83 protein-coding genes, 2 tRNA genes and 1 riboswitch (1 of these 86 cut by a window edge) are annotated in these 81652 nt (G+C 46.2%); of the genes, 26 read left to right on the top strand and 59 right to left on the bottom strand.

The genetic code is table 11. The features are described 5' to 3' along the window. A protein-coding gene (locus AAAA73_RS06850; RefSeq protein WP_340597451.1) for a L,D-transpeptidase family protein crosses the window boundary here: on the bottom strand, positions 1–474 show its 5' portion. The gene continues 183 nt to the left of window position 1, outside the view; 474 of the gene's 657 nt are visible here — the first part of the coding sequence; its start codon is at positions 472–474; its stop codon lies beyond the left edge, outside the window. 122 nt (positions 475–596) lie between these two features. Beyond that, positions 597–2138, bottom strand: a complete 1542-nt coding sequence (locus AAAA73_RS06855) for a hypothetical protein (protein ID WP_340597452.1) — start codon at positions 2136–2138, stop codon at positions 597–599. A gap of 114 nt (positions 2139–2252) precedes the next feature. Here AAAA73_RS06855 and AAAA73_RS06860 point away from each other — a divergent pair, with 114 nt between their 5' ends. Next, the gene (locus AAAA73_RS06860) at positions 2253–3311 is read left to right on the top strand and encodes a mechanosensitive ion channel family protein (RefSeq protein WP_340597453.1); all 1059 of its coding nucleotides are present in this window, start codon (positions 2253–2255) and stop codon (positions 3309–3311) included. Further along, a complete protein-coding gene (ttcA, locus tag AAAA73_RS06865; protein WP_340597454.1) occupies positions 3292–4116 on the top strand; it encodes a tRNA 2-thiocytidine(32) synthetase TtcA in 825 nt (274 codons plus the stop codon). Before AAAA73_RS06860 ends, ttcA begins: the two co-directional genes overlap by 20 nt. On the opposite strand, the gene AAAA73_RS06870 is transcribed toward ttcA, so the two are convergent. Continuing rightward, the gene (locus AAAA73_RS06870; RefSeq protein WP_340597455.1) at positions 4058–4684 is read right to left on the bottom strand and encodes a glutathione S-transferase family protein; all 627 of its coding nucleotides are present in this window, start codon (positions 4682–4684) and stop codon (positions 4058–4060) included. The two genes, ttcA and AAAA73_RS06870, sit on opposite strands and share 59 nt — an antisense overlap. A gap of 189 nt (positions 4685–4873) precedes the next feature. Between AAAA73_RS06870 and AAAA73_RS06875 the strand changes: the two genes are divergently transcribed. The 3 genes from AAAA73_RS06875 to AAAA73_RS06885 all read left to right on the top strand — a co-directional run bounded on the left by AAAA73_RS06875 (position 4874) and on the right by AAAA73_RS06885 (position 6521). Then, complete coding sequence (locus AAAA73_RS06875; protein ID WP_340597456.1) at positions 4874–5191, top strand: hypothetical protein; 318 nt, start codon at positions 4874–4876, stop codon at positions 5189–5191. A gap of 93 nt (positions 5192–5284) precedes the next feature. Continuing rightward, positions 5285–5653, top strand: coding sequence for a DoxX family protein (locus tag AAAA73_RS06880; RefSeq protein WP_340597457.1), 369 nt, complete (start codon positions 5285–5287; stop codon positions 5651–5653). 145 nt (positions 5654–5798) lie between these two features. Next, entirely contained in the window at positions 5799–6521 is a 723-nt protein-coding gene (locus tag AAAA73_RS06885) for an alpha/beta fold hydrolase (RefSeq protein ID WP_340597458.1), read from the top strand. A gap of 178 nt (positions 6522–6699) precedes the next feature. On the opposite strand, the gene AAAA73_RS06890 is transcribed toward AAAA73_RS06885, so the two are convergent. From AAAA73_RS06890 to miaB, 16 genes are all read right to left on the bottom strand, one after another. Beyond that, positions 6700–6775: transfer RNA gene (locus AAAA73_RS06890), tRNA-Val, on the bottom strand. Between the two features lie 77 nt (positions 6776–6852). Beyond that, entirely contained in the window at positions 6853–7251 is a 399-nt protein-coding gene (locus AAAA73_RS06895) for a hypothetical protein (RefSeq protein WP_340597459.1), read from the bottom strand. 100 nt (positions 7252–7351) lie between these two features. Then, positions 7352–8743: an asparagine--tRNA ligase gene (asnS, locus tag AAAA73_RS06900; RefSeq protein ID WP_340597460.1), complete on the bottom strand. Its 1392-nt coding sequence runs from the start codon at positions 8741–8743 to the stop codon at positions 7352–7354. A gap of 58 nt (positions 8744–8801) precedes the next feature. Beyond that, a complete protein-coding gene (locus AAAA73_RS06905) occupies positions 8802–10517 on the bottom strand; it encodes a substrate-binding domain-containing protein (RefSeq protein ID WP_340597461.1) in 1716 nt (571 codons plus the stop codon). Between the two features lie 75 nt (positions 10518–10592). Further along, on the bottom strand, positions 10593–11519 hold the full coding sequence (locus AAAA73_RS06910) for a hypothetical protein (RefSeq protein ID WP_340597462.1): 927 nt from the start codon (positions 11517–11519) through the stop codon (positions 10593–10595). Between the two features lie 10 nt (positions 11520–11529). After that, positions 11530–12696 (bottom strand): hypothetical protein, encoded by a 1167-nt coding sequence (locus AAAA73_RS06915; protein WP_340597463.1) that lies wholly within the window; start codon positions 12694–12696, stop codon positions 11530–11532. A 5-nt stretch (positions 12697–12701) separates the two neighbouring features. Then, positions 12702–16238 (bottom strand): DNA polymerase III subunit alpha, encoded by a 3537-nt coding sequence (gene dnaE, locus AAAA73_RS06920; protein WP_340597464.1) that lies wholly within the window; start codon positions 16236–16238, stop codon positions 12702–12704. A 36-nt stretch (positions 16239–16274) separates the two neighbouring features. Beyond that, positions 16275–17531 (bottom strand): MFS transporter, encoded by a 1257-nt coding sequence (locus AAAA73_RS06925; RefSeq protein ID WP_340597465.1) that lies wholly within the window; start codon positions 17529–17531, stop codon positions 16275–16277. A gap of 63 nt (positions 17532–17594) precedes the next feature. Next, entirely contained in the window at positions 17595–18548 is a 954-nt protein-coding gene (locus AAAA73_RS06930) for a hypothetical protein (RefSeq protein ID WP_340597466.1), read from the bottom strand. A gap of 87 nt (positions 18549–18635) precedes the next feature. Continuing rightward, complete coding sequence (guaA, locus tag AAAA73_RS06935; RefSeq protein WP_340597467.1) at positions 18636–20159, bottom strand: glutamine-hydrolyzing GMP synthase; 1524 nt, start codon at positions 20157–20159, stop codon at positions 18636–18638. Positions 20160–20164: 5 nt separating this feature from the next. Beyond that, positions 20165–21628, bottom strand: a complete 1464-nt coding sequence (guaB, locus tag AAAA73_RS06940) for an IMP dehydrogenase (protein WP_340597468.1) — start codon at positions 21626–21628, stop codon at positions 20165–20167. A gap of 93 nt (positions 21629–21721) precedes the next feature. After that, entirely contained in the window at positions 21722–22234 is a 513-nt protein-coding gene (locus AAAA73_RS06945) for a gamma carbonic anhydrase family protein (RefSeq protein ID WP_340597469.1), read from the bottom strand. A 21-nt stretch (positions 22235–22255) separates the two neighbouring features. Next, a complete protein-coding gene (locus tag AAAA73_RS06950; protein WP_340597470.1) occupies positions 22256–23422 on the bottom strand; it encodes a formylglycine-generating enzyme family protein in 1167 nt (388 codons plus the stop codon). Positions 23423–23494: 72 nt separating this feature from the next. Beyond that, the gene (locus AAAA73_RS06955) at positions 23495–25702 is read right to left on the bottom strand and encodes a cation:proton antiporter (protein ID WP_340597471.1); all 2208 of its coding nucleotides are present in this window, start codon (positions 25700–25702) and stop codon (positions 23495–23497) included. Between the two features lie 62 nt (positions 25703–25764). Then, on the bottom strand, positions 25765–26319 hold the full coding sequence (locus tag AAAA73_RS06960) for a bifunctional nuclease family protein (RefSeq protein ID WP_340597472.1): 555 nt from the start codon (positions 26317–26319) through the stop codon (positions 25765–25767). Continuing rightward, positions 26319–27674 (bottom strand): tRNA (N6-isopentenyl adenosine(37)-C2)-methylthiotransferase MiaB, encoded by a 1356-nt coding sequence (miaB, locus tag AAAA73_RS06965; protein WP_340597537.1) that lies wholly within the window; start codon positions 27672–27674, stop codon positions 26319–26321. Before miaB ends, AAAA73_RS06960 begins: the two co-directional genes overlap by 1 nt. A gap of 72 nt (positions 27675–27746) precedes the next feature. Here miaB and AAAA73_RS06970 point away from each other — a divergent pair, with 72 nt between their 5' ends. Next, positions 27747–28397 (top strand): hypothetical protein, encoded by a 651-nt coding sequence (locus tag AAAA73_RS06970; RefSeq protein ID WP_340597473.1) that lies wholly within the window; start codon positions 27747–27749, stop codon positions 28395–28397. A 107-nt stretch (positions 28398–28504) separates the two neighbouring features. On the opposite strand, the gene AAAA73_RS06975 is transcribed toward AAAA73_RS06970, so the two are convergent. The 3 genes from AAAA73_RS06975 to AAAA73_RS06985 all read right to left on the bottom strand — a co-directional run bounded on the left by AAAA73_RS06975 (position 28505) and on the right by AAAA73_RS06985 (position 31281). After that, positions 28505–28984, bottom strand: coding sequence for a hypothetical protein (locus tag AAAA73_RS06975; protein WP_340597474.1), 480 nt, complete (start codon positions 28982–28984; stop codon positions 28505–28507). After that, positions 28976–29076, bottom strand: a riboswitch (purine riboswitch). It overlaps the preceding gene by 9 nt. A 238-nt stretch (positions 29077–29314) precedes the next feature. Continuing rightward, a complete protein-coding gene (locus AAAA73_RS06980; protein ID WP_340597475.1) occupies positions 29315–30229 on the bottom strand; it encodes a hypothetical protein in 915 nt (304 codons plus the stop codon). Between the two features lie 68 nt (positions 30230–30297). Next, on the bottom strand, positions 30298–31281 hold the full coding sequence (locus tag AAAA73_RS06985) for a DUF4097 family beta strand repeat-containing protein (RefSeq protein WP_340597476.1): 984 nt from the start codon (positions 31279–31281) through the stop codon (positions 30298–30300). An 83-nt stretch (positions 31282–31364) separates the two neighbouring features. On the opposite strand from AAAA73_RS06985, the gene AAAA73_RS06990 reads away from it, so the two are divergent. From AAAA73_RS06990 to AAAA73_RS07005, 4 genes are all read left to right on the top strand, one after another. Further along, positions 31365–32540 carry a thiolase family protein gene (locus AAAA73_RS06990; protein ID WP_340597477.1) on the top strand — a complete coding sequence of 392 codons (1176 nt, stop codon included), beginning with the start codon at positions 31365–31367 and terminating at the stop codon, positions 32538–32540. Positions 32541–32543: 3 nt separating this feature from the next. Continuing rightward, complete coding sequence (locus AAAA73_RS06995; protein WP_340597478.1) at positions 32544–33242, top strand: CoA transferase subunit A; 699 nt, start codon at positions 32544–32546, stop codon at positions 33240–33242. A gap of 2 nt (positions 33243–33244) precedes the next feature. Then, on the top strand, positions 33245–33901 hold the full coding sequence (locus tag AAAA73_RS07000; RefSeq protein ID WP_340597479.1) for a CoA transferase subunit B: 657 nt from the start codon (positions 33245–33247) through the stop codon (positions 33899–33901). 99 nt (positions 33902–34000) lie between these two features. Continuing rightward, positions 34001–34981: a Crp/Fnr family transcriptional regulator gene (locus AAAA73_RS07005; RefSeq protein ID WP_340597480.1), complete on the top strand. Its 981-nt coding sequence runs from the start codon at positions 34001–34003 to the stop codon at positions 34979–34981. A gap of 50 nt (positions 34982–35031) precedes the next feature. Here the strand turns inward: AAAA73_RS07005 and pyk are convergent, their stop codons facing one another. The 5 genes from pyk to AAAA73_RS07030 all read right to left on the bottom strand — a co-directional run bounded on the left by pyk (position 35032) and on the right by AAAA73_RS07030 (position 40480). Further along, complete coding sequence (gene pyk / locus AAAA73_RS07010; RefSeq protein WP_340597481.1) at positions 35032–36519, bottom strand: pyruvate kinase; 1488 nt, start codon at positions 36517–36519, stop codon at positions 35032–35034. Positions 36520–36524: 5 nt separating this feature from the next. Further along, positions 36525–38198: a hypothetical protein gene (locus AAAA73_RS07015; RefSeq protein WP_340597482.1), complete on the bottom strand. Its 1674-nt coding sequence runs from the start codon at positions 38196–38198 to the stop codon at positions 36525–36527. Positions 38199–38294: 96 nt separating this feature from the next. Further along, entirely contained in the window at positions 38295–39032 is a 738-nt protein-coding gene (locus AAAA73_RS07020) for a hypothetical protein (RefSeq protein ID WP_340597483.1), read from the bottom strand. Then, positions 39032–39712 (bottom strand): tetratricopeptide repeat protein, encoded by a 681-nt coding sequence (locus AAAA73_RS07025; RefSeq protein WP_340597484.1) that lies wholly within the window; start codon positions 39710–39712, stop codon positions 39032–39034. Before AAAA73_RS07025 ends, AAAA73_RS07020 begins: the two co-directional genes overlap by 1 nt. 42 nt (positions 39713–39754) lie before the next feature. Further along, entirely contained in the window at positions 39755–40480 is a 726-nt protein-coding gene (locus AAAA73_RS07030) for a hypothetical protein (RefSeq protein ID WP_340597485.1), read from the bottom strand. An 89-nt stretch (positions 40481–40569) separates the two neighbouring features. Between AAAA73_RS07030 and AAAA73_RS07035 the strand changes: the two genes are divergently transcribed. Further along, positions 40570–40842, top strand: a complete 273-nt coding sequence (locus tag AAAA73_RS07035) for an HU family DNA-binding protein (protein ID WP_340597486.1) — start codon at positions 40570–40572, stop codon at positions 40840–40842. On the opposite strand, the gene AAAA73_RS07040 is transcribed toward AAAA73_RS07035, so the two are convergent. Together AAAA73_RS07040 and AAAA73_RS07045 are read right to left on the bottom strand one after the other, a co-directional pair. Continuing rightward, the gene (locus tag AAAA73_RS07040; RefSeq protein WP_340597487.1) at positions 40823–41266 is read right to left on the bottom strand and encodes a GYF domain-containing protein; all 444 of its coding nucleotides are present in this window, start codon (positions 41264–41266) and stop codon (positions 40823–40825) included. The two genes, AAAA73_RS07035 and AAAA73_RS07040, sit on opposite strands and share 20 nt — an antisense overlap. Beyond that, positions 41263–42927 (bottom strand): ChaN family lipoprotein, encoded by a 1665-nt coding sequence (locus AAAA73_RS07045; protein WP_340597488.1) that lies wholly within the window; start codon positions 42925–42927, stop codon positions 41263–41265. The genes AAAA73_RS07040 and AAAA73_RS07045 overlap by 4 nt, the downstream gene beginning before the upstream one ends. A 79-nt stretch (positions 42928–43006) precedes the next feature. Here AAAA73_RS07045 and AAAA73_RS07050 point away from each other — a divergent pair, with 79 nt between their 5' ends. Further along, complete coding sequence (locus AAAA73_RS07050; RefSeq protein WP_340597489.1) at positions 43007–44212, top strand: vitamin K epoxide reductase/DsbA family protein; 1206 nt, start codon at positions 43007–43009, stop codon at positions 44210–44212. Between the two features lie 34 nt (positions 44213–44246). Here the strand turns inward: AAAA73_RS07050 and AAAA73_RS07055 are convergent, their stop codons facing one another. Beyond that, positions 44247–44891 carry a hypothetical protein gene (locus tag AAAA73_RS07055; RefSeq protein WP_340597490.1) on the bottom strand — a complete coding sequence of 215 codons (645 nt, stop codon included), beginning with the start codon at positions 44889–44891 and terminating at the stop codon, positions 44247–44249. A gap of 87 nt (positions 44892–44978) precedes the next feature. Between AAAA73_RS07055 and AAAA73_RS07060 the strand changes: the two genes are divergently transcribed. Continuing rightward, positions 44979–46091: a hypothetical protein gene (locus AAAA73_RS07060; protein ID WP_340597491.1), complete on the top strand. Its 1113-nt coding sequence runs from the start codon at positions 44979–44981 to the stop codon at positions 46089–46091. A gap of 34 nt (positions 46092–46125) precedes the next feature. On the opposite strand, the gene AAAA73_RS07065 is transcribed toward AAAA73_RS07060, so the two are convergent. Continuing rightward, a complete protein-coding gene (locus tag AAAA73_RS07065) occupies positions 46126–46452 on the bottom strand; it encodes an STAS domain-containing protein (RefSeq protein ID WP_340597492.1) in 327 nt (108 codons plus the stop codon). Positions 46453–46597: 145 nt separating this feature from the next. On the opposite strand from AAAA73_RS07065, the gene AAAA73_RS07070 reads away from it, so the two are divergent. Beyond that, the gene (locus tag AAAA73_RS07070) at positions 46598–48988 is read left to right on the top strand and encodes an LPS-assembly protein LptD (RefSeq protein WP_340597493.1); all 2391 of its coding nucleotides are present in this window, start codon (positions 46598–46600) and stop codon (positions 48986–48988) included. Between the two features lie 15 nt (positions 48989–49003). Here AAAA73_RS07070 and AAAA73_RS07075 read toward each other — a convergent pair whose 3' ends face one another. The 12 genes from AAAA73_RS07075 to AAAA73_RS07130 form a co-directional block, all read right to left on the bottom strand. After that, positions 49004–49462, bottom strand: a complete 459-nt coding sequence (locus AAAA73_RS07075) for a YraN family protein (protein WP_340597494.1) — start codon at positions 49460–49462, stop codon at positions 49004–49006. Next, entirely contained in the window at positions 49347–50075 is a 729-nt protein-coding gene (locus tag AAAA73_RS07080; RefSeq protein ID WP_340597495.1) for a ribonuclease HII, read from the bottom strand. The genes AAAA73_RS07075 and AAAA73_RS07080 overlap by 116 nt, the downstream gene beginning before the upstream one ends. A 163-nt stretch (positions 50076–50238) precedes the next feature. Next, positions 50239–50670 carry a 50S ribosomal protein L19 gene (rplS, locus tag AAAA73_RS07085; protein ID WP_340597496.1) on the bottom strand — a complete coding sequence of 144 codons (432 nt, stop codon included), beginning with the start codon at positions 50668–50670 and terminating at the stop codon, positions 50239–50241. A 50-nt stretch (positions 50671–50720) separates the two neighbouring features. Further along, positions 50721–51302, bottom strand: coding sequence for an RNA methyltransferase (locus AAAA73_RS07090; RefSeq protein WP_340597497.1), 582 nt, complete (start codon positions 51300–51302; stop codon positions 50721–50723). Then, positions 51295–52122, bottom strand: a complete 828-nt coding sequence (gene trmD, locus AAAA73_RS07095) for a tRNA (guanosine(37)-N1)-methyltransferase TrmD (protein ID WP_340597498.1) — start codon at positions 52120–52122, stop codon at positions 51295–51297. The genes AAAA73_RS07090 and trmD overlap by 8 nt, the downstream gene beginning before the upstream one ends. Continuing rightward, the gene (rimM, locus tag AAAA73_RS07100; protein WP_340597499.1) at positions 52122–52634 is read right to left on the bottom strand and encodes a ribosome maturation factor RimM; all 513 of its coding nucleotides are present in this window, start codon (positions 52632–52634) and stop codon (positions 52122–52124) included. Before rimM ends, trmD begins: the two co-directional genes overlap by 1 nt. Positions 52635–52711: 77 nt before the next feature. Further along, positions 52712–52951, bottom strand: a complete 240-nt coding sequence (locus AAAA73_RS07105; protein ID WP_061835721.1) for a KH domain-containing protein — start codon at positions 52949–52951, stop codon at positions 52712–52714. 62 nt (positions 52952–53013) lie between these two features. Continuing rightward, the gene (rpsP, locus tag AAAA73_RS07110; RefSeq protein WP_142700159.1) at positions 53014–53262 is read right to left on the bottom strand and encodes a 30S ribosomal protein S16; all 249 of its coding nucleotides are present in this window, start codon (positions 53260–53262) and stop codon (positions 53014–53016) included. Positions 53263–53330: 68 nt separating this feature from the next. Further along, the gene (gene ffh, locus AAAA73_RS07115; RefSeq protein ID WP_340597500.1) at positions 53331–54662 is read right to left on the bottom strand and encodes a signal recognition particle protein; all 1332 of its coding nucleotides are present in this window, start codon (positions 54660–54662) and stop codon (positions 53331–53333) included. 95 nt (positions 54663–54757) lie between these two features. Next, complete coding sequence (locus AAAA73_RS07120) at positions 54758–55534, bottom strand: ABC transporter permease (RefSeq protein ID WP_340597501.1); 777 nt, start codon at positions 55532–55534, stop codon at positions 54758–54760. Then, positions 55531–56421, bottom strand: a complete 891-nt coding sequence (locus AAAA73_RS07125) for an ABC transporter ATP-binding protein (RefSeq protein ID WP_340597502.1) — start codon at positions 56419–56421, stop codon at positions 55531–55533. Before AAAA73_RS07125 ends, AAAA73_RS07120 begins: the two co-directional genes overlap by 4 nt. Further along, positions 56421–58025: a peptide chain release factor 3 gene (locus AAAA73_RS07130; protein WP_340597503.1), complete on the bottom strand. Its 1605-nt coding sequence runs from the start codon at positions 58023–58025 to the stop codon at positions 56421–56423. Before AAAA73_RS07130 ends, AAAA73_RS07125 begins: the two co-directional genes overlap by 1 nt. A gap of 200 nt (positions 58026–58225) precedes the next feature. On the opposite strand from AAAA73_RS07130, the gene trhO reads away from it, so the two are divergent. Further along, the gene (trhO, locus tag AAAA73_RS07135) at positions 58226–59269 is read left to right on the top strand and encodes an oxygen-dependent tRNA uridine(34) hydroxylase TrhO (protein ID WP_340597504.1); all 1044 of its coding nucleotides are present in this window, start codon (positions 58226–58228) and stop codon (positions 59267–59269) included. An 18-nt stretch (positions 59270–59287) separates the two neighbouring features. Here the strand turns inward: trhO and AAAA73_RS07140 are convergent, their stop codons facing one another. Together AAAA73_RS07140 and AAAA73_RS07145 are read right to left on the bottom strand one after the other, a co-directional pair. Next, on the bottom strand, positions 59288–60139 hold the full coding sequence (locus tag AAAA73_RS07140; protein ID WP_340597505.1) for an SDR family oxidoreductase: 852 nt from the start codon (positions 60137–60139) through the stop codon (positions 59288–59290). A 34-nt stretch (positions 60140–60173) separates the two neighbouring features. Beyond that, positions 60174–61109, bottom strand: a complete 936-nt coding sequence (locus tag AAAA73_RS07145) for a hypothetical protein (RefSeq protein ID WP_340597506.1) — start codon at positions 61107–61109, stop codon at positions 60174–60176. A 143-nt stretch (positions 61110–61252) separates the two neighbouring features. On the opposite strand from AAAA73_RS07145, the gene AAAA73_RS07150 reads away from it, so the two are divergent. Continuing rightward, positions 61253–61329 (top strand) — tRNA-Met (locus tag AAAA73_RS07150). A 73-nt stretch (positions 61330–61402) separates the two neighbouring features. Here the strand turns inward: AAAA73_RS07150 and AAAA73_RS07155 are convergent. After that, entirely contained in the window at positions 61403–62248 is an 846-nt protein-coding gene (locus tag AAAA73_RS07155; protein ID WP_340597507.1) for a hypothetical protein, read from the bottom strand. A gap of 143 nt (positions 62249–62391) precedes the next feature. On the opposite strand from AAAA73_RS07155, the gene AAAA73_RS07160 reads away from it, so the two are divergent. The 3 genes from AAAA73_RS07160 to AAAA73_RS07170 are packed head-to-tail and all read left to right on the top strand — an operon-like array spanning position 62392 to position 65368. Beyond that, positions 62392–62760, top strand: coding sequence for a hypothetical protein (locus AAAA73_RS07160; RefSeq protein WP_340597508.1), 369 nt, complete (start codon positions 62392–62394; stop codon positions 62758–62760). Next, a complete protein-coding gene (locus tag AAAA73_RS07165) occupies positions 62760–64775 on the top strand; it encodes a protein-disulfide reductase DsbD family protein (protein WP_340597509.1) in 2016 nt (671 codons plus the stop codon). Before AAAA73_RS07160 ends, AAAA73_RS07165 begins: the two co-directional genes overlap by 1 nt. Continuing rightward, complete coding sequence (locus AAAA73_RS07170; RefSeq protein ID WP_340597510.1) at positions 64772–65368, top strand: redoxin domain-containing protein; 597 nt, start codon at positions 64772–64774, stop codon at positions 65366–65368. Before AAAA73_RS07165 ends, AAAA73_RS07170 begins: the two co-directional genes overlap by 4 nt. A 36-nt stretch (positions 65369–65404) precedes the next feature. Here the strand turns inward: AAAA73_RS07170 and AAAA73_RS07175 are convergent, their stop codons facing one another. Further along, positions 65405–65956: a HutD/Ves family protein gene (locus AAAA73_RS07175; RefSeq protein WP_340597511.1), complete on the bottom strand. Its 552-nt coding sequence runs from the start codon at positions 65954–65956 to the stop codon at positions 65405–65407. Between the two features lie 16 nt (positions 65957–65972). Next, positions 65973–66857 carry an NmrA family NAD(P)-binding protein gene (locus tag AAAA73_RS07180; protein ID WP_340597512.1) on the bottom strand — a complete coding sequence of 295 codons (885 nt, stop codon included), beginning with the start codon at positions 66855–66857 and terminating at the stop codon, positions 65973–65975. A 95-nt stretch (positions 66858–66952) separates the two neighbouring features. On the opposite strand from AAAA73_RS07180, the gene AAAA73_RS07185 reads away from it, so the two are divergent. From AAAA73_RS07185 to murI, 3 genes are read left to right on the top strand one after another with little or no spacing between them, the layout of a single operon-like run. Beyond that, the gene (locus AAAA73_RS07185; protein WP_340597513.1) at positions 66953–67630 is read left to right on the top strand and encodes a hypothetical protein; all 678 of its coding nucleotides are present in this window, start codon (positions 66953–66955) and stop codon (positions 67628–67630) included. After that, positions 67623–68660, top strand: a complete 1038-nt coding sequence (locus AAAA73_RS07190; RefSeq protein ID WP_340597514.1) for a guanosine monophosphate reductase — start codon at positions 67623–67625, stop codon at positions 68658–68660. The genes AAAA73_RS07185 and AAAA73_RS07190 overlap by 8 nt, the downstream gene beginning before the upstream one ends. Continuing rightward, positions 68661–69461 carry a glutamate racemase gene (gene murI, locus AAAA73_RS07195; protein ID WP_340597515.1) on the top strand — a complete coding sequence of 267 codons (801 nt, stop codon included), beginning with the start codon at positions 68661–68663 and terminating at the stop codon, positions 69459–69461. Here the strand turns inward: murI and lysA are convergent. Continuing rightward, positions 69458–70633: a diaminopimelate decarboxylase gene (gene lysA / locus AAAA73_RS07200; RefSeq protein ID WP_340597516.1), complete on the bottom strand. Its 1176-nt coding sequence runs from the start codon at positions 70631–70633 to the stop codon at positions 69458–69460. The two genes, murI and lysA, sit on opposite strands and share 4 nt — an antisense overlap. Positions 70634–70653: 20 nt before the next feature. Here lysA and AAAA73_RS07205 point away from each other — a divergent pair, with 20 nt between their 5' ends. After that, entirely contained in the window at positions 70654–71331 is a 678-nt protein-coding gene (locus AAAA73_RS07205; RefSeq protein WP_340597538.1) for a M14 family zinc carboxypeptidase, read from the top strand. Positions 71332–71341: 10 nt separating this feature from the next. Then, a complete protein-coding gene (locus tag AAAA73_RS07210; protein ID WP_340597517.1) occupies positions 71342–72163 on the top strand; it encodes a 2,3,4,5-tetrahydropyridine-2,6-dicarboxylate N-succinyltransferase in 822 nt (273 codons plus the stop codon). Between the two features lie 55 nt (positions 72164–72218). Here the strand turns inward: AAAA73_RS07210 and AAAA73_RS07215 are convergent, their stop codons facing one another. The 8 genes from AAAA73_RS07215 to AAAA73_RS07250 form a co-directional block, all read right to left on the bottom strand. Then, on the bottom strand, positions 72219–73478 hold the full coding sequence (locus AAAA73_RS07215) for an FtsX-like permease family protein (protein ID WP_340597518.1): 1260 nt from the start codon (positions 73476–73478) through the stop codon (positions 72219–72221). A 58-nt stretch (positions 73479–73536) separates the two neighbouring features. Beyond that, the gene (locus tag AAAA73_RS07220; protein ID WP_340597519.1) at positions 73537–74496 is read right to left on the bottom strand and encodes an MlaD family protein; all 960 of its coding nucleotides are present in this window, start codon (positions 74494–74496) and stop codon (positions 73537–73539) included. Further along, positions 74493–75203 carry a cell division ATP-binding protein FtsE gene (locus AAAA73_RS07225; protein WP_340597520.1) on the bottom strand — a complete coding sequence of 237 codons (711 nt, stop codon included), beginning with the start codon at positions 75201–75203 and terminating at the stop codon, positions 74493–74495. Before AAAA73_RS07225 ends, AAAA73_RS07220 begins: the two co-directional genes overlap by 4 nt. After that, a complete protein-coding gene (locus AAAA73_RS07230) occupies positions 75203–76027 on the bottom strand; it encodes an MlaE family ABC transporter permease (protein ID WP_340597521.1) in 825 nt (274 codons plus the stop codon). The genes AAAA73_RS07225 and AAAA73_RS07230 overlap by 1 nt, the downstream gene beginning before the upstream one ends. A 71-nt stretch (positions 76028–76098) precedes the next feature. Continuing rightward, positions 76099–76674 (bottom strand): YdcF family protein, encoded by a 576-nt coding sequence (locus AAAA73_RS07235; RefSeq protein ID WP_340597522.1) that lies wholly within the window; start codon positions 76672–76674, stop codon positions 76099–76101. Then, on the bottom strand, positions 76661–77038 hold the full coding sequence (locus tag AAAA73_RS07240; RefSeq protein ID WP_340597523.1) for a RidA family protein: 378 nt from the start codon (positions 77036–77038) through the stop codon (positions 76661–76663). The genes AAAA73_RS07235 and AAAA73_RS07240 overlap by 14 nt, the downstream gene beginning before the upstream one ends. A gap of 18 nt (positions 77039–77056) precedes the next feature. Beyond that, the gene (locus tag AAAA73_RS07245) at positions 77057–77554 is read right to left on the bottom strand and encodes an organic solvent tolerance protein (RefSeq protein ID WP_340597524.1); all 498 of its coding nucleotides are present in this window, start codon (positions 77552–77554) and stop codon (positions 77057–77059) included. A gap of 87 nt (positions 77555–77641) precedes the next feature. Continuing rightward, complete coding sequence (locus tag AAAA73_RS07250; protein ID WP_340597525.1) at positions 77642–79015, bottom strand: HD domain-containing phosphohydrolase; 1374 nt, start codon at positions 79013–79015, stop codon at positions 77642–77644. 92 nt (positions 79016–79107) lie between these two features. Between AAAA73_RS07250 and AAAA73_RS07255 the strand changes: the two genes are divergently transcribed. Then, the gene (locus AAAA73_RS07255) at positions 79108–79740 is read left to right on the top strand and encodes a chalcone isomerase family protein (RefSeq protein WP_340597526.1); all 633 of its coding nucleotides are present in this window, start codon (positions 79108–79110) and stop codon (positions 79738–79740) included. Here AAAA73_RS07255 and AAAA73_RS07260 read toward each other — a convergent pair whose 3' ends face one another. Beyond that, on the bottom strand, positions 79741–79971 hold the full coding sequence (locus AAAA73_RS07260; protein ID WP_340597527.1) for a winged helix-turn-helix domain-containing protein: 231 nt from the start codon (positions 79969–79971) through the stop codon (positions 79741–79743). A gap of 144 nt (positions 79972–80115) precedes the next feature. On the opposite strand from AAAA73_RS07260, the gene AAAA73_RS07265 reads away from it, so the two are divergent. After that, positions 80116–80739, top strand: coding sequence for an NADPH-dependent FMN reductase (locus AAAA73_RS07265; protein ID WP_340597528.1), 624 nt, complete (start codon positions 80116–80118; stop codon positions 80737–80739). Between the two features lie 137 nt (positions 80740–80876). Here the strand turns inward: AAAA73_RS07265 and AAAA73_RS07270 are convergent, their stop codons facing one another. Next, the gene (locus AAAA73_RS07270) at positions 80877–81320 is read right to left on the bottom strand and encodes a DMT family transporter (RefSeq protein WP_340597529.1); all 444 of its coding nucleotides are present in this window, start codon (positions 81318–81320) and stop codon (positions 80877–80879) included. Positions 81321–81652 lie beyond the last annotated feature (332 nt).

Below are 81652 nucleotides of genomic sequence, written 5' to 3' on the forward strand. Positions count from 1 at the left end.
GGTGACCAAAGCGTTTTTAGTCGGGTCATTAGGGAAACCGTGAATCATAATATCCCCGCCAGCCGACTTCCCTTTGGATTTCGCATAAGCGCGATCGGCCTTGTTGGGATAGTTAATATGCAAACCACGGTAGTAAAGGCTCTCAGGGTTTTTGGAATCAATAAGGTAAGTTCCCTCTGGAGTCTTGTTGTCGCCCTCAAACTGTTTGTGACCGAATGGTGCGCCACCAAAAGCCACATCGTAGGACTTCAAAACCACATCAAATCGTAAAGCATAAAGCTTCTTGCGATCCTTGGAGATAACGATGCGGTCGACCTTCGTGCCATCGATAAAAAAGTTCTTAAATTGTTCAGAATTCAAACGAGGCAACTGATCCAGACGAGTGATATCGTTGCAATAAGAAGCCGATTTAGAAAATGCCAAACTTCCCGAACCCACGATAATCAAAGATACCAAGATAGACAGTGTTTTCATGGGGGCCGTTATAGCTCAGCCAGGACCTAAAACAAAGAATTGCTTCGGATATTTCTCTTTTATAATTAAAAAGGGGCCCATGCGTTGGAGCCCCCAAATAGCCATGTCCTTTTTTCAAGGAATTATTGGGTAAATACACTAGAGGAACAGGATTGGATGCAGCTTTCCTGAGACAGAGAAACCCGCTTATCCATGCACGCAGTCGTGCCCTTATGACGAACCACCGACAATGTTCCCAGATTTGGTGTGTAGGACTTGGAGTTGATTTTAGCCAGGCACGCATAATAAGCGTATTTTTCAAGTCCCGCCTTCATCTTTTCGCTGGTTGGAAGATAGTCTTTGGCAACTGAGTGATTGATGCCGACACCTTCTTTACTTGGTGAACTTTGCGCCACTGAAAAATCGAAACTTTCAGAAGTGATTTTACTGCAATCACTTGTGGTTCTGGCATTGGCAATACCAAATGGATCAGCACCCACTTTATCCACCAGCAACACGTGTCCTGGAACAGCCACGATATCCCCAGCCTTCAAACTCATATCCGGCGTGACGGAGATTTTATTCAGGCACGTCAGACCATTCTTAGTAGGCTCCACAAAAGCCGTGGAACCCCAGGCCCAGGAGTCAGACCCCTTCAGCGCCCGACCTTCCTTCACACGTAAACCCACCGTCGCCATGGAGGAATAAACATAAGCTGAACAGTCGATACCCAAAACGCTGGTACCACTGCCGCTGTTTTTAAAGAAATTGATCGGTGAGGTTGATGCCGTCGTCGCGTAGGGTTTGCCACCGTAATCATAGATTAGCGGATTCTGGCGCACATTAAAGCAGCTGGATGGATAATTGGATTCCTCTTTAATATACGGATGAGTGGCTTGAACTTTTGCAAGACTCGCGATCATACGTTTATTGCCGACGCCGTCAGAATGTTTTCCTGTAATGGAAATCCCTTGAATATCGCTGACACTGTCATCCAACGCGGGAATCTTAACACTGTTGCAGGACTGATAAGCGGTCGCCAAAGCCCAACGCTCACCGAATACAGCCAATGGCACACCTGCCGCCACCGCTTGTTTTTTATGGTATTCAAAGTCGGAATTAACCACCACTTCTGGTGTGGAAGGTTCTTCTGCTTCCGTTTCAGTGCCAGCTGTGGAGTTGGAACCTGAATCTTCAGGACATTCCAATTCCATGGACTTTACGGTAGTTGAAAGCTGAGTGAAATTGGCACGAATACGATCCTGCATGTATGAACGGAAGGTTGTGGAGCGATCACCCACATCAATGGCTGAAAGTAAAATTAGCAATTGGTCAGAGTTTTCCACACGCTCACCTTGCGGCGCTTCCGCCAAAAGTGAATCCACCAGGCCATCCAGATCTTTTTGGACTCGCTCGGCCTGTGCCGAAGTCATGCTAGGGTTTTCCTGAGCCAGCTTTTGCACGTGGATTTTCATCGCAGATTTCAACTCTTCCGCCGTGGGAATCGTTTTTTGCTCAATTAAATAACTTTTTAAACCGTCGTAGAGTTTTTCTTCCAGCTTTTGATTTTTACAAGCAATGTCTGAAACGGTCTGAGATGCCATATCATCAATAGCAACAGGAAGTTGTTGCCCACAAGCAGCTAAAAAAACGGATGCGCTTAAGGATAATACTAAGTTTCTCATGGGAAACTTATCGGTTTAACGACGCAGCTGCCTAACCGTTTTCGGCAAAAAATTTTCCCTCGACTAGACTAAAAAATAGTCACTATACTCATGGTTAACGATTGAGGAATCAGCATGGCAGAGAAGTTCATCAAAATTCAGGTACTGTACGACATTCTTCAACTTGAAGGTTACATTCTGATTGGATGTTTACTCGCAATCTCCTGGCTGTTTTACAAATTCTTTTTAAAAGAAGTAAGTGAAGAGCGACACAAAAGTATCCGCAATCATTTCCGTATTTTGATTCGTCACTTCGTTATTCTAAGCTTCTTGTTTGTTTTATTTATCTTCATGCAAAGTTCCGAAGCGCAATTGGCCAGCTTCAATCGCTTCACTCCGTACTTTGCCTTATTGACCTTTATCTGGGCCAATATCGTTTTCGTAAAAACAACTCGCTTGATGGTATTGCAGTACCTTTTTCTGGGATCCATGAAGCATGGTGTTCCATTGCTACTTGTAAATATTTTTTCACTGTTAATGTCCATCGTCCTGTTGTTTTGGGGCATCAACAGAATTTTCGGTTTGGAGCTGGGACCTCTGCTTGCAACTTCGGCGGCGGCATCCGTGATTCTGGGGCTTGCACTTCAGGACACCTTGGGAAATCTTTTTGCCGGGATTTCTTTGCAGCTGGATCGCAACTTTGAAATCGGAGACTGGTTGGAAATCACCAGCGGTATTCAAAAAGCCACGGGGCAGGTAAAAGAAATTTCCTGGAGATCCACGACGCTGGTGGGTTTTTCTGACGAGATCATCACCTTTTCAAATCGCTTCATGGCCAATGCCCAGATCTCAAACTTCTCCCCGCCCGACAACCCCATTCTACGCCGTCAGATCTTCCGCCTGGCCTATGGCGAAAATGTGGAACTGGCAAAACAGATCCTGGAAAAGATCGTGGCAGGAATTGGGGAGGTTCGCGGGATCCCAGCCCCTTGGGCCTATGTCTCTGATGCCAATGAGAACTGGGTGGAACTGAAAATTATTTACTTTATTGACCACTACAGCTCCCAGTACAGCATCGGCGATAAGGTTTATACGCGGGGTATAGCGGACCTGACGTCAGCGGGCATTAAATTAGCTCGACAAGTCGTTGAGATTTCGTCTAAAAATAACTCCGATGTCACCAGCAAACTTTGAGCACCCGCTCGCCATTAAAATCCGCAAACAAATCGTTCAGGCTTTGAATGATTTCAACATGATCGAGAACGGCGACAAGCTGATGGTTTGCGTTTCCGGCGGCAAGGACTCCAGCGTTTTACTTGCGCTTTTGACCCAAATTCAAAAACGTTCCGAACGTCAATTTCATGTGGAAGCCGCCATTCTGGATCAAAAACAACCAGGCTTTGATGCGACGAAATTCAAAGTCTGGATTGAATCCCTAGGGGTCAAACTTCACGTCATCGAAAAAGACACCTATTCAATCGTGAAAGAGAAGTCCAAAGGGGCGACGTACTGCTCTTTGTGTTCCCGACTTCGTCGTGGAATTTTATATGACTATGCCCATGATTTAGGTTTTACGAAAATGGCTTTGGGCCATCACCGTGATGACGTTGTTCATACAGCTCTTTTAAATATGTTTTATACGGGCCAAACGGCTGCGATGCCGGCTAAGCTGCGCTCGGATGATGGGCGCAATATTTTACTCCGCCCCCTGGCTTATGTTTCTGAACGCGATATCGAAGAATTAGCTGCTGCGTGGGCCTTCCCGGTGATTCCGTGCAATCTGTGCGGCTCCCAAGATGGTCTAAAACGCGTGCGCATCAAGAAACTGGTGCGCGACCTGGAAAAAGAAATTCCCAACATCTACTCGTCCATTCAAACAGCCATGGGCAATGTGAAGCCAAGCCAGATGATGGACCACGATTTATGGGATTTTAAAGGTCTTAAGCCATTGCTTTCTGAACAGCTGGACGCTCCGAAATCTTCTGAGCCCACTGTTTAACCCTGGGGGCCTCTGAAAACATCTCTGGGGCCATCTGCAGCTTCGCTGCGATCCATGGGTAGGTCGTCATGTCGGCGATCGTATAGTGACTACCCGCCAGATATTCTGATTTTTCCAAAGCCAATTCCAAAACACCAATAATGCGGCGACTTTCTTTTTCAAAGCGCTCAATGAAACCAGGATTGTGCGGGGTCATTGAGTTTTTTCCGTAGTACAGATTCCCGAAGTTGGGACCGACTCCTGACATTTGAAACATCATCCACTGCATCGCAGATGTGCGTTCTTTCAAATCAGAACCAAAGAATTTCCCGTTATACTTCTCTGCAAGGTAATAAAGAATTGCGGCACTTTCAAATACCGGCAAATCGCCATCAGCGGCGTGATCGACAATGACTGGAATACGACCATTGGGGTTCATAGCTAAAAACTCGGGCTTCTTTTGATCACCCGATTTTAAGTCCACCATGTGCTTGGTATAAGGAACACCCAGCTCCTCAAGCATAATAGCGACTTTACGACCATTAGGGGTAGCAGCAGTATAAAAATCGATCATCACAACCTCCGCCATAAATTGAATATCCAACGACCCGCAAAAGCAACAATACGTTCACAAGGATGCCCTAAATTAGCCACTGTTCACTCCCTTTACAGGCCAAAAGCAACCTACCTATTTATGAGCCAGGTTTGGCTTTTGCTAGGTATGTGGATGAAAAAGGGAGATATTATGAAATTGAAAGGCTTTGCTACATTAATTCTATTGGTTCTGGCTACATCCTCATCATTTGCTGCATCTAATGTATGGTTTAGCGATGGGCAATGCCACGAAGTCTCAAGCGACGGCGACGACTTGGGTGTCGTGAACAGCCAATTATGTGGTGGAGGTGGAAATACCTATCAATGGCTTGCCGATGGCAATTGCCATATTTGGACAGGTGGCGATACGGATGGTGGTACTGTATCTGATCAAATGTGCGGTGGTATTATCTATCAAAGATTCGGCGACGATACCTGCCACAAGATGTCTCGCGGTGGCGCTGACCGTGGCGTAGTCGCTGAAAGCTATTGCGGCGGATAACCCCAAAGGCTTCTATTTGTTGAACCTGCGATGAAAGGCACTGATTGAACTCAGTGCCTTTTTATTTTAGGCTTTAAGCAAACGGGGGTCTCTATGAATATTGCTCTTTGGGTACTACAAATCCTTCTTGCTCTGCACACTGGTATTGGCGCCCTCTGGAAATTCTCTCATACAGCAGAGCAGACCATGCCTTCGTTGGCGCTGATTCCCGACGGAGTCTGGATGGGGCTTGCCATCGTTGAGCTTCTTTGTGCAACTGCCCTCGTGATTCCCGGCATTCTAAAACGCCATACACTGCTAACTCCGATTGCCGCGGGCCTTATCGGATTTGAGATGCTGATCTTCTGTACTTTGCACTTTTTCTCGGGGGATCGCTCACCTCAACCGGTAATCTATTGGCTGATCACAGCGGGCTTCTGTGCATTTATCGTTTACGGCAGAACCATTCGCCGTCCTCTGTAAAAAAGTACTAAGGGCAACACACACACCTTTTCATTACCCCTGCTACATCTCCACATCCGATTCGGATGCGGCAGCGTGATATACACGAAGTCTGTGCGGTGTTCGTCGCTGGGTGGTTTAGAAACATTCCTTTGATGACATTGCGATGGAAGTTCTGATTAAATTTGGTATGGAAGAAAAATTTATTCCAAATGACGAAGGCCAAATTCACACGCTATGGCAACCTCTCAAAAATACCGCCTTTATCTTAATGATACCAGGTATGTTTGGCGTAGCTGAGGACTGTAAAGAAGAGTTTGCGAGTCTTACCCAATATTCTTTGGCTGCAATGAGCGTCAGAGGTAGAGGAAAGAGTACTCGAGCATTCGTTAGTTACACATTCCATTCTCAGGTTAGCGATGTGCTTGCAGTCATTGACTCATGTCCTGACGAAAATATTATTCTCTTTGCACATTCATTCGGCTGTCTTTTTGCAGTCGCTGCTTGCGAGAAAAGGATAGATCGCATCGCAGGCCTTATTTTAGTAGATAAGGGCTTAATTCAGAACAATATATCTGATCAGTGGCTTCAAAGAGTCGTCGAAAGTCCTCCGCAAAATTCTTCTATTGAAATTGCTCGAAAAATTCATGACGAATTTTCGCCTGTCGATCTAAGCGGAGTTTTTAAATCTCTAAATAAGCCTACATTGTATTTTAAGGGCGAGAAGGAAGGTCATGCTTTGCAAGAACAAGAGGCTAAAGAACTCGAGAAGTTGCCTAATGTTCAAATGGTCAGATTAAATGAATCGGGGCATTGGCCAAGTGAATCAGATTACGACACATTTATCTATAAGATTCAAAAGTTTGTCGCCTCTTTGGGTGTTCAATAATCGTTATGGAATCGAATAAACAAATTACCAAAAATCACTGGCAAAAAAGCTGTACTCAATCAGACTGACATCATGCAGAACCGCTGCGGTTCCGCGTTGCAGGATCTGTTGCGTTAAAAACTTGAATTCGCCCTGTTACCTGAGGGGAGATTGGAAGATTCCTTCCTGAGGAAGAAATTGGTGCGAATAACTGGACTTGAACCAGTGACCTCTTCCATGTCAAGGAAGCGCGCTACCAACTACGCTATATCCGCACATAATTGGAGAGATAAATCTATCTGTTGCCCCGCGGTTCCGCAAGAAATGGCTCAGCGCAACACTGGGTTCGACTCTATATTGTCGTCCACTTTACACAGCGAACTCGGTGATTCTTCCCTAAACTGGGTCCATAGGATCCACCTTTTGAAAAGCGATAGACCACTGGCAATCCATCCCCGACCGCAAAGAGCCTGGATTTCGTCCACACAAAGCGTTCGGGATGTGTTTTGGTTGTCAGATGATCCAACTCCTCTTTGGCAGGCACATCCCACTTCTCAAAGACTTTATCATCACAAGCCACAGTGGTGGTGTTCGTGACCTCGCAGGGGGACTTCAACTTTTTGCAATACTTATTTGCCTTTTCATAGGGCATCTCTGAAGCAGACAGCGGTGACATCATCAGTACATATTTGATGGATGCAAAAGAATTACTCGAGACAAACAAAAGCAGAAATAGAACGACAAATCTCATCGGACCTCCAAATTGCAAAACTAATCTGGAGATCCCTAGAGGTCATATCGAAATATTTTATGGGAGGTATCTTGTTATTCTTATCGAACAACAACGCTCTCTAGAATAGAGCGTTGTTCGGCGTTCTTGGGAATGGAATCACGTCACGGATATTAGTCATCCCCGTCACGTACATCAGCATACGCTCAAAGCCCAAGCCGTATCCTGCGTGTGGGAAACTGCCATAGCGGCGAAGATCAGTATAGAAAGAATAGTCATTCAAATGCAGACCATGACCCGTCATACGGGATTCCAGGATCTCCAGATTGTCTTCACGTTGGGACCCACCAATGATTTCCCCGATACCAGGAGCCAACAAGTCCATGGCACGAACAGTCTTACCATCTGCGTTTAGCTTCATGTAGAACGCTTTGATTTCTTTTGGATAATCCGTCACGAAAACCGGGCGTTTGAAGTGCTCTTCAGCCAGGAATCTTTCATGCTCGGATTGCATGTCGATACCCCACTCAACATTGAACTCAAACTTCTTGCCGGATTTTTTCAAAATATCGATCGCCTCCGTGTAAGTCACACGGGCAAAGTTGTTGTTCAAAACGTTGTTCAACTTGTCGAACAGGCCTTTTTCGATGAACTGACTAAAGAATTCCATCTCTTCCGGACATTGTTCCATCACGTAGCGGATGATGTACTTGATCATGTCTTCAGCCAATTCCATATTCGCTGTCAAATCAGCAAAAGCGATCTCAGGCTCGATCATCCAGAACTCCGCCGCGTGACGGGAGGTGTTTGAATTCTCCGCACGGAACGTTGGACCAAATGTGTAGATATCACGGAAAGCCGCACAGAATGTTTCACCATTCAACTGGCCTGATACCGTTAAGTTTGTCTCTTTACCGAAGAAATCTTTGGAAGCATCAATCTTGCCATCAGCCGTTTTTGGTGGATTGTCCAACTTCAATGTTGTTACACGGAACATTTCACCAGCACCTTCAGCATCAGAGCCGGTGATGATCGGAGTGTTCACGTAAACGAAGTTTTGCTCCTGGAAGAATTTATGAATTGCGTAAGCCAATACCGAACGCACACGGAAAACTGCAGAGAACGTGTTACCACGTGGACGCAAGTGCGCGATCTCGCGCAGGTACTCGAAGCTGTGACGTTTGTTTTGCAGTGGATATTCCGCAGAAGCTTTTTGAATCACTTCAACTTTGGAAGCCAAAACCTCGAATGATTGACCTGCTCCTTGGGACTTCACCACTTTACCCGTGACGATGATGGAGCTTGCGATAGAAAGCTTTGCCACGTCAGCAAAGTTTGCCATTTTTTCGTCAAAGACTACTTGCACACCTTTAAAGAAAGAGCCGTCATTCAACTCGATAAAGCCAAAGTTTTTTTGGTCACGGATCTTACGAACCCATCCGGACATTTGGATTTCTTTATCCAGGTGTTTTTCAGTTTCTCTATAAAGTGATTTAACCAGTGTCGTTTGCATAGAAGGCCCTTTCACAGACTCTCTATGATTATGTATTTTTCGCTATAAAATCAATATTTTAATCGCGAGCCAGCATCTCCCAGTCCGTCAGATTATAACGGCCCAGAATCTCCTGAAGGTGAGAGTTCTTACGGGATTGCGCAAACCACTCATCCAAACCCGTACCCAAAACCTGAACCTGGGGGTTTTTCTTAAGGCCCACTAGGACTAGAAAGCTAAAACCGGTGATGGAAGTTGGATGAAGGGTAAATTGCCCTTTATCGCGAAGCAGATAATAACGGAGAACGTTATAATCTCCCAGCGCCACGTCCATGCGTTTTTGCGCCACGATGCGCACCATTCTTTCAACAACGTCGGAGCCTGAAAGCTTATTGATTTTCTGTCCAGAAAACTCAGCCTCAATACGTCCATCCTGAAGTCCGAAGTCAGAATAAATGATTTTCTTATTCACCTGGGATTGTCGGTCAAAAATCTGCGGCGCCTTATTGGCTTTATCCAACAGCGCTCCGGTGTAGTTCACCCCCAACTGAGGACCCACGACCAGAATATCATCCATATAACGAACCAGGTATTCCGGCGCGATAATGTAATCTAGCTTGCGATTTTGCAGCCCTTGTTTCAACCGTGCAGTCGTCACATTCTCCAAACGCAGCTCAACACCGAGATCGCGAGAGACCTCCCCTAGGATTTCAAAAAGATAACCCGTCCATACACCCGGGGACTTTTCACAAATATACGGACAAAGTGGAGTCGTCCCAATGCGAATGATGCGCTTCTGATTTCCATCAAATTCCTTTCGCGCCAGAGGGGAGGTGGTTTTCTTTTCTGCTTTTTTGGGAGCAACGGCTTTGGGCACACCCATCCAGCCTGGATACTCCGCAATATTCTTTTTGGTGATAGGGAACGTGGTGACACGAATCTTGCGTTCAACCGGATTCCCATTTAGCACTTTCACAAGCACCCGAACGGATTCACGCCCCAGTTCCCCGCAGAACTGAGCTGAATCAATAACCGTCAAACGATCTTCTCGAATATTCTCAACCGAAGCAGGGTCCCCATCAAAGGTGGCGTGTCTGATTTCGGTTCTTTTCTTGGCATAAAGTTCTTTGATTATCTCCAAACCACCACCGTCATTGACGGTCAAAATCAAATCGACACTGTCTTTCGCTGGAAAATCCTTCAAAAACTTTTTAACGGCTGCCTTGCCTGAATCGGGATCAACCGCCTGATAAACACCAACAACTTCAAAACGGACATTCTGACTTCTTAAAGAATCAAAAAAACCATCTACCCGCTCCGTGGTTGATGAAACCTGCGGATACTCAAAAACGACAATTCTGATTTTCTTTTCAGGCTTGAATAAACTTGTGATGAACTGCCCGTTGTCCCGCCCCGCATGGTAATTCGCACTCGTGATAAAGGCAGTCAGATCACCGTTCACGATATACTGATCGTAGGCAATGACCGGAATTTTCAACTTATTGGCTTCTTGCAGACCGGAAGCCAGGGCTGAGTTGTCAGTCGGTTGGATGACGATGGCATTCGGCTTTGTTTTTAAGGCTTGTTGCAATTGATTGACCTGATTTTCAATCCCGGCCCGTCCTTCACCCGCAACATAGGGAGTCACAGTGATGGAGTTTTTTCCTTTGTTTTCGGTATTATATTTCTGAACCTGCTCTTCGAGGCCTTTGCGCATGGCAACCTGGCCTTCGATTTTCATACTCCAGTATAAAACGGCCACTTTCCAGTCCTTGGCATGAGCGACTGAAGACATCAGGATAAATATGCAAAGCAAGAATGAGTATTTCACGCTTTCATCGTAACCCGAAATATTTTCGAAATACAGGAATTAATAGATCTCTACGCGGTCGTTTTCTTTAAATCCGGAACCACTATGAATGATGGCAATAGAGCCGTCGGTTCCAAAGTAAGAAATCACTTCAAGCGTGCCCTTCAATCGACCAGGAGCGCGTCCAATATGCGTCCCACTTTCTGGGTCATAAATGTCATTACCATCCTCGATCACCTTTAGAAGATCACCCATTTCCAAACCGGAAATCTTGCCAACATTCAGATAAATGCGATCTCCCTGTATTGCAGCAATACGACCTTCCCAGGAAATCTTCTCAAGCGCCGTTAATACCTGCGGAGAGAAATCCAAAAAAGCATCTTTAACAATAACGTCGATCATATCAGGATTGTTTTGCAAAAACTTGTCAGTCTCCACTCTCTCACCAACTCGAACGCCTTGGTCTTTAAGAGTGACTGTCTTGATAGTGTTAAAAACTTCCTGACCACTGCGAGCTGTGACAACGCGAACTTGGGCCACGACCTCAAAACCCGTGGTCATTTGTCGAACAACACCTACGTTGTCAGCACTGCGCTTGACTCGCACATCCAGAACACGACCTTCCAAAACAGCATTGAAACCCAAGGCACCGGCAGCTTTGGATACTTCAGAAAGTTTATATCCACCTGCGGGGTCCATCATTTTGGTCAAATCAATATTTAGTTCTCGACTGTCCATAGCGATCAACTCGCCTGAACGATTTAAATCAGAAATAAAAGCCGCACGAGCACGATCCCGTACACTTTGGGGACGTTTATCTGAGGAATCCAAAAATGGTAGAACCATCAAACGCTTGCGAGGCGAAGAATCATTCTTATAAGAGACCTGGTTGTCATCACGAACTTCGCGCTGAGGACCGCCACCGCGATCCACCGTCATACATCCCACCATGGACAAAACGGCCGTCAAAACCAAAAGCAATCTCACCAGAGCCTCCTTATTGCGCCAGTTTTAAAACAATTTCTTCGCGATCTTCAGATACTTTAACCAGTTTCTTGCCATTGACATCCAATGTCTCAAGCTTTGTGGCAAGTTCTGCTGCCGAAGCCGCAGTGTCCACTTCAAAACTGACAGAGTCAGAACTCACCAATCTCTCACGAATGTTTTTAACCTGAGTCAATTGGGAGCGAATGCGCTCCTTCAAAGCTTCCATCGAAGGCAACGTATGCTTGCCAGTAACTGTCACGCGAATAACGGAAGTACCCACGGAACCTCTTTGCCATGCTTCAAACACCTGGGAAGCCAGATCATTGGAAACCGCCTCGGCCACTTCGCGGATTTTTTTATCAACCGCACCCTCGAAGGAACCTTGCACATCGTAACGACGAGACACATCCGCAATCGGGCGGGCATTGCTTACCTGCAGGGCTGTCATGCGGATCTCAACTTTATAGCCGTTACCTTTATCCGCTTTACTTAAAAAGATCTGGCCGTCAATCAATACCGGAGCATTGAAGTATTGCGCAAAAAACTGCGCATCATCACCAGCAATTCTTTCATTCTGATAACTGCCGGGAACATTGATTCCCAAACCTGATTCGACGGGCTTGATCACATAAAAACCACTTTTCAAAAAAGAACCACGAAGGGCTTCTTCAATGGTGCGATTTTGTTTTACCAGAAAGCCTTGATTCTTATCCGAGGACGTCTGCCACCAACGGTAACTGCGTCCTTCAACACGATCCACGACACTGATCACCGGCAAAACCACCGGAATGGTGTCGTTTTCGTTCAAAAGTGAATTCACCTGCAAAAGCTGTTTCAGATCCGTCAGCGACACTTTCATGTTCACTGTCATCTTGTACTCTTCACCTTCCTGAGTGATCGGTGAAGGCTTCACAAATGGAATATAACGGGGCGAAAGCTTGATCACTTTATTCGCGATCAAGGATTTGTTTTTGGAGTATCGTTCCTCGCCAATCAGATCCTTGATAACTTCCTCGGAAATTTTTTGCGAAGCTTGGTTTTGAATATCCGCCTTTGCAGCCTGCGGAGTTGTTTGTTTGGAAGTTCCGGCGAAGTTACGCTCCAGAAGATCCGCTTGTTGTGCAAATACGATAGAAGAAAACATCACGAAGAAAACAATCAAAGATGCAAAACGCATTTTCCTTACCTCAATTCAATAAAATCCGTTCGTCCAAACAAGGAATGGACGCCTTCAAAGAACTCATTGCTGACATTCACACCGGATATATCGCCTACTTCCATCATCACACGGCGACGGACGTCGGGTATATCAATTTCCAGACTTACTGCCGTTGGACCGGGATTATCCTTCATCAATAAACTCAAACTCTGATAATCCTGGTGCGGAATACGATCCAGCCTAAAGACCATACGTTTGGTTTTCTTTAAAATGTCCTCCAACGGAGACACAGAATCCACCATGATCTTTGCCACCCCTTCCTCGACCTCAAGACCACCGCCGATCAACATCGGACGCTCATCTTTCAGCATCTCACCATTCTTGGCGAAAGCATCGGGGAAGATCACCAACTCCACCGCCCCGGTCAGATCCTCGATCTTACCGAAAGCCATACGAGTTCCTTTTTTCGTGATCAACTCACGCAACTCAGTGATGAGGCCGGCGACGATCACGCGCTTTTTCGCAGCATCGCGGTTTTTCCAGTCTTTCTTGGCGGCCTGCATGGCTTCCCATTCAGGTGAACCCTGAGCTGGCATCTGGGCTGGCAAATCCACAACTTTACAAGTCGTAAAGATCTCAGATAGTGTATCAAACCCCTTCAACGGGTGATCACTCAGATAGAAACCCAAAACTTCTTTTTCGTAAGCCAGAGTCGCTGTACGGTTCCAGGATTTTACCTCTTCCAGTTTAACAATAGTTTCTGTAGAAGGCCCCAGATCAAACAATGACGACTGCCCCAGCTCACGGTCTTTTTGCAAACCTTGAGCTCGATCCAGGAATTTCTGATAACCGCTGATCAACTGATTCCGGTGTGCACCGAACCCATCGAAGGCACCAGCTTTAATCAAACACTCGATCACTTTTTTATTTACGCGACGAAGATCGATCGCATTGAAAAATTCATCCAGAGAGTTGAACTTCTTGTCAGGCATGTTTTCACGGGCTTCAACAATGGCTTCAACCGCATTTTGCCCAACACCCTTGATCCCGCCCAGACCGAAGTAAACTTCGTCCCCATGGGCACCAAAGAAATATTCCGAGAAATTCACATGCGGGGATTTAACCGTGATTCCACGCTTTGCCGCATCCTTGGAGTACTTGACGATTTTATCCGTATCAGACAACTCGGTGGAAAGAAGTGCAGCAAAGAACTCAACAGGATAGTGGCACTTCAACCAGGCCGTCTGTAACGTAACAACGGAGTAAGCAGCGGCATGGGATTTATTGAAACCGTAATCCGCAAACTTATACATCAGATCAAACAACTCAGAAGAACGATCTTTGTTGTGTCCTCTTTCGATCGCACCCTTCATGAAACGTTCACGGTGCTGATCCATCTCCTCTTTGATCTTCTTACCCATCGCACGACGAAGCATGTCGGCTTCCCCGAGAGAGTAACCGGCGATTCGCGAGGCGATACCCATAACCTGTTCTTGATAAACCATAATCCCGTAGGTCTCAGACAAGACCTCACGAGTGTCTTCCAGAAGATATTCAACCGGCGCTTTGCCATGCTTACGATCTGTAAAGTCAGGAATATTTGCCATCGGACCCGGACGGTACAACGACGTGATCGCAGTGATATCCGCAAATGACGATGGACGGATTTTACGAGTGGCATCGGTGATGCCCTCACCCTCGAACTGGAACACCCCTGCGGTATCACCACGTGACATCATTTCAAAGGTGGCCGTATCGGTCATCGGAATCATGCGTGACGTGATCGCCTTGCCACGATTCTTTTTGATATGTTTCAACGCTATGTTGATGTGAGTCAGCGTCTTCAATCCCAGGAAGTCGAATTTGATCAAACCGATTTTCTCGGCATGCTTCATATCGTATTGAACGACTTGCTCGCCATCAGCGCCTTTATAAAGCGGCGCGTGTTTCACCAACTGACCATCACCGATGATAACACCGGCCGCATGGATCCCTGCGTTTCGAACCATACCTTCCACACGCTGTGCAAGATCGATTAAAGTCGCAACCGTTGGATTCATCTCCATCATCTCAGTCAGGCGAGGCTCCATCTCAAGAGACTCTTTCAAACTGATCCCCAATTTATCCGGAATCAGCTTTGTCACCTGATCCACTTCAGCGAAAAGCATTCCCAATACGCGACCCACGTCTTTCAGAGCAGCACGAGTCTGCAACTTACCGTAGGTGATGATCTGAGAAACTGAAGCCTGACCGTATTTCTCGGTCACATAACGAATCACTTCCTGACGACGATCCTGACAGAAGTCGATATCGAAGTCGGGCATGGAGATACGTTCCGGATTCAGGAAACGCTCAAACAGAAGGAAATTTGGAAGTGGATCCAAATCCGTAATTTTTAATACATATGCGACCAGAGAACCCGCACCGGATCCACGACCTGGCCCCACAGGGATGTCGTGATCCTTTGCCCAGCCGATGAAATCCTGGACGATCAAGAAGTAACCGTTGAACCCCATGCGATCAATGATACCCAGCTCATAATCCAAACGAGCAAAGTAGTCCGGTTTTTTCTCTTCAGGGACAGCCTCCCCGCGTTCTGCAGCCTCTTCAAAGCGCTGCAACAGGCCTTCTTTTGAACGACGGGCAATGTCTTCTTTCAAAGTCACGCCTTCGTCAGTGGGGAATGTTGGCAAGTGATAAATGGGCTTGCCAGCGTCGTCCTTAAGTTTGAATTTCACATCGCAGCGCTCGGCGATTTGCAAAGTGTTACTGATGGCCTCTGGAATATCAGAGAACAATTCAACCATTTGCTCTGGTTTTTTAAAATAAAACTCATCCGTTCCCAAACGGAAACGACCTTCATCACTCAAAGTTTTATTGGTTCCGATACAGATCAATACCTCTTGGGCGATCTGATCGTCCTGAGTCATGTAATGAACATCATTACTAGCCACCACAGGGACGCCCGTGATTTTTGAAGCTTCCAAAAGGAAGGGATTGATCTGATCCCACTCTGGAACGCCGGTACGGCACATTTCCAGATACAGACGATCATCAAAGATTTCTTTCAGTTGGCGGATCTTGGCCAGCGCTGCATCCGCGCCTTCTTTCATAAAGGCTTCAGCAACCTCACCACGCAGTCCACCCGTCAAACAGATCAAATCAGAATTGTATTCTTTGATAACTTCGTAATCGATACGCGGTTTCCAGTAAAAACCTTCCTGATAACCGATCGTCGAAAGCTTACAAAGGTTTTGATAACCCTTGGTGTTTTGCGCAAGGAACACCAGACGGCGCGGCCCTTGAGCGACCTGATCGCGGTCTTGTTTTTTCTCCAAACGCGAACCCGGCGCAAGATATGCATCCAAACCCAATAGTGGTTTTACGTTGTTATCCTTGCAGGCAAAGTAAAACTCAACAGCACCAAACATGTTGCCGTTATCTGTTAACGCCGCCGCAGGCATGTTCATGGCAGCCGCTTTTTTTGCGATTGCTTTAACTCGGCAGGCAGCCTCTAAAAGGGAGTATTCTGAATGGGTGTGCAGATGAACAAAAGACATGCTAAATTCATATCTTAGCCACGTCGTTTATTCAAATTAGGAGCCTTGCGTTAACCCCTCTGGGGGAGTAAGTTTTTGCTCATCTTTGCCTTGACTCTGATAGCGCCAAAACTGAGGCAACAAAAAGCCTGTTAAAACGACCATAACAGCACAAATCAATCCACCACTCGCAACGCTGACAGGCACAGAATACTTCGCTGCAACCCAACCCGCACGGGCATTTCCTAATAGTGGTCCCGACATATACGAGATCATTTCAATTCCTGACAACCGGCCGCGCAGGTTGTTGGGAACTGTCTGATTCCAAATAATACCTCGAAATAATCCACTCATCATATCCGCCGCACCGGCCAATGCTAAAAACAAAACGGCCACCCAAAGATTCTGAGCAAACCCCACTCCGATGATGAACACCGCCCAAAGAGTTGCCGCAATCACCACCGCACGACCGTGATGTCGAACCTTCCCGGTCCAACCACTGAACAAAGTCATTAGCAAAGAGCCCACGGCCATCGCAGAAAACAAAGCGCCTGCTGCTGTGGCTCCTCCCCAATTTTCAGACATGGCCGGAAACAATGCGACAGGAAATGCAAATACCATCGCAACAATATCGATCACATAGGTACCGACAAGTTCGGGTTTTGAAAGGGCATATTTAAGTCCGACCTTGGCATCTTCCAACGGGGATTCGTCCCGCTTTTCAGGAGCCGGCATACGACTCATCATATACAAAGCAACAAAGGCTGCTGCAAAACTGATAACATCAAAAAAGTAAGCGCCTTTAACGCCAAACTTCGCAATCAACACACCACCCAGGGCCGGCCCCACGATGGCGCCCGCCGCCCAACGAAAACTTCCCAGCGCACCGATGGCCGGATAATCCTCGGGCTCAACAATTTTTTGAGTCATGGCCTCCATCGCAGGACGATGAAACCCCAAAACAGACTGAAAGATCGCAACTAAAACAAAGATCAACGGCACCGACGGTTTTTCCCGACACGCATTCAAGGCCTGAGCCAGAATAATCAATGTCATGATAATTTCTGAAGTCAGCAGCAGCTTTCTGCGATCCATGCGATCCGCGAAAGTTCCACCTAAAATTCCAAACACTAGAACTGGCAACAGTTGGACCAAACCCAACATTCCCACCAGCCAGTTGTCTTTGGTCAACTCATAGACCTCATAGGGAATCGCCACATAAGTCACCATGCTCCCCAAAAGAGAAACCATCTGTCCAAAATAAAGAAGTCGGAAATCACGATATTTACGAAGGGGAGCAACATTAATAAGCATTGCTCATTCTATTGCGACTTAACATTTTTCGCAAGAACGCTTAACAGAAGTAAACTCGCGATTCTAGATTGCCAAGGACCGCAAGCTCACACCTTCTGGCACCGTCGCCTGATCCACACTCAGTCGATCCTTCAACACAGGAATGATCACGGTTTTATCGCCTTGCCCGCCGTTGAGGATGATTTTAATTTGAACCCCCTCCACGCCACTTGGCTCAGTACCACCGTCGATATTCCACAGAGTTGCGATGTCACGGGAGATTTCAATTTTATCACTGTCGGTCACGTTTGGATTTTTCTCCATCTCAACCGAAAGCACGCTGGCCCCGAAGCCTTCTGCCACGGCCATATCTATTTGCAGGCGTTGATAGAATTTACTGACGATTCCCATCTTCACCAAAGCAGCCTTCATTTTACCAGCATCTGGCGCCACAAAGTCCTGATCCCGGGTACTATCGGTCCCAATCACACCGATATATCTTTGCGGCAGAGTCGAATTCGGAACATCCAACACAAAGGGATGCTGCACCTGAGGATTTTCAGAGAAAGAGTTAAAGGATATAATCAAATAACCAGTGGCAACATCGTAAATTCGGTAACCCGTGGCAGCTCCACAGCACTGCGAAAGCCCCGTGGTGACCAGCCCAAATTCATGATCGTAGTTAATCAACGTGGCTTCTTCGGTTTTCTTCCATGCTGGGGTTTTTAAATTCTCCCCGGTGACGACTTCCATTTTTAGTTCGCCGAAAATACCGTCTTGATCCAGGGAATAATTGGTTTTAAGCCTGCTATCAACCAGGAACAAACTTTGCGTTGAGTCCTGATTGTAGCGAACCAGCATTTCGTAATTTTGAATGGCCTTACGAACCTGACGAAGATTGTTTAAATCCGTGACGTAGCCGAATGCCGACGTGCCTGCGGTTTGAAAGAAAATCTGAACTGCGGCGAAAGAAACACTGGTTACGGCAAGGGCAGCGAACACCACCCATTTTAAGCGTGTCACCTTTAAGCGAATCACCGTGGACCTCCATCTTTTGAGAATGAATCTACTCTCCTTAGGTTTATCGAAATCAACCCGCGGCAGTAGATCCAAAGTCAAAAGACACTATTCCCACTCGATAGTTCCCGGAGGCTTACTGGTCACATCATAAACGACGCGATTTACACCCTTCACCTTGTTGGTGATCAAATTTGATACTTCACGAAGGAAGGCAAATTCGAAAGGATACCAGTCAGCTGTCATGCCATCACTGGAGGTCACAGCACGCAATGCAAGAACATGATCGTAGGTTCTGGAATCGCCCTGTACACCGACAGTCTTAACCGGCAGAAGCACACAGAATGCCTGCCAGATTTTTTCATATAACCCGTGTTTGCGAAGTTCAGAAATGTAAATTTCATCGGCATCTTTCAAAATGCGCAATTTCTCTGGTGTCACTTCACCCAGAACACGAATCGCCAATCCCGGCCCTGGAAACGGATGACGCCACAATAGCTCTTTTGAAAGACCCAATTGCGCACCCATAGCACGAACTTCGTCTTTAAAAAGCTCACGCACCGGTTCCAACAATTTAAGATTCATTTTCTCCGGCAAGCCACCCACATTATGATGAGATTTGATTGTGACACTTCCGCCAATTGACGAGACGCTTTCAATCACATCCGGATACAGAGTCCCTTGCGCAAGCCACTTGATTGGCAATGACTTATCATAGCTTTTATCAAAGACTTCAATAAACACCCTGCCGATGGCTTTACGCTTGTCTTCAGGATCCGCTTTACCGGCAAGTGCAGTCATGAACTCCTGAGTCGCATCGACACCACGAACATTCAAACCAAGACCTTCATAGTTTTTCAATACGGATTCGTATTCATTTTTTCGCAGCAAACCGTTATCCACAAACACGCAGTGAACACGGTCCGCACCCAGAGCTTTGGTTAGCAAGGTCGCGACTACGGTGGAATCAACGCCGCCACTTAAGCCCACCAAAACGTGATCTTGGGGTTGAACTTTCTTACGAATGTCGTCCATCAAGTGATCCTTGATATGAGGAGCATCCCAGTCAGCAGGGGCGTGACACATTTCCGTCGTGTAGTATTTCAACAAATCCAATCCGTGCTCGGTATGAGCCACTTCCGGATGAAACTGAACTGCCAGGACATTTTCTCCGCGCATGGCCGCCGGATGATCACCATCAGAGTTTGCGATGACTTTAAAGCCCTCAGGGACCGCCTCAACGACGTCACCATGGCTCATCCAAACTTTCTGCTTTTGCGGAACGCCTTTTACGACTTCCGTCCATGTTACATAATTCAGCCCATACTCACGGTGCTGAGCTTTTGCAACACGGCCACCCAATGAGTGAGTCAGCAATTGCATCCCATAACAAACGCAAAACAAAGGACTTATGTTACGAAGCTCCTGGATATCTCTTTGCGGAGCACCAGTCTCATAAACTGAATTAGGTCCGCCACTTAGAATGATTCCATAAGGTTTCTTTTTAAGAATTTCTTCTGTTGGATATTTATAGGAATGAATTTCCGAATAATATCCCATTTCACGTAAACGGCGCGCAATCAACTGTGTGAATTGCGAACCAAAATCCAAAATAATAAATCCACGCAGCATAATAATTAACTTTCAATTCTGTAGTTCGGAGCTTCTTTGGTGATACTGACATCATGAACGTGCGACTCACGCAGACCCGCTGCGCTGATTTGAACAAATTTTGCACGCGCCTGAAGCTCATCAATATTTCCAGCTCCCAAATAGCCCATGCCAGATTTCAAACCACCGACCAGCTGATGGATAATTCCGCTGGCAGGTCCCTTGTAGGCCACTTTGCCTTCGATACCTTCAGGTACCAGCTTTTCATTGTCTTCGATATCCATTTGCCCGTAGCGATCCTTGGAACCCTTTGCCATGGCACCCAGCGAGCCCATGCCGCGATAAACTTTGTAACTGCGCCCTTGAAAAAGAATTGTTTCGCCTGGGGACTCTTCGGCACCAGCAAGAAGATTTCCGATCATCACTGTGTTGGCACCCAACGCCAGTGCTTTCGTAATATCGCCGGAAAACTTGATACCACCATCAGCAATGATTGTTTTTCCTTTGGCTTTGGCAATACGTGCGCAATCCATCACCGCAGAGATCTGAGGCATACCAACACCTGCCACCACACGTGTGGTGCAAATGCTGCCAGGACCGACACCCACTTTGACAACGTCAGCACCCGCTTCAATCAACGCTTTGGTGCCATCAGCAGTCACCACATTACCGGCAACCACAATCACGTCTTTAAATTTCTTGGAAACATGTTTCACCATGTCCACAACATTTTTTGAATGTCCATGAGCCGTGTCCACACAAAGAACATCCACGCCCGCCGCAACAAGTGCTTCTGCACGCTCCGCAGAATCAGTACCCACACCGATCGCCGCACCCACGAACAAACGACCGTGATTATCCTTGGTCGCCTGCGGATAATTTCTGGCCTTTTCGATATCCTTGATAGTGATCAGACCTTTTAACTTTCCTTTGGCATCAACCACCGGAAGTTTTTCAATACGATGCTTTTGCAGAATTTTTTTAGCTTCATCCAGAGTCGTTCCCATTTTCGCGGTGACCAGATTTTCCTGAGTCATCAGATTGCGAATGGGTTGATTAAAGTTTTCTTCAAAACGCAGGTCGCGATTTGTTAATATCCCCACCAGCAAGCCATCCACCGTAATCGGCACACCGCTGATAGAATACTTTTCCATCAAATCCAAAGCTTCTTGCACCATATGATCCGGTCCCAGCGTCAGTGGGTCCATGATCATACCGCTCTCATATTTTTTTACCTTTTCAACTTCAAGTGCCTGTTTATCAATCGAAAGATTTTTATGAATAATCCCTAAGCCACCGAATTGCGCCATGACCCGGGCTGTGCGATTTTCAGTCACCGTATCCATCGCAGCAGATATGACTGGCGTATTTAAATATTTGTCGCGGGCGAAAAAGCTGCGTGGAACCACTTCCGTCGGTGTGATTTCAGAAAATTGAGGAAGCAGCAAAATATCATCAAATGTCAGTGCAAAAGGGATCTCACGTTCCATAAAAAACTCCTGTGAATATTCTGTGTTGAATCAATGCAGAGTTCAACAAGAACACCATCAGGAATCTGTCAGGAAGTTGACCAAAGTCGTGGCTTATTCGTACCAGGTTTTATATAGCAAATAGTTGTCCGCTGACTTCTCCAACAATGCGACCTCTTCATCGGATAATGCGCGTTTTACCTTGGCCGGACGTCCCACGACAAGACTGCGGGGAGGAATCTCGGTCCCTTCGGTCACGAGGGAGCCAGCACCGATCAGGCAATGATCGCCAACTTTAACTCCATCCATAACAATAGAACCCATACCCACAAGTGTTGCCCGGCCAATCTCACAGCCATGCAACATCACCAAGTGACCAATGGTCACACGATCGTGCAAAGTGGTTCCATACTTTCCGTATGTGCCATGAATGACACTGCCATCCTGAACATTCACTTCTTTGCCAATTTTTATCGGCATGACATCACCGCGAACGGTGACATTGTACCAGATCGAGGAACCTTCCCCGATTTCCACATCACTGATGATGCGTGCGTTGTCTGCAATAAAAACTTTTTCAGCCACAACCGGTTGCTTACCGCGTGCCTTAACAAATGGACTGCTCATATAAACCTCAGGACAATGCTATCACAGCTCTGTATTGATTTGCGAAAATTTTCGCTTCTCGGCTTGCGATGCATTTTTTGGGTCCGAGGTCACCAGACGAAACCCCACCTGTGGCGAGCCACTCCAGATATCCCCATGACGTCGAGCCGCAGGATCCAGGTTGGAACAATAGGCGTCAGTGCACAAATAAGATCCCCCTTTTTGCACACGCTTTTTCAAAGAAGGATCCAGCTCATTCTCGGCTTTATCAGGTCCACGGGGATTCCGTGCCACCGCCAGTTTTGCAAACTCTCTGAAGTAATCATCCCGATACCAGTCCGAGACCCACTGCCAGACGTTTCCAGTCATATCAAAAAGTTCATACCCGTTCGGTGGAAAGCTCCCCACTGGAGACAATCCTTTAAAACCATCCTCTGCAGAGTCAAAATATGGGAAATTCCCCTGCCAAGTGTTCGCCATGAATTTGCCGGCGGGGCGAAATTCAGTTCCCCAACTAAATGGCTTACGATCCAGACCTCCGCGTGCCGCAAATTCCCACTCGGCTTCAGTGGGCAGGCGTTTTCCACGGAACTTCGCATAGGCTTCAGCATCCGTATAAGAAACATGAATGACAGGCATCAACTCACGACCCCGCAAATCACTTTGCGGCCCTTCAGGATGTCTCCAGTTTGCACCCGCTTGCCAGCGCCAATAAGCAGAACCACTGATGCCCAAGTCAGGGCGCTCAATCCGTGGACTGAAAATAATCGAACCGGGTTCCAGCAACTCCGGCGGAAGATCCGGATGATCTTTTGGATCCAGTCTTCTTTCGGCAATTGTGATGTAACCGGTTTCATCAACGAATTCTGCAAAATCCTGATTCGTCACCAGATATTGATCCATCCAAAATCCATCCACATGAACACGATGAACCGGCTGTGCATCCAGTACTGTTTTATTGGAACTGCCCATCCAAAATTCACCACCCGGAATCCAAACCATGCTCTGGCGGAAATTGGGATTCAACGGACTCATCACAGACTCTTCAGAAATCTCACTTTCTTCCAAAGTCGATATATCCCCACGAACATCAGCTTCCTGATGCTTAAAATTTCGCTTTTCAAAAAAAGCCGAGCCTCCAGTAAAGAGCACGACAAATATAACCAGCATGGGAAATAAAATTAGACGGCGGGACATCAATGGTTTCATGATCGAAGCCTTTCCAGTCAGAACTTTGAAAGATCTTCTTATTTTCCCGCCCGGGAATTTTTAGGTAAATATTTATTCCGACACAAACCAGACTAGATCACCGGCCTGCATTGACGTTCCTGCCGACGGCCCCAGGATTCTGGTCGGGCCTCTTTCAATACAAACCACCAAAATCTTCTGTGATTCACGAATCCCGCTTTCGCGGATCGTTTTTCCGACATAAATATCATCAGCCTGAACAACAAACGAACCCATGCGATACTTGGGTGTTTCAGCTTCGGAGATTAAGCTTGCGCGTTCCTGCTCGACTTTATGATTCAAATCCTGCAGTTCTGAATCACTGCCGAAGCAAACGATCTTGTCATAGGGCCATAGCAAAAAATTACCCGACGGCGCAAAAAATCTGCGCGAACCGCGTATGATAGAAGCGATCGTCACGCTGTAATTTTCCTTGAATTTCAAATCACGCAGGGTTTTCCCCGCCCAGTTTGAATCAATAGCCACTTCAATCACACTGATTGAGGCATCCCAAGGCAACGCCAACTGAGTGATTTCATCGCGCTTGGATATTTCCTCACGCTCACGTTCCGTCAGATTGGACAAAAACTCACCCTCAAAGAACTTGTAAAATACTTCCCCGTAGCGATAGGCAAGAACACCCATAACCAGGATTGCACCGAACAGAGCTCCCGACGCAACTTTCAAAGACACAAACTGCGCCACCATCACCGACAGTAAAATAATGGCAAACAGAACCCGAACAACTGTCACCACCGGAATCAGACGACGCAAGCGCGCCATGACATCCAGATCCTGAGTCAGCTTTTTCGCCGGACGTCCCTTTACCAATCCCCAGAAAAACGGAACCGACACAACCATACACAGACCCAAAGTAAAGCCTTGAATATGTCTGAAGTCCGGAAGAATCATACGCAGAAATTCAGTTGCGTAAAGTTTAAAACCAAACGCCAAGGCCACAATCACCACCGAATTCAGAATGACTTTCATTCCGTAGGCTTCAACCAGCAAAGAGGCCACTGTGCGACTGCCCTGCCTTTCAAATGTCGATTTATAATTATCCAGAACTTTTTTAAATCTGTCCGGCAGAAGCCGATCCACGCGCTCAGAACACCAGGAGGAAGATTTGATCAAATAAGGTGTCGTGAAAGTCGTGACCGCGGAAACCGCCACCGCCAGTGGATAAATAAAATCACTGGTTACCTTTAAGGTCATCCCCAGAGAGGCGATGATAAACGAGAACTCCCCGATTTGCGCCAAACTCATCCCTGACTGCATGGAGATCTTGCGACTTTGTCCGGAAAGCAACGCCCCCAAGTAAGTGCTGATAAATTTACCGAATATAGTCACGGCCGTCAGAAGAAAAATCAGACCCGGCTTTTCAACGATGATTTTAGGATCAATCATCGTTCCGACCGAAACAAAGAAGACTGCGGCGAAAAGATTTTTCACCGGATTGATCAGCTTTTCAACACGATGACCTTCTGGTGTTTCAGCCAGCAAGGACCCCATTACAAAGGCCCCCAGTGCCGGAGAAAACCCCGCCAGTGAAGAAATCGCCACCATCATAAAGCACAGAGCGATGGAAACGATCAAAGTGATCTCTTCCTCCATGAGGTTGCGAATTTTTCTTAGGAATGCCGGCAACAGGAAAATCCCCACCACAAACCACAAAAGAATAAAGAAAACCATCCTGAAGGTGACGGACGCCAACGTCCCCATATTCAAACCTTCACTTAACGCCAGCGAAGGTAACAAGACCAGCAGAAGGACCGCCACAATATCTTCAACAATCAATATTCCAAACACCAGCTCCACAAATCGCTGGCCCTTCATATTTAGTTCCTGAAAAGCGCGAACGATGATCGTGGTGGAGGAAATTGAAAGCACCCCACCCATGAACAGACTGTCGATCGAATTCCAACCAATCAGACGGCCCACCATATAACCAAGACCGACCATGAAGATGACTTCAAAGACTGCCGTGAAACCAGCGGATCCCCCGACTTTAACAAGCTTCTTGAAGCTGAACTCCAAGCCCAGACCGAACAACAGGAATATAACACCGATTTCAGCCCATGTATGAACACTCGCTTTATCCTGAATTGTCGGTAAATACGGAAAATGCTGACTGACCAGGAAACCAGCAACGAGGTAACCCAACACCACTGGTTGGCGAAGTTTTTTGAAAAGCAGTGTAACCAAGGCTCCAACTACCAGGATGATGCCGAGATCGTATATCAATGGTGGCAAATGAATCATGCCCTATTGTTTCAACAACAGGGCCATTACACAATTTGCAGTACAGCAATTTGATGATTTTTTTAGTTTAGATATCTGGGCTTTTCGCCAGACATGTTTTGGAGTACGTGGGAATTGCTTTCCACCGTCGCATTCATAATTTTTGAACGACCAATGTAGTTTCTAGTGGCAAAAATAGGCGTGCCCAAATGCAAGCAAAGAGACATCGCTTCATCAGCACGCACCTTAATTGAATTTGTTTTTGGATGACCGGTCAAATAAAGACGAACGTACTGGCTCGCCCCCTTGATTTCCACAAACACAGCCTGACGGACTTCTATCCCCAATGATTGCATCAAAAGTTCCGTGAACTTGTGCGGAGTCGACTCGGCAATACTTTTATTCGATTGTGACAAAGCCACACCCGCCTCAATCGGAGAAACTGCCACCGGCAGAGTATGGGAATGCGATTCGTCTTTTAACAAAAGAAAAGGACGGGAAATATCACCCGTCACAGAAAGACCATACGGAAACAAGCGCACCAAGTCGTCCTGATGGAATGTTTCCTCGTCGCCGGATTCCTCCGCGAAAATGATTTGTGCTTTCAGATTTTGAAAATCTAAAACATCTTCTTTCATTACTGAACCAACTCTCCATGAAAGGTAGCCGGGAAGGCACGCGTGATACGCACATCGACCGTTTTACCGATCAAATCCGGTGAACCTTTCAAGTGCACCAGTTTATTCCCTGTGGAACGACCGTGAACTTTGCCTTCTTCACGATCTGTGTTTTCAACCAGAACTTTCATAATCTGACCTTCGTAACGTTTTACCAATTCGAAGGACATTTTATCATGCATATCAAACAAACGGTTCAAACGCTCCGTCTTAACCTCTTCCGCAATTTGATCTTCAAACTTTGCAGCTTTGGTGAACGGACGTGGCGAGTATTTGAATGCAAAAATAGTTTCAAAACCACCCTCTTGAACCATCTTCATTGTATCCTGGAAATCCTCTTCGGTCTCACCCGGGAAACCCACGATGATATCTGTAGAGAACACCACATTGGGAATCGACTTGCGCAGCATTGCGATCTTTTCCAGATACTCTTCACGAGTGTAAATACGATTCATACGCTCCAGGACACGCGTGCTGCCGCTTTGGAATGGCAGATGGATGTACTCCATGATTTTGTCCTGATGTTTTGCCATAGTGTCCGCCAGCTTCTGATTGAAGTCTTTTGGATGAGATGTGGTGAAACGAATTCTTTCAACATCCGTCTCAGTGGCAACCTTCGCCATCAAATCAGCAAAATCCACATCGCTGTCAGAATATGAATTTACGTTTTGCCCCAGCAAAGTAACTTCTTTCATTCCGCGCTTCACCAGGTGACGGATGTCCGTCAGAATGTGTTGCAACGGACGGGATTTTTCGCGACCGCGAGTGTACGGAACCACGCAGAAGGTACAAAAATTATCGCAACCCTTGGTGATGTTAACAAACGTCGCCACACCCGGATTACGAACCATGGTTTCAATGTGATAAGGGGCGCGGTGCTGGAACTTCGCACTGATGCGTTTTTCGCGATCCATGAAGCTGTCAGCAACCAAGTACGGAAGACTGTCGATTTGATCAGTACCAAATACGAAGTCGATCATCGGTTGGTTCTTGATCAGGTTTTCTTTTTCCTGCTGACCCACGCAGCCGCCAACTCCGATACGCAAGTCAGGATTTTTCTCTTTCATTTTTCTGAAAGTTCCGACTTCGGAATAAACTTTATGAACCGGTTTTTCCCGCACACTGCAGGAGTTGATGATGATCAAAGACGCGTCTTCAGGCTTATCCACGGGCGCAAAGTTCTGCATCTCCAGAAGAGAGTACATGCGTTCCGTGTCGTTCACGTTCATCTGACATCCGTAAGTGGAAATATAAACACCACGGCCCTGACCAACATCTTGATTAATGCCTTCAATTTGCTTGGTGATTTCAGGAATTTGGCTCACTTCATCCACTGTCTTACCTCTTGTGTCATCAAAGAAAGTGAGTTATAGAGGAGCACTTTAGAAATGTCAAAGTTCGAGGAGACTCTCGCTATGAATCCAAGACTGAAAAGTTCCAAAAAGTGGACAAATTTTCCCAAAGAGTACTCAAATCAAATTCAGACGGTGTTCAACGAAAATTTCGCTCAATACCTAGAGAATGCAGAGCTGATTATCGAAGGTCGTATCTACACCGAAGAGATAGTGCTGCGCGTCGGATATCACGAGGACGGCCGCCTGGCTCAAGCAAACTTTGAAGTTTCCATGAATTACTCTCAGGAACAACAAGATGCCATCACTCGCATTCACAACTGCGTGGACGCTGCTGCCTCCATGATGGTGGAATACTTTGAAAACGATGGCGAAGTGGACTTCCCGTACGTTTGGAAGGAAATCCCGTTCCAGGGCAAAAAGCTTTACGTGCAATTCACGACTGAAAACTCCAGCCTTGAAGCGGAAGCCAATAAACTATTGGGCGTGGAAGACGACAGCATCGTTTATGAAGAATCGGAATCCGAAGACGCCTTGGCTCGCGCAGAACAAAGCGAGGAGCTAAGCCCTCCGCGTGATGACGAAGACTACGAAGATCACGGTGAAGAATCAGAGCCGGACGATGAAGACGGCGATGATGAAAAGGGTCCGAAGATGTTCAAAGGAAACAAAAAAAAGCTCCACTAGGAGCTTTTTTTTTGCCCTGATGAAAAATCAAACCCCTAAAATGAAAAAGGCTCACCCCACATGGTGGAAGCGAGCCTAACCCCTCGATGAGAGATATTTAATTCAGACTAAAGATCTTGAACGCGAGCCAAGATTGCTGGAACTTCGCTAAGGTTGTTCTTAGCGCGCATGATGATTTGGACAGCGTCTTTTTGAAGAAGCTTGCCTTGAGCCATTTTCTCACAAAGAAGACCTTCCAAAGGATCTGTGATCTCGTAAACTTCTTTGTATTGTGGCCATAGGTTTTTGATATCGTTAGAACCACCCATGCAAAGTGGGATGTAATGGTCAATTTTGAAATCCTGACGATTCATGGAACGAGTGTGGAAACCCAACTGTTGATCGTATGCTGCGAAACGACCTTTTTTAGTTTGAGTATCAACATCGCGCTCGCAATAGTTGATTTGCTCAGGGTAACGGTGCTCCGTCGGACGATTGCACAACGCACCAGGAGTCAGATTTGAATCTGGCCCTGTTGGATAAGCATCTTGTGCGAAGGATGAAAGGGAAACGACTAGTACTGCGCAAAGAACAAATAGGTTCTTCATATATCTCCAAATAGTCTGCCATTAATACTGGTGGCAGGTAGAAACGACGGACCATATTTCCGTCATATATTCAGGGTTCAACTTGCGGCTACTGCTACCAATCCCATTTCCAGATTGCAATTCAAATTTGTACCACAAAATTTCGTGACGCGCCCCTGAATACTCCAAGCCCACCAATTAACAATTGTAAACTATCAATTCCCTTAACATTTCCCCAAAAACCGCCCGGTTTTCATATATTTACGCAACGTGTAATTTGGCCAAAAAAAAGCCCCACCATCAAGGTGAGGCTAATTTAGCGTGCCGGAAAATTCGATTTACCGGTGCGTTCTAGTACTCATCGTCATCAGAGACGCTGCCACCAGAATCACCCATGCCGCGCACTTCTTCGATAAACGCGTTCGTATCCTCTTCAAATTCCCCTTCACCAGCTGATTCATCGATCTCCAGCTCTTGGATCGCAGCCAGGAAGTCCTTCTCAGTTCGAAGGTCACGGCGGATCATCTCAAGGAATTTATCCGGATAACGAGACGTCAATTCCTCAACGTAACGCTCCAGTTTTCCATCAGTAAGGATTTTCTTACGAACTTGGATTTTCTTCCAGAACAACAGGTAGTGATAACGGCAGTACACATCAACCACAGCCACTTGATCGCAATCGCGAGCACGGCAGTAGCGGCGACCTTCAGCATCCGTCAAAACAATCTCTTCGTCAGATTTGTCTTTCTCTTCCGCTGTCCAGTCCTCGATGACTTCGATTTCCTCTTCGGATTCCTCGACAGCCTTCAATTCCTCTTCGTACTCACCAATTTCGTCACCCATCATGGCGTCGTCATCAGCGATAAAGTCGTCATCCATATCGGATTCTTCTTTTTCCTTTTTGCCTTTGCCTTTTTTCGGTGCTTTCGCATCCTTCTTAGGTGCAACGGCTTTTTCAGGAGCAGGGACTGGTGCCGCCTTTTTCTCGACTTTTTCCTTTTTGGAAACTTCAGCTTTAGTTTCTTTAACTTCCTTTACGGATTTCGCGGAAACTTTCGCCTTCGGTTCAACTTTGGCTTCGACTTTTTTCTTAACTTCCGGCTTTTTAGGAGCTGCCTTTGCAGGAGCTTTCTCGGCCTTCTTTTTAACAACAGTCTTAGGCGCTGCCTTTTTAGGGGCTGGTTTAGACGCAGCTTTTACCGGCGCTTTTTTAGCGGGTTTAGCTGGAGTCTTTGCTGCGGGCTTCTTTTTTACGATTTTTGCCATTGTTTTACCTAGTTGACGGTGATGAATGTACCTTCAAATACCTGAATCATAGAGCTTGGGCTGTCAACTCATTTTACTTGAATTGTTGTCTCTTGGCCGCGTACCGAAATACTGCCTCTTTGTGCTGTGCCACGCAGACGCCCCCGCACACTTTTCTCAGAACTTAACTTGCTGACTCTGAGTTCGTTGGGAACAAAAATTTCCCCATCGACTGTGTACAGATTGACGCTGGCCCCCGAAGCCGCTGGAGAGATGATATTAACACGACCCGCTTTGGATTTTACATCGACCTCTGAATCCAAAGTCATGTTGATAGTGACATTGCCATCTTGATTCTGCCCCTCAAGACGACCTTGAAACGCCTGAAGACTCAAACTCCCCTTGCCATTTTCAAATTGAATTGTTCCGGACCCTTGGTTCACTTTTCCTGTCGCCTGCTGCGTCGTAAGCGAGACAAAGCCGCGAACTTTTTCCAGATTCAATTGACCCGAAAACATCGAGGCATCCACGTCCCCTTGGATATTTTTTAAGTTCATGGCACCAGAATATCCATCAGCGTTAACGCGCCCCACATGGTCAGCAACGCTGATCTCGCCCTTTTGTACATAGAGCTGCAAAGTACCTGTCCCATTGGCTGTGGCAACGCGTCCTGAAGTCATGCTCACTTTCAGATCTTTGCTCCATCTTTGAGCAACAACGCTGCCACTCTTAAGCTGAACTTCCACTGGCACAGCAGCACCGGAAATTTCGATCTTTTTCGCTTGGGAGCTCGCTTTCGGCAAGATATTCATCCAGGTTTTCTTGCTCCCGAATTCATTCATGGAGACTTCAATGATATTCTCTTTTTTGGTAACCACATAGGCACCTTCAAAACCCGACTCTTCAACACCTGAGATTTTTACAGAATTTGCGCCGGGAGCTGCGACCAGTTGAACCTGGGCGTCGAGGCCCTTAATAACCAAACGAGTTCCTTCCTGCACAGGAGCCTCAAATGTGGCTGCCCAAAGAGGCTGAACGAAAAGACTTATCAAGATGACGGTGATCGCTGACATGCGTTGTCTCCAAATTCTGAAATATTGACTCAGACTCTATTTAAGATAATTTTTTTACGATTTTCAACATGAAGAGGTGAATTATGGAAAATGTAGTGATTGTCAGCAGCGTCAGAACTCCTGTCGCATCCTTTCAAGGTGGTTTCGGTGCAGTACCTGCTCCCAAACTAGGCGCCGCTGCGATTAAAGAAGCTTTGAATCGCGCTGGTGTTTCCCCAAATGAGATCGACGAAGTGATTATGGGTGAGGTATTGACTGCAGGTGTGGGACAAGCTCCAGCTCGTCAAGCTGCTCTTTATGCTGGACTTGGCAACAACACTCCGTGCATGACGATCAATAAAGTTTGCGGTTCTGGCTTGAAGGCCGTGATGCTTGCCGCTGATAATATCAAATTGGGCAACACCAAAATTGCAATCGCTGGTGGTCAGGAAAACATGACTTTGGCTCCGCACTTGTTGGAAAACTCCCGTTCTGGTTACCGCATGGGACCAACGCAAATGACTGACTCCATGATCAAAGATGGTCTTTGGGATCCGTACAATAATTTCCATATGGGAAATGCCGCAGAGATTTGCGTAAAAGAACATAACTTCACTCGCGAGCAACAAGATGCTTTCGCAGTCGATTCTTACAAAAAAGCACAAAAAGCCTGGGCTGATGGCGTATTCAAAAACGAAATCGTTCCGGTGACTGTTGCGGGCCGCAAAGGTGACGTGGTTATCGATAAAGACGAAGAGCCATTCAACACCAACTTCGATAAAATTCCAGGATTGAAACCGGCTTTCGATAAAGCGGGCACAATCACGGCGGCAAATGCTTCCAAAATCAACGACGGGGGCGCAGCTCACGTTTTGATGTCTGAGTCTGAAGCTAAAAAACGTGGCGCAAAACCTTTGGCTAAAATTGTAGCGCACGGAACTTTCGCGCACGAGCCTAAATACTTCACAACAGCACCTGTTGGCGCGATCAAGAAAGCTTTGGATAAAGCGGGCTTGAAAGTGGGCGACATCGATCTTTGGGAAATCAACGAGGCTTTCGCAGTTGTCACTCAAGTGGCAATGAAGGAATTGGAAATCCCTGCTGAAAAAGTAAATGTGCACGGTGGTGCCGTTGCTATCGGTCACCCGATCGGTGCTTCTGGGGCTCGTATCCTGACGACATTGGTCCATGCTCTTCACACTCATAACAAACGCTATGGTTTGGCGACTTTGTGTATTGGTGGCGGCGAAGCGGTGGCTTTGATCATCGAAAAGGCGTAAGCCATGAGCAAAAAAGTTTATAAAGACGCCATGTCTGCCCTTGACGGGGTCAAAGACGGAATGACTTTGGTCGTTGGCGGCTTTGGTCTTTGTGGAATTCCTGAAAACTCCATCGCGGCCCTTGTTGAACGCGGGGTTAAAAACCTGACGTGCGTTTCCAACAATGCCGGGGTGGATGATTTTGGATTGGGTTTGCTTTTACAAAAACGTCAGATCAAAAAAATGATCTCTTCCTACGTTGGTGAAAACGCCCTCTTTGAAAAACAATACATGAGCGGCGAACTTGACCTTGAGTTCTGCCCTCAAGGCACTTTGGCAGAACGCATTCGTGCCGGCGGCGCAGGTATCGCCGGATTCTATACTCCTACAGGAGTTGGAACTCTGGTTGCGGAAGGCAAAGAAATTAAAAACTTTGATGGCCGCGACTATGTTCTTGAGCGCGGCATCGTTGGTGACTTTGCCTTGGTCAAAGCCTGGAAGGGCGACAAGTTCGGCAATCTGATCTTCAGAAAAACCGCGCGCAATTTCAATCCCATGGCTGCAACTGCGGGTAAAATCACAGTGGCCGAAGTTGAGGAATTGGTTGAAGTGGGAGAATTGGATCCGGATCAGGTTCACACTCCAGGTGTGTTCGTTCAAAGAATCTTTCAAGGAACGAACTATCAAAAACGCATCGAACAGCGCACAGTGAGCAAGGGATAGTTATGCCTTTAACAAGAGAACAAATTGCACAACGAATCTCCAAAGAAGTTCAGGATGGTTACTGCGTAAATCTTGGAATTGGCATTCCAACTTTGGTTGCCAACTACATTCCGAAAGGAATGTCCGTTATGTTACAGAGCGAAAACGGTCTTTTGGGAATGGGCGCTTACCCAACTGAAGACAAAGTCGACGCGGATCTGGTGAATGCCGGCAAACAAACTGTGACAGCAGTTCCAGGAGCGAGTTTCTTTTCCAGCGCAGACAGCTTTGCGATGATTCGTGGTGGCCACGTGGACCTTACAGTTTTGGGCGCCATGGAAGTCGATGAGCAAGGCTCCATCGCCAACTGGATGGTTCCTGGAAAAATGGTTAAGGGAATGGGCGGCGCCATGGATCTTGTAGCCGGCGCCCGCAACGTGATCGTAGCCATGCAACACACTGACAAAGAAGGAAACTCCAAACTTCGCACCAAGTGCACTCTGCCTTTGACTGGCATCAAGTGTATCAAGAAAATCGTCAGCGATTTCGGTGTGATCGAAGTGACAGATCAAGGATTCGTTTTAAAAGAATATGCTCCTGATTTATCACCAGAAAAAGTTCTTGCTGCGACAGAGGGCAAAATGACAATTGCGCCTGACTGCAAAGCGATGACTTTCTAAGGTAAGTCCATACCAACGTCCAGCCTCCTTCCTACAAATTGCCCTGAACTTTTGTTTCAGGGATACTAAATACAACAATTTCTCGGGAAGGATCTGGGCGTGGCTGAGGCTAAGAAGCTTGCAAAAGACAATTACTTGTTTCGTGAAGGTGATGCAGCGGATGCGATGTACATCATTAAATCCGGTCTGCTGGCTGTAACGAAAACCAAAGGCCAATCTGAAGTCATGCTTGCCGAAATCAATCCTGGCGCCATGGTTGGCGAGATGGGTTTGTTCGACAACAAACCTCGCAGCGCAAACGTCAAAGCCATCAAGGAAACTGAAGTCATTGCCCTGCCCTATGACTCTCTGAACAAACAACTTGATCAGTTGCCAGTATGGGTTCGCGCGATTTTAAAAAATCTGAATGAAACTATTCGTGAATCCAACAAAAAGATCAAACAACTTGAAACTGCAAATGCAGATGAAGAGCGTTTCCCACCTCATGTGATCAATAAATTCATGTCGATCCTGAATTTCGTGTTTAACAAATACGGAAAACCTGAAGCCACAGGCGTCAGTATTTCCTCCGTACTGCTTCGCAATTACACGATTCAGATTTTTCAGGAAGCCACAAATAAAATGACCGCGATGGTGAATGCCCTGACTGAACTGGGTTATCTGACACAGGAAGATCGTGGCGACGGCACACAGAAAATTACCAACCTCAAAGCGGCCGAGTTATTTGCATTTGTTGATTGGTACAACGACTGGTTGTTTAAACAGGAAAAAGACCGCAAAGAACCACTGACAGAACAAGAATGCAAAGTTCTGAATGCACTGATTCTATTTGCTAAAAAAGTTCCGACCGACAACAAAGGTCTGAATAAAGTTGATTTAAGCGTTGTGCAAAATGAATCCATGAAGGAAGTCGGCGCACTGATTAAACCCGACGACGCCAACAGCCTGGTTGAGAAAAAATACCTGGGCGACAAGATCATGGACGGCACATCCGTCTTCGCTCCAGTGGAGCTTCCCTTCGTGGAGCCACAAGCCCAAAACTGGTCACTGGTAAACAATCTGAAAAAGAAACTGCGCTAGAAAAACAAAAAGGCTTTAGTGATGAACTAAAGCCTTTTTTTTATTTTGAATTAATCAATGCTTGGATCTGTTTGACAGCGCATTGGCAATTGCTCATCCGGCAAACGTACCAGACTCTCTGCACCCACAGTGTGAACATAGAGTGAGTTTGTTTTGATACCACTCGCGATAGGCTGCCCCAAAGTTAGGATCACCTTATCACCGGTTTTTGACAAACCATGAGTCACCAACAACTTATCAACTTCAGACAGAATGTCTTCCATGTTTTTATAAGGTTTGATCGCGTGAGTTTGAATACCCCAGTTCAATTCCATCGAGTTCAACACTTCATGATGTTGAGTCACGGAAATGATGCGGGCCTTGGGACGGAAGCTGGAAATGATGCTTGCTGTTTTACCTGTGCTGGTTAAACAGATGATTGCTGTGGCATTCAACTTCAACGCACTCAAAGACGCACTGGCAGCAATAGCCGCAGGTGTGCTCAAGAACTCACTTTCAAGAGAGATCTTATAGTATTTCTCCTCGTTGCGCTCAACCTCCAGAATGATCTCATGCATGGTGCGAATAGCTTTAAATGGATGTTTACCACTTGCCGATTCAGCCGACAGCATCAAGGCATCAGAACCATCCAAAACCGCATTGGCCACGTCTGTGATTTCAGCACGTGTTGGACGAGGATTTTCAATCATACTCTCAAGCATCTGAGTCGCCGTGATTACCGGACGCCCCAACTGATTGCAGACATTGATGATACGCTTTTGGAAACCAGGAAGACGACTCTGACCCACTTCAACAGCAAGGTCACCACGAGCCACCATGACAGCGTCTGAAAGACGGCAGATCTCTTCAAGATTCTCCAACGCCTCGATCATTTCAATTTTAGCAATGATCTTAGCCTGTGAACCACGGGATTCGATAATCTCACGCAGTTTGCGAATATCACGGGCATGGCGAACAAAACTCAAAGCAATGTAGTCGACCTTGTTGGCAATACCAAATTCAAGATCCTCAAGATCCTTCGGAGTCATTGGATCCACCGGTAAATTCACACCCGGAAGATTCATACCTTTACGGTCCTTCAGGATGCCGCCGTCAATAACAACAACATCAACCTCTTCACCGCGAACCTGCAATACTTCGACTTGCATAAGGCCGTCATCCAAAAGAATGCGTGTGCCCGGAGCGCAAGCCAGCGGAAGCTCTTTAAAGTCTGAAGGAATCAAACCTTGGCGTCCTAATACCGGAGCCGTGGTGAAGGTGAACTTCTCACCAGGTTTAATTTCAAGCTTTCCATTTTCAATTTTTCCGACGCGGATTTTAGGCCCCTGCAAATCCTGGAGGATCGTCACTGGAGCACTCAAGTCTTTGGAAAGTTTACGGAGTGAGTGAATCACTTTTAAATGATCTTCATGGGTCCCGTGAGAAAAGTTAAGGCGAGCCACATTCATGCCCGCCTTAATTGCTTTTTCTAGGTTTTTCTCATCACGAGTAGACGGCCCGATGGTCGCCACAATCTTTGCTCGTCGGTCTGCTAACATTGAAACTACGCCTTCCTAGAGTATGCACTCATCTTTGTAGACAAGTTTTGCATATCCTCCTGGTGGCGTCTATTCATTCTATCAAGTTGATCTTGGTGCGACTCACTGAGTTGCGCAAGCTTTGCTTCATACTGCATAGTTACAGATTCTTTTTCATTCTTCGAAGCCTTGCCTTGATTGTCGATACGCTGACCGTACATGCGCTCAAGACGCTTTACTTCTTTGTCCTGATTGTCTTTAAGTTTTGTGATTTTGTCCTCGTAAGTCTTCACGGTTTGCTCAAGACGCGAATTGAAGCTCTGCTCCATGCCACGGAATCGCTCTGTCATGGCCTTGTTTGTAGCGATCTGATCCTCTGCAAAACGCTGACGTTGACCATCCATGCGTTGCGAATAGTTGTCTTCCATTTGCTCCAGGGAACTACCGTAATACTCTCCCAATCTTTTCGCATTATTTGACGACAAATCCGTAATTTTCTTAACGCGGGACTCAGCCGTGGAGTTCACTTGGATCATTTGATCCTCGTGTTGCTGTTTCATAGTTTCACGATCCAGAGAGCTGCGTGCATTTGCAACATTGGCCTGTGATTGATATTCACGGTCCACATTGCGCAACAACTGTGCGTTCTTGTGATTCATTTTATCAACGCGCTCGTCCGAAAGCTCACGCATACGATGAACGGCATCTTCACGGCGCTGATCCACCAAATCCAACTGCTTTTCATAAGCTTGTGTCAGATTCTTTCTTTCGATACCGCGCAGTTTTTCATTCTTGGCCATCTCGTTATTCAACTTGCTGTTCAAACGTTGAATTTGCGAATCTTTGGAACGCACCTGAGTGTTAATTCTTTCACTTACGGTATCGCGGAAATCTGCATTTTGATCATCCAAGGTTTCCATTTTGCGCTCCAAAGTATTATGATACTTGTCGCGCACACGGTTCAACTCGGAGTCCATCACCGCCTGCTTCATTTGCAAATTGTCAGAGTATGTCTCTTTGCCATTGGTGACAATGTCAGCTATTTTCTGCTGATAAGATTCTTTATCGTTCTCACGCATGTTCTCGCTTTGCTTGATACGAGCCTCGTAAGACTTTCTCATCTCATTCGTTGCACGATTTTTCGTGGCCACTTCCTGCTGATGGGAAGACGCCATCGCGTTTCTTTCTTTCTCATGCGCATCATTTAGTCGGCGTGCATTGTTTGCCACATTCTGACGTGCTTTTTCACGATTTTCATCAGTCGATCGCTGCAGCTGCTCATCACGGCTTTTGATTTCCGTGCTCAGCTGCCCCACCAAATTGTTCTTTTGGGATTCATTCACTTCTTTTTGCTTACTCAGCTGAGCTTCATAGGAATTGCGCATCAAAGCGCGATCGTTGTAGGATTCTTCAGTCTTATTGCGCAAAGATTCGCGATAAGTATTACGAACTTCATCAATCTTACGGTTGTTATCCAAATCCTTGTCCGTTAACAATTCACGATTGCGCTCTTTCAGGGAGTCGATTTTATTTTCATAATTATCAGTGATGGATTTCACTTCGTCGTGATAACGTTGCTCAAGGCGTTTGATTTCCGAATTACGGCGCTTGGCATTCTCGGTTTCCCGATTTTCATACTCTTCACGAGTTTGTCTGATTTTTTCGTCCTGGCGCGAGCGGTCTGATGAAATAGAAGACATCCTATCCTCCCCAGCCTGCAGAATAGCATGCGGAAGACAAAGAAACTTCAGGACTCTGAGCTGGTTAAATAAAAACAGGACCTAGGTTTGAGGGAACTATCGGTCAAAAGCCCGCTGGAACATGAGCTCCCGGGTTTTTTGGCGCTCAGCCTGGGCTTCACGCTTTTTTTCTTCCTCATTGCGGCGAGCCTCTTCCACGGAAGCCAGCTGTCGACGCGCGATCTTTTCATACAGACTCGCGCCACGCTCACTAAGATCCGCCCAATTGCCCCGCAAATGCGAAACTTCAGATTTAAACTGCTCTTTGGTACCCACAAACAATTGATTCCACTGAAGCAGATGATCTTTCAAATCCACAGTCTGGATCATGCCAAACTCATTCTTACCCTTGGAGTTGATCCCAGAAACCCAAAACTCGAAACCCGCCGGGACTTCCAGTTTTTTACCATCACGAAGCACAACATGGAGTTCCGCATCGATATTGCGCACAATCTGCTTTTCACCGCGCTCAATGATCCAGTACTGACCATGGGAGGATTTTGCTGTCATGAAGGGTGTTTCCACCTGAACACCAGGTGCGGACTCAACCCATAAAACGCCTTTTACCAGACGCCACTTTTCCTGCGAAAGACGCACCAAAGTGGATTTTTCTCCTGCATGAATTTTCAAATCACCTTGTTTCAGATGAAATGCGGGTCCCACCACATGCAATGCACAGCTTTCAGAGGACTTCAGGCAGGCTGCCGGTTCCTGCAACGTATCCGCGGAAGCCCGAACCCGAACCTCCACCTGAAACGCCAGCAAAAACATGAAAATCTGAAAGAACTTTTTCATTATTTGAATTCCACGCTGTTCGCCAGCTTGCGGGCCTGTTTGCGCAGATCCTCATTTTTGAAATTCTTCAGAACTGTATTGTAAACTTCAGCGGCTTCATCGACTTGATTGTTGTATTCGCTGATTTGCCCCATACGCAGCAAAATGAACCCGGTAAGGTCATTTTCAGGATACTGAGTCACCATGTCGTCAATCTGCGCCAGAGAGTTACGGAAGTCCTTTTTAAGAAAGTAACTTTCAGCGATGAAGAAGTGCGCCTCAACCCCGTGCGAACTTAAAGGAAACTTCTCAAGCAAGCCATTAAACTCACTGATAGCCTTGTCATAATTCTTTTGATTGAAGTATTTTTTCGCACGCTCATAAACAACAGGCGACAAATCAACCTTGGACTCACTGGCCGGCGTACGCACCGCCGCAGCAAGATTGTTCAATTCATACTTTGCCTGAAGGGTTTTATCACCCGGAAGCGCCTGGGCCACAGCCTGTTGAAAGTCTTTAAGCTGATAAGTTAAAAGGGAATTATCAAACTGCTCTTGTTCGATTTTTTTATTAAGAGCAGAGATCTGGATTTCGTATTTCTGATGGCCGTTAAAATGCCCCACCAATACGCCATAGACGGCCACGATACCAATAGTGAGGCACAAACAGAAAACTACAAAGATTGAGTTCTGATTCTTCATGCCCCACTTATCGGCGGGAAACAGCTAAAAATTGAGACTGTATTATTTTGAGACTGACGTCTGGACCTTGGTATAAACCACTTCTGCATCCAGGTCAGACCACTTGCCGTTCTTCATCTGCTTCACCGGCACACGGCCCTTCAAAACGCGCAAAGTCTTGTCTTTATCGGAGTACCAAAAATGCACCGGATCCACCAGGGCAGCGATAACGAAACTGGTTGGCTTCATCTGCAACTCAATCAGCTTTTCACCTGCCACTTCAGTTTCACCGACTTTTTTCAGGGTGAAACCCACAGTCTCCAGTCGATCCCAAACCGCATAGCGGACACTGATGGAACTTCCCTTTTGAAATTCCTCCCAGTGAGACAAAACGAAGGGCGCAAAATTAGCCGTGCTCAGCAGAATCCCTTTGGACTTCTCTTCACTTGTTTTCGTTTTGCCATCAGCCCCTTCATATTCAAATTTGATTTTGTCACCCTCCAAAGTGATGCGTCCTTTTTCACCCGTCTGAGATCTTACAATTTCATAACTGACAAATTTGTCACCTGCTGCAGCGCCTTTTTCGACCACCACAACTTTTCCTTGTGTGTCACGAAACTCGCCGTGCATGCGTGTTTCGGCCCCCTGCGGAGTAATCTCCAGATTCAGATCGTAGAGCTTTTGCTTTCGATCTGACTTCAAACCAAACAATTCCGCGACCACTTTTTGCTGCGCAGATAAAGTCAATGGAAACAATATAACGATAAAAACCTTAAGCAAATTTACCATTTTTAAATCTCCTTATTTCCGTAAAATATCTTGACCAAATTCATTCTCAAACTTAGTGTCTGTCCCCTGCGCTGAAAGGGAAGATGGCAATGAATAAAGCTCAACTCATCGACATCGTGGCTGAACGTACAAAATCCACGAAAGCTCAATCTGAAAATATTCTTGACGCCACTCTTCGTGTTATTCAGGAGGCCTTAAAAAAAGGTGACGAGGTCAAACTTGTTGGCTTTGGAACATTCTCCAAAGCCACTCGCAAGCCCCGTCAGGGCCGCAATCCAAAAACCGGCCAGGCAGTCAAAATTCCCAGCGCCCACGTACCAAGATTCAAACCAGGCAAGGATCTTAAAGACTCTCTGAACTAAGCTGATCTGAACTGATGGAGCTGTAGTACTCAGGACGGTCTTTAACCTGACACCAGCCGCTTAAACCGCTCTTCCAGATAAGTTGGTACGGCGAAATTCGCCCAGCCTTCAAACCCGCTTTAATATCTGCCACGGAGTAAGGTCCTTCCTGCAATGGCACACCGCCATTTTGCCCGACAAGCACCACCCACTCCGGCACTTCTTCATTGATGGGCATCCCTGGTATAAAAGATTGACCCGCCGGAAACAGCGTCAACTCAAAGACACCCCAATCGGCCGCTGCTTTCCAGACATCCCCTTTGCTTTCATCCAAAATCAAATCCTGAAAACCGACTTCGCCACGATGAATGAATGCACGCATTTCTTCCAGACTGTAAGGCCCTTGGGGTCTTAAATTCACACTTCTAAACCAGGTTTTCTTCATAGCTTTTCCTTTTTGCTTTGAAAGGGGGCTGGCAGTGATTCCACCACCTCTAAGATGCCATAATAAGCTGCTTCAAAATTCTTATTATCCATGGGTTTTTGCAGAAACGAAGCCAAAGCGGATACTTTTAAAAGCTTCTTTTGGTATCCGTTAAACAAACGCTCCCCCATCATGCCACCCAACAAAGTTGCCGCCACCATATAGCTTAATTTTCGCCGAGGCCGGGCTTGCAGGCGATGACCGGGAACCCCCGTGATGACCATGAGTTCATGCATTTTTTGCGCAAGAGCCAGCTGCAGAGCCTCTTTACCGATCTCCGAAGACTCCTTGTGCACAAGACTTGCCTTGATGTCGGCGATCGTGTCTGTTTTTCTTTTTGGATTGATCATCTTTGAGCCGAAATACGCAACGGCTTCCATCCAAATCAAGCGCAGGAAATCCTGAGGAACCTCGCTGAACAGTGTTTTTGCTTCGCTCACTTGCGCATGCACGTAGTGCATCGCCAAAGTTGCCGCATGATTCACTGTTCCCCGTGCCAGGTAGGCCGCACTGATCTCAGGAAGGTAAAAAGAATTTTCATCCTCAATCAGGCGCTGAATCCACAGCTGTTTTTTTGCGTCATAGTGCTCGCGCACTTGAGACCAGAAAGAATCATCATGAGCGGTGTAAACCGAAAGCCCTGACAAAGACACCTTCAAACCCAGCTCGTCTGCCATGATTTTCACATAACGACCCACATGGTCCGTAAAATCCACAGGCGCAAAGTCAGAATCCTCGTCCTCATCCCAATCATCATCGTCTTCTTCATCACTGGTAAAGTGCAAACCTTCATCGTAAGCCTGCTCCAGATACATCAGATAGTTCTGCCACTTCACCCACGGCGGAACGCTCATCAAACAAAAAGTGTTTCGATTGATACGAATCAGATCCGTACTGCCCTCTTCACCCTTTTTAAGCAGCTGAAAATAAAGTTTGTCGGAATTTTGAAACAGACTCAGTACTTTTTTAGCAAACGGTTTTCCCAGATTTTTTTGAATTTCGGTGGGAATGTGCGCGCTGGCTAAATGCAAATCCCCGTACACCACAAAAATCAGGCTTTCGGGATGACTTTTCGTCAGTTCAGAGATTTTTTTACCCGCAAAAACATCCCGGGACTTCAGGGTCGTGGCATTTCGTTTGGCGAACGCTTTATTCAACCCAAACACTGGAATCTTATTCTTTTGTGCATAACGCAGAATCGGACGATAGTGCTCCCAGGGAAAGCCCCATTTGGCTTCCCACTGAATGGACTTCAGAAAATCCTTTTCGGACATTTTCCCCGACATAAACTTATCAATTTTTAATTGATCGGCAGCATCAAAAAACTCAACCGCCAAAACAAGGGGTCGATTTTTGGGAATATTACGCAGCACCCGCAACTGCGCCTTCTGAGACTGATGAAGTGCGTGAAAATCCCCCATGAGAACCACTTGAGAATCAGCAATCTGATCCCAAAGTTCGGCATGCTCAGCAGCTTGCCACTTTCGCGAGAACTCATTTTGATACGTTTTATGATAGCGCATCAGCTCGGGGGTGTCCTCCCCCAGACGATGACGAACCTGTTTCTCCATCTGCAGATAGAGGTCTTTGCGAATGCGAATCCACTTTTGTATGTCGTTCAAAGCTGTCTTCCTTGATAGCGGCTTTAATTTTTGCATAAAATTCGTTGATTTCAAACATGATTCTAAGATTCAATAAGGCATGAAAAACTCATCAAGCAAAAACATGTTCCTTCTTGTGGCCGTGATCGCAACCCTGATTGCCATCGGCTTTCACACCTACCTGACTCAACACTTTTACGCTGTGAAGTTTGGAACCCTGGAGGGCGCATCCGTTTGTAACGTGAGCAGCACCTTTAATTGCGACACTGTGACAGCCAGTAAGTTTGCCTCTTTTCTTGGCATCCCTATGGCTATGTGGGGCGTTGCCGCCAATTTGATTTTACTTTTCCTTTTGTGCATAACTCGTTGGAATCTCACACTAGATCGCGATATGACTTCGCGCTACGCCTTCCTTATGTCCATCCTGGTACTTTTGGGTTCCGTGGTTATGGGAGCAATCTCCATTACATCAATGACGGCATACTGCCTATTCTGTATTGGAACATACATCCTATCTTTGATTTCATTCGTTGGAGCATGGAAAGGGGCAACAAACCCAACCATCAGCAACCTGACTGAAGATATTAAGGACGCGTTTGTCACTGACAAATGGTTCCTGGGCAGCTTGGTCGCAATCCCGGTCATCGCTTTCATCGCAAATCTAATGTACACAGAAACCAAAGGTTTCGGCGATATGGAGAAAATCTCCAAAGAGCGCGTAGGCTATTGGACAATGGCTCCGGAGCAACAGTTCGACAACTCCAAAGGCCTGACTTTACAAATGGGCACTGAACCAGCGGTTATGACCATTGTTGAATTTGCCGATTTCTTCTGCCCGCATTGCAAACATGCAGCTCCACCAATTCACTCTTTTGTTAAGGGTCACACAGATGTGAAGTTGGTTTTCAAACCATTCCCTATCGATGGCACCTGCAACAAAGCCGTTCAAGGTGGCGGTGACGGAGTCCGCTGCGGACTTGCAGCCTCTGTATTCTGCGCAGAAAAAATCGCCCAAAAAGGCTGGACTGCTCACGATTTCATCTTCGAAAAACAAGCTGAATTCATGGGTGCTCCGATTTTAGATAAACTATTGGATCAAGTTGCAACGGCAACTGGCATTTCTGCTGATGAGCTTAAAAAGTGCTCTAGCGATACTGCAACACTGGAGCTGATCAGTGGAATGGCAAAAGAGGGCGAGACCGCTCAGATCCAAGGAACTCCCACTGTTTTTGTAAATGGAAAACTACTAACCGGCGGACAATCTAAACCGGTACTTGAAGAAGTTTACAGAGCCATTAAGAAATAGAATAAAAAAAGCCACCCTTGAGGTGGCTTTTTTTTTACAACCCGACCAGTCCAACCAGCCAGTTCGCAAGTCTGCCAAAGGCATCATCAAAGACAATGATACTTGTCGACGCCAAACCGTTTACAATATCCAACCAAAAAGCCAGAATAACAATCCCTAACGAAGCCGCACACAAGGCGCGAACCACATAAATCGTGGATCGGGCATCAGCGATACGCAAATCAGTCTGAATTTTTTCAATAGTTTTAAGAATATACTGCAGCTCTTTAAAGTGCTCTTTAAATTTCTCACGCAACTCTTGTTGCTTGGCGCGAGTTAATGAATTAATCCCAGGGAAACCCCGCTTGGCCTTAATTGCATATATAAGGTCAATGCCGTGATGGATATAGCGAGTTACTTTGCCTTTGAAATCAGGATAATCAGATGGCGCTTCCAAGAAGTCTTTCAACTCCTCAATCGCCCGATCATAGCGCTCGGACAAAACCCATGTCAGAATTTTAAAACGAAAAGACTCGGGATTACCCAAATCCGTACGATCCACCGTACCCATATCAAATAGACCGGCGTCGTTGTTTTTATTTTCATTTGCCACAGCGGCATTATCTTTAATTGCAGGAACTGCCATATCTTTCTTTTCGGACTTTCCCAGCAAAGATTGAAGCTCATTTGCTACTACCAAAGTCCAGTCTTAAGCCTTTGGTTTGACGGACTCGCCTCATACTGAGAAACTAGATTAAGGGCGACCTAGACTTCATGGAGGAGGGCTATGGACACCGAACAATTCCAAAGCGCTAAATTAGGACATCTGGACTTCGAATTCGAGCAACAGCCCGTGGCTGCCTCAATTCCACTCCCTGACGAGCTCCCAAAACGAGCCGACGTCAGTCATTTACCCAAAGAAATCCTGAAATCTTCGACGGTGGAAAATCTAATTTCCCAAAACGAAGATTTGATGGCGAGACTCAAGGTCGCCATTCGCCGGCTTTCTTTGTTGGAAAATGAAAATCAAAAACTCAGCGAAGAAACCAACAAGGCTCGCCTGTCACAGTCCTCTGTAACAGATCAGATTCTTGTATGGCGCGAAAAAGACAACATGTGGAAACACAAGGTTGATCAAATCGAACGTGAAAGAGAAATTCAGGCCGAGAAACTTCGCGCCCTTCAGGAAAAAGTGAGAGGTATGGCCTCTGATTTGGTCCGACATGAAAAATATCATGATCGCATCAAAAATCAGGTCAAACCCTACATCTCTCAACTGAAAGAATACTCTGCAGCTCAGGATGTACGTGTTTCTGAACTTGAAGTGGATCTTAATCACAAAGAAGCTTTGCTTCGTGATCTAAGACACCAGGTCATTGAAGTGACTAAAAATGCCCGCTACCAAGTGGAAACTTCCGACAAAAAAGCTCAAGAAATGGTTCAACACTACGAAGACCAGATCGCAAGCATGTCGAAAGAACTTAAAGTATTACATCAAGCTCAAGAAGATCTTGAAGCTAAGACTGCAAAATTGCATTCAGCTCTAGAGCGTCAGGATACCTTGGAAAACGAGCTGGTCGTCGTTCGTCGCAGTAAAGAAGACGTTCGCCACCGCTTGGAACAAGAACTGAATCGCCAGCAAGAACGCATGACCGAGCTTACGCGTCAGAATCAAAAACTGGGTGTTGAACATGCTGATTTGCAAATCCGCGTAGTACAAGATCAAGAAGTGATTCAAAAGCTGGAGCGAGAGAATCGCCAGTATTTTGAGCAGTTGGAAAGCCTTCGTTATATGTGGAATGCCAAGAACGAAGAAAATGAAAAACTCAAGGTTGCAGCGGCCGCATTGGAGCGCCTAAACCTTGAGCTCAGTCAGAAATTAAACGAAATCAGAAAGTAACGACCTTGACCCGCCGAAGCTTCAGCGAAGGCGGTTAGAAGGACTGCAAAGCGCCTTCAATACTTTCATGAACTTCCAGCGCCGGGCATTGAGAAAATGCGAAAAGGCGCTGGAAATCTGGAGTCAGTCCAGCAATTTTCACATTCAGCTGTTTCTCAGCATTCATCTCATTCAACAAACCAAAGAATGATTGAATACCCGATGAACCCACAAAATTCAGGTTCTTCATGCAGAAAACGACCTTCTTATCCGCCAAAGTCGTCAGACAAGCCTTTTTAAAGGACTGAGCTTTTTCAATCTCAATACGTCCACTTAAAGAAATGATAGTAATATCCCCGTCCAACACGAGCTTCAAATCCATGAAAATCCCTTTCGCACTTCATTATCCCCAGATAATTACCAGCTACTTAACGGTTCATTTTCATGCCGTTTTGAGTCCAAATTTCAGGCTCGACAAAGGGCCAAAGACTCCCTACCATAGTTGGGTGCAACTTAGCTCGGTCATCTTGTTTTTATCATTAATCCTGTCCTTCGCGACGTATTCTGCGGCCCAGTCCGTAGAAACACCTGCAGCAAAAATTCAGGGCATATTGCTCAATGCTGACAGCATGTTCCGTGATAATGAAAAAGAGACCGTTGAACTGGAAGGCAATGTGCAAATCGTCTATCAGGGACAGCACATCAAGGCAGATAAAGCCACCGTTCACCTGCGCACACACCGAGCCGAGCTTTATGGCAATGTCGAAATCAGCGACATGAAAAACACCATTGCCGGCTCCCACGTCAAACTGGATTACGAAAACAGCACCGGGATAATTTATGATGGTTATGTCTCCTCAGGTCCTGTCGCTTTCTCGGGAAGTGTCCTGGAAAAAACCGGCCCCGAAGAATTCATCGTCAACAATGCCGATTACACGACCTGTACCAACTGCCCCGCTTCCTGGAGTTTTTCAGGCTCCACCGTTCGTGCCGAGATGGGTGGTTATGCTTACATCAAAAATGCCATTCTAAGAATTTCTGATGTTCCGGTGTTTTGGTTTCCCTATCTTGTCGTGCCACTGAAGAGCGATCGCCAATCAGGCGTATTGACTCCGGGATTCGAATTGTCCGACAAGGGGGGCTTCACGGCCTACATTCCTTACTTCTGGGCTATTTCGCGCAGTACAGATGCAACGATCACTGTGAAAAACTACGAAAAGCGTGGTCTCAAAGGGATGCTGGAATATCGCTACGCCCTGAATGAAAACAGCGAGGGCACGTTCTCTTCAGCATCTTTGTACGATCGCTCCTTTGGTACGGATGAACTTTTGAATCGCTTTAGACCCGCGAGCGACACCAACGAACCGCTGGAACGTTGGTATGTAAAATACGATCACTACTATGACATGCCCGGCGGTTACATTCATCGCTCGACAGTCAACCTGGCAAGCGACCTGCAATATCCGAAGGACTTCCCTCTGGAGACCATGAACTACGGTGACTCGGCCATGGAAAGCCGTATGTCATTGACTAAAAACACCAAAGACACGCTCTTCATGGTGGATACATCTTATTACTATAATCTTTTGCAATCGAATCCTCTTTCCAACAATGAGGACGCTGTTCACCGTGCGCCTGAGATCCGCTGGTCTCAAGTGGAAAAAAATATCGGCGACACAAACTTCGTCTATACTTTGAATCTGGATTACGTGAACTTTGCCAGAGCTGGTCAGGCTTTTGATGACATGGAATACTACACAGATCCTACCAACGGAAATAAAGTCCGTATCATCAAAACATCCTGCGGTCAGGATCCGAATTGGTCCGACAAACCGGGCTGCTACAAGATCTATGACGGCTACGACCCTTCAACAGATTTGATCCGTACCGGGCAACGTCTGGATTTCCTTCCTACTCTTTCTTATCCGATTAGAGTCACCGACGGCGTAGATGTACTCCCCCGAATCAGCTACCGCGAAACTCACTACAACTTCGAAGTTGGTGATGAAAAGTATTTCGTACGTCGCTACGCCCGCACGGAGCTTACGGGACGGATGGATTTCAGCCGCATCTATGGTGATCGCATCGATGCCAAGGCAACTCGGCTAAAGCACGAAATCATCCCAGAGATTTCCTACACCAATATTCCCTGGATCGATCAGTCTTCCCATCCGTTTTATGGTCAAGGTCAGACGAATGATGCCCCTTACACATCCACGGATTCTATTTCAGATCTGGATTTGGGCTCTGACTATGGTTTACAGTTTGACTACACGGACCGGGTTTACGATCGCAATCTGGTGACTCTTGCTTTGACAAATAAACTTATCCGCAAAGCCTGGGTGGGTGATCGTCCCGAATATCAGCAAATTGGTTATCTAAAACTTGCGCAGTCTTACGACGGAACTCAGAACAATAAATCCCAAGCGGAACCTTGGTCGGATCTGAGTGCCATTCTAGATGTTCGTTTGCCACGCTTCCAAACTTACTCGATCTTCAATTATTACCCTTATCACGGAGTCACCAACGCCTCTTCGCGTGTGCGTGTACTCAATGACCGAGGCCAGTTTGCACAAGTTGCACTGACTCAACAATATAAGATCGCTCCTGGGAAGCCTGTTGATGAATCCGGGCGCACTGAGGATTGGACACTCTCTGCAGGGTTTATTTCCCGCTATGTGAACCTGATGGGCCGATTCGTTTACGATGCCAACACTCAGAACTCCGGAGTTCGAAATCCAAAATCCTGGGCCTATATCGCGCAATTCAAACCCCCTGGCGACTGCTGGATGATCACTTTCATTCAAGATCAGGTGACCGGTGGTGACACCAACTTGCGCCTGAACTTTGAATTCAACTTCGACGGAGTGGCGAAACCACCAATTCCACCAGAAGCTCTGGATCAATTCGGATTCTAGTTTCGCACCCAACAGTTATGTTACATCGTCTATGATTGTGATTTCCCCAAACCGAGTCACAAAGGCCCAGTGCACCTCAACCTGACAGTTGAATCGGGCCGCAAGAAAAACTGCCGCCCCCATAAGTCGAAATTTTTGCCGCGGTGATATTCGCGCATTATAAAACGTCGCTTGGTTTGCCGTCTTTACTTCCACCATCAAAAGTTTTTCCCGGCTGGGAGAACGAAACAGCAAATCAATCTCCGCATAGGGAGTTTTCACTCGCTGTTTTAATAGCTGATAATTTCGATTGATATAATACTTGGAAACGAACTCTTCCGATTGGACGCCTCGTTTGTGCGCCCAATAGATTTTCTTATCAGACGTACTCTTTGACGCCAGCGAAGGACTTGCGATGCTCTTCGCATGGACCGTGCTCGATGATGGATTGCTTGTGAACTGGGGTTGAGTAACCTTTGTGACCTTCGAAGCCATAGAGTGGGTATTTCGCTCCTAACTTTTTCATCAAGTTATCGCGAGTCACCTTGGCCACAATGGATGCCGCCGAAATCGGCGCCACACGCAAATCCCCCTTGATCACAGTGGTCTGTTGATATCCTTTAAGATTTGGAATCTTTTGATTCCCATCCACCAGAACATGTCCACCACTGACACCCAGGGCTTCAATTGCGCGCTTCATAGCAAGAAGAGAGGCCTGCAGGATATTTAACTCGTCGATCTCCTCAACGCTTGCAGAGCCAATACCAACTTTATGTTTTTGTTTAATCAATGTCGCAAGTTCCTCACGACGCTCTTCGGACAGAAGTTTTGAGTCAGTGACCAGATCTTGCAAATCTGCTGATTCAAAAATCACGGCAGCCGCATACACCGGCCCCGCAAGGCATCCACGCCCCACTTCATCCACACCAATGATCGGAGTCGGCATAAATTCCTGCCACTCCACTTTAGGCAAATCCAATTCTTTTTTCGGTTTTGCAGACTTCTTGGCCTTAACCACAGTCAACGACTTGCCCGCACGGGATGATTTCTCCGCCGCTGCGTACTTCGTGATTTTGCCTGTTGGTTTTTTCTTTTTTGTTTTTGCCATGCCCGCCGTAACCGCCGTTATTGTAATTGCCTTAACTTGATGTCGAGTCCGGTGATTTTAGACAGAGGAGATTCCAGTGGTCACTGGAAAAAAGAAAAAGACCTGGCTCGTCAGAACCAGGTCTTTGGAAAATTTCATTTACAGAAATTTCGGGAATCTAAGACTACTCAGCAGCTGCAGAAGATGCAGTTACCAACTCAGATTCGATTTTCGCAGCTTTACCAGAAAGTTTGCGAAGGAAGTAAAGTTTAGAACGACGAACTTTACCGATGTTTACCAATTCAACTTTGTCCAATGCTGGAGAGTTGAACGGGAAAGTTCTTTCTACGCCAACACCTGCAGAGATTTTACGAACTGTGAAAGACTTCGCAGCGCCAGAACCTTGGATTTTAGTTACGATACCTTTGTAAAGCTGAACGCGTTCTTTTTCGCCCTCTTTTACTTTTACGTATACGTTAACAGTGTCACCAGAGTCGAAAGCTTGGATGCTTTTGTTAGCAGCCTTAACGCTTACACGGCGAACAAGGTTAGTTTCTTTAACTTCAGATTTTGCTTTTACAGTCTTTTTTACAGTCTTTTTTACAGCTTTAGCCATTGCTTAGTCCCTTATGCCAATCAAATTTTCACAAAAAGTAAAACAAGGGTCTACCATGGACCCATTACGCGGTCAAGACAGATACTTACTGCCGATCTTACAGAAAGATGGCGGTAATCTTGCGGGGGTGCTCCCCGAATGCTTTCTAATACTCCGGAGCAGGATCTTAGAAGCTCTGTTGTCATGCCGTTGCCTGTACCAAATAACATGAATACGGGCTTTTTTTCTACGTGCATTTCATGACGCAGCTCGCTAAACGAGTACTTTTTCAAGCCCTCGTCCCGCGCTGAAGTCGAAATTAACAATGTCTCGGGAGTATTCCAGTCCTCCAGGGCCTTTTCAACACTCTCAATGGCTTTAACCGAGCCCAGGGCGGTTTTTCTCATCGGGTTGTATGCTGAACCCTGCCCCGTGCGCCAGTGATCCAATACGCGATCCACAAACATCAACTGCTCTTTCATCGGATGGATAATGTAATATTTTTCCACCCCAAAAGTCTGAGCCGCTCTCGCAATATCATGGATATCGAAATTTGTGATGTTGGTGGCCACTGTTTTATTCTGACGATCCCGCACGGGATAGTGAACCAGGCCAATCGCCAGACGTGGAACATAGATTGAATTTTCAGCCATTGAAATCTTCCTCACCGAGCTCGTGAAGCCCCAGGGTCTGGCGCTCCTGCTCGGACATATTCATCCAAAATTTTTTAAGCTCCTTCAGGGGAGCTTCGGTCTTTTTCTTTTTCAGACCACAGTACTTTTCATTTTCTTTTTCAAGATGCGCCTGAAAAAGATCCGGTCTTTTCGCGAGAGTGACCAAGGCTGAAACCTTGTCTTTCCACTCCCCGATCAATTTGTGATTTCCACCCAGCAAAATCTCCGGCACTACTGCACCATTGAACTCGCGCGGGCGGGTGAAATTCGGGTGCTCCAACAATCCCGAAGAGAAGCTGTCCTTATCCGCGCTTTCGTTATGCCCCAGCACGCCTGGGATGAAACGCGACAATGCATCGACAACCACCAAGGCCCCCAGCTCACCGCCGGATAAGACGTAATCCCCAATGGAGATTTCTTCATCGACATGAGAGTTGATAATACGCTGATCAATCCCGCCATATCGGCCGCAAATCAGAACCAGATGTTCTTCATTCGCCAACGCCCTGGCTTTTTCATCAGTCAGTACATCCCCTTGCGGAGAAAGATAAACGACCTTTGAATTCTTATGTTTCACTTTGTGGATTGTTTTTTCCAGAGTCTCGGCCAGCATGATCATGCCATCGCCGCCACCGAAAGGACGATCATCCACAGTCTTGTGGCGATCGGTCGCAAACTCACGAGGTGTGTGAGCTTGAACCTCAAGGCGATCACTCTTCAGAGCCTGCCCCAGAACGCCGTAAGACACGGCATTCTGAATCATCTCAGGAAATAGAGTGATCACATCAATTTTGAGCATTAGTTGTTCTCTAGATCGAACAAGCCCTCTGGTAAATCCATCACCACGGCTTGGTGTTTGAAGTCGATTTTCTTGATGAAAGCATCCACGAAGGGAATTTCAACTTTCTTGCCATTCGCTTCAACAACCAAAAGATCCTGAACGCCGTTGCTTGAAAAGCCCACGATTTCGCCCAGTGTTTTTTGTTCAGTGTCTTTCAATTTGAAGTTTTTGATCTCGTTCAAATAGATTGTCTCGCCCGGTTTTGAAACCAGCAAGTCCTCATCAATCAAAAACTCCATGTGCTCAACGCCTTCAGCAGCCGTGCGATCCGCGATCTCTGCAGCTTTAACAATAAGACCTTTTTTGAAGGGCTTAGTGCGCTCTACTGTGAATTCTGAAGTGGAACCATCTTTACCTTGCAGAGTGAATTTCTTCATACGTTTTGCCCAGGAGATCTCTCCTGAGAAAATAAGCACATAAAGGTCGCCCTTTAAGCCGTGCGCTTCTCTGACTTTACCAACCAATTTCATAAGTACCTCAAGAAACAGAAAGGGGTTGTGTAACACAACCCCTTCCCTAAGAATCGAAAATTTAATTTTTCTGAATACTATTCAACGATATCCAAGTGATAGCGTTTATTCAGTTTAGTACCAGCTGCGCGAATGATTGTTCTCATTGCTGCCGCAGTTTTACCTTGTTTACCGATAACCTTACCAAGATCTTCTTTGTCTACTTTTAGAGCAAGTAGAGTCGTTTGCTGACCTGGAATTTCATCCACTTCAACATTATCAGGCTTATCAACAAGGGACTTCGCCATGAATTCAACGAGGTCTTTCAAGCTATCCATATTACCCCCAAGAGCAGTTATCTAAGTGATATTTTATCGCATATCACTCAGATGCCAACTATTTATTTTCCTTGGGCCAACTTAATAACGTGTTTTACACGGTCAGTAGGTTGAGCACCTTTTTTGATCCAAGCTTCTACTTTTGCTAGATCAAGCTCGACCTTTTTATCGTTACCGCGTGGAGTTGGATTGTAAACACCAAGGATTTCAAGGAATTTACCAGTCACATAACGACGAGAATCCGCAACAGTGATGCGGTATTTAGGATCATGCTTAGCGCCCATACGAGCCAAACGAATTACAACTGCCATTTTTCTAAACCTCTTGTTCGAAACAGTAAGCTCAAGTGTGTACTGTGTTTAAATTAAAATATCAAGCCTTAAAATGGGAACTTCATTCCACCACGGCCCATTCCCATTTTCATCATCCCGCTCATCATCTTTTTAGCGTCCTCAAACTGCTTTATCAGCTTGTTTACGTCGGAAACCTGGGTACCGCTTCCATTTGCGATGCGCGTGCGACGCGATGCATTAAGAATCTTATGATTATTACGTTCTTGGATAGTCATCGAACGAATGATCGCCTCGATTTTCTTAATCTCGTTATCCGGCGGAGTCATGTTCTTAAGCTGTTTTGAAATCTCGCCCATACCCGGTAAAAATTTCAAGATGCTCTCAAAGCCACCCATCTTTTTAAGCTGCTGAATCTGACCCAGGAAATCATCCAGGGTGAATTCATTCTTCATGATCTTCTTGGCAGAATCACGAGCGGCTTTCTCATCAATCACTTCAGCGGCTTTTTCCACCAAAGAAAGAACGTCACCCATATCCAGGATACGGCCCGCAAGACGGTCCGGATGGAATACTTCAAGGGCGTTAACCTTCTCACCGACCCCCAGGAATTTAATTGGGATCCCCGTGACTTCACGAATAGACAGAGCCGCACCACCGCGCGCATCCCCGTCCACCTTGGTCAGCACCAGGCCCGTCAGGTTTAAGCGCTTGTGGAAGCCCTCAGCCACGTTCACGGACTGTTGTCCCAACATGGCGTCAGCCACCAACAAGATCTCTTGTGGTGCCCAGATTTCTTTTAAGCGACCCAACTCGCCCATCAACTCATCATCCACCTGCAAGCGACCCGCAGTATCGACGATCACCACGTCGACCATATTGTCGCGGGCCCATTGTTTGGATTTTTCCAGAATTTCTTCCGGCTTCATTCCAATCGGTGTTGGGAATGTCGGGATGTCATTTTGCTTACCCAAAGTCTGAAGCTGATCAATCGCCGCAGGACGATAGATATCGGCAGGAATCAAACCTGGTTTTTTACCCAGCTTCTGACGAATATAAAGAGCCAGTTTTGCTGAGGACGTGGTTTTACCGGCCCCTTGCAAACCCACCATGAAAATCACACTTGGGTTTTCACGAACGTTGATATCAACAGCTCCGCCGCCCAAAGTCTGCACCAGTTCATCGTGAACGATCTTAACAAACTGTTGACCAGGATTTACATTCTGTAGAACATCCGCACCAAGTGCTTTGGCTTTAACTCGGTCGATGAAGTTTTTAACGACTTTAAAATTTACGTCGGCCTCAAGAAAGCTTAAGCGAATTTCCTTGATGACGTCCTCGATATTAGATTCCGTGATCTTACTTTGACCACGAACCTTCTTTAAGGAAGCCATAATTTTATCTGATAAATTCTCAAACATCGTAAATCTCCGAATAATCGAATTTAATTAACTCATTCGCCCGGCAATCACCAAGATTTCCGCCTAACAATAGGCGTCAACCTGTCAAAACCAGACTACCAACGCTGGAAAGACCCGCGTTTTAAGCTGAAGTTTGCCAGTCCATAAAAAATCACAAAACCCAAAAACGAAACCGGCACAGCCACTTCCATTCCCACGTCACTCACACCAATCACACCGTAGCGCAGACCATTGATCAGATATAGCAGCGGATTCAGTTTTGAAAGCATCTGCCAGAATGGATGCAGATGATCGATACTTAGAAACACCCCGCCCAAATAAGTCAGCGGCAACAAAATGAAAGCTGAAAATGCCGACAACTGATCAAATGTGGTTGCCCAAAACGCCACCGAGATTCCCAGAAGCGCAAAAATCAAACCTGCAACCACTGTGAAGTACAATGTGTAAATCGGATGAGCAATGTAAAGCACTTCCCCTTGTTGATACCACGAAAACGCAGTGCCCACGATGTAAGTGATCAAGGCCACGATAAAGCCGCGAACCAGGGCAGCCAGACTCATCGCCCAGATGATTTCCTGATTGCTGATCGGCGCGACACGCAGATCCTCAAGGTCACCGGAAAACTTGGATGAAACGATCGAAGAGGACGAATTTTGAAAGGCATTATTCATCAAGCCCATCATCATCAAGCCTGGGATCAAAAACGAAAGATACTTCACACCCTGATGAGTCGGCATCGTCGCCCCAAGGGAAACCCCGAAAATCAACAGATATAAAAATGACGAAACGAAAGGCGTCACAATCGTTTGTACGATCACTTTAAGAAAGCGGGCAATTTCTCTGCGAAACAGAGCAAAAAACGGAGTCATCATTTGCTCACCACCTTCATAAAGGCCTCTTCCAGATTGCCTTCCTCGATTTTCACGTCCTTGATCAGATTGACCGGAACTCCGGTCTCATTCAGGAATTCGCCCATTTGTTTTCCCGGAGGAACGACAAACATGAATTCATTCCCTTCCTGAAAAAACAGATATTCTGTTTTAAAGGCAAAGGGCTCTGACAACGTCAGGCGGATTTTCTTTTGTGTGTATTTACGTACAAGCTCTTTGGTTTCACCCAAAGCTTCAAGATTGCCCAGATTGATAATTCCAATGCGATCACAAAGCTGTTCAGCCTCTTCGAGGTAATGCGTGGTCAATAGGATCGACATGCCCTCTTTACGCAATTCTTGGACGAACTGCCATAAAGTTTCTCGCAAACCGATATCCACGCCGGCCGTCGGCTCATCCAGCAAAAGTAATCGTGGTGTGTGCACCAGGGCTTTGGCAATCATCAGACGACGTTTCATACCACCGGAAAGCTGCTTCACTTTCTTATGGCGATGTTCATACAGGGAAAGCTTATGTAACAGAAAATCTATACGGTCCTGGTTTTTACTGATTCCGTAATAACCGGATTGAAAATTCAAAATCTCATCGACGCTGAAAAACCCCGAAGTGATCACTTCCTGATGAACCACTCCCAGCTGCTGCTTGGTAAAGCGTGAATTTTGATTCACGTCCTGACCAAAAACCTCGACCGAACCACTCGATGGTTCTTCTAAAGTTGTGATCGTTGAAATGATCGTGGTTTTACCTGCACCATTTGGTCCCAGTAGCCCAAATATCTCCCCGGGCTTCACGTCAAAGCTAACACCTTTAACGGCCTCTTGGCCGCCAGGATATTTTTTTCTAAGGTCAGTGATCTTAAGAGGCAACATTAGCGCGCCCTTGAGATGCTGGTTTGGAATTCCACGTCTTGGTTTTCACGCTTCAACCAGTTCAGATCCCATTCTTGATTTACCAAAACCACCGGATTGCCATTCAGATCCTGTGCCATGTTCGCGCCACCTTTAAGGCTCGTCACCGGCTTGCCGTCCACTGTTGGCCAACGGCACACACCATAAGGAAGACGGTTCAATTTCACTTCCAAATTGTATTCGTCCTGAAGTCTGTGCAACAAAACTTCGAATTGAAGTTCACCGACAGCCCCGATGATAGGGTCCTGTGGTCCAATATGTGGTTCGATAAACAACTGGATGGCACCTTCCTCAGAAAGGTGACGAAGAGCTTCTTGTAGTTTTTGACGTTTCAAAGCGTCACGAACACTTAAGCGACCAAACAACTCTGGCGCAAACTTAGGAATATCCTCGAATTGAATTTTGCCAGATGAAGAAACGCAATCACCGATGGCAAAGTTTCCAGTATCGCCGACACCCACGATGTCACCCGCATAGGCTTCATCAACCGTCTCTTTATCAGCCGCAACGAATTGTGATGAGTACGCCAGGCGCAACTCACGTTCCAAACGGGAATGCTGAACTTTCATGCCACGCTCAAATTTTCCAGAGCAAATACGGATGAAAGCAATACGGTCACGGTGACGACGATCCATGTTGGCTTGAATTTTAAATACAAAGCCGGTGAATTTCGCATCCAAGGGATCCATCTTCTGGTCGTCTTTGGTGATACGAGGCTGAGGCCCCGGTGCGTATTTCGTAAAGAACTGCAGGAATGTATCCACCCCGAAGTTCTGTTTGGCAGAACCAAAAGTCACAGGAGAGATTTGTCCTGACAGGAATTCATTCACATCAAATGGCGGCAAAGCGCCCTCAATCAAATCAAGCTCTTCCAACACCTGATCCGCAGATTCTTTATCCAGGTAGTTGTAAAGGATTTGATCGTCTTTGCCTTTAACAAATGGAATTTTTTGATAATCTTCCACTTCCTCACGGCGCTGATCGTAAATCCAGATTTCCTGAGTCAAACGATTGTAGATGCCGCGGAAACGCTGACCGATACCCAAAGGCCAAGTCACCGGATAGCATTGCATGTTCAGGGTCTTTTCAACTTCATCGATCAAAGTCAGAGGATCTTTACCTTCACGATCCAGCTTATTTACGAAAGTAAAAATCGGGATCTTACGAAGACGGCAGACTTCATAAAGTTTTTTGGTACGCTCTTCCACACCCTTGGCAACGTCAATCAACATCGCTGCAGAATCCACGGCCATCAAAACGCGGTACGTATCTTCCGAGAAGTCTTTATGTCCCGGAGTATCCAAAAGGTTTACGCGCAGATCGTTGTAATCAAACGTCATCACCGATGACGTGATCGAGATCCCTTTTTGGCGCTCAAGCTCCATCCAGTCCGAAGTCACTGCCTTGGAACCAGATTTCCCCTTCACCTCGCCCGTTTCATGGATCACACCACCGTGATACAGGAGTTTTTCAGTCAGAGTGGTTTTACCGGCATCGGGATGCGAGATGATCGCAAAGGTGCGACGGCGAAGAATTTCTTTTTGAATTTGAGGAGTAGCCAACATACTTAAGCCTTTAAATTGATTATAAAAAATGGTTTTACGCGATCCCTAGCTTAGCAGGCAAGAATTTCCCCTCCCGGGATGGAATTAACGCCCGCTGTCTTTTTCATACTTGCGCATATGGGCCTGAGGGCATTATAACCCCTTCGAACTAACAACTCCCCCTGGTTTGGAGCCGGATTGGGACAACTGAAGGTGATCATATGACGACCGAAAATGCCCTGAAGCATTATGTTACGACTTTTTACAGCTTTCAAAAAATCGAAAATCCCGAACAAGTTAAATTAGATCTAGAGGCAAAAGCGGAACAGCTCGACGTCAAGGGACTGATCATTTTAGGAACTGAAGGTTATAACTCCACGATCGCGGCCGTCACAGAAGAATCCTTCGAAGCCTGGAAACAATTCGTTCGCGACTACTTCCAAAAACCCACTCAATTCTACAAAGACTCTTATTCGGATAAAGCACCCTTCCGCAGATTTAAAGTAAAAATCCGCGAAGAGATCGTGACCACTGGCATTCCGGATATGCAACCGTCTGAAGGCATCAATCACCACTTGTCACCTTCTGAATGGAACAAGGTCATGAAGGAAGAATCCGATTACGTGATGATCGACACACGCAATTGGTACGAATACAAAATCGGGACGTTCAAAGGGGCTTTGAATCCTAATATCGAGAAATTCACAGATTTCCCTCAGTACATTGAATCCCAGGGCATTTCCAAAGACAAAAAAATGCTGATCTTCTGTACTGGTGGCATTCGTTGCGAAAAAGGAATTCTGGAACTTCAAGACAAAGGTTACGACAACGTTTTCCAATTGGAAGGCGGCATCCTGAACTACTTGAACGAATATCCAAACGATCAGTACGAAGGCGAATGCTTCGTGTTTGACCACCGCGTGGCCGTGGATCAAAACCTGGCGCCTTCCCAGAAATACGGATTGTGCCCGCATTGTGGTCAGCCGTCTGAAATCAAAATTGATTGCCTGCGCTGCGACTCTCCGGGAATGGTTTGCGTAAACTGTATCGAACTTGAGTTTAAAAAAGACACTTGCTCCAGAAACTGCGCCCATGGTCTGAAACTTCACCCGGGCAAAAAAGCCCGCAAACAAATCGTGCCTTTTAATATTGAAAAAATGAAGGCCGAGGGCATGACCGACATCCCTACGATTCGTGTTAGCAAAACCAAAGTTGTTCAATTGAATGACAAGGGTGAAGCAGAAACTGTCTCCCTAAAAAAATAGATGCTCTATGTCTGCGCTTTAACTTCGGTGAAAGCGCAGACTTTTCCGAATCACCCGATCGATCATTCGCGTCGACATAAATTTCAGCAAATTCGCCTGCAATTTAATTCGCTTCCCGACCAGATAATTAACCTTGGGTATATGGCTTTCAATAGCATGCATGATCGCCACTGTTGCGACACTGACTGGAACAGCTTCCTGAGCCGCCTCCAACACACCTTCGCGAATTAATGACATCATACTACCATACACGCTTTGCAATTCCCGGGGGCAGGTTTCCATCATTTGATCTGTTTTGTCGATGGACTTCGACCAGATCTCGGTCCGTATGGGACCGGCCTCAATCAGCGACACCTTCACACCTAAAGAGCTCACCTCGCGCCGTAATGAATCAGTGAATGCCTTCACTGCAAACTTTGAAGTTGTATAAGGTCCCATGAACGGCGCAGCCACCCGTCCACTGATAGAACCCATGTTGACGATACGACCTTTGGTTTCCCGAATAAGCGGCAAGAAGGTTTTTGTCATCTCCACCATGCCAAACAAATTTACTTCGAATATTCTGCGCCATTCCTCTGTGTCCAGCCCCTCAATCGGTCCGCCGCTGGCGATGCCCGCATTGTTAACCAAAACCAGTGGCCACTTTGGATTCATTTCGGTGCGAACCGTTCTGAAAGCTTTTTCGATGTCGTGCTTATTGGTGACGTCCATTTTTATCACACGCAGACGTTCATTATAGTCGATCAACAGTCGATCCAACGACTCGGGTTTGCGAACACAAGCCCAGACGATATAACCTTTTTCACAAAGCGTGCGTGTCAGGTCAAAACCTATTCCTGTGGATGCTCCGGTGACGATGACTTGCTTCAAGACTCTCCCCTTGGTGTGAATCCATGCGTCCTATTTACATCAGACCTTTTTTGAACAGATCCTCCAACCAGGAATCCGTTATTGAAAGATGTCCTTTTCCAAGATCCATCTGCATCTTCGCCCGATAGTTCGCATCAAATCCAATTGCTTTTTCGTCAATACCTGCATCTTGCAGGAATTTCTGCATTTCTTGAACTTGCTCTTCAACATTGAGTTTTTGATTACTTAGCAAACTGCCTTGAATCTGCTCACAAAATGAAAGAGTCGAACTGTCAGAAGCCAACTGAGGCTTCAGGGCAACGGCTTTACTTAGCATATGCAGGTTGTAGGATTTTTGAATAACTTGATTTGCTTCCTCTGAGTGACTCTGGAAGTAGTTGGCGGCACGATACAACTGTCTATACAGCTCCGCTTTTTGCACCAAACTATCATCCCCGTTGGAGTCCTTGACCATTTGAACCACATCACTGATTCCTGGGATACGAAGTGCCCAGCGCATAATGGGAGCAACGGATTCCAAAACCGGGTCCTTTTGTGAGCTGACAATATTATCCATAAATTTCACAGCAGTGCGATCTGTGTTCTTTGGAAAAAATCCGCTTTCTCCAGCCTTCGACAACTCTTGGCAGGTGCTCGCCAAGGGAACCTCTGGATTGGCAAAATCATTGTAGACCACATCCATGTTCATCTTGCTTTTCCCGGCAGTCTGAGAAGGAGCTGCATCACCACTTGGTGCAATTTCCTGTTTGGCCTGCACATCATCCACTTCAGAAACATGAGGTGAATTTTCAGAATTTGGTGAATTGCCATCATTCTTACGTTCAATTTTCGAAATCGAAGAATGAACTGCCTCTTTCATTTTCGAAGGTCCTGGCAGCATGGATAACAACCACACTCCAAGAATTCCAAAAACCACAACAACAGAGCCCGCACCAATCGCTAATACTTTAAGAAGTTTTTTCCCATTCATACCTCAACTAGAACACAATGAATGTGAGTGAGCAAATAAGAGGCAATGATACACGTAGCCATACGAAAATAACATAAATGAATCATTGACCCTGAGTACATATGCGCCTACAACTGTCTTCTCAGACATTCACTTGTCACTGTCGCGGGGTGGAGCAGTCTGGTAGCTCGTCGGGCTCATAACCCGAAGGCCGTAGGTTCAAATCCTGCCCCCGCAACCAATAAAAGCCTCAAGGTAAACCTTGGGGCTTTTTCCATTTTAAGGGTCCTTTTTGTAAAGAAGACCCCTGCTAACTACTCGCAAACCATATCCTGTGACATATACGCATTGCCCTCACCGCACATCGCTTTTCGGAATAGCTCACGCACTGGTGGAGCAAATGAAAGTTGATGCACTGTCATTTCACCAGCACCCACTTTGGCCAATTGAGCCAGCATGTCAGCCTGCTTGAAGTGACTGAACTTTTCGATGAACTTTCTATCGATCTCTTTCAAATTCAAAACCACACTGGTGAAAGGGATTTTGATGGCTTTGTATTCAGAATCATAATCCCCATCAAACGGTTTCAACTCCTGCGCCAGTTCCCGCTCATTCAGAACAGTCTTTGCCGTTAAAACACTCGTCAACTTAAGCTCGCTGCGGAAATTGCGATCGTAGAGTTTTATTCTTCCCGGAAGAAGGTCATGAAAACCTCTGATTGCGGCTTGCTCCAAATTGGTAGGAAGGTCTTTGAGCGCTGTTTCAGGAAATTTCTCCTGCAACGCTCTTTCATAAAATTCACGGATCATCTCATGGAAAACCTGGACTGTTTGTCTTCTGGCCTCAAGAGGAGTGGCCCCTTGCTTCATAAGTGCTGTGTAGGTATTCACAAGCTTTATAGCCACAGTGTATACCGCTGCATTTTCAGAATTCTTAGGATTCCCACCCAGATACCATCTGCGACCATTTTCGTATTCAAAAATGGTACTCAAATCAAGACGGCCATTTTCCAAGTTCACTTCTTTCTTGTGATCCCATGAGAACACATCGTGAGACATCAAACCGATTACACCCACATCCTGCACAGTATAGGAAGCCAGTCCTTGAGTGCAAAACAGAGCTGTTAGGGAAAATAAAATTACAGATTTTGCGATACGCATGTAAGCCTCCATCGAGAGGCGAATTCATGTCACAGTGGTCACAAATTGACAAACAGTTGCTTACTTCTTGTCATTCAGCTTTCAGCTAGCAAGAAGGTGATTTCTGTTTACAGCACAATCCTATGGCTGCTAGCCTTTTAAGCATGAAAACACTTTTACTTATATCAATGATGACTCCAACTTTTGCTTCAGCATCCTTAATGTACTGTGAATATTCGTTCTTCGGCGCCCCGGCCGGTACCGTGCGAATTGAAGTGGCCGACGATGGTACGCCTGCTGAAACGGCGACAATCACCATGTTTCACACACCCACGCAAAATGCACCAGTGACACCTCTTGATAAAAATCCGGGGGAAATGTTCAACGTCGTCCTATTCAAAGACAACCCACAGAACGAAATCTTTATGGTCGTGAACACTCCCTCCGCAGAAGGAAGCATAAAATCAAAACTTATAAATCCTAAGATGTCTGGCATCTCCAAAGAGATTCCCGGCGCGTGCAAACTGCAGTAATGGGTTTTTTCGTTTTCACACTGACATTGCTGATTTCAAGCTGGGCCATGGCGACACCTTCCTCATTCACTTTTCCTCAAGGAAAAGTTGAACTCCTGTCAAGCCGCCCCAGCTGGAATTCAGAGGAAGATGTGGCGTTAGGACTCCACTTCAACATCAAAGACGATTGGCACATTTACTGGAAAAACTCCGGTGACTCCGGCGCCGCCCCCAAATGGAAGTGGAACATCACCAACGGAAGTATCAAAGAGGAACTCTGGCCAGTTCCTGAAAGATACCCCCTTGAGGGAATGATCAATTTTGGATATGGCAAGGAAACGCTGTACAAGTTCCTGCTCTCCGCAGATACACCTCAACCAATCAATGCTCGGGTTAAACTTGAATTTTTAATCTGCAAAATTGAATGCATTCCTTATTTTACGGACCTGGAACTAAACCTGCCTTACCAGGCAACGACGACCGAGGAATCTCCATTATTCACAAAGTTTCTTTATCCTGAAAAAATACCGACGGGCACCAAATGGGACATCCTAAGTCAGCAGTCTGATGATTTACAGACGCAGCTTTATCTTTCCAACGACTTAAGTGCCAATATCAAAACCCTGGAAGTCTTTCCCCTCGACGGAGAAAACTTCAAACCCCAGAGTCCGCACATGGAAATGACCGCCTCTGGATACAGATTCACTCACGCACTTCAAGACACCTCGAAAACGGATTTCAGTGGATCGCCATTTTTGGTATCCATCGCCACAAACTCAGGGGACCGCGTGGCATTTGAGATCGCTCTTTCACCTTCCCCGAGTCCTGCACTTGCAAAAATACTTTTCTGGGCGTTATTGGGCGGTCTAATTTTAAACATCATGCCCTGTGTATTCCCCGTTCTCTCAATTAAAATTCTAAGCTTTCTGGGACCAGAAAAGAGTCGCCATCAACTGCGCATCTCCGGATGGTTTTATAGCGCAGGGGTTATCGCTTCCTTCATTTTTCTGGGCGGTGTTCTTTTGTTTCTGCGCTCCAGCGGTGAACAACTGGGATGGGGCTTTCAGCTGCAGTCTCCGGCCATTGCCGCAGGCATTGCCACTTTGTTTTTTTGGTTGGGATTTAACTTCCTGGGCACTTTTGAAATCGGACAGTCATTGACCTATCTGGGCGCACGCAAGACCCAGAACACTCACTGGGGATCCTTCCTGACAGGAGTTCTGGCAACCGTGGTTGCCACCCCTTGCACTGCGCCCTTCATGGGGGCGGCGATTGGCGCTTCATTGACATTGCCACCACCGCACACACTGGCGGTCTTTGCCGGATTGGGGTTGGGAATGGCCCTGCCATTTTTAGCTTTGGCCTACTTCCCGCAAGCACTGCGCATTTTACCCAAGCCCGGTGCCTGGATGGAAAAATTCAAGGAGGTTCTGGCTTTCCCCCTTTTCGCAACAGTCATTTGGCTTTTGTGGGTGCTTGCCCAGCAAATCGAAATGACCGGCGTCCTGTTTGTTTTGATTTTATTTCTGTGTATTGGGCTATGGATCTGGTGCTCAAGACAAATCAGAAATGAAAGATTGAAACAAATAGTTCTGGCAATTGGATTTGTGTTGTCCTTGGCTGCTCTTTATTTTCTACCGGAGTCTTCTTCTATAAAGGGCACTACGACCGCCACTTCTTCAGATTCGTGGAATACCTTCAGTGAAACCAGCATTAACTCAGAACTTAAATCAGGCAATGCCATTTTTATCGACTTTACAGCCGCGTGGTGCATCACCTGTCAGGTGAATAAAAAACTGGTCTTAAACACTACTGATATCCAAAAGCTTTTCAGTGATAACAAAGTCAAACTCTACAAAGCCGACTGGACAGACCGTGATCCCAAGATAACCAAGGCCCTTGCAAGCTTTGGAAGAAATTCATTGCCACTTTATGTCTATTATTCGAAAGGCAGCAAAGAGCCGCAGATTCTACCGGAAATACTAACCAAGTCACTTATTCAAAATCTCTTCACCAATCAGGAGAAATCACCATGAAAATGACGTTACTTGTTCTTGCGACAACTTTAATTTCAAGCTTCGCTTTCGCCGATGCAAGAATTGGCTCTCCAGCGCCCGAGTTTTCCGTAACCGATGCGCAAGGGAAACCACAAAATCTTAAGGACTATAAAGGCAAATACGTGATCCTTGAGTGGTACAACAAGGATTGCCCATATGTTCGTAAACACTACGACAGTGGCAACATGCAAAAGATCCAAAGTGAACTCACTGGCAAAGGTGCTGTTTGGTTAACGGTTGTTTCCTCCGCAAAAGGCAAACAAGGTTATATGACGCCCGGAGAAACCATCACCAACGGAACAAAGGAAGGCTCCAAAGCTTCCGCGATCTTAATTGATGAAAGTGGAACCATGGGAAAAGCCTACGGAGCGAAAACCACTCCGCACATGTACCTGATTGATCCTCAAGGCACACTTCGCTATGCAGGAGCCATTGATAGCGATGATTCCTCTGACAAGAAAACCATCGCCACCGCTCAAAACTATATTATGGCGGCAACGAACAGTGCAATGAAGGGCGAAAAAATTGCCAAGGAAACCAGCAAGCCTTACGGCTGCAGCGTAAAATACTAGTTTCACCAAACTCCTCTACCAATTTTGGCAGAGGAGTTACTTTTCGCTAACTGAAATCAAAACATAGGAGCTGTGATTCAAACCAGCCAACTCAAGCGTTGATAGATTTTGAATCATTATACAATCTCCGGCATGCACCAAATGTCCATGCACCTCAAGCCTGCCCCTAAGGCAAAATATAAAATGTCTTCCACCTTCAAAGTTCAGCGTCGATATCTCGTGCAGGTTTAATACTTTCATCTCGGCCTGAATACGATCTCTTTGATAAATGATTCCTAAATCAACCACGGGCCCTTCAATAAGCTTCGCGTGAATGACTTCTTCACCTGAAAACTCCAGGACCTCCAGCTGGTGCAAATCTTTGCCATTCAAGGTCAAACCCGTGCCTTGAGTGATAACAAGCTTTCGATCACAACCAGGAAATTTTGAGAACGGATCATCTCCGTTTACTTGCGCTGAACTGATTCGCCAAAAAAAATCATCCGGAAACGAAGCCCCTTCGGGACCGATGGCTATTTGCGCAGTCTGCCCCTTGCCATTCTTCCACGGCATAGTTTTATATGATGATTGTTTCAATAAAGTGATCATGGGAATGGAGTCTATTCTAGAGACTCTCCTGGTGCAAAGAATATGGATGAAACAATGACGTCCCCATTTCACTGCAAAAACCATCAAAGTTTCTCGGCGCCACCCCGCGAACTTCGTGATTACACGGATGAATCCACGCGGTCATTCCCTCCCGGGCAGCTCTGTGTGTACTTAGAAATGCTTCAGCCATCCAGACACTATGTCCATCGCGCAACAGGCGATGCTTCGCAGCTTCTTCAGTCACTGGCACGTAGCGGACCTGATAACCTGCGACTTTCGATACTTTCCCTAATACTTCCTCAAGGTTCAAAGCCTCAGGACCTGTCAGATTGATCACCCGATTTTCGTAAAGCCAGGGATTCTCAACCACTTTCAGAGCCACATCGACGACATCGCGCACGTCCACGTAGGAACTTTTCGACCCCCCCTCAGGTAAAAACAAAGCTCCTTGACGAATGGAGTCAGCATGCCTTGAAACAAAGCTCTGCATAAAATGGTTGGGACGAATAACTGCCAATGGCAATCGACTGTCCCGCACCATCTCCTCAATCTGGCCATACGTACGATGAAGAAGAAACTGGGAATCTGCGTCGGCTCCCAGAATTGAATTAAAAACCACAAACCGCACCGCAGAGTTCTTTGCGGCGATGATCGCATTTTGAGCATAAACCAGCATGGACTCAGAAATCGGCAGATTCAGAAAAAGGATATCAGTCTCCTTCATGACCTCTTCGACCAGACTGCGCACTCCCAGATCAACCTGTCTATGCCGTACTTCCGGATCAAAAACAGAAACGTCATGACTTGCAGCAACAAATCGAGCTTGCCTGCCATCAAGTCGCCTCACCAACTCCCGCCCCATTTTACCTGTAGCCCCGGTGATTAAAATTCGCTCTTTCATAGATCACCAGTATCTGATTTTGGCTCTTCCTTTTACAGGTGTATATTAACAAAGGTACGCTTGACTCCCCTCTGGTTTCTCGATTTAGTTGTGTGGTGAAATTTTTTACCGAAAACCTGACGGTTTTTAAAAGAGTCGCCTTTCCATTGTTTGTCCTTTTGGTGTTGTCCAGCAACATCGATCAATTCCTCAATCAACAGGTTGAAACAGCTTTAAGAAACCCGCTTGGAGCCACGCCTCAAGTTTACTGGTTTGGGTTCCTATCAATTATCAGCAGTATCCTGTTCCCGATACTTTTGATCACAACCGCTTTGTATGCCATGCAGTACAAAAAGGTGGCTGCCAGTCTGTCTGACTTTTACGGCAGATACATCAATCAGGTATTTATTGAGACTCTTCGAACCTGGGGCAAAACTCTTTTGTGGGGATTGCTATTTATCCTGCCAGGCATTTGGAAGTTTCTAGAGTACAGCATGGTGCCATTCGTGGTGACCGGTTCCCAACGCTATGACGAAGGAAAAATCGATGCCCTTCAAGCATCTGCCGGTGTCTTTCGTAAACACTGGTTCAAAATAACAGGAATTCTGATTCTATTTCACCTGTTCATCCCCTTGATACTGACCAGTCTCTTTGACTCCTACCGTTTGCTCTGGAAAACACCAGTGCCAAGTCTGGTATTGAACTTACTGGATACATATTTACTGATTATTTCAACACAGCTTTTGTTTAATGTTTTTCAAGACGAGGTAAAAAGACATGAATCTCATGTTTAATTGGAAAGAAGTAAAAAACCGCGGAAAAGGTCTGACTTTTGATGACGTACTTATTATTCCGGCGCGTTCGGATGTTCGCTCTCGTCGCGACCCAAATTTGACGACGAAAGTAACCCGTAATTTTTCCATGGAAACGCCTATTGTCAGCGCCAACATGGACATGGTGACTGAATTCGACATGGCACTAGCCATGCACAACCTTGGCGGCATGGGAATTCTTCACCGCTTTATCACCACGGAAGAACAGGCCTCCCAAGCACGCCGCTTAAAAGAAGCCGGTGTTAAACTTATCTCTGCCAGTGTTGGCGTTGGTGAGGAATTTAAATCCCGCTCCAAAGCCCTGGTGGATGCCGGAGTTAATATCATCACGATCGATATTGCTCACGGCCACTCTGTGCAAATGATGGAAACCATGAAGTGGTTAAAAGACCAGTATCCAAATGTGGATTTGATTGCCGGAAATATGGCAACTCCAGATGCCGCTCGCGATTTGATCGAAGCCGGTGCTGACGCCATCAAAGTGGGAATTGGTCCAGGCTCCATGTGCACAACTCGCATCATCACCGGGTGTGGCGTGCCGCAACTTACAGCCATCGCTCTTTGTTCGGAAATTGCAGAAGCTCATGGTGTCCCGGTCATTGCTGACGGTGGAATTCGCACTTCAGGCGATATGGTAAAAGCCTTCGCCGCAGGTGCAAGCACAGTTATGCTTGGTAGCATGCTCTCGGGTACAATTGAAACTCCGGGGGAAATCAAAAACGGTAAGAAACAATATCGCGGCATGGCTTCACGCTCTGCTCAAGATTCTTGGCGCGGCGGCGTTCCTGAGGGAATGGCTCCAGAAGGCGAATCCACTCAAGTGAATGTCAAAGGACACGTGAAAGATGTCATTCACGAAGTCACTGGTGGCATCCGCTCCGGCATGAGCTACATTAATGCAACCAGCATTGCAGAGATAAAAGACAAAGCCCACTTTATGGAAATGTCTTCTAGTGGTATCTCTGAGTCTCGCGCACACGGAGTAAAGTAAATGGATTCCAGACCCATAGGGGTATTTGATTCAGGCATCGGTGGCTTAACGGTTCTCAAAGAACTTGCCATGCAGTTTCCCCATGAGAGTTTTCTCTACTTGGGCGATACGGCACGCCTTCCCTATGGTTCAAAATCCGCGCACACAATCCGCAAGTACTCTGAGCAAAACATCCAGTTCCTAAAAAAACAGGATGTTAAAGCCATCGTCATCGCTTGCAATACCGCTTCCACACAGGTTCCCGAACCGGAACTTGAAGGACTTCCAATTTACAATGTCATTGGCCCCGGAGCTCAACGCGCTCTGGAGGTCAGCCAAAGTAAACGCATCGGTGTCTTGGGTACTCGGGCGACGATCAACAGCAAAGCATACTCCCATAAAATTATGGATCTGGAGCCGACAGCGACAGTGATCGACCAGGCCTGCCCTTTGTTTGTTCCACTGGCTGAAGAAGGTTGGGATTCCGACCCCGTGACTAATTTGATTGTATTTCGCTATCTCAGTCAGATTCTACAACACTCAATAGACACATTGATATTGGGCTGCACTCATTATCCACTTTTGAAAAACTCCATCGCACGGGTTACGGGCTCCTCCATCGAATTGGTGGATTCCGGCGAAGCGATCGCCAGATGGCTTGAAAGAGATTTCAGCAAAAACAGACTTGGTCGCAACGGCAATAGCAATCATCAGAAGATTGATATTATGACGACGGACTCTTCAGCGCATTTCACAGAAGTGGCATTGAAGATTCTAAAACCACTCAAGGCTGATGAATTCAAAGTTGTGGATTTAGTCTAGATACAAACTTCCAACGGCAGCTCTTGCAAGTTATACGTGCTTGCCATTGAGTATCCATAAGCACCGGAATCAAGGACCGCCAGGAAATCCCCTTCGCGAACAACGGCCATTTGATAGTCTTTCAAAAAGAAATCTGATGACTCACAGATAGGCCCTACCACATCACAAGTGATTTTATTCTGACCTTCCTGAAGAGGTAAAATGCGATGTTCGGCTTCATACAATGAAGGACGAATAAGATGATTCATTCCTGAATCCACAATCACGAATGTTTTTACAGAGGTTTTCTTAATATACTGCACTTGAGTCAACAAGACCCCGGCGTGAGCCACCAGCCAACGACCAGGCTCAGATTGCAGCTCACAATTCAAATCACCCAGAATCCCCTTGGTAATCCCGGCATATTCATTCAAGAGTCGAGACTCCAGTTCGAGATCCAGTTTTTCATAAACCACTCCCAAACCTCCGCCAAAATCAAATCTCTTCAATGTCGGAAACTCTTTTTTCAATTTGATAAATTCATTTTTAAGTTTGATCAAAGCCTCTTGGTAACCGGAGAATTCCAACATCTGCGATCCCAGATGCAGACTCACCCCCACCAATTCCAACGAATCCCCATGTCTTTTCAAACAGGATGACAAATCCGGCAACAAGGACAATTCCATACCAAATTTATTATCCCGCAATCCCGTTGCGATATAGGGATGCGTTTGAATACTGACGTCCGGATTCAAGCGCAATGCCACACAGGCTTTTTTACCCAGGGCCTTGGCAATTTCACCAATACGCTCCAACTCTGGCAGACTCTCAACATTGATCTGGAAAATACCCAACTTCAATGCCTCTGTGATTTCATGACGTGTTTTTCCCACGCCGGAGTACACGATATCCTCAGGCAAGAATCCACTTTCAAGTGCTCTTTTGATTTCTCCCAAGGAAACAACATCCGCACCAGCCCCTGCCATCTTCAGGCACTGCAGGACTTGGGGGTTTGGATTGGCTTTCACTGCAAAGTATAAACGCACCCCATCAAGAGCTGACGCCATCTGATTAAAGCGGGAGCGGATAAAATCGAGGTCGTAGACATAGATGGGACGAATGTAATTCGCGCAGAGAGACATTAAGTTCTTTTTATCCGGCCCAAAATGAAGCTCATTATTGATGTATTCCACAAAAACCTCGTGCTAATATCATTGCCGAACAAAGGACGTTTGTCATGAAAACTTCTATTTTTACTTCCACCTCCAAAGGCATGCCGGTACTCGCTTATGAATTCGGCAACGACACCCATCCGGAAATTTTAATCCTGGGCGGTGTTCATGGAGATGAAATCGAGGGTGTGATCTGCGCGCAGGAACTCCTGAAGCATTTCATGAAGTCTTACACTCATAAATTCAAGCTGACTCTAGTCCCCCAATTCAATCTGGAGGGAGTGATCTACAAAACTCGTGGCAATGGCAACGGTGTGGATCTGAATCGCAATCTGCCAACCAAGGATTGGTCTCCGGAAATTAAAACTCCGCGCTACCATCCGGGACCCAAAGCCGGCAGCGAATCTGAAAACCATGGCTTGATCAAGTACCTGGATGAGAAAAAACCAAAATTGGTTCTTTCACTGCACTCGTGGCAGCCTGTACTTAACGTGAATGGCGATTGCTATGAATTTGCCAACGTCCTGGCAAAGCACACCGGCTATAAAATCGATGATGACATCGGATACCCAACGCCTGGTTGCCTGGGAACCTATGCCGGCCTGGAAAGACCGTGCCCGACTTTAACTTATGAAATCGAACGTGGACAGTCTGCTGAAGACATCATTAAGATTCACGTTCCCGCTATTCTTGACGCTCTAAAGGTTTACGACAAGTAAGGAGACATTCGTGCAACAATCTGTTGAACTACTTTATTCTGATATCCAAAACGGCAAACGCGTTGATCAACTGATGGCGAATGATCTTAAAACCATCTTCGAGGTCATCGAAGGACTGGACGCCGGCCGCCTCCGAGTGGCTGAAAAGAAAGACGGAAAATGGCTGGTCAACGAGTGGGTAAAAAAAGCGATCCTACTCTATTTCCGCGTGCAACAGATGACTGTCATGCAAGCTGGTGACTTCACATACTTTGACAAGATCCCGGTAAAAAAATGGTCCGAAGAGGATGGCGTGCGCGTGGTTCCTCATGCCTTGGCTCGCAAAGGCTCCTTCATTGAAAAAGGCGCGATCCTAATGCCTTCTTACGTTAACATCGGTGCTTATGTTGGTTCAGGCACAATGGTGGACACCTGGGCAACTGTTGGTTCCTGTGCCCAGATAGGAAAGAATGTTCATCTGTCTGGCGGCGTGGGCATTGGTGGCGTACTTGAACCAGTTCAGGCTTCTCCGGTTATTATTGAAGACAACGCTTTCGTTGGAAGTCGTTGCATCGTCGTTGAAGGTGCGATCATCGAAGAGGGTGCGGTTCTTGGAGCTGGGGTAACAATTACGGCATCCACAAAAATCATCGACGTGACCGGAAGCAAACCAGTTGAAATGAAGGGTCGAGTCCCGGCAAATTCAGTTGTCATCCCAGGAACTCAGATGAAGAACTTCCCGGCTGGAGAATTTGGCGTGCCGTGCGCACTGATTATCGGTCAACGCAAAGCAAGCACTGACCTTAAAACTTCTCTGACAGATGCGCTTCGCGATTTCCAAGTGAGCGTTTAAAACTCAAAGTCCTTTTACACTAAAAAGCCCCTCTGAAATCCAGTGGGGCTTTTTTTTATTTCATTCGTAACGCCTCAGAAGGCTGAACCTCAGTAGCAGTTCTTGACGGAATATAAGAACCTAAAAAGGCTATCAATGAGCTTACTATCAACACTCCGAACACCAGCCACCAATCCACGAGGCTTGGTATAGTCGTGTCGTAAAAAGTATGCGATGACCACATGTTAATGGGGTTGTTTTGAATATACAGACTTAGCCCCGTACCGATCACCGTTCCGACCAGCACACCAGAACCCGCCAACAGAAAACCAATTTGCGTGAAAATCTTAACAGTCCGTTTACCCGATAATCCAATGGTTCGAAGAACTGCAATATCCCGTCTTTTCTGGGACAATAACAAAGCCAACACGGTTAAAATGGAACTTGCTGCGATCATTCCAGCAAGACCCAAAAAAACTCCAATGGTCAATTTTTCCAGTTTCAAAGCGTAAAACAAAGCTGAATTGCGATCCATCCAGGTCTCCACCTGAACATCGGTGAACTTCATCAGATCATCCCGAACATTTGCAACGCGACTCTCATCTGCGAGCCACATTTCAATTCCCACTTTTTTTAGATCTCCGCTATCCAGAGCTCTTAGTGCTTTGCCTCGCTGATAATACAGGTACTGCGAATCCACATCAGCCAAGGCCGTGGTAACCACTCTTTTTACTCGCACCCGCTCAAACTTCGGAGTTTGCCCCGGAGGCAATAAAAGACCGGTCGGAGAAACCACTGTGATGAAATCACCATCGAATACGCCAAGCGATTGCGCCAAGTCCACACCCAGAACAACTTCTCCTTCGTCAGGCACATCCTGGGGATCCCATACATACGAGGGCGGTCCACCGACAGCATTCTGCGGCTTATCTGCATCCAGCTTCGCCAATTGCGATATAAAATATTCCAGACTGTTTCTCGTCACTCCACGGGCAAAGGCGCCCTTGAATTGACCATCCTGACTGCGTAAAATTACATCCTGAGTTTCATAAACATAGGCCTGCGTTGTGGGGTCTTCCTTGATACGGGAATAGACCGGATGAGTTTCCAGTCCCATCGCATTTTGCACACCAGGCACTGTGACGTAAAGATGAGGCTCAAGCCCCAGAATTCTTTTGCGAATACTGGCATTCATCCCATTCATCACAAAGAGGACCACCAGAAATGCGGTGACACTGATGGTGATCCCGCCAATGGATAGAAACGCAATTCGGCGAATCAGCGCACCCGCACGTTTTGAGAAGATAAAATGACGAAAGAGATGTCCAACTAACATCTCTTTATCTTATTGTTTCAATTGTGGGATTCAAGCCTTTTATAGGCTATTTAATGGGCTATTTTTTCTCACTCGCCGGCACACGCTGCAGAGCTTCCTCTTTACGAACTTCACGTACATTGCTTTCCATAAAGAAACTCTTTTGCATCGCCTTTAGCGTCACAACAGTTTCGTTTAAGACTTCAAGCATCCGACGCGAGGCTTGTGGAATCTCAGGTCCCAGCTCCTTCGCCGCAGGCCCTACCGCCTGGGTCACAACCGCCAGATTTTGCATCATAACCGCCAAATCTTTAGCAAGTTCTGGATTCTGTTTGTTCAGCTCCGGCAAAATACGGTTGATCTCGGAAGTTGTGATCGCCAGATTGCGCATTGTAGTTTCCAAGGAATCATTGGCTGTGGCCTGCTTGGAAAGTTTAATCACCTCATGGGACATCACTGTCATGTTTTTCATCAGTGGATCCATACGATCGATCACACGAACAAAACTGGCTGCACGGTCTTTATCCGCAAAAGCCTCAACCAGCATTTGCAAATTCTCCAGTAAACCACCCACGCGGGCCATGGTCATACTGATATTGCGACTGCTTAGCATGGACACGATATCCATGGATTCATTCGACTGAATAAAACTATTGGAGGCTAAAATCGGAGCTTTCTCCGTGCCCACCGTCACTTCAAGAATTTTTTCCCCGATAATAAACGGACGATTCAACTGAACGGTACTGTCCTGACGGATTCTTTCCTGGAACTTACTCAGCACATAGAAAGTCACTTCAATCTTGTTATCCGTTCTTAGCTCAACATTCTCAATCGCTCCGGCACGAAGACCCGCCATATGCACAGTCGTCCCCTGATGCAATCCATCGGCATTTTCGAATGTCGTCGTGTAGTAGGTTTTGGAATCAAACCACCCCTGCTTCACAGCAATACTCACCGCCGTCCCCAGTACACCCAGGATTGCAACGCCAACAAAAAGTCCCGCAACTCGTTCAAATTTATTGAACTTCACTTTCATCATAGGTGTACAACTCTCTTCTCTGGATCCACCGGCTGGAAGTAAAGCTGGCCATCATCCAAATGAACGATTTGATAGTTAAATAGATTCATGAATTTTTCATCATAGGAACTGATGAATACGTGATTCAGGCAGCCCTCTTTACGCAGCTGATGAATATAATCCACCAAAGTATAAACACTGTCCTGACCCAATCCCACACTTGGATCATCCAAGAGCAGAATCTGCGGCCTCATAACCATTGCACGCAAAAGACAAGTCAACTTACGCAGACGGCCTGGAACATGTGCTGGTCTTTCATGAGCAAATTTAGTGACATCAAAAATTTTGAAAATTTCCTCCACGCGGGCTTTGGCGTCCTCGGGACTTAAAACCTTGTGATAAAGAAGTGGCAGCATCATATTATCGAACAACGACTGATTGTTAATCAAACCGCCATAATCAAATGAGTAACCAATTTGCAAACGGTAAGGCAAAAACTCCTCGAAGGACATATCACAGACGTTTTGACCATTGATCAAAAACTGTCCGGACTGAGGCATCTGCAACCCTGCCAAAATCTGCAACAAGGAGCTTTTTCCAGCCCCTTCCTCTGCTTTAACCCAAAGGATTTCATTCATGGGAAAATCGAATTCAACATTGGCAATAACAGGATCCTGCCCTTCATGCGAAAAAGAAACGCCTTCAAACTTCAGATTTTCGATCTTCATTATAAAACCCCCAGATTGCGCAACTGATTTAAATAAAACAAAGCTGTTACAATTAAATTAAATACGATGACGAAAATGATACTGTTCACCACGGCCTGCGTGGTGACTTGTGGCACTTCCGTCGGGCTCTTTTTCACGGATAGCCCCTGATAACAGGACACCACGAAAATAATCATTCCACTGAAACTGTTTTTCAAAAGAAAGATCCAGAAATCATCAAAGGAAAATGCCGTCATCAGCGATTCCGCATAGAAAGCAAAGGGCATATCCTGAATGAACTTGGTCACAAAGAATCCGCCGATCAACGCCACAAAATTGAAGTAAAAAGCCAGGCAAAGCATGCTGATCACGCCACCCAAAACCCGCGGAAACACGATGTAACTCAAGGGATTGATTCCCATGACTTCCAAGGCTTCGATCTCCCGGTTTGCGCGCATGTTTCCAATCTCAGAAGCCACCGCTGTACCAGATCTTGCAGTCACAACCAGCGCCACCAGGAGGGGGCCGGCTTCACGCAGAATCATCACAATCAAAAAGGGCCCCACCATTTGAGTTCCGCCGAACTTCGTCAGGTTGGATAAAGATTGCAGCACCAGGACGCTGCCCGAGGCCAAAGCAAGCACACTCACCAACGGCAACGCCTGCCAACCAGTGAAATATATCTGCGCAGAAATTACTCGAATGATCTGGCGCATCCCCTGGGTTTGATCAAGAACGGTTGCACGAAGGGAAAGATATACCATCAGGAGAACACGCCACGTGTACTCCGCATTCTTTGTCACAAATCTCCCGAGGGAGTCGATTTGTAAGAATAAAGAATTCATTTAATTTCCCCAGTTTCCTAGGGACTTTATCGGTGTAAATCGTACTTTCGTTTACAAACCAAGGTCTGGTTTTAATAGGCCCACAAGGAATAAAAGAACGACTTTAAGGCTTCAAACCCTGTTTCCGGGACGGAAGACTCGTATCGCCCTCCCACTATGGGATGCTTTTGAATGTATATATTCTCCGGAAAGGCCGCCCGGAAGGTTTTATAGGATCGGTACATGTGCAATCGGGAAGTCACAAGAAGTATGTCTCGGCACTTCAATGCTTCTACAATCGGTAAACTTTGCTGAGCATTTCCGAACGTGGTTTCAGATCGTCGATCCAAAACCACATCGTTCTCATTAAGACTTCCATAAAATGGCCACACCGGCATAATCTCGCGCATTCGCGCATTGGAGAAAACTCCGGATATCACCAGCTTCTTGACGTTTTGATTCGCCAGAAGATCAAACCCTTCTCGCACGCGTCCCGCTCCCCCGGTCAAGACCACAGCACAATCTGCATTCTGTGATCGTGTCCAGGAAATCATCGGTTCATTCTCGATCTGACGGTACTCCCTGACAAAGCGCTGAATAATCAACGCCCCAAGGATCACCACGATCCAGAAAATACGCGTGCGCAGCAGAGCCTTAACGGTGGGCAAGAACTTCGATCTCCACGTTCACGCCTTTTGGCAATGCCGCAACAGCGACAGTAGAACGCGCTGGAGGAGCTGCCGTGAAAGCTTTGGCGTAGATTTCGTTCACAGTCGCAAAATCAGCCATGTTTGTCAGGAAGATTGTTGTTTTAACCACGTTTGAAAAATTCATGTTGTTGGCGCCAAGAACCGCTTCAACATTTTTCATGACCATTTCAGTTTGAGTCTTGATATCGCCAGTGAAAACTTCGTTTGTTTTTGGATCAATTGAAATCTGACCGGAACAAAACAAAAAATCACCCATAGCTACAGCTTGAGAATAAGGTCCAACCGCTTTAGGTGCATTGTCTGTGTGAATAACTTTTTTCATAAATAAATCCTTTGTGAATTAGAAGTAAAAAATAATACCAGCGCGGAACGGGCTGTCCGCAATTGTTCTGAAACGGACGTTATCCGCAGAAATAACACCCACGCCGCCTTCAAAAGTGAAGCCCAGGGATTCCAAACCCGAAAAGAAGAATTCACCACCAAAGACCGCATCCAACTCAAAGCCGGATTGCTTTTCTCTGGTACCCGCATCGTTCAGCTCTTCCCAATTCACCAACCCCAGGGTTCCGCCCATGTAGAAGTTCATGTTTTGTTCTTTAAAAACGATACGGCGAACCCCAGCGATGGCCGCAAACTTGGATTGGTCCTTTTGCGTATCAATTCCCAATCCACCCGTGACTTGAATTTCAGAAGAAGGATTATAAACCACTGCCAGTTCCGGCAAATCCAAAGTTGCATGAGATTTTACCCCCACGCCCAGGCGATTCGTAAGGTCTTTGGCCTCAGCCACGTTCAAACCAGCAAAAACCGCAAACACCAATGCTAAAACTTTAAGCATCCCAATGACTCCTTATTAAGGACTCTATTAAATGCAAAAGATGAAGAGGGCGCAAAAGGAATCTGACTCTTACAAGAGGTGTCAAACCTACAAAAGACTCTCTGAAATCTGATCAAGGAAGTCGGTCGTGAAGTTTCCAGGCTTCGCTTTCGCTTCCTCCCAAATTTTCTCCCGAAGATAACGAAATCCGATTGATTTTTCATGCATCGTGGTGCGACTGCCGATATCGATCATTTCACTGAAGCGGATAAGCGAAGCCTCCACGGGAACCATGTCAAATGGCGTCTGACTTGGGAAACCTTTTTCATCCGCTCTCTCATGGACGCAGACCATAATCGCTTTAACCTGTTCGCTCACCGGTATCTTCTTAAAAAGACATCGATTCAAAGACATCATTGGATGCTTGCGATACTCTTCCGTCTGCTGCGGATCCAGAAAGGACTCGCCCCTTTTCAAATAAATTTGATAGGTCTCATCAGGAATATCAAAAAGACCGACATCACAAAGCAAACCTGCAAGTAAGGCATCCACCGGGTTGCCAACACCGGACCTCTGGGAAATATAGGCCGCATAGGCAGCAACCCATGGACTTCTCCAAACGTTGAAAAGATCATTGTCCATCGCCTCAAGCAAAGACTCCCAAAGATCCTCTTCCGTCTTCATAGTTTCCACAAAGGACTTCGCCGCCAGCTCCATTCTCTCATAAATTGAACGAATTTCGTCATCCGAAGCCGTTTTGAATTCAAACAGTGTGACCTCGCTCAGATCCGTCCAAAGAGAGGCAATTGCCATAAAATGTGCACGCACCCGCTTCTTCAAAGACATCCCCGATCGATCAAAATAAGTACCGATGTACTCCAGATAAGATGCGGCCTCCGGTGATTGAATCAAAAAACCACCTCTTGTCAGCATCTTTTGATACTTTGAATCTGACAGAACCACACCCCGGAATGCGACACCCATTATTCTTTGATTGATCGGCATTCGAATAAAAACTGTAAATGGCAATGTGGTCATTGAAAAAAGATCTGTGGGCAAAATATCAAAAAACTGCGCTCTGCATTTCAACAACAACATGTATTCAAATTTGAAGTTTTGAAAGAAATCAAATGGAGTGATCAAAATCACCCGCGAAAATTTCGGTCCGGAAAATTTATTCTTATCAGGAGCCTCGTGGGTCAAAGTAAATACTGTCGAAAGTGGAAACCTTTCCATCAGCCCGAGTATTCTCTCTGAAAACGCGCCAATATGCTCTGACTCCTCTTGAGCCACAACAATAACAATGGCTCGTTGAGTTTCAAAGGGACGGTTCTTAACATCATCCAGGGCCAAAACATGCCGAAACGTGAATCCATGTGTGGAGATCAGACTGCGGACACGCGACAGAACATCCTCTCGCTGACTTAACAGCAAAATCTCAAGCTTTTGTCGAAAAAAAATGGACGGACGTTTTTCAGCCATAAACAAAAATAGGATACGCCATCCCCCTACTTGCTACCAGTAAATCTTAATTCCTGTTTGACAATCTAGATCAGCCCCAGAATTCTAATACTATGAAAACAATGATCATTTCTTTAGTATCTATTTTGATGTCCATTTCCGCAAACGCTGCACTTCTTAAAACAGAAGTCGGATCAAATAAAATGGAGAAAGTGGCACTCTCGACTGCGGCAACCACGACGGTTGACGGAGAAGAGGTCAAACTCAGCGAAGTCGGGGCTGGCCTGCGAGCGAAAAAAGTCGTTTTCGTTGATGTGAAAGTTTATATTGGCGAACTTTTTGTCGCTGACATCGCAAAGTTCAAGAAAGCAGAACCACTTGCCTCAGTGAAAGACCAAAAGGCAATTGCGATCCAGCTCCACTTTCTTAGAGATGTTGACGCCGAAAACGTACAAAAGTCATTTAAGGAAGCTCTGACTACCAACTCCGTCGATCTTTCAGACGCCTCAATCAAGCAATTCCTTGATGCAGTTTCACAGGGCGGCGAAGCAAAAAGCGGCAAAGCAATCACAATATTGGGAACTCGCCTGAAGGATGGAAACGAAAAGATTTCCTATGAAACAACATCAGGCCCTACAACTGAGATTAAAGGCAGCGCGGGATTCATTGAAAAAATCTTTTCGATCTGGCTTGGCAAACCATCGGATGATGGCGTTGCTCAGTTAAAAAAGTCCATCTTGAAGTAATCAGTCCAAATCCAAAAGCCGGTAGCCAACGCCGGCTTCAGTTGAAATGATTTCAGGAGTGGTCTCGTCGATCTTTAACTTCTTTCTGACAGCTCCGACATACACCCGCAAGTAATGGGTGTGTTCAACCGAGTTTGACCCCCAGATCTCATTCATCAACATTCTGTGGGTCACAACCTTGCCTTTATGCTTCATCAACACTTTCACAATATTGAACTCAGTGGCCGTCAACTTTTATCCACAGCAAGAGGAAAATCTTATGTTTCAAGCGTGGGATGTATGTTGGCAAATACAAGCGAAGTCCATTTAGGAGACATGAACCATCAGTGAAAATAGCAAAAGCACGTTGCTCTTATTTTTGAGGAGGAAGTCCGGATGAAAATCTTTTGCTTTGCCCCGGTATTAAGAAAGGGTTCATTTAATAAAAAACTGATCCGCATTGCCAAGGCTTATGCAGAAGAGTTTCCAGACGCGAAAGTCGAATTGTGTGAGTTCAATGAATTTCCCATGCCCGTCTACGACGGTGACTTGGAAACTGAGCAAGGAATCCCGGAGGGCGTCACCAAGCTGGCTGAAAAGATCAACTCCGCTGACGCCATCATCATTTCTTCGCCGGAATACAATGGTGGCATGCCGGGACCTTTTAAAAATGCCGTAGACTGGCTATCACGACTTAAACCCGTTCCCCTGCGTGATAAACAGATCCTGCTAATTGGTGCGTCTATAAGCCAATTTGCAGCGATTAAGGGTAACTTCCACAGTCGCGTGCCTTTTCATGTGCTGAATGCCTTCGTTTATCCCGACTATTTCGGTGTGGCATTCTCCGAAACAGCCTTTGATGAAAAGGATCAATTGAAAGACGCCAAACAAAGTGAGCGCCTAAAAAAACTAGTCACAAACTTTCTGCAATACGCCTCCCGCACCGAAACTCCATTCGATCGCCTGGGAGAGTTTTTTGAGGAACAAAAACACAGCCACGACGAAAAGCATCCGCATTGAAATTCGACCGTTAGGGAATTTGAAAAATAAGCTTCTATTGTGCCTGCGAATTTGCACCGCGCATTTAGCAAAAAAAAGACCGAAGGTTCACTTCGGTCTTTTAGTTCTCTTGTTTTGCTTTTTCTTATTTAGTTAAGTCAGCCAGAGTTTCTGTTCATCGATGCGGATCTCGCTCGCAGCTCTACAGCTGGAGTGATTACGATTTTCTCTGGAGCCGATTTCAATTCTTTTACTTCCGTCTCAGCAGCAACTTGCTCCACTGCTTTTTCGCCGGAAAAATTCAACATCACAACACCCAGCACAATCAATGATGTAGCCAAAACTTTCTGCATAGGAAGTGGTTCATTAAACATAACCAGGCCCAACACAGCCATGATAGCAGTACCGACACCTGCCCAGATTGCGTAAACCACACTGACTGGCAGAGTTTTAAGTGCAAACGTAATACAGAAAAAAGAAATAGCAAAACATAGAACCATTAATACAGAAGGAATCAGCCGCGTGAAACCATCTGCGTATTTCATTCCAATAGTACCCAAGATCTCGAAAATAATTGCCGCCGCAAGATATGCATAAGGCATAAAACACCGTTTAGGATGACCTTTCTTGTCGTTTATTCAGTTTTTAATTCCCTTGCCCAGATGACTCTCTGGGAGATCTTTTTTGAATCCATGCGGAAAAAAGACTTAAAAAGCGAACAGGAAGAAAATTCCTGTTTTTTGATATTAGTAGGATATCATGGCGGCTGACAAAAAGCTCTCGCGACTGGACTAAATTTATTTATGCTCGTGATTACAGCATGTTAGCGTGTTTCACGATCTCAAATTGAGACGTTCATTTTGATATTTCAGGGGTAACTTTTGTATTGGTTTTTAGAGTAATTTGCTTCAAAACAAATATGAAACTGTTTATC

The organism is Bdellovibrio sp. GT3 (genome assembly GCF_037996765.1).
Lineage (GTDB): Bacteria > Bdellovibrionota > Bdellovibrionia > Bdellovibrionales > Bdellovibrionaceae > Bdellovibrio.

What these genes read in the sequence shown, in the direction of transcription:
- AAAA73_RS06855 (WP_340597452.1), bottom strand. Translation starts at nt 2,138, where the DNA reads ATGAGAAACTTAGTATTATCCTTAAGCGCATCCGTTTTTTTAGCTGCT.
- AAAA73_RS06860 (WP_340597453.1), top strand. Translation starts at nt 2,253, where the DNA reads ATGGCAGAGAAGTTCATCAAAATTCAGGTACTGTACGACATTCTTCAA.
- ttcA (WP_340597454.1), top strand. Translation starts at nt 3,292, where the DNA reads ATGTCACCAGCAAACTTTGAGCACCCGCTCGCCATTAAAATCCGCAAA.
- AAAA73_RS06870 (WP_340597455.1), bottom strand. Translation starts at nt 4,684, where the DNA reads ATGGCGGAGGTTGTGATGATCGATTTTTATACTGCTGCTACCCCTAAT.
- AAAA73_RS06880 (WP_340597457.1), top strand. Translation starts at nt 5,285, where the DNA reads ATGAATATTGCTCTTTGGGTACTACAAATCCTTCTTGCTCTGCACACT.
- AAAA73_RS06885 (WP_340597458.1), top strand. Translation starts at nt 5,799, where the DNA reads ATGGAAGTTCTGATTAAATTTGGTATGGAAGAAAAATTTATTCCAAAT.
- AAAA73_RS06895 (WP_340597459.1), bottom strand. Translation starts at nt 7,251, where the DNA reads ATGAGATTTGTCGTTCTATTTCTGCTTTTGTTTGTCTCGAGTAATTCT.
- asnS (WP_340597460.1), bottom strand. Translation starts at nt 8,743, where the DNA reads ATGCAAACGACACTGGTTAAATCACTTTATAGAGAAACTGAAAAACAC.
- AAAA73_RS06905 (WP_340597461.1), bottom strand. Translation starts at nt 10,517, where the DNA reads ATGTCTTCAGTCGCTCATGCCAAGGACTGGAAAGTGGCCGTTTTATAC.
- AAAA73_RS06915 (WP_340597463.1), bottom strand. Translation starts at nt 12,696, where the DNA reads ATGCGTTTTGCATCTTTGATTGTTTTCTTCGTGATGTTTTCTTCTATC.
- dnaE (WP_340597464.1), bottom strand. Translation starts at nt 16,238, where the DNA reads ATGTCTTTTGTTCATCTGCACACCCATTCAGAATACTCCCTTTTAGAG.
- AAAA73_RS06925 (WP_340597465.1), bottom strand. Translation starts at nt 17,531, where the DNA reads ATGCTTATTAATGTTGCTCCCCTTCGTAAATATCGTGATTTCCGACTT.
- guaA (WP_340597467.1), bottom strand. Translation starts at nt 20,159, where the DNA reads ATGCTGCGTGGATTTATTATTTTGGATTTTGGTTCGCAATTCACACAG.
- guaB (WP_340597468.1), bottom strand. Translation starts at nt 21,628, where the DNA reads ATGGAACGTGAGATCCCTTTTGCACTGACATTTGATGATATTTTGCTG.
- AAAA73_RS06945 (WP_340597469.1), bottom strand. Translation starts at nt 22,234, where the DNA reads ATGAGCAGTCCATTTGTTAAGGCACGCGGTAAGCAACCGGTTGTGGCT.
- AAAA73_RS06950 (WP_340597470.1), bottom strand. Translation starts at nt 23,422, where the DNA reads ATGAAACCATTGATGTCCCGCCGTCTAATTTTATTTCCCATGCTGGTT.
- AAAA73_RS06955 (WP_340597471.1), bottom strand. Translation starts at nt 25,702, where the DNA reads ATGATTCATTTGCCACCATTGATATACGATCTCGGCATCATCCTGGTA.
- AAAA73_RS06960 (WP_340597472.1), bottom strand. Translation starts at nt 26,319, where the DNA reads ATGAAAGAAGATGTTTTAGATTTTCAAAATCTGAAAGCACAAATCATT.
- AAAA73_RS06970 (WP_340597473.1), top strand. Translation starts at nt 27,747, where the DNA reads ATGTCAAAGTTCGAGGAGACTCTCGCTATGAATCCAAGACTGAAAAGT.
- AAAA73_RS06975 (WP_340597474.1), bottom strand. Translation starts at nt 28,984, where the DNA reads ATGAAGAACCTATTTGTTCTTTGCGCAGTACTAGTCGTTTCCCTTTCA.
- AAAA73_RS06980 (WP_340597475.1), bottom strand. Translation starts at nt 30,229, where the DNA reads ATGGCAAAAATCGTAAAAAAGAAGCCCGCAGCAAAGACTCCAGCTAAA.
- AAAA73_RS06985 (WP_340597476.1), bottom strand. Translation starts at nt 31,281, where the DNA reads ATGTCAGCGATCACCGTCATCTTGATAAGTCTTTTCGTTCAGCCTCTT.
- AAAA73_RS06990 (WP_340597477.1), top strand. Translation starts at nt 31,365, where the DNA reads ATGGAAAATGTAGTGATTGTCAGCAGCGTCAGAACTCCTGTCGCATCC.
- AAAA73_RS06995 (WP_340597478.1), top strand. Translation starts at nt 32,544, where the DNA reads ATGAGCAAAAAAGTTTATAAAGACGCCATGTCTGCCCTTGACGGGGTC.
- AAAA73_RS07000 (WP_340597479.1), top strand. Translation starts at nt 33,245, where the DNA reads ATGCCTTTAACAAGAGAACAAATTGCACAACGAATCTCCAAAGAAGTT.
- pyk (WP_340597481.1), bottom strand. Translation starts at nt 36,519, where the DNA reads ATGTTAGCAGACCGACGAGCAAAGATTGTGGCGACCATCGGGCCGTCT.
- AAAA73_RS07015 (WP_340597482.1), bottom strand. Translation starts at nt 38,198, where the DNA reads ATGTCTTCTATTTCATCAGACCGCTCGCGCCAGGACGAAAAAATCAGA.
- AAAA73_RS07020 (WP_340597483.1), bottom strand. Translation starts at nt 39,032, where the DNA reads ATGAAAAAGTTCTTTCAGATTTTCATGTTTTTGCTGGCGTTTCAGGTG.
- AAAA73_RS07025 (WP_340597484.1), bottom strand. Translation starts at nt 39,712, where the DNA reads ATGAAGAATCAGAACTCAATCTTTGTAGTTTTCTGTTTGTGCCTCACT.
- AAAA73_RS07030 (WP_340597485.1), bottom strand. Translation starts at nt 40,480, where the DNA reads ATGGTAAATTTGCTTAAGGTTTTTATCGTTATATTGTTTCCATTGACT.
- AAAA73_RS07035 (WP_340597486.1), top strand. Translation starts at nt 40,570, where the DNA reads ATGAATAAAGCTCAACTCATCGACATCGTGGCTGAACGTACAAAATCC.
- AAAA73_RS07040 (WP_340597487.1), bottom strand. Translation starts at nt 41,266, where the DNA reads ATGAAGAAAACCTGGTTTAGAAGTGTGAATTTAAGACCCCAAGGGCCT.
- AAAA73_RS07050 (WP_340597489.1), top strand. Translation starts at nt 43,007, where the DNA reads ATGAAAAACTCATCAAGCAAAAACATGTTCCTTCTTGTGGCCGTGATC.
- AAAA73_RS07060 (WP_340597491.1), top strand. Translation starts at nt 44,979, where the DNA reads ATGGACACCGAACAATTCCAAAGCGCTAAATTAGGACATCTGGACTTC.
- AAAA73_RS07065 (WP_340597492.1), bottom strand. Translation starts at nt 46,452, where the DNA reads ATGGATTTGAAGCTCGTGTTGGACGGGGATATTACTATCATTTCTTTA.
- AAAA73_RS07075 (WP_340597494.1), bottom strand. Translation starts at nt 49,462, where the DNA reads ATGGCTTCGAAGGTCACAAAGGTTACTCAACCCCAGTTCACAAGCAAT.
- AAAA73_RS07080 (WP_340597495.1), bottom strand. Translation starts at nt 50,075, where the DNA reads ATGGCAAAAACAAAAAAGAAAAAACCAACAGGCAAAATCACGAAGTAC.
- rplS (WP_340597496.1), bottom strand. Translation starts at nt 50,670, where the DNA reads ATGGCTAAAGCTGTAAAAAAGACTGTAAAAAAGACTGTAAAAGCAAAA.
- AAAA73_RS07090 (WP_340597497.1), bottom strand. Translation starts at nt 51,302, where the DNA reads ATGGCTGAAAATTCAATCTATGTTCCACGTCTGGCGATTGGCCTGGTT.
- trmD (WP_340597498.1), bottom strand. Translation starts at nt 52,122, where the DNA reads ATGCTCAAAATTGATGTGATCACTCTATTTCCTGAGATGATTCAGAAT.
- rimM (WP_340597499.1), bottom strand. Translation starts at nt 52,634, where the DNA reads ATGAAATTGGTTGGTAAAGTCAGAGAAGCGCACGGCTTAAAGGGCGAC.
- AAAA73_RS07105 (WP_061835721.1), bottom strand. Translation starts at nt 52,951, where the DNA reads ATGGATAGCTTGAAAGACCTCGTTGAATTCATGGCGAAGTCCCTTGTT.
- rpsP (WP_142700159.1), bottom strand. Translation starts at nt 53,262, where the DNA reads ATGGCAGTTGTAATTCGTTTGGCTCGTATGGGCGCTAAGCATGATCCT.
- ffh (WP_340597500.1), bottom strand. Translation starts at nt 54,662, where the DNA reads ATGTTTGAGAATTTATCAGATAAAATTATGGCTTCCTTAAAGAAGGTT.
- AAAA73_RS07120 (WP_340597501.1), bottom strand. Translation starts at nt 55,534, where the DNA reads ATGATGACTCCGTTTTTTGCTCTGTTTCGCAGAGAAATTGCCCGCTTT.
- AAAA73_RS07125 (WP_340597502.1), bottom strand. Translation starts at nt 56,421, where the DNA reads ATGTTGCCTCTTAAGATCACTGACCTTAGAAAAAAATATCCTGGCGGC.
- AAAA73_RS07130 (WP_340597503.1), bottom strand. Translation starts at nt 58,025, where the DNA reads ATGTTGGCTACTCCTCAAATTCAAAAAGAAATTCTTCGCCGTCGCACC.
- trhO (WP_340597504.1), top strand. Translation starts at nt 58,226, where the DNA reads ATGACGACCGAAAATGCCCTGAAGCATTATGTTACGACTTTTTACAGC.
- AAAA73_RS07145 (WP_340597506.1), bottom strand. Translation starts at nt 61,109, where the DNA reads ATGAATGGGAAAAAACTTCTTAAAGTATTAGCGATTGGTGCGGGCTCT.
- AAAA73_RS07155 (WP_340597507.1), bottom strand. Translation starts at nt 62,248, where the DNA reads ATGCGTATCGCAAAATCTGTAATTTTATTTTCCCTAACAGCTCTGTTT.
- AAAA73_RS07160 (WP_340597508.1), top strand. Translation starts at nt 62,392, where the DNA reads ATGAAAACACTTTTACTTATATCAATGATGACTCCAACTTTTGCTTCA.
- AAAA73_RS07165 (WP_340597509.1), top strand. Translation starts at nt 62,760, where the DNA reads ATGGGTTTTTTCGTTTTCACACTGACATTGCTGATTTCAAGCTGGGCC.
- AAAA73_RS07170 (WP_340597510.1), top strand. Translation starts at nt 64,772, where the DNA reads ATGAAAATGACGTTACTTGTTCTTGCGACAACTTTAATTTCAAGCTTC.
- AAAA73_RS07175 (WP_340597511.1), bottom strand. Translation starts at nt 65,956, where the DNA reads ATGATCACTTTATTGAAACAATCATCATATAAAACTATGCCGTGGAAG.
- AAAA73_RS07180 (WP_340597512.1), bottom strand. Translation starts at nt 66,857, where the DNA reads ATGAAAGAGCGAATTTTAATCACCGGGGCTACAGGTAAAATGGGGCGG.
- AAAA73_RS07190 (WP_340597514.1), top strand. Translation starts at nt 67,623, where the DNA reads ATGTTTAATTGGAAAGAAGTAAAAAACCGCGGAAAAGGTCTGACTTTT.
- murI (WP_340597515.1), top strand. Translation starts at nt 68,661, where the DNA reads ATGGATTCCAGACCCATAGGGGTATTTGATTCAGGCATCGGTGGCTTA.
- AAAA73_RS07215 (WP_340597518.1), bottom strand. Translation starts at nt 73,478, where the DNA reads ATGTTAGTTGGACATCTCTTTCGTCATTTTATCTTCTCAAAACGTGCG.
- AAAA73_RS07220 (WP_340597519.1), bottom strand. Translation starts at nt 74,496, where the DNA reads ATGATGAAAGTGAAGTTCAATAAATTTGAACGAGTTGCGGGACTTTTT.
- AAAA73_RS07225 (WP_340597520.1), bottom strand. Translation starts at nt 75,203, where the DNA reads ATGAAGATCGAAAATCTGAAGTTTGAAGGCGTTTCTTTTTCGCATGAA.
- AAAA73_RS07230 (WP_340597521.1), bottom strand. Translation starts at nt 76,027, where the DNA reads ATGAATTCTTTATTCTTACAAATCGACTCCCTCGGGAGATTTGTGACA.
- AAAA73_RS07240 (WP_340597523.1), bottom strand. Translation starts at nt 77,038, where the DNA reads ATGAAAAAAGTTATTCACACAGACAATGCACCTAAAGCGGTTGGACCT.
- AAAA73_RS07245 (WP_340597524.1), bottom strand. Translation starts at nt 77,554, where the DNA reads ATGCTTAAAGTTTTAGCATTGGTGTTTGCGGTTTTTGCTGGTTTGAAC.
- AAAA73_RS07250 (WP_340597525.1), bottom strand. Translation starts at nt 79,015, where the DNA reads ATGGCTGAAAAACGTCCGTCCATTTTTTTTCGACAAAAGCTTGAGATT.
- AAAA73_RS07255 (WP_340597526.1), top strand. Translation starts at nt 79,108, where the DNA reads ATGAAAACAATGATCATTTCTTTAGTATCTATTTTGATGTCCATTTCC.
- AAAA73_RS07265 (WP_340597528.1), top strand. Translation starts at nt 80,116, where the DNA reads ATGAAAATCTTTTGCTTTGCCCCGGTATTAAGAAAGGGTTCATTTAAT.
- AAAA73_RS07270 (WP_340597529.1), bottom strand. Translation starts at nt 81,320, where the DNA reads ATGCCTTATGCATATCTTGCGGCGGCAATTATTTTCGAGATCTTGGGT.